Consider the following 114650-nt stretch of genomic DNA (forward strand, 5'->3'; position numbering starts at 1 on the left):
ATCTGTTCAGTCTGGGCGCGGAGTCGATCGGCCGGGAAACGTTTCGGCGACAACTGGCCGACCATTGCAACGAAGCTGTAGCCGATCATTGGCGCACGGACGATGCTGAAATTTGAACGAACACGAACAAAATCTATACTTGCCTGAAAAAGGCATCGGGAAGCGCGCTCCATGACCGATCTGGCTCATCTAAAGTTTTATGCGACCCAACCGCATACGTGCAGCTACCTGCCGGAAGAGCAGGCGACGACGCTGTTTCTTGATCCTCAGAAGCCTATCGATCTGACGACTTACAGCCAGCTTTCGGAACTGGGCTTTCGGCGCAGCGGCGACCATTTGTATCGGCCGCACTGCCGTACCTGTACCGCCTGCGTACCTGCACGCATACCAGCCGACGCATTCGAGCCGACCCCCTCACAAAAGCGCATCCTCAAGCGCAACCGGGATGTTCAGGTCACTGCGACGTTGCCGCGCATCGATGAAGAGATCTACGACCTGTATGCGCGTTACATCAATGCCCGGCACTCCGACGGCGACATGTATCCACCTAGCCGCGAGCAATTCAGCTCGTTCCTGGTCCGCAAATGGCCGTTCAGTCTGTTCTACGAATTCCGACTGGATGGGCGCTTGATGGCGGTCGCCGTGACCGACCAGATGCTCAATGGCCTATCCGCCGTATATACCTTCTACGAACCGGCAGAACAGCGCCGCAGCATGGGCCGTTACGCCATTCTGTGGCAGATTGAAGAAGCTCGGCGCTCAGGTCTGGGGGCGGTATATCTAGGATACTGGATCAAGAACTGTCGGAAGATGAACTACAAGACCGAGTACCGCCCGATCGAGATGCTGGTCAACCAGCGCTGGGTCCAGGTCAACTGAACTCGAGGGCATTCCGACGATCCAATCGCAACGCAAGATACCCTTCGTGTGTCGCTTGGAGACACCTTGCTTGGCTGTTGGCGACTTTTAGGGCACAATTGCTCACCTTTTTTGCGGGTGGCAGTCCAATCACCCGCGTGGAACCGAAATCGAGAGGCCCTTGCTTAATGGCGAAAGAAGACAGTATTGAAATGGAAGGCACCATCATCGACACCTTGCCTAATACCATGTTCCGAGTGGAACTGGAGAATGGCCATGTCGTGACTGCCCACATTTCAGGCAAGATGCGTAAAAACTACATCCGCATCCTGACCGGTGACAAGGTCCGCGTCGAATTGACGCCCTACGATCTGACCAAGGGTCGTATCACCTACCGCGCTCGCTGATGATTCGGGCCATCTGCCAGGCGCAGATGGCTTTTCGTCTTTTACCCACCCCCCCTCCCCTGTTTGCTTGTCGAAGCCCCAGTCGGGTTGCTCGCACTGAACGTCATAGCGAAGCCGTAGTCCATTTGCTTGAACCGGCAGGTCGATAACAATCGGCCAACCAGTCCTTGCATGGAGACGACATGGCTGAATCAGAGCGTGCACATCCGATGAAAGCTCTCGCCCACCGAACACTCGTTCGAAGCAGCGTGATAGCCGTCATGGTGGTGCTATTGGCGCTCGCCTGGCTGGCATTCGACTTCTTTTTGCTGATATTCGCATCGATTCTGTTCGGCGTGCTCTTTCATGGGGCCAGCCGCGGCATCAGTAACCTTACGCATATGCCGTACCCCGCCGCACTTGCTACCTTCTTCGTGCTGTTGGCGATAGTGCTCAGCGGGGGGGTCTTGCTTCTGGCGCCAAGCGTGATCGAGCAATTTCAGTCGTTGTCTGAGAGCCTGCCCCGGGCGCTGGATCAACTCTCGAGTCGAGCGCAAGACTCGCGCTGGGTGCAGACGATCATGGATCAGCGCGACACCATCCGAGACGCAATGGAGACGACTGGCGTCGTCAGTACGGCAACCACCATCATGTCGTCACTGTTCGGCGCGATCGCCAGCTTCTTTATCGCGCTTGTAATCGGCATTTGCTTCAGCTTGAATCCTTCGATTTATATCGATGGATTCGTCAGGCTGCTGCCAGTCGATTACCGCCCGCGCGCTCGCGAAGTGTTGCTCACCACCGGCTCGACTTTGCAGGACTGGCTGCTGGCGAAATTGCTGGAGATGCTGGTAATCGGGGTTTTCACTACGCTGGGCTTGTGGCTGATCGGACTCGATCTGGCTCTGGTGCTGGGTCTGATTGCCGGGATATTGTCGTTCATCCCCAACTTCGGGCCGATCATCTCCTTGATTCCGGCCGTCCTGTTGGCCTCGCTGGATGGGATGAGCACCGTTTTCTGGGTGGTGGGCCTCTACGCGAGCGTTCAGGCTGTGGAAAGCTGGCTGCTGACCCCATGGTTGCAACATCGCATCGTCGAGATGCCGCCCGCGGTGACCATAAGTGTGCAGTTATTATTCGGCGTGCTCGCCGGCACCCTGGGTCTGATTCTGGCGACGCCGCTTGCCGCAGCAGTCATGGTGTTGACCAACCAGCTGTACGTACGGGACGTACTAGGTGACGAATCAGTGGATGGCGGATCGGCGGAGCAATAAAAAAAGGCCCGCAGGAAGCGGGCCTTTTTTCTCGTGCAGGGATCTTAGCGAGACATGTACTGACCCAGCTCGATCTTGCCGATAGAGGCGCGGTGCACCTCATCCGGACCATCAGCCAGACGCAAGGTACGCTGCATCGCGTACATGTGCGCCAACGGGGTGTCTTCGGAAACACCAGCGCCGCCGTGCATCTGGATTGCACGATCGATTACTCGCAGCGCGACGTTCGGAGCCACGACCTTGATCTGGGCGATTTCGCTCTTGGCGACCTTGTTGCCCACGGTATCCATCATGTAGGCGGCCTGCAGCGTAAGCAGACGTGCCTGGTTGATCTCGATGCGCGATTCAGCAATCAGGTCGATGTTGCCGCCGAGCTGGGCGAGACGCTTGCCGAAGGCTTCACGCTCGACGGAGCGGCGGCACATCAACTCCAGCGCTCGCTCAGCCGCGCCGATCGAACGCATGCAGTGGTGAATGCGGCCTGGCCCGAGACGACCCTGTGCGATTTCAAAGCCACGTCCTTCACCAAGCAACACGTTGCTGTACGGGACACGGACATTTTCCAGCAGCACTTCGGCGTGGCCATGCGGAGCGTCGTCGTAACCGAACACCGGCAGCGGACGAATGACTTTCACGCCGGGGGTATCCATCGGCACCAGAATCATCGAGTGCTGCTGGTGACGCGGTGCGTCGGGGTTGGTAAGACCCATGAAGATCATGATCTTGCAGCGCGGATCACAGGCACCGGAGGTCCACCACTTGCGACCGTTGATGACCCACTCGTCGCCTTCGCGACGCGCATTGGCTTGCATGTTGGTCGCATCGGATGAAGCAACGCCGGGCTCGGTCATACCGAAGCAGGAGCGGATTTCACCGGCCAGCAGCGGCTTGAGCCACTTTTCCTTATGCTCGTCATTGCCGTAGCGAACGATCGTTTCCATGTTCCCGGTGTCTGGAGCACTGCAGTTGAATGCTTCCGAAGCCAGGCCGGAACGCCCCATCAATTCTGCCAGCGGCGCGTATTCGAGGTTGGTAAGGCCAGCGCCCAGGTCGGATTCCGGCAGGAACAGGTTCCACAGGCCGGCGTCACGCGCCTTGACCTTGAGTTCCTCGACGATGGCGGTCGGCTGCCAGCGGTCGCCTTCTGCTACTTGCTTGTGAAAGATCGGTTCAGCGGGGAAAACGTGTTCCTGCATGAACGCATCAACACGCTCGCGCAATTCTTTAACCTTGGGGGAGTATCCGAAATCCATAGTCGTTGGCCTTTATTTGGTGGCTTATTGGGTGCGACGGAAAAATGCTAGATGAGGCAGCAGGATTTATCGAACCTATTTTTCGCGTGTATAAAGATTCATAAGCGATATATACTGACCGTCCCACCCAACGTGCCATGTCTCGTAAGTGAGCCACTTTATTCGAAGGAAGTTGCGATGAACCTCAGTAAAGTCGACCTGAACCTGTTCATTGTATTTGACGCCATCTACACCGAGGCCAACCTCACCCGGGCCGGGCAGATCGTCGGTATTACCCAGCCGGCTGTGAGCAACGCCCTGGCCCGCCTGCGTGAAACCTTCAACGATCCGCTGTTCGTCCGTACTGCCCAGGGCATGGTGCCTACGCCAATGGCGCAGAACATCATCACGCCGGTACGCAACGCTTTGCAGTTGTTGCGCGTTTCGGTGCAGGAAAGCCGTAGCTTCAATCCGGAGCAGGCCACCAAAACCTACCGCATCAGCATGACGGACCTTTCCGAGGCCGTGATTTTGCCGCATCTGGCTGCGCGTATCCGTCGACTGGCGCCCAATGTGAACATCGACAGCTTTCTGACCCGACGTCGGGAGACCACCAAGGAGCTCGCCGCAGGCCGGCTGGACTTCGCTATCGACGCGCCGCTCAATACCGACACCCAAGTCCGCCACGTCAAGCTCTTCGAAGATCGCTATGTGTGCGTCATGCGCAAAGGTCATCCATTGGCCGGGAAAGAACGGATTTCGCTGGACGACTACCTGGCGCAATCGCATATCCACATCTCCAGCCGGCGAAACGGCCTGGGACACGTGGATCTGGCGCTGGGAAAAATCGGCCTTCAGCGACGCGTGGTATTGCGTTCACAGCATTACCAGATGGCCCCCTTGGTCCTGGACTCGACCGACATGGTCATGACCGTGCACGAGCGCTTCGCCAAGCGACACGGACTGCAGTGGGTCGAATTGCCGATCGAAGACGTACCGCCAATCGAAACGCACCTCTTCTGGCACGAAAGTACCGATCAGGATCCGGCGAACCGCTGGATGCGAGAGCAGCTGATCGAGCTGTCCCAGCAGCTTGAGAGACGCGGTTTGCGCGAAAAGCCGGTTCCTTCGCTGGCGTCGTGAAGTAAGACTGTCTGGCGCGGCCGGCGCCAGACACTAGGCCAGACGTGTGCAGACTACCCCGCTCAGGCTACCGCTTCGGCACCCATCGCCCCACCCCGTAGCTGCTCTTCCAATTGTTGTGTAGCCAACAAGCCTAGCGTCACGATCGCCCGCTCTGCATTACGATCCCACGGAATACCACAATTCAACCTGAGGCAATGGTTAAATTGATCTGTATTGCTGAACACCACGCCTGGCGCGATGCTGATGCCGCGCTCCAGCGCCCGGTTGAACATCAACTGGGTATCGATGGCGCCCGGCAGACTCAGCCACAGAATGAAGCCACCACGAGGTCTCGTAATCTGCGTCCCTTCGGGAAAGTGCTGTTGCACCGCGAGCTGAAAATGGCTGAGGTTCTTGCGGTACTCGTGGCGGATATAACGCAGATGCCTGTCATAGCCGCCGTTCTCCAGATACGCGGCGACAGCCATCTGGCTGACGCTACATGCCGAAAGCGTGGTGAACGTCTGCAATTTCTCGATCGCGTCCTGATGCTTGCCTGCGATAACCCAACCGGTTCGCACGCCCGGCGAGATGGTCTTGGAGAAGCTGGAGCAATACAGGACGGTATCCGAGCAATCGAATGCCTTCAGCGCCTTTGACCGGCCGTGGTCGAACATCAGCTCGCCGTAGATATCATCTTCGATGATCTGGATTCCGCGCTGCGCCATCATCCCGACCAGCTTTCGCTGCCGAGGCTCTGACATCGTTGCCCCCATCGGATTGCCGGCACGGCTGGTCACCACCAGCGCCTTGATTGGCCATTGGTCCGCAGCCCCTTGCAAAGCTTCGAGGCTGAGACCGGTTTCCGGATCGGTGGGAATCTCGATCACCCTAAGCCCCAGCAGCTCGCACAGCTGCAGCAGCCCGTAGTAGCTCGGTGATTCGGTCGCTATCAAATCGCCTGGAGATGTCACGGTGCGCAGGCACAGTTGCAACGCTTCCACGCATCCATTGGTGATGACGATTTCTTTCGGATCGACCACCGCGCCTGCGTCGCGCATGCGAATAGCCACTTGGCGACGGAGCGGTTCATAGCCCGGACTGAAGGTATAGCTGAACGCGCGCTGCGCGTGAAAACGCGTGACCTTGCTCATCTGCTGGTGCAGCGCGCGCAGCGGGAGAAATTCGCTGGATGGAACGGCGGCACCCAGAGGCATCACACCACTGCGGCGCGCCTGGCTGAGAATCTGGCTGATGATGCCGCTGCGCGTCACTGCATAGGGCGGCTCGGCCCTGGAAATGGACGGAGTAGGAGCAGTCAGTGCGGGGGTGCGATGCACGTAGTATCCGGATTGCGGTCGTGCACGGATCAGACCCTGATCTTCGAGGGTGGCGTACGCCTGCAGCACAGTGGCGTGGCTCACGCCCTTCTGGGTGCTCAGCTTGCGTACCGAGGGGACGCGCTCGCCGGGCTGGTAAAAACCTTTATGGATATCCTCGGCCAACTGCTGGGCTATCTGCTGGTATAAAAGACTGGCCATGCTCGCTCTCCTGATCAGCCTCCTAACCTAACGCAGGCAGGCAGTTGGCGGCCCCGTACAGCTGGGCACGAAAAAACCTGAACAGAATAGCAGTCGCGCAACTGTTAAGGTCCAGATGCGCTGATGAACAGACTGTTCCTTCAGTCGGCCACTTCGGCCCCGGCCTCTGGACGCGCAACGTCGAATCGCCCTGCCCATTGATCACGGTACTTCTCGAAGAGTCGCCGCGGCTCGCCCTCCTGGCTCAGGCGATGCATCCCCTGCGCAAGCGCGCCACGGAGCTCGGGCGAATTGCAGGCGGAGTTATGCGAGATGGTGAAATACAGCTGCTCGTTGATCACCGAGCCGTCAAGCATGTCGAGCTGTTCAGAGAATCCCAATTGTTCTGCCAATGCCTGCCCCTGGTGGCGCTGAAACACGACATAGTCGACACGACCATTGAGCAACTGACGGAAAGCCTGCTCGATCGATTCCGCTTGCTGAATATTCAGATGCTCGCGCGCGTAGGTATCGAAGGCCGTGCCAAAACTTGTATTGGCCAGCGTGCTTCCCCGCTTGTCGCGAAGATCATCCCAGCCGCTGTAAGCGAAGGATTCCCCGCGTTTGACAAACAGCACACTGGGTACCTCCATGTAGGCCGGGTGCACGTAATCCATATACCCGAGCCGTTCGGGAGTCAGAAAAGCGCCGGCCAGCATGTCGATGCGGCCACTGCGCACTTCTTCCTGCGCCGCCGCGTACGACTCTACATTCAGCGTTTCTACCTTCACGCCGCTGCCTTCGAGGGCGCGCTCGAGCAACTCGACCGCGGCCCCCGTGAGCCGGGAAGGCTCCTCGGGATCCGCCCAGAGCACCGGTGGATACCGCGGATCACCGGTCACCACGATGCGTTCGCAGGGTCCCGAGGCCGCAGCCGTCGCAGACAACGTCCAGATCAAACCACCGACCGCCCATCCTGCCCAGCGCATCGCGCCCTCCTCTTTTCTGTTTATTGGCATCGTTCGCTGCGGCATGACTGCCAACCGCTGCACGGCAGTATAACCACTCAGCCGGATCAGACCACTTCCACGGCCGCGCCACTATGGAAGCGAAACTCGCTATCCGGCTGGATGATTGCCAGAGCTTCGGCTCTGCCGAAAAACTCGATGCGATCATCGATGGGGCCATCGGCATACTGACGCGCCAGCTTGAGATAGTCCTGATAGTGCCGCGCTTCGGACTTGAGCAGCGAGCGGTAGAAGTCCCCGAGCTGCTCGTCGAGATGCGGGGCGAGCTTGGCGAATCGCTCACAGGAACGCGCTTCGATGAAAGCGCCGACGATCAAGGTATCGACCAGCCTGCCCGGCTCGGTCGTGCGTACGTGCTCCCTGAGACGCTGCGCGTACTGACTGGCAGACAAGTTGCGGTACGCAATCCCGCGCTTCTGCATGATTGCCGTGACCTGTTCAAAGTGGCGCAGCTCTTCGCGCGCCAGGCGCGACATCTTCTGCAGCAGCTCAGGCTTGTCGGTATAGCGAAACATCAGGTTCAGTGCCGTGGATGCGGCCTTCTTCTCGCAGTTGGCATGGTCGATCAGGAGCTCGTGCGGATGCTCCATGGCCTGGCTTATCCAGGCATCGGGCGTTTCGCCGTGCAGAAAGGCAAGAAGTTCGCTAGGTAGGGTCATTGGACACTCGGAGATGGACCGGCGGAATGTCGTGATTATATCGGCACCACAGGCAACGGGGCACCCCGGTTTGATCCACATCAACGGTCTGCGCTGGAAAACCGACTACATTCTGGTGAGGCATAGAAGAAAGCAACGCATCAGAGGGAGATCGCCATGCAAGCCGTCAAACGAATTCTGGTCGTCATCGACCCCACCCAAACCGAACAGATGGCGCTGACGCGGGCGCGACTGATCGCAGGCGTGATCGAATCGGACCTGCATTTATTGATATGTGAGAACCGTGACGATTACAAACCCATGCTTCAGAAGCTCGCCAGCGAGCTCGAGGCCGATGGCCGGCGTGTCACTTATTCGCAGCAGTGGCACGGCAATCTTACCGATACCATCATTCATGCGCAGCGCTGCGAGGGGTGCGGACTTGTAATCAAGCAACATCTACCGGACAACCCGCTCCGCAAGGCCCTGCTCACTCCGGACGACTGGAAGCTGTTGCGCTACTGTCCGGCGCCGGTACTACTGGTTCGCAGCACCGAATCCTGGATGCACGGGGCGGTGCTGGCCGCCGTCGATCTTGGCAACCATGACGATCAAAATCACGTACTGCACGACACAATCGTCAGTCATGCTGCGGATATCACCGAAATGATCAACGGTACGCTGCATCTGGTCAGCGCTCATCCGGCGCCCATGCTGTCGGCCGCCGACCCGGTATATCAGCTGCGCGAACGTATCGCTGCGCGTTACGTCGACGAGGCACATAAGTACATCGATCTGTACAACATGTCCGAGTCGCAGGTGCATATTGACGAAGGGCCGGCTGACACGTTGATTCCGCGCGTTGCTCGGCAGACCGGTGCCAGCGTAACCGTGATCGGCACCGTCGCCCGCACCGGCCTTTCCGGAGCACTCATCGGTAACACCGCGGAAGTTGTGCTCGATCAGCTCGGCAGCGACGTGCTCGTACTCAAGCCTGACGACATGCTTGCGCGTCTGGAAGAGATTCTGGAGAAATAGGCCGTTCTGGCAGCGGCCATATAGATCGCTGCCGGTCCTCCCTGTTCCGAGTCGAACCGTGTCAATCAGTTTGCTACCAAGGTCATAGAGCCCTGCAACTTAACTTTGCCAGGCGCTTACTGTAGAATCGGCGCGCCGTTAGGGCTGTGTGACAGGCGTTTGCCCGCAACCCCATTCGTATCTGCGTACCCAGTTACCCAGGTTGCCCCCCACCAGATTCGGGCTTGCGCTTGCACCCAACCTCATATCCGGCGCCATGGTCCGTGAGGATGACCGTTCCGTCACAAACGGAACAGACTGATGAGGGTATTACTGTGCTTGAAGCCTATCGCAAACACGTTGAAGAGCGCGCCGCCCAGGGCATCGTGCCTCAGCCGCTGAACGCCGAACAAACTGCCGGTCTGGTTGATCTGCTGAAGAACCCGCCCGCTGGCGAAGAAGATTTCCTGCTCGACCTGCTGACCAACCGCGTTCCTCCGGGAGTGGACGAAGCAGCCTACGTAAAGGCCGGCTTCCTGTCTGCCGTTGCCAAAGGCGAAGCCACCTCACCGCTGCTGACCCGGCAGCGCGCCGTCGAACTGCTCGGCACCATGCAGGGCGGCTACAACATCGCCACTCTGGTCGAACTGCTTGACGACGAAACGCTGGCCCCCTTCGCTGCGGTCGAGCTCAAGCACACGCTGCTGATGTTCGATGCCTTCCATGACGTCGCAGACCGCGGCAAGAACGGCAACCCGCACGCCAAGGCTGTCGTGCAGTCCTGGGCCGATGGTGAATGGTTCGTCAACCGCCCGGCTGTTCCGGAAAAGCTGAGTCTGACCGTATTCAAGGTGCCTGGCGAAACCAATACCGACGACCTGTCGCCCGCGCCTGATGCCTGGTCACGTCCCGACATTCCATTGCACGCCCTGGCCATGTTGAAGATGGCGCGTGACGGTATCGTGCCGGACGAGCAAGGCGCCATCGGTCCGCTGAAGCAGATCGAAGAAGTTCGGGCCAAAGGTTTCCCGGTTGCCTACGTCGGTGACGTGGTCGGCACTGGTTCCTCGCGCAAATCCGCTACCAACTCCGTGCTGTGGTTCTTCGGCGATGACATTCCGTACGTGCCGAACAAGCGCGCCGGCGGTTTCTGCTTCGGATCCAAGATCGCTCCGATCTTCTACAACACCATGGAAGATGCTGGCGCGCTGCCGATCGAATTTGACGTTTCCGAGCTGGAAACTGGCGACGTCATCGACGTCTATGTCTATGAAGGCAAGGTGTGCAAGCACGGCACCAACGACGTCATCACTACGTTCGAACTGAAAACTCAGGTGCTGCTGGACGAAGTCCGCGCCGGCGGCCGTATTCCGCTGATCATTGGTCGCGGCCTGACCGACAAGGCACGCGCCGAACTGGGCCTGCCGCATTCGGACCTGTTCCGCAAGCCCGAGCAGCCGGTCGATACCAAGAAGGGTTACACCCTGGCGCAGAAGATGGTGGGCAAGGCTTGTGGCGTGGAGGGCGTACGGCCCGGTACGTATTGCGAGCCGAAGATGACCACCGTAGGCTCCCAGGACACCACTGGCCCGATGACCCGCGACGAGCTGAAGGACCTGGCTTGCCTGGGCTTCTCTGCAGATCTGGTCATGCAGTCGTTCTGCCACACCGCGGCCTACCCGAAGCCGATCGACGTCACCACGCACCACACGCTGCCCGACTTCATTCACAACCGCGGCGGTGTTGCCCTGCGTCCGGGCGACGGCATCATCCACAGCTGGTTGAACCGCATGCTGCTGCCCGACACCGTCGGCACCGGTGGCGACTCGCACACCCGTTTCCCGATGGGCATTTCGTTCCCGGCCGGTTCTGGCCTGGTCGCCTTCGCCGCTGCCACCGGCGTCATGCCGCTGGACATGCCGGAATCGGTTCTGGTGCGCTTCAAGGGTGAAATGCAGCCCGGTATCACCCTGCGCGATCTGGTCCATGCGATTCCCTACTACGCAATCCAGGAAGGTCACCTGACTGTCGAGAAGAAAGGCAAGAAGAACATCTTCTCCGGCCGCATTCTCGAGATCGAAGGTCTGGATCACCTGACTGCCGAGCAGGCATTCGAGCTGTCCGACGCCTCCGCTGAGCGTTCTGCTGCTGGTTGTACCATCAACCTGAGCGAAGAGTCCGTTGCCGAGTACCTGAAGTCCAACATCGTCCTGCTGCGCTGGATGATTGCCAACGGTTATCAGGATCCGCGTACCCTGGAGCGTCGCGCCCAGGCCATGGAAGCATGGCTGGCCGATCCCAAGCTGATGAAGGCCGATGCGGACGCCGAGTACGCTGCCATCATCGAGATCGATCTGAGCGAAGTAAAAGAGCCTGTTCTCTGCGCCCCGAACGATCCGGACGATGCGCGTCTGCTGTCCCAGGTAGCTGGTGAGAAGATCGACGAAGTGTTCATCGGCTCGTGCATGACCAACATCGGTCACTTCCGCGCGGCCGGCAAGCTGCTCGAGAAGAACAAGGGCGCCCTGCCGACCCGTCTGTGGCTGGCTCCGCCGACCAAGATGGACCAGTTCCAGCTGACCGAAGAAGGCTACTACGGCATCTACGGCAAGGCTGGTGCGCGCATGGAAATGCCAGGCTGCTCGCTGTGCATGGGTAACCAGGCACGTGTGGCTGCCAAGTCCACCGTCGTATCCACCTCCACGCGGAACTTCCCGAACCGTCTGGGCGATGGCGCCGATGTGTACCTGGCCTCTGCCGAGCTGGCTTCGGTTGCGTCGATACTGGGTCGTCTGCCGACCGTTGAGGAATACATGGGCTACGCTGCCGAGCTCAACAGCATGTCCAGTGATATCTATCGCTACATGAACTTCAACGAAATCGAGTCGTACCAGAAGGCCGCAGCGTCCATCCCGGTCGCTCAGGTCTAAGCTCTACGCAGTATCAAAAAACCCCGCCTTGTGCGGGGCTTTTTGTTTGTGGTCGTTGTTGACTCAGTAGAACTCCGCTCGTCGGCATAACAGTGCCGTTACAGAGGCATTGGACCAACGGCAGCCGCCGAGTCTGGCAAGGTGCCACTGTGGCGGATAGAATACGCCGTCTTCGCCACCGCCGCGTCTGTCTCAGAGGTTTTCATGTCCAAACTCCCGTCGACCAATCCTAAAGTCGGCTTCGTCAGTCTCGGCTGTCCCAAGGCATTGGTCGACTCCGAGCGTATTCTCACGCAGCTGCGTACTGAAGGGTATCAGGTCGTTGCGACCTACCAGGACGCTGATGTGGTGGTGGTCAACACTTGTGGTTTTATCGATTCCGCCAAGGCCGAGTCGCTCGACGCCATTGGCGAAGCAATAGCCGAGAACGGCCGGGTTATCGTGACCGGCTGTATGGGTGTCGAAGAAAGCGTGATCCGGGATGTGCATCCCAACGTACTGGCTGTTACCGGGCCGCAGCAGTACGAACAGGTCGTGAATGCGGTGCATGAAGTGGTCCCGCCGCGCGCCGACCACAATCCGCTGGTCGATCTGGTTCCCCCGCAGGGGATCAAGCTGACGCCCCGTCATTATGCTTATTTGAAAATTTCCGAAGGCTGCAATCACAGCTGCAGCTTCTGCATCATCCCGTCGATGCGCGGCAAACTGGTCAGCCGTCCGATCGGCGACGTGCTCGGCGAAGCCGAACGGCTGGTGAAGTCAGGCGTGAAAGAGTTGTTGGTGATCTCTCAGGACACCAGCGCCTATGGCGTCGATATCAAGTACCGCACCGGCTTCTGGAATGGTCGACCGGTCAAATCGCGCATGACGGAAATGTGCGAAGCCCTCAGTGAACTTGGCGTATGGGTACGCCTGCATTATGTGTACCCCTACCCGCACGTCGACGAGCTGATCCCGCTGATGGCCGAGGGCAAAATCCTGCCGTACCTGGACATCCCCTTCCAACATGCGAGCCCCAAGGTTCTCAAGGCGATGAAGCGCCCTGCGTTTGAAGACAAAACGCTCGCGCGGATCAAGTCCTGGCGCGAAATCTGTCCGGAGCTGACCATTCGCTCGACCTTCATTGTCGGCTTCCCCGGCGAGACGGAAGATGATTTCCAGTACCTGCTCGACTGGCTGACCGAAGCACAGCTCGACCGCGTGGGCTGTTTCAAGTATTCCGCGGTGGACGGCGCCCCGGCCAACGAGATGGCGGCCCCGGTACCGGAAGAAGTCAAAGAAGACCGCTGGGAACGTTTCATGGCTCATCAGCAGGCGATCAGTGCGGCGCGCCTGCAGCGCAAGGTGGGCCAGACGCTCGAGGTGTTGATCGACGAAGTGGACGAGGACGGCCCAATCGCCCGTTCCATGGCCGATGCACCGGAAATCGACGGCGCGGTTTATATCGACACTGACGAGCCGCTTAAGCCAGGCGAGATCGTCACGGTGGTGATCACCGACGCCGACGAATACGACCTCTGGGCTCGACTGGTCTAAATCGCCTGGTCCCAAGTGCTCTTCCGCGCCAGCTCAGGAGCGATCCGAGCTGGCGTTTTTCTTTCCGCCAGCATGTCGTCCCTCTAAAAAATCGCAGCCCTGCAAGACTGAAGAATACCTGTACATCGCCGATATCAAGAATGAACAATCCATTACAAAGGTTGTACGAACCTTGAATGATGGCTATTGTCTATCGCCGCGATATCAATCAGGAACGCTTCGTAATGTTCAATCACAGGATCAAGACCGAGTTACAAGCCACCAAGCTTGAGCTGGACGGAGACAGAGCTCTGCTGGCGGCGGTCAGACGTCATGTCGCAGTCATCGAGTTCTCGCCGGACGGGGTCATTCTCGACGCCAACGACCTCTTCCTCCAGGTCACCGGCTACTCTCTCGCCCAACTCTGCGGTAAACATCACCGCAAACTTTGTGCGCCAGAACTGACTGCTTTGCCAGCGTATCGTCAGTTGTGGAGCGAACTCGCAAACGGCAAAGCCCGCTCAGGGACCTTTCCGCGCCGTGACGCACGAGGCCGCCAGATATGGCTGGAAGCCACGTACTTCCCTGTCCTTGATGAAGCGCAGCGAGTGGTGAAGGTACTGAAAATCGCTTCCGACGTGACGGAACAGCACAACACAGCCTTGGAGCAGCGAGCTGTCGTGGAGGCGTTGCATCGCTCGTTAGCGGTGATCGAATTCACACCAACCGGTGAAGTGGTGCGGGCCAACCAGAACTTTCTCGAGACGTTGGGCTATTCCGGCGACCAGATCATTGGCAAACACCACCGGATGTTCTGTCCGGACGGGTTCAACCAGACCAATCCACACTTCTGGAAAGAGCTGGCCAATGGTGAATTCAAGTCCGGGCGCTTTGAACGACGCAACAGCCGTGGCGAAACCATCTGGCTGGAGGCAACCTACAACCCGATCATTGACGAACATGGCGTAACCACCAAGGTCATCAAGTTCGCGACCGACATAACCGAGCGCGTGCAGCAAGCTCTCGCCATCCGCCAGGCCGCCGAGGTCGCCAGCAGCACGTCGGAAGAAACCGCGCAGATCGCTCTGCAAGGCATGACCTCGCTACAGGCGACCGTGGAAACCTCGGCGCGGATATCCGAACAGGTCAGCGAGACAACCCTGCTCATCGAGCAGCTCAATGTTCAATCCAAGAGCATCGAGGACATCGTTTCGACGATCAGCGCTATTGCCGAGCAGACCAACCTCCTGGCGCTCAACGCAGCTATCGAGGCGGCGCGTGCCGGAGAACAAGGTCGCGGCTTCGCCGTTGTGGCGGACGAAGTGCGTCAGCTAGCGGCAAGGACAAGCAAATCGACATCCGAAATTGCAAGCGTCGTGCAGCGCAACCGGGATCTCACCCAGAACGTGACCAGCCGTGTCGATGCGGTGAGCCGTTCGGCCGAAGATGGGCGCCAGCGCACCAACGAGGTGGCAGCGATCATGGACGAGATCCACCAAGGTGCAGAAAACGTGTGCAAGACCGCTTCCCGATTACTCGAATCCCACCAGTAAAGGACCAAACTGGAGGCAGATCGGCCGCCCTGGCGCTGGCCGGCCAGGTTAGCCGACCCAGACCTCAACCCCTGCATGCAACGACCCTGCCTCGGACATGCGCCCGTATACGCCGAGATTTTGATCGGCATGCCTCACAACCGTGCGCAGAACCAGTGTATCCGCCCCGAAATCGCGCTGGGCTCGGGTGATCGCACCGCAGCGCGGCGTGGTTGCGATGCACGTCAGCTTCACCTCGCCCATATGAAGTGTCTGGCCAATCCAATCCTGTTCGGCCAGGCCTTCTTCGCCAGGCAAGGTTTCGATCACAAGGTTAGGTCTGAACCGTCTAGCGTCCCAATCAGCGTTCTGCTGCACGTTTTCCAGATGGGATAGCGTGGCCGTGGTCACGATGTGCACCGGGGCAACCAGGAAGAAGGTTCCAGGGACCGAAACGAAATCGGCTACCGATTGGGGCAGGTTCGAGAAGTCTGGTAGCGGCTCGCCCTGCTCCCGATCAAACGTGGCCTTCAGTTCGTCGAGCCAGCCGATTGCGCCCAACTTGTAGCGGCGAAACCGATCCAGCCCTTCGTTGCTCTGCAGCGCCTCGATCCGGGAAGCATGACCAAGCAACTCGGAGAGTCGCTCCTCAACGCTAGCGTCAGTGCAGCACACCGTCTCTCCATCAGGAAACTCGATACGCGGCGTATCAGAATCAGCCATCGTGCGAGCCGTGCAGCGCAGCAGCTGAGGGCGGAATTTGCAACTTTGTATCTCATCCCGGTTCAGGTCCCGTACCGCCCACCGCCTGTCGCCATACAAGCCCATAGCGTCGAGGCCGCAGGTCTCGACGCGCTCACCACCCATCCCTTTCACCGGATAACGCCAGATTTCCTTGATAATGCCGACCTTGCGCATCGCTGTGTGCCGCCCCTTCGTTGCTGTCCGTCAGTGCTATGCATCATCGATGCCAGCGTTGCGTTGACGTGCTGCGTCGTGCGCAGGATCATGAGCAGCACATACGCGCAGCAGGAATTCAGATGTTTGACAATTTCGTTTGGCCGCCCTCGGTCCAGATACCCGACAGCCTGATGGGGCTTTTGCTCAACTCCCTCATTCTGGTGGTCACCATCGGCATCCTCCGAGCAGTGACGGCCCGATTCATCCGGCGGACAGTTCAGTCTGCCGAGCTTCGAGGGAGGTGGTTGGTCAACTCGCGCAATGGTTTCCTGCTCCTGCTGCTGCTGGGGCTGGTGATCATCTGGGGTGACGAGCTGCGCACGCTTGCACTGTCCATCGTCGCGATCGCGGTGGCCTTCGTCGTTGCTACCAAAGAGCTGATCCTTTGTCTGACCGGATCACTGCTCAAGAGCGGCTCACGCTCGTTCAATCTGGGTGACCGCATTCAGGTGAAGGATTTTCGCGGAGACGTCATCGACCAGAGTTTGCTGGCGACAACGATCCTGGAGGTTGGCCCAGGCAAAACCATGCATCAACGGACCGGACGAGTCATCGTGCTGCCCAATGCGCTCTTCGTCTCCGAGCCGATCGTCAATGAAAGCTTTACCGATGATTATGAGTTCCACGTATTCACCGTGCCGTTCAAGCGGGATGATGATTGGCAGGCTGCACGTCAGGCACTGCTGGACGCCGCGACGCGGCAATGCGAACCCTACCTTGAGCAAGTACGTCGGTACATGAATCGGGTGAGTTCTCAGCGCGGGTTGGCCGTGCCTTCGGTGGATCCACGGGTAACCATCCAGGTCCCTGCGGCGACTGAAATACATTTGGTCGTGCGGCTACCAGCCAGACCGGGGCAACGCAGCGCTCTGGAGCAGACAATACTATCGGAGGTGTTCTCAGCGAGAAGCTACTCCGCAGGCTGCTCCGAGGAAGACGAAGCAATCGATGAGAGCGAAAATGCCACTGAATAGTCGGCATCTCGCCAGACGCTGAGGAAGACCGAGCCGGCGCAACAAGCGCGCCGGCTTTGGTCGGTTCGACTAGAAGCGATAGACCGCGGCGGCGCCGGTCTCGACCGGCATCTGGTCAGCCGGCACGACGATTACTTCCCCGCCGTTCTGCAGCACCCGAGGAATCAGCTGGTCGAGCACGTCATGCGAGCCCTGGTCGGTTGCTGAGCTCATGCGTACCTCGCCGCTTTCCTGATCCAGCTCACCTGGAATCACCCGTTCGGCCTCAACCAGCAGGGTTGAAATGCGACCGGCGACCGCCGCCTGACCAATGTCCTTGACACTGTCCGATGCCAGCCCCTGGCCCTGCGACACGCCGAAGCGGTCGACGATACCATCCAGCCGCTCGCGATACTTCTTCGACATCACCTCCCAGCTCCGCTTGCGCAGTTCTTCAAGATCCAGCGCTGCCGGGTCCAGGTCTATGCCCTCTTCAGTCAGATGCTGGTTGTGCGTGACGGTGCGAAACACCGACTGGTTTTCAGGCAGCGCCACGAGCAGCAGCGGCAGGTTGCTCGGGTTCGAGTAGTATTCGGTGATCGCAGCATCGACCTTACGGAAGAAACGGTCGCGGTCGAGATCGATCTCGTCCTGCTTGCCGCTGCCACCTGCCTCGTGCTGCATCGGGTCCCCGCGCTCGGAAGCCATGCTGTAGCCTCCCGGATTACCGCTCTGCGTCGCCTCGGTCAGATCCGAGCCAAGCGCTTCGTTCTGGTTTCGCGGCACTTCGTCCACCATGTGTACCTCGTCAAGCACATCGCGGTTGCCCTCGAACAAGTGCACATCATCACGGGCCAGACACAGCACCTGGTAGCGGTCGGCCGACTGCGCGACGCGTAGCATCGGCTTCAGGTACGGACGGACGTCCACCGAGGCAATCTCGGGAACGCGGCGTTGCAGGGGGAATACCCGGAAAAAATGCTCGCCTCCCAATACGGCGAGCCCATCGCGCAGATAGACCCAGAAATCCCGGTCGTCCAACAACGTCTCGAATGGCTCCAGCAGGGCGTCGTGATCGGCATCGGGGTGCTGCGCGGCCAGCTTTTCTCGCAGTTCGCGGAGAAGGTTCTTGTAACGGATCGGGTCCTGATCCCGCTCCGGCACGGTTCGGTGGGTCGGCATATACACCGACAGACATATCTGCTCCTCGAGCTTGACCAGATCAGTCAAGGTTTCTCGGGTTATGGGGTCGCTCATGGCAGTCTCCTCGTCAGTCAGTGAAAGACACGCTTCAGCTCCTGCCGTATCCGCGTGGGTTACGCGGCTCCCTTTTTGTTCGTACGTCGGTTCGCGCACTACCGATACATACAGTCAACTCATACAGTTACGACGTGTCTGCCCGCCCCGAGTTCAAGCGAGCCGGGGGAGTGAAGCGCAGCCAAACGGGCACCAGCGGCTCGCAAGCAAGTCGTGTGAATCGCTACACGAAACACGCGGTTATTCGTCGCCAAGTGTGAACAGGGGGCGCGTCCTTCGGTCATCCGCAATGCACAATCAGCCTGCAGGAGTCACCATGAAGAACACCATCGTCGTGTTAATTGGAAGCGCCGTACTCGCCGGCTGCGCGGCACAGAGTCCGTCCGTTCCGCCCTCTGCGCGCAGCGAGCAATGCCAGCCCATCGACGAGAACGGCGTTATGCAACTTTTCGACCGATGGAACCGATCCTTGCTTACCGGTGACCCTGAAAAGGTCGTGGCGAACTATGCAAGGAACTCGATTCTGCTCCCTACTCTGTCAGACAAGCCACGCTTCACTCCGGAAGAAAAGCTCGAATACTTCCAGCACTTCCTGGGCAACCAGCCAAGCGGGGAAATCACGCTGCGAGCGGTCGAGCTCGGCTGTAACACCGTCGTCGACTCTGGGCTGTACACATTCACCTTCGCCCGTACCGGGAGCACTGCCGAGGCGCGCTACACCTACACCTACCGCTGGGATGGCCAGCAGTGGCTGATCACTTCGCATCACTCGTCGCTGATGCCGGAAACATCCGCGCAACAGACAAGTCGCTGATCGGCGGAGCGAATCGGCCAGTACGCAGTCCCACATAGCAACCTTCATCAACACTGCTACCCGTGACGGGTAGCAGCGGGACTGACGAACCGATGACCAGCCGTTTACTGTTGTGCCTGTATCTTCTGCTGTTTTCGGTGACGGCACTTGCCGATACCGGGAGAGCAACCGTCCGACTCGACGCGCGATCACTGTTTCAGGTGGACGCGGAAACACAAGAGGCCGCGCGCGAACGCGCCGACACTATCGAAAGACGCCTCAACCGGTTGCTGGAAAGCCCGGCGAATATCAGTCCGGTGACTATCGCGACCGAGGGTGAGCGCCGCGTGCTCAACGTGGCCGGCCGGCCGGTGGTAGAAATTACCCCAGAGGATGCCGCCGAACATCTGACCGATATCGATCAACTTGCGAGCACCTGGAAACAAACCATAGACGAGGCCCTGCAACGTGGCAGCGAGCGACGCACGTCTGCCTGGCGACGCTTCAGCACCGAAACCCAGGCCAGCGTCCAGACGGCCTTCGCGCGGATGCTGGAGACTGCGGTCACGGTGATCCCCAGGCTTCTGGCAGGCGTCCTAGTCGTATTGCTTTTCTGGGGTATAGCTTCGGCGGTGCGCTGGCTGACACGGCTGGTGTTGCGGCGCCTTACCTCGGACCTGACGGTGGAAAACCTGATCAAACAGATCAGCTACTATTCCATCTGGGCAATCGGCATCATCGTTGCGACCAGCGCGCTGGGATTCGATCCGCAGGCCCTTGCCACCGGCCTCGGCCTGACCGGCGTCGCACTCGGTTTCGCCTTGAAGGACATCCTTTCCAATTTTGTCTCGGGGATTCTCATCCTGCTCATGCGGCCGTTCGAGATAAACGATCAGATCGTAATCGGTCCGACCGAAGGCAGCGTCGAGCGCATCTTGCTTCGCGCAACGCAGATCCGTACCTATGACGGTCGCGCGGTGCTGGTCCCTAACGGGGAGGTCTTCACCTCTCGGGTCACCAACAACACCGAAAGCCCGGTGAGGCGAGGCAGCGTCGCCGTTCCAGTCGGATATGACGCTGACCTCAAGACTGTCGTCGAGACTATACTGGAGGCGGCATTGAAGGCCGAAGGCGTGCTCGCAGACCCGGCACCAGCGGTGAGGATTACCGAACTGAGCAATGCCATGCAGCTGGAGGCACGTTTCTGGACCGATTCGAGGCGCAACGATTTCGTACTGACAGCATCGAACGTTCGCTCGCGCATCGTTGAATCGTTCAAGATCAAGGGCCTCAGCTTGCCCGATCCAGGGGTGCGAGTGCTTGTGCCGCGCCCACCGGATGCGTTCAAACCCGAAACTGGTTACAGGGAACAGGATTGATGTACAACGGACAGTGTCTTTGCGCCAGCGTGCGCTTTCGTATCGAAGGGGAACTCCAGCCTATTCAGGTGTGCCATTGCTCGCAGTGTCGTCGGGCACAGGGCGGGCCCTTCGCAACCAATATCCCCGTTGACGAGGCCAGCTTCGCCCTTCTGGCTGGCTCGGACGTGCTTAGTGAATACGAGTCGTCGCCCGGCAAGTACAGGGTATTCTGCCGTACGTGCGGTTCACCGGTGTTCAGCAAAAAAAATGCCCTTCCAGGCGTTCTACGTGTTCGCGCGGGTCTGATCAGCGAACCGCTCGAAACACGGGCGATCGGTCACTTCTTTTTTGGGTCCAAAGCGAACTGGTGGCCCATCGAAGACGGTCTTCCGAGATTCGACGGGCCCTACAAGCCCAAGTCGGCCAGCCCGAGCGAGCGCTAGGGCCAGCCAGGCGGTCATTCGCCGCCAGTTTTTCCTTCCTCGTTCTGGTCGGCCGGGAAATCACGATCGACCGTTGGAGCAGGCTCCAGCGGCTCGGTCTCATCCCCGTCCCAGCGTTTGCCATCGAGTGGATCCACTCGACCGAGCTCCGCCTCGTCCAGGCCACCCCGGGCTCCGATTTCGTCAATGCTCGCCTCGGAGAGCTGACGATCGGTAGGTTCGCCAGCGCCAGGCTCGTTGGGCGAGCGGGCTCCATCATCGGGAAGGATAGTTTCGGGAGTCACGTCATCCATCGTCGGCCCGCCACCCGGGAACGAGGCCTCGGTCAGGCCCGCCTCGTTGACACGCTCCGGCGGCAAACCCTGTTCGGACGGCTGCTCACCGACTGGTCCCATCACCCCTTCGTCAGGAAATTCCAGTTCGTCGACCTCGGCGGCCACTTCGCTCGGGTCGATCTTGCGTTCAGAGGCCGGGCGGTCATCGCGTTGTCGGTTCATATAGCGTCTCCTGTCAGTGTCTGTTCAGTTGACGGCCAGCCCGGTTGAAAATTCCCCGGCATTTTTTGCTGGGCTGGTAGTCAACAGGCCTAGCGAAACGCGCAGGTGACCGATGGAAGCGAACAGGCAACGATGGAAGGCATTCGGGTGGTTCACGTTGAGGCTGTCAGCCTTCGCATTATTTTGCGCGGCTGTTTATTTCTCCGAGCCCTGGCGGGCCGTGCCAGCCCACTGGAACCCATGGCATCCGCTGTCGTTGGACGATCCGATGAGCCCGGTGACCAACTGGAAGCTGGCGCAGCTCAAGAACGATCCCGCAGCGTGTCTCGATGTCCTTCAATCAGCCGACGCTGAAATGCTGGATTACCTTCCGCTAGACGATTACACACCTGTAACCGGTTGCCCATTGAGCAACGTGGTGCGGATTCGCCGCAGCAATGTTGCGTTCAATGCACCATTCACGGTCACTTGCCCGCTCGCAGTGCGCTGGGTCATGTTCGAGAGCCAGCAATTGCAACCATTGGCGCTCGGGCACTTCGGCACTCGCGTCGCACGCATCGAGCATTTTGGCAGTTTCGCCTGCCGCAATATCTATCACCGGGCCAGTGGAAGGCGCAGCCAGCACGCGACCGCCTCGGCCTTCGACATCGCCGCCTTTCGACTCGATGATGGGACCGAGGCCAACGTGCTGCGTCACTGGGATGACGAAGACGCACCGGCACGTGCTGCATTTCTTCGCGACGTGCATGACGCCGCATGCGGCTACTTCGGGACCGTACTGGGGCCGGATTACAACCAGCCGCATGCAAATCATTTCCACGTGGATACCAGCGGGATGGGGTTTTGCCGATAGAGCGTGCATGGACGTACCGGCGTACGATCTGGCACCATTCCCGGCCTTCAGTCGCCCATGACGGGCGACGTACAGCGACCAAGGATTCTAATGAGCACCCTGCCACCCTGCCCCGCCTGCCATTCCGAATTCACTTATGAGGATGGCGCCAACCTGGTGTGCCCGGAATGCGCCCATGAATGGTCTGCAGCAGACGCCAGCGCCGAAAAAACCGAAGAAGATGCCGTTATCAAGGATGCGAACGGCACGCCGCTCACGGACGGTGATTCGGTTACCGTGATCAAGGATCTGAAGGTCAAGGGTTCATCGTTGGTGGTGAAGGTCGGCACCAAGGTGAAGAACATCCGCCTGGTCGGCGGCGACCATGACATTGATTGCCGGATCGATGGCATCGGCGCGATGAAATTGAAATCGGAATTCGTACGAAAGGCGTAGCGCCCGTGAGCACGCCCGCACCAGGCGGGCGTGTGTCGGTCAGACTTCGGCGTTGTGATACACGTTCTGCACGTCGTCGACGTCGTTGAGCATGTCCAACAGCTTGTCCAGCATGTCGACATCTTCCCCGCTTATGGCGGTCATGGTCTGCGGCAGGAACTGCACTTCATCGACCGCAAAATCAACGTCGCCGAAGGTATCGGTCAGAGCCTGCTTGGCTTTGGCATATTCGGTATGCGGCGTGAAGACCGTGATCGTACCGTTCTCGTTTTCGATGTCGGTGACGTCAACGTCCGCCATCATCAACGCCTCGAGCACTGCCTCTTCATCATCGCCGGTAAAGGCCAGGATCGCGCAATGGTCGAACATGTGGCTGACACTGCCGGCTACGCCGAGCTTGCATTTGGTTTTGGTGAAACAGTGGCGCACATCGGCGATGGTGCGGTTCGGGTTGTCCGTCAGACAATCGACGATGACCATGCAGTTGCCCGGTCCGAAGCCCTCATAGCGCGCCAGTGCAAAATCTTCCCCGCCGCCGCCCTTGGCTTTGTCGATGGCCTTATCGATGACGTGAGCAGGCACCTGGTCCTTCTTCGCCCGTTCTATGAGACCGCGTAACGTCAGGTTGCCGGTAGGATCCACGCCCCCGGACTTGGCGCTCACATAGATCTCCCGAGCGTACTTGCTGTACAGCTTGGTCTTGGCGTCAGCCGTCTTGGCCATGGATTCTTTGCGGTTCTGGTAGGCGCGTCCCATGAGTACATCCCAGTGAATTCGGAAAGCCGCCGATTCTACCCGCACTCGGGCGGCATATCCACGTCTCATCGGGCTCGCTTCGCCTACAACCCGCGCGTCATGCGGGCTTTACAAAAGCGCAGCAGATTCCGGAGCGAACTTTGCCAGCGCTTCGCTGCCATAATCTAGGAACCCTGACCGCTGCCAACTATCCGCAGCGGCCTGCTACGGGGCAGGAATGTCTGTCGTATGACCGTTCGAAGTGAGATGCGGCGAAGCCCTGGCGCTGTTCGACCCCAGCGAATCCAACGATCGGATGGACACACCATGAGACGCGCACTGCTCACCACCACCCTCACCTTGTTACCATGCATCGCTCTGGCCGCCACCGACTGGCAGAAGTCCCTGCAGGATGAAATAACCCGGATCGACAACTATTTCCCGGGAGAAGTGGGCCTGTACGTCCAGCGGCTTGGCGATGGCGCCTCGCTCTCCTGGCATGCGAATGAGAGCTGGCATCTCGGCTCCCTCATGAGCGTGCCGATTGCCGTCGAAGTCTTCGACCGTATCGATAAGCGCGAGTTGAGCCTGAGCGATACGGTGGAACTTGAAGAAGCGCGCATCGTCGATGGCCCGGGGGAAACCAGCCAGCACCAGCCGGGCACCTCGCTGAGCATCGGCTATCTCCTGGAACAGATGCTCGGAACCGGCGACCAGACCGCTGCAGACGTGCTTATCGGTGTCGTCGGCCTCGACGCGGTGAATCAACGCGCCCAGCAGCTCCTTCCGCCTGGCAGCGATTATGAACAGCTGGGTCCGATCACGCGGCCGCTGGAAATGCACCGCAACGTATTCGGCATCATGCATCGAGGTGCCTTCGATCTTACTGCTACGGATTTTCTGGAGATACGCAAGGCCGGAGACGCGGATGCGCAGGTCGAAGCTTTCCAGCAGCGGCTGGGTATCGGCGAGCAGGATCTGAAGGTGCCGGATCTTACCAGCGCCTACGCCCTGTACTACGCCACGCCCATCAATTCTGGTCAGCTCGACAGCTTCGCCGGCGTGTTGGCCACGGTGCAATCGGGCCAAGCCTTATCTCCGGAGAGTACCGAGGCCCTGCTGACGATGATGCGTCTCGGACATGGTCGACTGGGCAGCAGCCTCCCTGACTCGGCGAGCTATGCACATTTGCGTAGCGACCTCCCTCGACGGGTATGCGATGCTGGCGTCATTTCGACCGGCATGCTCGGAGGCGACACCGAGCAGGACGGCGTGATCGTCGCCGCCTGCACGCGCGGCGCGGCTTCGGCCGAGGAAGCGGGTCAGGCATTGAGCGAAATAGGCAAGGCGGTAGCCCAGTCGGGTATCCTGAGGACCGCCGAGTAGCGGCGCGGCGGCGCTCGGTTCAGAAGCCCTGGACCGTGCTAAGCCAGGCGATGCCCAGACAGGTCACCACCACGATGCTGAGCGGTTTGCGTAGCGAGGGATACCACACTGGCGCGAGCCCGTGACGAACTGCCCATATGTCGGCGAAGTATAGTGCCGCGAACGCCACGAAAATGACCGGAAGCCCGAAATCGACCGGCAGGCTGAGCGCGACCCAGCCAAGCAGCGGCGGAATGATCGACAGGCCGAGCTGCACTGGGGCCTTCTCGCTACGCTCATCGGCGCGCATCGCCAGGCCCCAGTGAATTGCACCCATGAAGGCCAGGACGATGGCAGCGTAAGCCATCAGCTCCTCCAGCACGCGTTCACGCCAAGCCTCGGGCGTGACCCACATGCCAAGCGCCCCCGTGACAAAGGGAACCAGGCCGGCCAGGCCGAGACCTACGGCCAGCCGAGGCGGCCGTGTCGCGCTGAAGGGATGCATGCTTGCTCCGCTAGACGTGAGGAGGATCGTGTATCGGTTGCGGATCATTATAGGTCTGGCGGCTTCGCCGGCAAGCATTGATCCGCTATCGGCTGTTGGCGACCGCCTGTGTGCGTCTTGGAATCGCACGTAGCAGTCGCTTGAGACGGCGTTCAAAGTCTCGCCATTGCCTACGCCCGCCCGCTCCCGCTGCACCCGCATAGGTGAGCCGAACGTACTCGTCGAAGAAAGCAGCCAATTCATCGCGTTGCCGAGGTAGCGCCTCCGACAGTCGCGCCTCCCAGGCTCGGGGCCCTTCAGCCTTGTCGGCCTGCAGTCCGATCCGCGCCAGGCGCCGGTTAAGCCGGAGCCACGCCTCGCGACGAGGGTCGCGGCGGTGCCGTTGCGGGCGCAGCGTCCACAGCGCGAGCGGTATCATCACCAGCAGCATCGCAACCAGCGCATAGATGCCGATGCGCTGCCAGTCCGTGGTACCCAGCCAGCGCTTGAAAAATTCCAGCTGTCGCTCGCTTTCGTAACCGAGCACTTTCAGCTGCCATTGATAGTTCACATCATCCCAGGTCAGCCGGATGTCGTTGACCCAGCCGATGTTACGGTAACGGGCGCTGGCAAGCGGTGCGTTCTCGAGAAAGGTCCCCTCGTCCATGATCGCGTCCTGGATCCCCTGCTCGATGCGCTCGGGAGCAACCTGAAAGGTTGGGTCGACCGATATCCAGCCTTCGCCAGGTATCCAGGCTTCTACCCAGGCATGCGCGTCAAACTGGTGCACCAGTACATAGTTGCCGCGCGGGTTGACCTCGCCACCCTGATAACCGGCCACGATGCGCGCGGGGATGCCTGCAGCACGCAGCACGAACGCCATGGCTCCGGCGAAGTGCGCGCAGAAACCGCGTCTTTTATCGAACAGAAACTCGTCGTTGGTATGTCGGCCCAACCGATCGGGGCGAAGCGTGTAGTGATAGGGTTCACGGTTGAAATGCGCCAGCACCGCCTGAACCAGTTCCAGATCATCCGGGTACTGTTCGCGCAGTGACGCAGCCCAGGCCCTCGTCCTCGGGTCCGACCCCTCGGGCAGGCCGGTGTACACCCGGCGCTGCAGCGGATCCAGCCGTTGCGGATCCAGCCGACTTTGGCGCCACGACGTGGCGGCATAGAACAGCGTCTGGCTGATCGGTCGGCGCGCCTGGAGCATGAAGTCGCGGGTCAACACCAGGCGATCGTCGAGGCTGGTAGCGCCGCGGAGGCTGAATGCCCAGGCCTGTCCGGTCGGAGGAATCATCACCTGGTAGGTAATCGGCTCGCCCGCGGCTTCCCAGGGTGGGACCGGCCCACTGGAGGCGAAGCCCGAGTGGCTCCAGCTACGCCCGTCGAAATGGCCGAGCGTCAGTGCCCTCCAGTAAAGCTGTGGGTGCGGTGGGATCTCGCCGATGAAGCTGGCGCGAAACGCCAGATTGCCGGAGCGCGCCACTTCCGCTACGTCCCCCGGCGCCATGCTTTCGGCTAATCCGATTCGGTCCTGCCCGGGCGTATTCACCGCCCACAACGGCCCGACTCGCGGAAAAACCAGGAACAACACGAGCATCAGCGGGATCGCCTGCAGCAACATCACCGCGCCGGTGCGAAACGCGCGTGCCGGGTCGTTGCGCGCGGGTGTCTGTTGCAGGCCGACCAATGCGGCGACCAGCACCAGAAGCGAGAAGCACTGATATAGCGCAAGTACGATCCCTTGGTCGAACAGGAACGCGGTCGCGACAATGAAGAATCCCAGATAGATCACCACCAGGGCGTCGCGCGGCGTGCGCATCTCCAGTAGCTTGAGCATGAACAGCAACAGCAGCAGCATCACCGCCGCGTCCAACCCGATCAGTGTCCCCTGTGCAGAGAACACACCCGCACACGTGGTGACCAGCGCCAGTACCTTTATCAACTTGCCTGGATAGTTCCAGCGCATGCGTTGAATCTGTACCCGCCACAGAGCACAGACCAGCCAGAGAACAGCGACCCATATCGGCAGACGCGGCAGATGCGGCGCCAGCACCACCACTTGCGCTGTGAGGAGCCACACCAGACTGTTACGGGGAATCAGCGCGGCGCTCATGTACCCTCCTGGTATAACGCCACCGCTCTGAGGCAGGCGTCGCGGTGGGCCTCGCCCCGACCCGGTTCAACGCGCGTGCCGCCGAGTATCAGCCCGAAAGGCTGCCCCGCCTGATCGAGCTGCAAGATCCAACCGGTCAGGCAGCCCAGCCGGCCTTCCAGGTCCATGGCCGGCGCATCGTCGAGACTGAGCCACAGACTGCTATGGGATGGCTCGGCAAAAACCTTGCTGTGCAACCCCTGGCCACGGGACCAGGCGCGCCAGTCGAGACGGCGCTTGGAGTCGCCCGGCTGGTAGTCGCGGAGACCCTGGAAATCCTCGACGCCCTCACCACGCGGCTGCTCACCTTCACCTTCGCGGTTACGACTCTGTTTCGGCAGTTCGGCCTCGACCGGTCTGGGATAGACGAGCACCTGCCAGTTCAGGTCCACCAGGCTCCACGCCACGAACCAGCCAAGCGGGTACCGGGTCTCTACGCGCAGGCGGCCGGGGCTGAACCAGCCCCGACGATGGGTGGGGTGAAACAAGGTGGCATCGATCTCGCCATTGCCCGGCACATCGATGCGCTGCGCTGGCGTACCGCGCCAGCGGAGACTGATCGACTGGTGTTCGCGCCGTCCGCCGCGCAACTTCAATTCAAAGGGCGCGGCCTCGCCAGCGAAAACGGAGCGGCTGCCGCTGCTCTGCAACTGCAGACTGGCGAGGTTGCGGTACGTATGGTGTAGGGCTACCCAGAACAGGCTGCCCAGGGTGAACGTGACCGCATAGACCAGGCTGTTCTGATAGTTGATCGCACCCAGCAGCATGATCAGCAGCAACAGCAACATGCCGAGTCCGGCTCGACTGGGTAAAATGAAGATACGTCGATGATCGAGCCGCACCTGGCTCGCCGCCGGGATCCGCCGGTTCAACCAGCGGGCGAATGCGCCACGCGGGCGCGCAGACGAACGCGCCGTCACACTGCCGATACCTCGTTGAGCAGCCATTGCGCCAACCCTTCGCCGCCGTGGCCGGCTGGATCCTCACTGGCGCGCAACCTATGACTGACCACGGCCGGTAGCACCGCCTGTACATCCTCGGGAATGACATAGCTACGGTGCTGCAGCATGGCCCAGGCGCGAGAGGCTGCCAGCAGACCGAGGCTTGCACGGGGCGAGAGCCCCCAGGCACAGACCTGCCCCTCCCGCGTACGGTTAACCAGCCTGAGGATGTAATCGATGATTGCATCGGTCGCCGTAATGTCCGGGACCATCGCCTGAAGCGCGTGCAGTTGATCGCGGGTCAACGCCGGTTCGATTCTGTCCAGGCGAACGCGTCGCGCGTCCCCCTGCAGCAGGCTCTTCTCCGCTACCTCGGAAGGATAGCCGAGCGATAGGCGCATCAGAAAACGGTCGAGTTGCGACTCTGGAAGTACGTAGGTGCCGCTCTGCGAGACCGGGTTCTGGGTCGCGATGACGAAGAATGGATCCGGCAAGGCGCGGGTCGCGCCGTCGACGGTAACCTGCCCTTCCTCCATCGCCTCGAGCAATGCGCTCTGGCTTTTGGGCGTGGCGCGGTTGATTTCGTCGGCAAGAATCAGTTCGGCAAAGACCGGGCCGGGGTGGAACTCGAATTGGGCAGTATCCCGGTTGAATACCGATGTACCCAATATGTCGCCTGGCAGCAGATCGCTAGTGAACTGAATGCGCTGATGACTCAGGCCCAGAACTCGCGCCAGCGCCTGAGACAGCGTTGTCTTGCCCATGCCGGGCAAGTCCTCTAGAAGCAAATGGCCCTTGGCGAGTAGGCAGGCCACCGCGAGTCGTACCGTGTGCCGCTTTCCGAAAAGAACCTGATCGACCGCTTCCACCGCACGATCCAGTGCATCCCTCATGTACACCTCTTTTTATGCCGTCCTGGAACTATGACCATACCCGTTCCGCTTGGTGCAGCGAAAAACAAAAAGCGAAAGCGAGGGACATGACAGAGTACATCTGAGTGCGGAAGATCGGACCGATCGGCAGATTGGGCGCCGAACAAGAGGAAGGCATCTTCGCCGTCAGACCATCACAGTCTAAACGGCGAAGAGCGAGGCGGCGAGCGCGTAGCATTCAGCCTAGCGCGAGCCCTACCCCAGCCAGAGCGATGCCGGCGCCGATAAGCCGGGCCAGCCCAGCCGTACGCCGGCTCCCCAGTCCCGCGCCTGCGAGGTGAAGCACTGCGGTACTGAGAGCGAAGCCCAGCATGTACCCCAACATGCCCGCATCAACAGGCATTTCGGTGCCATGTGCTACGCCATGCACCACGGCAAAGGTAGAGACCAGCACTGCACCGGGCAGCAGCGCCACGCGGCGCGCCCAGAGCAGCAACATACCCAATGCCATTACCGAGGCCACGATGCCCTGCTCGACGCCCGGAATAGCCACACCGGCGAGCCCTGCCCCGGCGCCAATCAGCATGAATACCACGAACAATAACGGCAGCGCCCACCGCGCACGCCCGCCAAGCTGAGCGCCCCACAGGCCTACCGCCAACATCGCAAGAAGATGATCCAGCCCGGCGAACGGATGCGCCAGCCCCGAAGCCAGGCCACCCAGGTCGCCATGGCCTGAATGAGCCTGCGCCAGCGCTGGAGCACCCAGCAGGACAGCAAGAACAATGGAACGAGATAGCACATTATTCATGCTCAGACTCCTGTGTCGCAGTGGTCGGCGCGGGCAAGGCGTGCAACATGCCCTGACTGACAAGGAAGGCGATGATGTCGTCGACACCCGCCCCGCTTTTCAGATTGGAAAACACGAATGGCCGTTCGCCGCGCATCTTCTTCGCGTCGCGGTCCATGACGCCAAGGTCGGCCCCCACCAGCGGGGCCAGGTCGGTCTTGTTGATGATCAGCAGGTCGGAACGGGTGATGCCCGGCCCGCCCTTGCGCGGAATCTTGTCACCGGCGGAAACATCGATCACATAGAGGGTGAGATCGGAAAGCTCGGGGCTGAACGTCGCGGCCAGATTGTCCCCGCCGCTCTCAACGAAGATCAGCTCCATGCCCGGGAAACGCTCCTGCAATTCGGCTACGGCGGCAAGGTTCATCGAAGCATCTTCGCGTATTGCCGTATGCGGGCAGCCACCGGTTTCCACCCCAAGAATCCGGTCGGCCGGCAGCGCCTCGTGGCGCAACAGAAAGTCGGCATCCTCCCGCGTGTAGATATCGTTGGTGATGACCGCGAGGTCGTAATGCGGGTACAGGCGCTCGCACAGTATGCGAACCAGGGCCGTCTTGCCCGAGCCGACCGGCCCGCCGATCCCTACGCGCAGAGCGGGTTTGCTACTCATGGTATTGCTCCTCATGACCGAAACAGTCTTGTGTATTGGTTTTCATGCCGGGCGCTGGCAAATGCCAGACCGGGGAGACCGGCACCCAGATCGTCGTCTTCGAGTAATGCCGCGGCGTCCACCACCGCAGGCAGGCAGGGCAACAGCCGGTCGAGCAAACGTTGCGCGTCGGTCTGCCCCAGCGGAATCAGCTTGGTCGCGGCACCGGTCTGGTTTTCCAACCAGCTCCACAACACACCAAGCGCCAGCTGCCGGCTTCCGGTCTGCCAATACCAGCCAGCCATGGCAAACGCCGTTGCCAGCGCTATTGGCTCGCCCTTGGGCCAGTCCAGGGCGACCGGCAATTCCAGGGAGCACAACAGACGCAGCAATGCACCGCCCTGCTGGCTGTCTTCCAGATACAGCTCGGCCGTTTCGCGACTGGCCAGCAGCCAGTCGTTCCATCGCGCCAGCGCATCGGTGTCGCCCTGTTCCAATGCGGTGTACTGGCGCAGCAACAGCGGTACGTCGAGCCGGGCCAACCCCTGGGACGCCAGACCCTCGAGCCAGTCGGCGGCCGAGTCGAGATCGCTCACCCAACCTTGCTCAATGACGTATTCCAACCCTTGCGAATAGGCGTAGCCGCCGATCGGCAAGGCCGGGCTGGCCAGCTGCAGGACGCGCAGCAACGCGTTATCGGACGTTTCAATGGCTGGCATGCGTATGCCCGTTGAGACGCAGCAAGGGTGCTGCCGGGGTAGCTACGCTGTGTGTATGCCCGTGATAAGCGCCAGGCTCTGGGTTGAACGGTGCGACGATGTCTTCCACATCCAGCCCCAGGCCCTTGAGCATGCCTTCCAGTACGTGGTCGCGCTGATAGCGCAGCTGACCGGGCTGGACTTCCAGCGCAACATGCCGGTTGCCCAGGTGATAGGCGGCCCGCGCCAACAGCAGCGTGTCGTCGCACAGCACGCGAGACAGCGGCTCGGGTTCGGCGTGGATGACCACGACCGTATCGTCGTTGGCGAGCAGCCGGTCGCCGTGCTGCAAGACGCGCCCGCGCGGCAAAAAAAGACCTACCTCGACGCCCTCGCGTGTGCGCGTACGCAACCGGCTACGGGTGCGTAGTTCATAAGTCAGCTCCAGCTCATGGTGCGCCGGTCCCGGCCCGTCCAGCCATTGATGACATTCGAGCATGAGCTCTCCTCAACCAGTCAGAATAAAAAGTAACGCTGCGCCAAGGGCAGCACGTCTGCCGGATCGCACAGCAGCGCGACACCATCCGCCTCGACCACGTAAGTCTGTGGATCGACGCTGATCTGCGGCATGTAGTCGTTGAGTTTCATGTCCGTCTTGCCGATGTTGCGGGTGTTGCGCACGGCTTCGAGCCGACGTGACAGCCCTAACCGCTCGCCAATGCCCGCCTCCAGCGCAGCCTGGGAAACGAAGGTGATGCAGGTGTGGTTCATCGCTTTGCCAAGGGCGCCGAACATCGGGCGGTAATGCACCGGTTGCGGTGTCGGGATTGATGCATTGGGATCGCCCATCGGCGCTGCGGCGATAGCGCCGCCTTTGAGGATCAGGCTCGGCTTGGCGCCGAAGAACGCCGGTTTCCACAGGACCAGATCGGCCAGCTTCCCGGCTTCGATCGAGCCGACGACGTGCGCCACGCCCATGGTGATCGCCGGATTGATGGTGTACTTGGCCACGTAGCGACGCGCGCGGTAGTTGTCCGACCAGTCGTTGTCCTCGGGTAGCTCGCCGCGCTGCACTTTCATCTTGTGCGCGGTCTGCCAGGTGCGGGTGATGACCTCGCCGACCCGGCCCATGGCCTGCGAGTCCGAGGAGATCATGCAGAAGGCACCCAAGTCATGCAGGATATCCTCTGCGGCGATGGTCTCGCGGCGGATGCGGGAATCGGCGAAGGCGACGTCTTCGGCTATCGACGGATCCAGGTGGTGGCAGACCATGAGCATGTCCAGATGCTCATCGACGGTGTTGATGGTGTAGGGCCGCGTCGGGTTGGTCGAAGACGGCAGGACGTTCGGCTCGCCGCAGGCCTTGATGATGTCCGGCGCATGGCCACCGCCGGCGCCTTCGGTGTGATAGGTGTGGATCACGCGGCCCTTGATAGCAGCCAGGGTATCCTCGACGAAGCCGGACTCGTTCAGCGTATCGGTATGGATCGCCACCTGCACATCATAGGCATCAGCGACGCTTAGGCAGCAGTCGATGGCCGCCGGCGTGGTGCCCCAGTCCTCATGCAGTTTGAGCCCCATCGCACCGGCTTCGATCTGTTCTTCCAGCGCATCAGGCAGGCTGGCGTTTCCCTTGCCGAGAAAGCCCAGGTTCATGGGCAAGGCTTCGGCCGCCTCGAGCATGCGTGCGATATGCCAGGCGCCCGGCGTGCAGGTCGTGGCGTTGGTTCCGGTCGCCGGGCCGGTTCCACCGCCGAGCATGGTGGTGACGCCGGACATCAGCGCTTCCTCGACCTGCTGCGGGCAGATGAAGTGGATGTGCGCGTCAATGCCGCCAGCGGTGAGAATCATCCCCTCCCCGGCGATGACTTCGGTACCCGGCCCGATGATAATATCCACCCCCGGCTGAATGTCCGGGTTGCCGGCCTTGCCCAGATGCTGGATAAGACCATCCTTGATCGCTACATCGGCCTTGACGATGCCCCACCAGTCGAGGATCAGCGCATTGGTAATAACGGTGTCCGGCGTATCGGCTCTGCCACGCTGGCTCTGGCCCATGCCGTCGCGAATCACCTTGCCACCACCGAACTTCACCTCCTCGCCGTAGCGGGTGTAGTCCTTCTCGACGCTGATCCACAGTTCGGTATCGCCGAGTCGAACCCGGTCGCCCGTCGTGGGGCCGTACATCTCAGCGTAAGCCTGCCTGCTTATTTCCATGTTCTCTCCCCCTTGCGACAGGCGTTCAAAGGCTGCCCATGACCTGGCCGCGAAAGCCGTAGACCTTGCGCTCACCGGCCAACGCAACCAACTCGATCTCGCGGCTCTGGCCCGGCTCGAAGCGCACCGCGGTGCCGGCGGCGATATTCAGGCGAAAGCCGCTCGCCGCTTCACGGTCAAAGCGCAGCGCCGCGTTGGTTTCGGCAAAGTGATAATGCGAGCCGACCTGAATCGGTCGGTCGCCGGTGTTCGCTACGCTCAGGCGCAGCGTCTCGCGTCCCTCATTGAGGGTCAGCGAGCCTTCCAGCGTCTGGATTTCTCCGGGAATCATTGGCCGGGCCTCATACGATGGGATTGTGCACGGTCACCAGCTTGGTGCCGTCGGGAAAGGTCGCTTCGATCTGCACTTCGGCCAGCAGCTCCGGCACACCGGGCATGACCTGTTCGCGGGTCAGCAGCGTGCGCCCGAAACTCATCATCTCCGCCACGCTACGGCCGTCGCGTGCGCCTTCCATGATTGCCGCGCTGATATAGGCCATGGCTTCCGGGTAGTTCAATGTCACGCCGCGAGCCAGGCGGCGCTCGGCCACCAGCGCTGCGGTAAACAGCATGAGCTTGTCTTTCTCACGGGGCGTAAGCTCCATGGGTGCACTCCGTTCAGGTGTTCCAGATTCGCGGCGCGCAGGCGGGCCGTCCATTGATGCGCGGGCGTAGCTGTTGCCACAACCGCATGAAGGTCAGTCGTGCATGCTCGGCCGAGTCGCCCAGGTAGCGTCCGATAAGCAGACCGTGTCGTTGCGTCAGGGCCAGTTGTGGGATGGCCGCGCAGTCCTCACGCAGCGCATCCAGCTCGGTGCGATCCAGCGTGAGCGTGCCGAGCCAGGTGCCGCTTACGCTGCAGCCACCCAGCCCCCAACGCGCCGACAGCAGCGGATCACCGCCATCGAATCGGTTGTGCTCGATATACAGCGGCCGGCCGGCGCGCCAGATATCCAGTTGTTGATCGACGCGGCCTGCTGTGAAGCCCTCGCCTGCAGCCGGCCGACCCAGACACAGCAGATCCCACAGACAGACGCGCGCATCACCCAGCAGGTCCACCCGCGTGGTCAGCCGGGCGTTGCAACCCTCATAAGCGATGGTGTCTTGCGGCAGATATTCAAGCGAGCCGCCCGCAGCGACCGTGAAGCGGTTGAGCTGCTGCTGTAGCGTGCCGTTTTCGCGCGCCCGGTAGCATTTGCCGGAAGACGGCGTGGTGAGCAACACCGACGCGCCCTCGCCGACATCGGTATTCAGACGCAGAGTGTCCCCGCTTACCAGGCCGCCAGGCGGATGAAGAATATAGACATGGGGGCACTGCGGGCCTTCCGGATGAAGCGGACGCTGAACACGGAGCGGACCCCGATGGGCGAGTCGATCGATTACGGAGCGTCCCGCGCGATTGACGATGCCCATATCCAGGCCAGCCTGCCAGCTCACTGCACTATCGAGTTGCTCGAGATACCACGCTGCGGTCATGTCGCCCTGCCCTGTCTACGGATAACCGGACAGAGCAATAGGCGTGCCAGCAGGGGCTTGGCTCAGGCTTGGTAGGGTTGCGGGATCAAAAGCTCAGGGATGGGTCGAATCGTTTTGGTGCGGCGCAAAACACACGCACCAAAACAAGGCGGCAAGAATAGAGCGGGATTATGGCAGGCGTGCCACAAGAAAATCGTGCAGCGAACCGACGATCGAACGCCTCGCCTTCGAGATAGTCGGGAATCGGCACACCGAACTGCTTGCCCTCGGGATCGATTCCGGGAGCGCGCCGAGCAGCTCGGTTTCAGCGCCCAGCGCGACACTGTCATCAATAAGCAGACTGCGTTGCAGACGCGCTCACCGCTCGTCGTTGACGGATTCCGGCGTTTGCTCCGGCACGGCATGTCCGAGCTCCAGACCGCCACGATCGGTCCACTGCTCGCCAAGTTCTGCTTTAACAGAGACGCCCAACTCTTTGAAATCGTTGACTTGCTTGACCAAGTTACCGCGTCCGTTCACCAGCTGATCGCACGCCTTTTGATAGGCATCGGTCGCCGATTCCAGGTTCTTGCCGATCTTGTCCATGCTGCCGAGGAAGGTCCGCAACTTGTCATGAACCTTGGCTGCGCGGTCGGCCAGTTCAGCGGTATGTCGGTTCTGATCTTCGAAGCGCCACAACTGGCGGACGATATTCAAGCTGGTCAGCAGCGTGGTCGGTGTAGCGACCAGCACGTTCTGCTCGATAGCTTTCTGGAAGAGTTTCTCGTCCGCTTTCAGCGCCTCGACGAAGGCCGATTCGATCGGGATGAACATGAACACCATTTCCGGCGCGTTCAGGCCTGGCAGGTCGAAGTAGTTACGGTCGGACAGTTCACGAATGCGTTGCCCGATGGCCTGGACGTGCTCGGCCAGCGCGATATTGCGCTCGGCATCATCTTCGGAATTGATGTAGCGCGTATAGGCATTGAGCGACACCTTGGCGTCGATGATCAGATGCTTGCCTTGCGGCAGGTACACCAGCACATCCGGACGTTGGCGCTGACCCTCTGCGTTGGTGAAGCTGACCTCTCGCTTGAAGTCCTCCCCTGCACGCAGGCCGGAACGCTCGAGCACATTTTCCAGAATCAACTCGCCCCAGTTGCCCTGGGTCTTTTTCTGCCCGCGCAGCGCGGTGCTCAGATCATGCGCTTCCTGGGTGATCTGCCGGTTCAGCTCCTTGAGGTGCATCAGCTCCTGCGCCAGCGCAGCCTGTTGCTGGGTATCCTTGTGATGAATATCTTCAACCTTGGTGCGGAACTGGTCGATTTGTTCACGAAACGGCTTGAGCAACGCGTCGAGTGACTGCTGACTGTGCTGGGAAAACGCCTGCCCTTTCGCCTCGAAGATACGCCCCGCCAACTGTTCAAATTCCATTTTCAACTGCTCGCGGCTTTCCTTGAGCAATTGTTGTTGTTCGGTGAAGTGTTGCTGGCGATGTTCCAGGCTGTTGCGCAATGTCGAGTGCTCGACATTCAGTTGCTCATGCACCGTCTGCAGCTCCACCAGCCGAGCGGTAAGCGCTTCGCGCTCGCCGCGTAGCTCCTCCATTTGCCGCAGCTGTTCGCGGCTCATGGTTTGCGCCCGCTCGGCCTGCACCTGCCAGTCATGGCTCAGGCGCTCGGCCTCAGTCAAACGCACGGAGATCTCCTTGTGTTGGGCGCGCAAGGCGTCGAGCGTTTCCTGCACATGTTCCAGCCTAGCTTCCAGCGTGCCGTGGCGCGCCTGGTGCTGATGACCCTCGACTTCGAGACGGTGACCACGCTCGCGCTGTTCTTCCAGCTGGACGATGGCTGCCTCGAGCTCGGCCTGGCGCTGGCTCTGACGGCGCAGGAGCAATGCGGCGGTTGCGCCCCAGCCTATCAGCGAGGCGAGAGCAATGGCGCCCATGAGCAGTTGAATGTCTGAAAACGGCATGGCGGGTCTCCCTTGGCAAGGACCGCATTATCCGCCTGGCGCGGTCAGTTGCAACCTCCACCGGCGAGCGTCCCCCCCATAAGGGGGGTTCAGGGTTCAACCGGAGCGGCATAGTGTCGAGTGGGGTGCGAAAGGCCGTGACAGACGGCGCGCAGACATCGCCCCGGTGACAACAAGAAAAAGCCCGACGCGAGGGAATCATGAGCAGAATAACTACAAAAAATCTGGTCTGGGGCCTCAAGCCTCTGACCGTCGCGGTCGCTCTGGCCGCAGCAATGCCGGCTCACGCGGTACGCTTCGATATTGGTGAGGTGCAAGGTCAGTTCGATTCGCAGCTTTCCATTGGCTCGGCCTGGAGCACTGCCGAGCGCGATGAGGATCTCATCTGGATCAACAACGGGGGCCGGGCCAATGCGGCCAACTCCGACGACGGCCGCCTGAACTACGAAAAAGGCGATGTCATCTCGACCATTTTCAAGGGCACACACGACCTCTCGCTGCAGTACGGTGACACCGGCGTCTTCGTGCGTGGCAAGTACTGGTACGACTTCGAGATGAAGGACGGTAGCCAGGATCTGTACGACATCGACGACAGCGGCCGCCGGGATCTGGCCAAGGCCTCCGGGGCCGAACTGCTCGACGCCTTCATCTATCACAATTACGCCATCGGCAGCATGCCCGGCTCGGTGCGTGTCGGCCGCCAGGTCGTAAGCTGGGGCGAAAGCACCTTCATCCAGAACAGCATCAACAGCATCAACCCGGTCGATGTTGCGGCGTTTCGCCGTCCCGGCGCGGAAATCAAGGAAGGATTGATTCCGGTAAACATGCTTTACCTGTCCCAGAGCCTGACCGAAAACCTCGGGATGGAGCTGTTCTATCAGCTCGAGTGGGATCCGCTGGTACTCGATAACTGCGGCACCTTCTTTTCGTTCACCGACTCGGTAGCCAAGGGTTGCAACTACACGGTAGTCGACGGCACCCAGCTCAGCGGTGGGCCGATGGTCTACGTCCCGCGTCTGGAGAATCGCGAGCCGACCGACAGCGGCCAGTTTGGCGCCGCCTTTCGCTGGTTCGTGCCGGCGCTGAACGACACCGAGTTCGGCCTGTATGCGATGAACTTCCATAGCCGGACCCCGTTTTACAGCAACGTCGCGGGAACCGGGGCACCAACCGGAGCGGCCTACAATTCGCATCTCGATGTCGTCGAGGTACCGCTCGATGCGGGTTATTACATCGACTACCCCGAGGACATCCGTCTGTATGGCCTGAGCTTCCAGACCAACCTGGGCGGCATGTCGGTATCCGGCGAAGTCAGCTACCGACCCAACCAGCCGCTGCAGATCAGCACCAACGATACCGTGGCCGCTGCACTGGGTGGCGGCGCCAACCCATTCACGCCAGTCAACCTCAGCGGCTACTACCCCGGCCTGGTTCCAGGCGTTCCGGCCCCGGCTGGCTACGATATCCGTGGTTACAAGCGGATGCCGGTCACCCAGGCCCAGGTAACGGCCATCCATTTCATGGATAACGTGCTCGGTGCCGACCGGCTCTCGCTCGTAGGAGAAGTGGGCTACAACCATATTGGCGGGCTGAAGAGCGGCCCCGACGAGCTACGTTTTGGCCGTGATTCGATCTTCGGTTCGGGAGAACTGGCTGTGCCTGGCCTGTGTGAAACAGCGGTCAATACGGCGCAACCGCAATACTGTTCGGACGAGGGCTTCTATACCCAGCATTCGTGGGGCTATCGACTGGTCGCCGCGCTGGATTACAGCGGCTTCGCCGGTGTTGCGCTGACGCCGAGCCTGGCGTTTTCCCATGACGTGGAAGGCTACGGCCAGAACTTCAACGAAGGCGCCAAGGCCGCCAGCGTCGGCCTCAACGCCTTGTACAACAATAAATACAACGCCAGCCTGAGCTACACGAACTACTTCGGTGGCGACTTCAATACTCTGACCGATCGCGACTTCGTTGCCGTCAGCGTCGGCGTGAATTTCTGAAGCACGGAGAACAACAATGAAATCAATCGCACAAGCTAGTCGCCGCACCTTGGCCCTGCTCGCCCTGAGCACACTCGCCGTCAGCGTCCACGCAGCGGTGTCGCAGGAAGAAGCGTCCAGGCTCGGCAACGAACTGACCCCGCTGGGCGCCGAGCGCGCCGGCAATGCCGACGGCACGATTCCCGAATGGACCGGTGGCATGCCGACCGATGCAGCCGCAGTCGACAAAGACGGGTTCTACTCGGAGCCCTTCCCTGACGACAAGATCCTGTTCACCATCACGGCGCAAAACGCCGAGCAGTACAAGGACAAGTTGAGCCCGGGCCATATGGCGATGTTCACCCGCTACCCGGAAACCTACCGGATGCACGTCTACGAGACCCGCCGGACCAACACTGTTCCGACCGAGATCGAAGAGGCGGTCGCGCGCAACGCCGTGAATACCAGGCTGGTCGAAGGCGGAAACGGGCTGGAGAACTTCGATAGCGCCTACCCTTTCCCTATTCCGCAGAGCGGCGTCGAGGTGGTCTGGAACCATATCACCCGTTACCGTGGTGGTAGCCTCAAGCGAACCATCGCCCAGGCAACCCCGCAAGCGAACGGCTCAAACACCATGGTCATCTTCCAGGACGAATTCACCTTCGCCACCGCCCTCACCGACTATGGCCCGAAGATTTCCGACAACCTGATGTTCTATTTCACCCAGCGGGTGCTCTCGCCTTCGCGTCTGGCCGGCGATGTGCTGCTGGTGCATGAAAACATCAACCAGGTGAAGGAGCCGCGCCTGGCGTGGATTTACAACGCTGGCCAGCGCCGTGTGCGTCGCGCGCCGCAGGTCGCCTATGACGGTCCGGCTTTCGGCGCCGATGGCACCCGCACCGCTGACAACTACGATCTATACAACGGCGCACCGGATCGCTATGACTGGAAACTGGTTGGCAAGCGCGAGATGTACATCCCGTACAACAACTACAAGATCGCCTCGCGTGACGTCGAATACGAAGACATCATCCAGGCCGGACACATCAACCAGGATCTTGTGCGCTACGAGTTGCACCGCGTATGGGAGGTCGAAGCTAACCTGCGGGACGGCCAGCGTCACGTCTACGCCAAGCGTCACTTCTTCATCGACGAAGACAACTGGCAGGCCGCGGCGATCGACCATTACGACGGCCGCGGCGGTCTCTGGCGGGTCGCTGAAGCAATCGCCCAGCAGCGCTTCCAGGTGCAAGTGCCCGGTTATGCCATCGAGACACTGTATGACCTGCAAAACGGCCGGTACGTGGCGCTGGGCATGACCAACGAAGAACGTAACAACTACGATCTGGATTTCAAGGCATCGTCTGCCGATTACACCCCCAACGCGTTGCGCGCCTCGGGTATTCGCTAGCCCTCCGCTCCCCGGTATCAACCGGGGAGTACCAACTCCTTCGTTGCTGAGCCTTGCGCTTCCTCGTGACTGCCGGGGAAGCGCCTTTTTCACCCTCCCTGGCGCAACATCACCGCCGCCTGTGCGCGGTTATCCACCTTGAGTTTGGCGAAGATACTTTTCATGTGGGATTTGATGGTTTCCGGCGCCACGTTCAGATCGCGGGCAATCTGCTTGTTCGACTTGCCTTCGGCAACCAACTGCATCACCTGTCTCTCTTTGACGGTCAAATCCAGCAGTGCAGCGGCCTGCCGTTCATCCTGCTGAATACCTACGCCGGCATCGGCGCGGATCTGCCGGATTCGTTGCCAGACAGAAGGCACAATCGACTCCTGACAGCGGGCATCCTGATCTCCGAGTGGACAGTCGAATACGATCGCCAACGCGCCGCTCTGCTCGACGCTCATCAGTACCTGTTCAAGCAAAGCCGGATCGTTGCCAGGGTGCTGATGCAAATCTTGCACGAGGCCCAGCGCCAGTCCCAGCTCGGCGTGCCAGAGTCGCAGCTCGCGATCGTGCAACCTGAGCGTCAAAGCCTGCGCCTTGTCTATCAGAGCTTCGTCGAGATCATCCCGATGCATGGCCAGCCAAAGCGCGGACAAGGTCGCGTATACGTCGAATTCCCAGGTCGGCGCGTCGGTGTGTCGCGTCGATAATTCAGCGAGTCCACTGACGCAAGCCGCCGCCTCGCGAAATTTGCCGTCCAGCAAATTGATCCGGGATCTCTCCATCAGCACCCTGGCGCGCAATCTGTCCCAATCGTGGATGTTGGCGAGTCCTTCCAACTGTTCCAGCAGGCGCCGGGCACGTTGATGCTGGCCCTGATGCCAGGCGAGCCTGGCACTGGTGCAATAGGCCGCCGCGGTGCAGTCGAGGAATCCGGCCATGTCGACCAGGTCAATGCCCTGGGCGAGACAGGCCTGCGCCGCGGTCCGATCGCCGAGCAGATATTGCAGCTGGGCTATCACTGCCTGAGGCAATGCCACCAATGCCGGGTTGGGCCGCTCCGGCATGTCGGCGAAACGAGCCGACACGCGTTGCAGGAATTCGGTCAGATCGTTAATGCCGTCCTGCAGCCGTCCCTGTATCGATTGCGCCAGAGCGTGCAGCGATTGGCGGTAGCAATCGTGAAACAGCATGCCCGCCGGCATGCCCGGTCCGCATAGCGTCGGTGGAACGGTGTAGAACGCATCCCAGCGACCGGCGTGGAAATGACTGCAGCTGATCAGGTTGAGCAACACATTCCGGACCCAGGGACGTAACGTTGCCGATCTGTAGCAGGTTTCCGCTAGCGGGCCGGAAATGTGATTCTGGTCTGCCAGGCCGGCCAGCATGGCCTCCAGCGAGCGCATCTCCCACTCGATCCAGACACCTTCCTCGCCCATCGAGGTGATGTCCGAGGTTATCTCGGCCATCATCGCCCGCGCGCTGTCAGGCTCCAGCGCCACGCCTAACGCCCAGGCCCTGGCTATCTTGAGCGCCAACGGTGCACCCGAGGAATGCGTTTGCCAGCGTTTTTCCAGCGAAACCAGTGCGGCGAAATCGCCCTGCTCCAGTAGCTGCATTGCACAACCTTCGATCCAGCCGCGGACCGCATCGAGATGCCCGCCCTCCATTCCCAGCCGGATAGCATCGAGCCAGCGCTCGTGTCGGGCGCACCAGTCTGCCGCGGTCAACAGAAACCGGTTCGCGTCTTCGCCATTGCGCCGCAGATATCGGACCTTGAGATATTCGCGGAACATCGGATGCAGACAGTACCAGGCGCGGCTGTCATCCAAGGATTGGATGAACACCGATTGATCCAGCAGCGCATCGATCAGGCCAAAGGCGGCGTGCTCACCGAGCACATTACGTAGCATCGCATCGCTGAACTTGTCGAGCATGCCCAACGGCAAAACCGCACGGCGTTGGCCCGCGGGAAGGTATTGCAGCGCCTCGTCGAACACGTGGCGGATACAACGCATGCTCGCCCCGTGACTCGATCCGGTCGATGCCGGGGCTTGCAGACAGGCACGCAGCCCGGTGACCCAACCCTCGGTGTACCGCTGCAACTCAGCCAGTTCGAGGCTCGACTCGGCGCCTGCCTTACGCAGCAGATCGCGGGTTTCATCAAGCTCGAAACGCAGCTCGATGGCGCCCAGTTGCAGCAGGTCATCGAGATAGAGATTCTGCTTGATTGCGGTCGGGATAGCGCTTCTGGAACACAGCACCAGATGAGTCGAACCGGGAGCACGTTGCAAGAGCCTGCTCAGCGCGCCGACGAGGACTTCATCATCTACCCGATGACAGTCGTCGATGAACAGAACCAGAGGGCGTGCAGCCTGGCTGAGGGTGTTGATCAGCTCTATGATCGACCTGGGCTGTGCATGCTGCCCTTCCACACCCAGAGGATCGAAGGCCTGCGCCACCGCGGCAAACAGGTACCGATGGATGTCCTCGACATGCTGGTCCTCGTCATCCAGCGAGAGCCAGCCAACCGCGTGCCCGCGAGCCGCAAGATCGTCGCACCAGATGGTTGCCAGCGTGGTCTTGCCGTATCCTGCCGGGCCTTCCAGCACCGTCAGACGGTGCTCGGCGACGCGTGCATGCAGGTCTTCGAGTCTTGGCCGGGGAAGGATATTGCGGCCGCGCCGCGGTGGGATAAGCTTGGTTTTCAGCAGTGGCGGACAATCGTCACGAGGCTCGGCTCGGAGAGGACGATCGGGAATCAGTGCGCCTGTTCTCATGCTCATCGAGTCTTTCCATGCTGGTCGGGCTGATGGATTACCAGCCTCTTTTTGTTGTATGTGCCTGATCGGCACTTGCCCCAGCATAGCAGTGAACAGCGACGAGGGGAGCGTCTGGCGAGCCAGCGTCCCCCATCATAAAACGCGTTGATTTAGAGCAAATACTCAGCGCTATGGACCTTTCGGTCCGAGTCGGACGCTATTGTTGGCTTCCAGCTGCCTTCATCGCCTCGGTCCAGGTCTGATATTCCCGATGCCGGACGTAGGTCAGGATCTGCCTGGCCTGCTGTTCGCTAAGGCTGTCACCAAAGGCGGCCATGCCTTTCGACTGAAATGCCCCGTGCAGAACAATAGCCTCCCACGCCTGACGCACCGCATCCGGTGAATGGCGCAGATCCGGCAACACGCCTCCACCGACGACCCCTGTGCCGTGACATACGGCGCAATAAGCAGCATACAGATCCGAACCTGCCTTGATATCCTCTTCCGATGCCACCACCGGCTCAGGCGTGCGTTGGCTCTGCGGCACATCTCCAAGCGTCGGCAGGCTTGCCTTGCCATCGAGCTTGAAGACCAGCATACGACTAACATTGCGCACACCAGTGGCCACTACCGCATCACCACCGAACAGTGCAGCGGAACCGCCCCAACCAGCCATCAGCGCTACGTACTGTTCGCCTTCGTGGCGATAGGTCATAGGCCCGGCGATAACGCCGGTTTGCGCGTCGAACGACCACAACTCCTTTCCCGCATCGGCGCTGTAGGCCTTGAATTTGCCCGCAGCGGTGCCCTGAAAAACGAGATTGCCGGCCGTTGCCAAGGTTCCGCCATTCCAGTGATGCGGATATTCGACGCGCCAGGCAGCTTCTTGCTTGGCCGGATCCCAGGCGATCAGCGCACCGGATGTGTAGTCGCGCGGCAACTCGGTGATTTCAGATGAGCCCGAACCGGTATTGAAACCATGCTTGGGTACGTAACTCTTGCCCTCGTTACTGTAGATCCCAGGCACTTCCTGATACGGGATATAGACCAGCTTCGTCAGCGGGCTGTATGACATCGGGTGCCAGTTGTGCGCCCCGAATGGGCTTGGCCACATTGTCACCGCTTCTTTCTCGTAGCGGGCGCCGGGGACTTCCACAGGTCGGCCGGTGGCCATGTCGATGCGCTCGGCCCAGGTTACCTTGCCGAACTTCTCCGCCGAGATGAGTGCGCCGCTTTCGCGGTCCAGCACATAGAAAAAGCCGTTCTTTGGCGCCTGCATCAACACCTTTCGCGGCTTGCCGTCGACCTCCAGCTCCGCCAAGGTGATTTGCTGGGTGGCGGTAAAATCCCAGGTGTCGCCCGGATTGACCTGGTAGTACCAGGCCAGCCGACCGGTATCAGGCTTGATTGCCAGGATCGAGGACAGGAACAGGTTGTCGCCGCCGCCTGGGCTGCGGATTTCCCGGTTCCAGGGCGAACCGTTGCCGGTTCCCACATAGAGCAGGTCCAGCTCCGGATCGTAAGCCATCGCGTCCCAGGCGGTACCGCCGCCACCAAGCGACCAGTCGGTATCCTCGCTCCAGGTTTTCGCCGCTTCGGTCAGCTCTGGATGCTCCACAGGCTGCGATGGGTCCGCCGGCACGGTGTAGAACCGCCAGCGCATCTCGCCTGTTTCCGCATCGTAGGCTGAAAAGTAGCCGCGCACACCGAGCTCAGCGCCGCCGTTACCGATCATCACCATGCCTTTGACGATACGTGGCGCCGCGGTGATGGTGTATGGCTTGCTGTTGTCGGTTGTCTGCTTGGTCCATACCGGCTCACCGGTTTTGGCATCGAGCGCAATGAGGCGGCCATCCAGCGTGCCTACGTAAACCTTACCCTTCCATAGCGCCACGCCGCGGTTGACCGCGTCGCAACAGGCGTGGCGTCCCTTGGCCTTGTTCACCTCGGGATCGAAGCTCCATAAGATTTTTCCCGAATCGGCGTCGACCGCCATGACGCGGCTCCAAGACAACGAGGTGTACAGAACGCCGTCGTGATAAAGCGGCGTCGCTTCCAGCCCGCGGTTGTTGTCCAGGTCGATAGACCAGGCGAGTCCGAGCTTCGCCACGCTGTCCTGGTTGATTTCTTTCAGCGGACTGAAGCGTTGTTCAGCGCGGGTTCGACCATAGCTCAGCCATTCACCGTCGCTCTGCTCGCGCAGCGCCTGTTCATTGACTGGTGCGGCCAGGGCAGTCAGGGAAAGACCACCAAACGCCCACAGCAGAGCCAGGGTAGAACGCGGGTTGGGTATTATTATTGTCATCATGGTTTCCCTTGAGCTTGTACGTCTATGGCGGCCGCTTCCCGTTCAGAGGTGCGAGCCGGCTCACCGGCATGCTTCGAATGTATGCGGGTGGACGCTGAGGTTTCACCCCCCTGATGGGGGAGCAGTACCGCTTCAAGAGGCAACCACAGAAACAAAAAAGGCCCTGAGAGGGCCTTTTTTTAGGGAAGCGATACTTGATCGCTCAGCCGCATTTGCTATCGCCGCAGCTCAAGCAGGTCATGCAGCCGTCCATCAACACCGCCGCCTGGGTGTGGCACTTTCCGCACATCTGCGCTCCGGGCGGATAGGTCTCGGTGCTGTCGTCACAATCGGCCGCGGCCTGGCTCTGCGGGTTCATGTTGACGAACTCGGCACGCTTCTGCTCGAGATAGGCGCGCTGGTGCTCGTCCATTTCGCTGCTCATCATGCCGATGCGCTTGAGATGCTGCTCGAGTACGTCGCCAATTTCGGCTACCAGCGATGGCATCCAGCGGCCACCGCGCTTCATGTAGCCACCCTTGGGGTCGAACACGCTGCGCAGCTCTTCGACCAGGAAGGTGCAATCACCGCCCTTGCGGAACACGGCAGAGATGATCAGCGTCAGGGCCGAGATCCACTGGTAGTGCTCCATGTTCTTCGAGTTGATGAAAATCTCGAAAGGGCGGCGCATCTCATGGTCACTGCCGTGGTTGAGCACCACGTCATTGATGGTCACATAGATCGCATGCTCCGAGTTCGGCGTTTTGATCTTGTATGTCGAGCCTTCAAGAAACTCGGGACGCTTGAGTTTCTCATGCATTTCCTCGAGCTTGGGTGCAGCCGGTGCGGCAGGCGCCTCGACCTTGGGCTCTTCCGGCTTGACCACAGAGTAGTCGACGATCTTGCTGCTGATTTTCAGAACCATGTTTCTTTTCCTCACCCCGCTCCGCGGGGCTTCACTCAATCGTTGGATGTGGCAGACAGGGTCCGCCAGCCGCTCAGAACTTGCCGTAGTAGCCTTCTTTCAAGGCGTCGTACAGGTTCGCCGCGCTGTGCAGTTCGCCGTCGTACTCGATCTCGTCTCCGCCCTTGGCCTCGATGAAGGTGCCGTCTTCAAGCTTGAAGCGGTAGGTAGTGTTGGCCAGATCCTGCTCCTTGACCAGCACGCCCTGGAACGCCTCGGGGTTGAAGCGGAAGGTGGTGCAACCCTTCAGACCCTTGTGGTAGGCGTACATGTAAATGTCTTTGAAGTCTTCGTACGGATAATCGGTCGGCACGTTGGCAGTCTTGGAGATCGACGAGTCGATCCACTTCTGCGCGGCGGCCTGGACATCGACGTGCTCGGTCGGCTTCACATCGTCCGCAGCGATGAAATATTCCGGCAGGTTGCGGGTGCCGGCTTCCATGCTCGGCAACGCTTCGGCATTGACGAAGTGGCGATAGGCGAGCAGCTCGAAGCTGAACACGTCGACCTTTTCCTTCGACTTCTTGCCTTCACGGATCACGTTACGGAAATAGTGATGCGCGAAGCTCGGCTCGATGCCATTCGAGGCGTTATTGGCCAACGACAGCGAGATGGTGCCGGTCGGTGCGATCGAGCTGTGGTGCGTGAAGCGCGAGCCCTTTTCGGCCAGCGCTTCGACCAGAGCCTTGTCTTCGCCCGCCACTTGCTGCATATAGCGGCTGTACTTGGCCCAGAGTACTTTGCCCTTCACCTTCTGGCCGACCTTGAAGCCGTCCTTGCGCATGTCGGGACGCTTGGCCAGCATCGCCTCGGTCACGTCGAACTCTTCGTCCATGATAGGCGCGGCGCCCTTCTCTTCGCTCAGCGCCAGCGAGGTGCGCCAGCCCTGGATCGCCATCTCCTTGGAAACCTGCTCGGTGAATTCCAGCGAACGCGCGTCGCCGTACTTCATGCACAGCATGGTCATCGTCGAGCCCAGGCCGAGGAAGCCCATGCCATGGCGACGCTTGCGGAAGATTTCGTTGCGCTGCTGTTCCAGCGGCAGGCCGTTGATCTCGACTACGTTGTCCAGCATGCGGGTGAAGATGTCGACGACCTTGCGGTACTCGTCCCAATCGAACCGCGCCTTGTCGGTGAACGGATCGCGAACAAACAGAGTCAGGTTGATCGAACCCAGCAGGCAGGCGCCATACGGCGGCAGCGGCTGCTCGCCACAGGGGTTGGTTGCGCGAATCTCTTCACAGAACCAATTGTTGTTCATCTGGTTGACGCGGTCGATCAGGATGAAGCCTGGCTCGGCGAAGTCGTAAGTGCTGGTCATGATCATGTCCCAGATCCGACGAGCCTTCAGCGTTTTGAATACACGGCAGGCCACCTGGCCATCGGCACGGCTGACATAACGCTCGGTATTCGGCCATTCGCGCCAGATCACCTGCTCCGGATCATCGAGATTGACCTTGTCGGCTTCGGCTTCGGCCGGAGTCAGGGGGAACGACAGCTTCCAGTCACCGTCGGTTTCGACGGCCTTCATGAAGTCTTCGGTAATCAGCAGCGACAGGTTGAACTGACGCAGACGACCGCCCTCGCGCTTGGCACGGATGAAATCGGCTACGTCCGGATGACCGACGTCGAAGGTCGCCATCTGCGCACCGCGGCGGCCGCCGGCTGACGAGACGGTGAAGCACATCTTGTCGTAGATATCCATGAACGACAGCGGGCCGGAGGTATACGCGCCAGCGCCGGACACGTAGGCACCTTTCGGGCGCAGCGTGGAGAACTCGTAACCGATACCGCAACCAGCCTTCAGCGTCAGACCGGCCTCATGCAACTTGGACAGGATATCGTCCATCGAGTCGCCGATCGTGGCCGACACGGTGCAGTTGATAGTCGAGGTCGCAGGCTTGTGCTCGAGCGCGCCGGCATTGGACGTGATACGGCCAGCCGGAATCGCACCGTGGCGCAACGCCCATAGAAATTTCTCGTGCCACTCTTCACGGAGCTCGGGTAATTCCACATCAGCCAAGGCACGGGCAACACGCTGGTAGCTCTCATCGACGCTCTTGTCGATCGCGACCCCGTCCTTGGTCTTGAGGCGATATTTGGTATCCCAGATGTCTTCCGAAGCAGGCTGCATCGGGATGCTGGTGACCACGTTATGCAGGCGCTGCACCTTGGCTGTTTGGCTCATGTTTTTCTCCTGAGACGCTCGACTACACCGTAAAAGCCCGCCGGCTCAGGGGTTTACCGAGCGGCGGGCCTTTAGGCAAGAAACACTACTTGTTGTGCATTTCGACGAATCCTAGACCTACATATGGTAAAGATCAACTCGAAAAATACACTATTTTGCGACCAGGGAATCTTGACTTGGCGCGAAGCCGCACGGGGACTGGGGTGGCCGCCAGGGGGGGAGCGAGCGACGCGCCTGAAGGCGAAAACCGGTTCAGCCGGGCGTGGCAGAACCGTCGATGGGAAAGAACTCGCCGTGGCTCCATACACCTAGCGCGGGGCGGCCGTTGTGCTCGTGCTCGACCGCCCGGTCGGCAAGTTCATAAAACACGCTGCGACCGATCAGTGCCTCGAGGTTGTCACGCACCCGCACGTAAGGAGATGGCTCACCGGTTTCCGACTCGATACTGACGCGGATCGGATTGTCCGGACCGGCTTCGACATCGTCTTCGAGGTTGGTGGTGAACGTGAGCACCTGGTCCCTGCCCTCGCCACGAACGGACAGACGCACCGCGACGAACGGCGCATCATCGACCTGGATTGCCCAGCGCTCGACAGGGGTAACCAGATAATAGCGACCATCATCATCGTGGCGCAGAATACCGGAAAACAGCTGTGCCAGGGCCAGGCGCTTGATCGGGCCGCCTTCGTGATACCAGGTACCGTCGCGGGCGATGCGCATGTCCATCTCGCCGCTTAGCGGAGGGTTCCACAAATGCACCGGGGCTGGCGCCCGGCGCTTGACCAGATCCTGGTGATCGGGAATATCGTCCAGCAATGATTCGGGATTGCGCTTGTCATCAGTCATGCGAGCCTCCGTCAGCGACCAAGCAGGCGCCGGGTATAGTCTTCGAGCGGCGGTCGCAACAGGTCTTCGGCGTTGGCCTTGTAGAACTGCAGGAAGCCGCCGCGCGTTTCGATGGTTACAAAGTCGACAACATGCTCGGTGGAAGTTTCAATGAGGATCAGCTGCAGCACGGCTCGGTCGATCCCGACGTCGCTCCAGCTGTCCCTCCTTTCCCACTGCTCCGTAGTGCTGACGCCTTCGCGAGCGCTGGCGAATCGGGTGTACATGAGATAGTGAGCGCGCTGCATCCGAGCTGCCAAAAGCGCTTCCTCCAACCCAAGCGGTTGCTCCGCACGGCGCACCAACGGGAACACTTGCACGGCGGCGGCGAAGGCTTCCTCCGCAACAACGTTCGGCCGTGCATAGGGATGGCCGACCGGAACGAAGTGTCCCTGTGCTATGTAAAGCTGCGAGTCGCTCTGCAACGTGCGACTGGCGCTGCGATGGATCTGGTAGTGATCCATGAGCCCGGTATCGCCGAGGTAGTACCTGGCCTCCTTCTGCATGTCCGAAGGTTTCATGCATCCAGCAAGCATCAGGACAGATACAACCAGGACGATCCAGCGCATCGGGTTACTCCGGTAGTGTCAAAGGGCGCGCATCCATTCCGGACGCAGACGGGCGGTAGCCGGGCTTTCAATTGCAGTGCGCACTTGTGCCAGCATGCGCGCCTTGTCCGCTCCGAGAATGCCTTTCAGAACCAAATAGTTGGAGGCATGGTCGCTGCGAAAGACCGTGTCTTTCAACTCGAGCGAGGACACCAGGCGTTCGATCTCAAGGAATAACCCTTGTTGTTCCAGCGGCCGAAAGTCGGGGAACTGCTCCTGGTAGCGCTCCATGCCTTGAGGAAAACTCACGACCAGCGTGGAGAGGAATTCGGGTTGTGTGGCGTTCATCAGCCTGGCGGAATTGTCCGCGTGCTGCTCGCTGAGGCTCTGGCCCCCAAGCCCGTTGAGAATCATCACCGAACGTTGCAGCCCCGCCTCGCCCGCCTTGAGCAAAGCCTCCTCGGTTGAGGCATAGGTTTCGCCCTTGTTGACCCGGCGCAGCACTTCGTCATCGCCGGACTCGGCGCCCACATAGATCATCGCCAGGCCTGCCTCGCGAAGCTCGCCAAGTTCATCGACCGACTTGCGCTTCAGATTGCGCGGCAGACAGTACGACGTGACGCGCTCCACGGTCGGCATGTGTTCGCGTATGGCCTCAAGTATCCGCAACAACCGGTGGGTTGGCAGAATCATCGCGTCGCCGTCTGCGAGAAAAACCCGCTGTACGATCAGGTGCTCGCCGCAACGGCGAATCTCTTCCATGACGTCCTGCTCGTCACGAGCGCGGAATTTCTTCTGCGGCGCGGTGTACATCTCGCAGAACGTACATCTGTTCCAGGAACAGCCGTTGGTCACCGGAAGGATCAGCGAATGCGCCTCGCTCGGCGGACGGAAGACGGGTTCGATATAGCTGATCGGGAACGAATTCTGGGGCATGGATTCTCAATAGAGTTGACTTCGCAACCCGTCAAAATAGACCAGATACACGCGGAGTTAAACCCCCCGATCGGGTTTTGGCGCCAAGGCAGGCGATTGCTCTAAGGTACAGGGCCCAATCGGGATAAAAGTCGGATATGACCCAACGTCATACAACTTCGGGAACAGAACAATGAACAACAACAAAAGCGAAATGACCAAGCCGCGATTTTTTCTTACAGCCATTTCTACAGCCGTACTTGCAGTCTCGTTGACCGGCTGCCTGGGTGGCGACAGCGACAACGATACCCCTCCGCCTGCAGCCGCCGACCCGCTGGCCGTCGAGACCCAGCAGGGTACCGTTGCGGGCATCGAACTCAACAACATGCGCGTCTTCCGGGGCATTCCCTACGGGGCGGAGCCAGAGCGATTCGCGGCCCCGGAGCTCCCGGCAGAGCGGACGGAGCGCCTCGTTCTCAGCGAGGAATTCGCCACATCGTGCCCGCAGCCTGACGCCACATTCGGTGACTACAGCGACAACGAAGACTGCCTTTACCTGAATGTCTACGCCCCACCGGAGCCGGGTGATTACCCGGTGATGGTATGGATTCATGGCGGCTCCCTGACGACCGGGTCCGGCGGCAGCAGCTACGAACCGGCACGTCTGGTCGAACAGGGCATCGTCGTAGTCACTATCAACTATCGTCTGGGCGCCCTGGGCTTCCTGCCGCACTCCTCTCTCGCCGATGAAAACGGTTCCTACGGCAACTACGGCCTGATGGATCAGCAGCTCGCTCTGAAATGGGTTGAAGAAAACATCTCCGGGTTCGGCGGCAATCCCGACAACGTGACCATTTTCGGCGAGTCAGCTGGCGGACACAGCGTTATGAGCCACCTGGCATCGCCCGGCTCGGCAGGCCTTTTCGATAAAGCCATCGTCCAGAGTGGTTCCTACAGCCCGACACAGCTCAGCCAGCCCGCGGGCGAAGCGGTATTCGGCCAACCTTTGGTAGCCGCAACCGGTTGCGACCAGAGCCCGGACGTCGCGACCTGTCTGCGCGAATTGCCGGTCGATGCCATCCTCGACGCGCAGGCTGGCAGCTACCTGCCAGTAACCGGCGGCCAAGTACTGCCTGAATCGATTGATGAGCGTCTATCCAGCGGAACCTTCAATCAGGTGCCAGTGATGATCGGCAGCAACCTGCACGAAGGACGGCTGTTCGTAGGTATCGAAATTCTGCAAACCCAGACCGGGGTGACAGCCGCCAACTATCAGGACAAGGTAGACGCCCTGCTGGCAAGCGATCCGCGCGAGTACGATCGTCAGACCGTAGCGGACGAGTACTACCAGCGCATCGTTGCGCTTGAGAACATTCAACCGGACGATCCCGGCCGCTATGCCCGTGCGCTCTCGGCAATCAACACCGACTGGCGCTTCGCCTGTTCCAACGTCAATCAGCTGCAACAGATCAATGCAGCAGGACAGGATGCGTACGGTTACTGGTTCACCGATGAGAATGCTCCGAGCATCCTTCCATACACGGTTCCGGGTTTACCCTGGGGCGCGGCACATGCGTTCGAGATCCAGTACGTGCTGGCTGACGAATCCACTTTCGTCGAGCGTGGCGCTACCGAATCCCAGGTAGCCCTGTCTGACGCCATGGTTGGCTACTGGGCAAACTTCGCCAAGTTCGGCGACCCGAACAGCACCGATGGTGCTTCCGGCAACGTGGAATGGAGTGCGGTGGGTGAGTCGGGAACAATCCTCGATCTCGACCCCGCTCAGCTAGGTCCCGTGCCCGCAACCAGTTACGCTGAATATCACAACTGCGATCTCTGGGCCGATCCGGAAACGCAGGCACCGCTAACGCCGTAAAGCAATTGGCGCGGCCCGCAACGGGCCGCGTCTTTTTCGCGTGCTCTCGCCCTACCTGACTGAGCCAGTCTGCCAATAAGCTTGCCAGCTCGCCAGCCAACACAGGCTCGTTCGCATCCGCCGAGTTTTTTCTCGAGGCCTTGCAATTCCTGCCGTACCCAACCATCACCCATTTGGGTTTAGCCAATGCATGGCTGGTTCATTTATGGTTGCTGAATCAATCCGGATCAGATTGATCTTCCGCCCACGCCATGGACATAAAAACAATGAATTTCGATCGTGTTACAAAGCCAACTACCCCGCTGCGCGCCCTAACCGTTGCGCTGCTCGGACTCAGCCTTAGCGCCTGTCTTTCCGGCGGCGGCAGCTCCAACTCTGCTGCCCCGGCTGCGCCGGCCAACCCGCTGCAAGTCACCACTACCGAGGGTGAAATCCGCGGGATCGAATCTGGCGACATTCGGATCTTCCGCGGGATTCCCTATGCTGCCCCGCCGGTTGGCGAGCTGCGCTTTGCTCCGACCGAACCAGCGCCAGAACGCGAAGGCGTGCTCGAACTCAGCGAAGAGTTTGGCGCCATGTGCCCCCAGGTCGATCTGCTCACGCAGCAGGTCCAAGGCTCAGAGGATTGCCTGTTCCTGAACGTTTACGCGCCTGCCGGTGCTGATGACCTCCCAGTAATGATCTGGATTCACGGTGGGGCCTTCGTCTTCGGCAACGGTGGCGGCGAATATGACCCGACGCGGCTGGTTGCAAAGGACGTCGTCGTTGTGACGCTGAACTATCGTTTGGGCAATCTCGGCTTTCTCGCGCATCCTTCGCTGGAGTCGGATGGCGGCAATTATGGCCTGATGGATCAGCAGGAAGCGATGCGCTGGGTCAAGCGCAACATCGCCGCCTTCGGTGGAGATCCAGGTAACGTGACCATCTTTGGCGAATCGGCCGGTGGCCACAGCGTGATGAGCCATATCGTATCGCCCAGGGCTGAAGACGAAGACCTGTTCCAGCGCGCGATCGTGCAAAGCGGCTCCTACGCTGCCTTCCAGTCGCCCAAAGCGGTTTCTCAGGCCGGTGGTCTTTCGGTGGCAGACGCGTTAGGTTGCCCGGAGACCGGACCGGTAGCCGAGTGCCTGCGCAGCGCCTCGATCCCTGCGCTGCTCTCGGCTCAGGGATCTCAGAGCATCCCGACCGTGGATCCGGCAACCGACCTTTTGCCGAAATCGATTCAGCAAGCGCTTGGCGAGAACGACTTCAACACCAATCTGGACATCATGATCGGAAGCAACCAGAACGAAGGCACGCTGTTCGTCGCGCTCGACGAGCTGGGCGGCACTTCGCTGGAAGCGCAAGGCGAAGGCGAATATCGAGACCGGGTTGCCGAGTTCTTCGCGCCCTATCAGGCTGCGGCGCCCTTCGACGACCAACAGATCGCCAGCGACTATCTGGGGTTTTATAGCGAAGCCTCCAGCCCTTTTTCCCAGGCGCTGTCAGCGATCTGGACCGACTTCATGTTTGCCTGTAACAGCGCAGGCCAAGCCGCGACATTCGCGGGCAAAAACATGAACACGTTCAAGTACTGGTTCCGTGATGAAAATGCTCCGTGGACGCTGGTCCGCCCATCCTTTGCCAGCTTTCCGCTAGGCGCGACGCATGCCGGAGAAATCCCTTACGTACTTTATCCTGAAAGCATCATGCGCGACCGTTACGCGGGCAGCCAAGCCGATGTCGATGCATTGGCCGAAACGATGGTGGATTACTGGACCAGCTTCGCTCGGAACGGCGATCCCAATACCGCAGATGGCGTAGCGGCGAGCTGGCCGCAGGCGTCGTCGGGTCAGTATATGGTGTTGGACGTACCAGCCTCCGCCAGCACCAGTGCCATGAACTTCCTCACCTATCACCGTTGCGGATACTGGCAGAACCCGCCGCTTCGCACACAGTGACGCACTGCCGGGCCCGGCGACGGGCTCGGCTTTTCGCGCTACTTCTCCTCGGCTACAACCGGCCGCTTTGGCAGCACTGCGAGAAAATTGCTCTGCGCAACTTTCACGGCTACGTCCGCTTCGAGCGCATCGAGAAACGCATCGAAGCGCGACAGATGCTTGCCTAGATTGTCGAACCGCCCTACCACGTCCGACCCGATCATGAAGCGGTCAGGGTAGCGTTCGACCAACCGCACCCATTCCGCGTCCGCTTCACCCGCTTCGTCCAGCAAATACGTATCGAGCATGCTCCAGGATAGATCGATGTAGAGGTTGGAGTAGGTCGCGAGCATTCTATCCAGGGTGTCATGGAGAAACTCCAGGCGTTCCTGGCGACGGTGAATTTCAGCGGATGTACCAGCATGCGCCCAAATGAATCGAACCTTAGGGTGGGCGCGTAGCGGCTCCTCGATCTCGTGCAGATACAGGGGTTCACGTTCTCGCTTGGAGGTGATGTTGCTATGCACCATGACCGGCATGTCGAATTCTGCGGCCAGATAATAGACGCGCGTCATGGCTTCGCTGTTGGCGCGCGGCACGTCGCCATGCGTCAGAGCGGTGAGATCGTCATGACGGGTGAACACCTCGCCGATCCCCTTCCACAGGCCGGGGAACATCTCGATCGTTCGACGGATGTGCTCATCGGAGTTCTTGTCGTTCGGGTTGAAGCCGGTGAGGAAAGGATGAAACCGTTCACGTTGCTGCTCCGGTAGATCAAGCAACGCATGGGCAAGAATCGCATCGGTCCCGGTAAACCAGTAGGCGCCTGCATCGTCGCCGGCGTAATAGCGCGGGCGACGCGGCTCGTTCTCATGCCATTTCTTCGCAACGGCCACGCCTGAAATCATCACGGCATCGATGCGATGCTCATCCATCTGGCTGAGCAGAGGCAGCATGCCTTCGCTGTTCTGAAAGAAATCGACGTAATGCAGGTGTGCGTCGGTGTAGCGATACTCGCGGGCCTGGAGCGCGCCGGAAGCGAGCGATAGAACCATTAGCGATACAACGGTGACAGTGCGCAAGGTTCGTCTCCGAAACTCTGTAGCCTGTCAGACCGCGGCCTGGCGCCGCGGTTTCAAAAGAGCCCGATCAAGCACCTTTGCCTGCGTTGTCGGCGTCTTTCTTGCGCTTGGAACGATTACCCATCCGTACCCCAATATCCATCAGAAACTGCATGTAGCCTTCCTTGTCTTCGATGACCTCTCGCCAGAACGGCGAGTGATACATCGCCATGGCGCCGTGAACCAATGCCCAGGCCGCGCAGTAGTGAAAATAGGCGGGTACGTCCTCCAGCTTGCCTTCGTCGATCCGCTCCTGGATCACTCCGGTGAGGTGATTGAAGTTCGAGGCACGAATCTGATGCAGTTCTTCGACCATTTCCGGCAACTGGTTGGTCTTGACCACCTTCTCTTCCAGGCGATCGAACAGGCGATAACGATCCGGATCGCTCATGCGAAAAGCGAAATATTCACGAGACAAGGCTTCTTCGTCCCGCTCGATAGTTTCCGAATGCAACAACTCCGCGAGGTCGCGCTCGTAATCAAGCATCAGCCGCAGATAGATCTCCGCCTTGGACTTGAAGTGCTTGTAGATCGTGCCTTTACCGATGCCGACCTCGTCCGCGATCATCTCGACCGTTACGCTATCTTCGCCTTGCTCGAGAAAAAGACGCAGGGCCGTGTCCAGGATCTCTTGCTCGCGGCGCCTGAACTCGCGCACTTTACGTGATTCTTTCTGCATTGATGTACCTGAAAATCCGAGCCGCAAAGTGGATCATTATGCCAACTTAATGACTGAATGCACACGCCTGGTTGCAAGCTGACTGTCAGGTTCAATCCGGTATCGCCTGCAGCTTTGCCGTCCCGGGAGCGATCGCCTAGGCTACACACTGAATTCCAGGAGTCAGCCATGCACGAAGATCCAAGATGGAAAGACGAATTCCCGATCGATAGCGAGATCTGCTATCTCAATCACGCGGCCGTAGCCCCCTGGCCGCGCCGTGCCAGTGACGCGGTATGCGCCTTTGCTCTGGAAAATCGGACCCAGGGGGCACGTGCCTATCCTCGCTGGAGTCGCCTGGAGCTGGCTTTGCGCGGCCAATTGCAGCGCTTGCTCAACGCGCCGTCGAAGACCGACATAGCTCTGGTGAAAAATACCTCCGAGGCACTGTCTTTCGTTGCGGCGGGTCTGGACTGGCAGCCGGGGGACGAGGTGTTGACCAGTGACGAAGAGTTTCCGTCCAACCGGATCCCGTGGGAGGCTTTGGCGCCCCAGGGGGTGTCCCTGATCACCGTCGGTCTCAAGGGTTACGACCCGGAAGCCTCGATCATAGCCGCCATGACGCCGCGAACTCGCTTGTTGACGATCAGCTCGGTGCAATATGCCAGTGGCTTGCGCATGGATCTGCAGCGCCTCGGACGAGCCTGTCGGGAGCGCGGCATCCTGTTTTGCGTAGATGCCATTCAGTCGCTGGGGGCCCTGCCCCTCGACGTACAGGCGATCGACTGCGACTTCGCAATGGCAGATGGACACAAATGGCTAATCGGACCAGAAGGCCTGGGCGTGTTCTATTGTCGCCGCGAAGCGCGCGACCGATTGCAGCTGACCCAGTTCGGCTGGCACATGGTCGAGGATATGGGCAATTACGACAGGCTGGACTGGCAGCCGGCGAGCAGTGCCAGACGCTTCGAGGCCGGCAGCCCGAATACGCTCGCCCAGCACGCACTGTCGGCGAGTCTCGATCTGTTGTTGGAAACCGGCATGGAACAGGTAGCCAACGCCCTGCAGGAGCGGGTTGGTTTTCTCATCGAAGCGTTGCGCTCGCGTCCGGGTATCAGAATCCTGAGTCCAACCGATGAAAGTCGGCGAGCCGGAATCGTGACCTTCGCGGTCGACGGTATCGATCAACGGCAGCTGTTCGAGTCGCTGAAGCTTGAGGGTGTAGTCTGTGCCCAACGCGGGGGTGGAATACGCTGGTCGCCCCACTTCTATACTCCTCAGGTCGTTCTGGAGCGGGCGCTGGGGATTCTGGACCAAGCGATTGCCGAGACGGGCGATTAACGCGCTTCACGATAAGCGGCACCGGAAAGTATTCCAAATCAGTTTATAAATGGCGAGAAATCGACTGGAAAGCTCCGCATCGTCGACGATACTGAAAGTCATCAGGATGCGGTGTCTCCCCCAAGTTCCGCGTCCTGTCCAGACGGGCCTGCAACCCCGTCTGTGCAACACTCCTAATGGTCTTGACCCGAATTCATTCCCCCAGAATTCGGGTTTTTTTTTGCGTCAGTCTGCCGCGAGTGGAAACAGGCGATGGAAGTTTTCGGTAGTGGATTCCGCCAGCCGCTCCAGCGTCACGCCACGAAGCTCGGCCAGAAACTCGGCAACTTCACGTACGAACCGGGGCTCGTTGGGCTTGCCCCGATGCGGCACAGGGGCAAGATACGGCGAGTCGGTTTCGACCAGCAACCGCTCGGTCGGCACCTTGCGGGCTACGTCACGCAGCGCATCGGCGTTCCGGAAGGTGACGATGCCCGACAACGAGATGTAATAGCCCATGTCCAGCGCGGCCCGGGCCATTTCCCAGTCTTCGGTAAAGCAGTGCAGGACGCCAGCGTGCGGCAGGTCGGCCTCGCGCAGCAAGTCCAGCGTATCGGTACGCGCAGTGCGAGTGTGGATGATCACAGGCTTACCGGTTTGCCTGGCTGCCTGAAGATGGCAGCGAAACGAGTCACGCTGCTGCGAGGCCATTTCCGGTTCGTAGTGATAATCCAGACCGGTTTCACCGATCGCCACTACCCGAGGATGATTGATCGTCTTGAGCAGCCACTCGAGACTGGTTGAGGCGTCTGCGGTCAGATCCAGCGGGTGGATACCAACGCTGCAATACACGTCCTGGTAGCGCTCGGCCAATTCCTTAACCACCGGCGCGTTGGCCGCGTCTACACCGATACAGAGAAACTTGCTGATGCCGCGCTCACGGGCTGCGTCTAGGGCGACGTCCAGCGAGCCGGAATGCGGCGTCAAATCGAGGCGGTCGAGGTGACAGTGGGAATCTACAAGCATGGTTACATCGTATGCGTTGGACGGTCCGACTTGAGCGCCCCGGCCAGGTAGGTTTCGATCTTGCTACGAGCCGTGTTGTCCTGGTCGCTGAACTGCACGCCGATGCCCGCCGCTCTGTTACCCTGCGCGCCCTTGGGCGTGACCCATATGACCTTGCCGGCCACCGGTATCTTCTCCGGCTCGTCCATGAGGTTGAGCAGCATGAACACTTCATCGCCGGGCCGGTAACTCTTGTTGGTCGGGATGAACAGACCGCCATGCTTGACGAAAGGCATGTAGGCGGCGTACAGCACGGACTTGTCCTTGATGGTCAACGACAGGATGCCATTGCGTGGCCCCGGCGCAGTCGGGTTGCTCATGTATCGTCAGATCCTTGTGGGGTCGGGCTGATGTCGAGGTTAACGCCTTTCCACCAATTGTTTCCACTGTATCAGCAGTGTTTCGAGTAACAGCACTCGATTCAGGTTGGCCTTGCCAAGAATCATCCCTCGGTGATCCAGAAGCCAGGCTTGCCATGGCATGAACGCTCGATGATCAAGCCGCTGAGCCATGTAACCGAGCACTTTGTCCATATCGGCATTCAGCGCGGTTTCTACAGCCCCGGTCGACAGCCGGAGCAGATCGAGCGTCCAGCTGTGGAACCAGTCGATGATGAGTTCGAGCGGTATCTTCGACCAGCGCTCAGCCAGCTGCGAAGCCCCTGCCTGCGCTTTCAGCAATGCCTTCACGCCGTCGACCACCTGAGCGCGCATGTTCAGCGCATCCATCGCCGCCAGATCGGCCGCTCGCAGCGGAGCACCGTTGGCCATCAGCAGCAGCGCCTCACTTTGCTTCAAATCGAGATCGGGCATCAACTGCGCCAGCCACTGCACTGCATCGGCAGAAGACGGCATCCCCAATGTCTGGACCAGACAACGGCTGCGAATAGTCGCAAGCAGACGGCTGGGCTGATCGCTCACCAGCAACAGGAAGGTGTCACGTGTAGGCTCTTCCAGTGATTTGAGTAACGCATTCGCTGCGTTCAGGTTCATCGCTTCGGCGGGGTGCAGCAGGACGATCTTACGGCCGCCCTGCTGGGCAGTCTGGGCTATGAAATCGCCTAGCTGGCGGACCGAGTCGACGCGGATCGCCTTGCCCTCTTCTTCGGGCACTACGGTCAGTACATCCGGGTGACTGCCCGCCTGCCGCAGCAGGCAGCTTCGACAGTCGCCACATGCGACGCCCTGACGCGGACTCAGACACAGCAGGAAGGCTGCGAACGCCTCGGCAAAACGCCGCTTGCCGATACCGGGCGGGCCGCCAAACAGGTAGGCATGGGCGTGGCGCGGCTGCGCCACCAGCGAGCCCCATATCGGTTCGTGCCAGGGACAAGGGGCCCTGGCCTGCTCAAGCACGCCAACGCTCCAGCACTTCGTCTATGACCGGCTGCATCCGGGCCCGAACGTCTTCCAGAGCGCCGCTGGCATCGACGATGCGATAGCGCGCCGGATCGGCTGCGGCGCGCGCCAGGTAGGTGCTTCTTACAGCATCGAAAAACGCGTTCGGCTCGCGTTCGAACCGGTCCAGCGCGTTACGCGCCCGAGCCCTTTCCAGTCCGATTTCTACCGGCACGTCGAAGACCACCACCAGATCCGGGCGCAACGCCCCTTGTACCCAGTCTTCCAGCAAGGCAATGCGTTGCGGATCTATCCCGCGACCACCGCCCTGGTAAGCGTACGTGGCGTCTGTGAACCGATCACTGATAACGACTCGCCCATGCTCGAGCGCTGGGCGGATCAGGGCTTGCAAATGCTGTGCACGTGCGGCGAAAACCAGCAAGAGTTCTGCGTCGGCGGCGACAGGCTCATCGTGGTCCGCCAGCAACACGCCTCTGATTTGCTCGGCAACGGGCGTTCCGCCTGGCTCTCTGGTCAGCAAGGGTTGGCAACCCGCTTCGCTGAGCGCCTCGGCGAAAATCTTCAGATTGGTCGACTTCCCTGCGCCTTCCGGACCTTCGAAGGTAATGAACAAACCGGTCACGGCCGATCTCCCGCATTTCGCTCGGCAGGTGCAGGACTCGATCGATAGTCCTTGGCACGTTGCTCTATCTGATAATGCCGGACGGCAGCGTTGTGCTCGTCAAGCGTGTCGGAAAACACGTGCGAACCATCGCCGCGGGCGACAAAATACAGGCTCGATCCCGAGGCAGGATTGAGCGCCGCGCGAATGGCTTCGCGCCCGGGCATGGCGATGGGGGTCGGTGGCAAGCCATCGATCATATAGGTGTTGTATGGCGTCGTTTCGCGCAGGTTGGCTCGGCCGATGCGGCCCTCGTATTGGTCGCCCATGCCGTAGATCACTGTCGGGTCGGTCTGCAGGCGCATCCCCTGCCGCAACCGGCGGACGAAGACCCCGGCGATTTCGTCCCGCTCGTGCGGAACGCCAGTTTCACGCTCGATGATCGAAGCAAGAATGAGCGCTTCGTACGGTGTGTCGATAGGCAAGCCGTCGTCACGCTTCTCCCACTCTTCGGCCAATACCTCCTGCATGCGCCGGTGCGCTCGTATCAGCACATCCCGATCGCTCATGCCGAGGGTGTACAGATAGGTGTCGGGGAAGAACTGCCCTTCCGGATGCTCTTCGCCGAGCCCCAGCTCGCCCATGACCTGCTCCGCCGGGATATCTTCCGCAAGGGTCTGTTCCAGGCGCTCAGCCCGAGCGAGCTCCGAGCGGAACTGCTTGAAGGTCCAGCCTTCTACCAGGGTCACGCTTCGCTGCAACACAGCGCCGCGTTGCAAGAGGGCAAGCAAATCCTGAACGTTCATGCCGGGCTCGACGGGGTACTCGCCGACCTGCAATACCGCATCCGGCATCTTCCACTGCCAATAACGACGAATCCATTGCGAGCGAGACAGCACGTCCCGTTGCTCGAGCGATGCCAGAACCCGTCCCGGCGTACTACCCGGCGTAACGTCGAGGGTCTGCGGAGCGTCGATACGCAGCGGCTGATTCAGCGCAGAGGCTAAAACCAGATAGCCGCCGACCGCCAAAACGAAAAGCAGAACAATAATAAAAACAATAGCTAACGCAATCTTCTTCACTGACGACTTCACTCCAGAGCCTGCATTGACAATGCCTGGGCCTGCCGTGTCGCGGCACCGATGGGCCACTCACACGTTGCAGCGCCTACCACCGGCCAGACCCCGAACACGCTGTTGCAGCAAAACACTTCAGTGCTGTGCCCCAGCTCTTCCATTCTGACGTGACGCACTGTTACCGTTTCTCCGGATCCGCGCAATGCGTTGATCAGATGATCCCTCATTACTCCCTGCACGCCGCACAATGAGAGATCCGGGGTAACCCAGGTATCCGCAAAGCGCAGGAACAGATTGCTCATGGTGCCTTCAACCAGGTTCCCATCGGTGTCCTGCATCAGACCCTCCGGGATCGCCGGATCCTGCCACTCAGAACGCGCTAAAACCTGTTCCAGCCGATTCAGGTGCTTGATCCCGGCCAGAAGAGGTTGTTGAGCGAGACGGGTCTGGCAGCAGAACAGTCTGACTCCGGCCTCGCCTGCGCTGATGCCGACCGGAGGCAAGGGCGCGGTCTGGATGATGCGAAGCGGCGTTTGCGGGTCGGGAAATCGATAACCGCGCGGCCCGGATCCGCGCGTTACGGTGAGCTTCAACACACCTTCATGCATCTGCCTGGCAATTTCGGCCACTTCGCTTTCGATAAGCCTCTGGTCGAGTTCGAGCTTTAACCGCCCGGCGCCGCGCCAAAGCCGCTCGAAGTGCAGCTCGCGCAGCGTCACGCGACCATTGCTGACGCGAAATGTCTCGTAGAGCCCATCACCGTATGCCAGGCCACGGTCATCTGCCGGCACATGCTCGACCGGTAAGCCGTTGACCAGCCTAAGCTGCAAAGCCTCAGCAATCACAGACGGTTCGACCTAGCCAAGGCGCTTGAAGACCAGACTGCCGTTGGTGCCGCCAAAGCCGAATGAATTCGACACGACGACATCAAGCTGACGATCCTGGGCATCGTGCGCCACGTAATTCAGGTCGCATCCCTCGTCGGGATTATCCAGATTGATTGTTGGCGGAGCTACTTGGTCGCGTAGTGCGAGGATGCTGAATATTGCCTCCACTGCACCGGCCGCGCCCAGCAGGTGCCCGGTCATCGACTTGGTCGAGCTTATCACCAACTGCTGGGCATGCTCACCGAACACCGACTTGACTGCCCGCGTCTCGGCCAGATCACCCGCCATAGTGGAGGTACCGTGCGCGTTGATGTAACCCACTGAAGCAGGATCGACCCGCGCATCGTTCAATGCATTGCGCATACACTGCGCACCACCCCGACCGTCTTCTGGCGGCGCGGTCATGTGATAGGCATCGCCGCTCATGCCGAAGCCAATCAGTTCGGCGTAAATAGTAGCGCCTCGCGCCTTGGCCATCTCGTACTCTTCGAGAACCAGCGCCCCGGCACCATCGGACAGGACGAAGCCGTCACGATCCTTGTCCCAGGGCCGGCTCGCCTGTTGCGGAGCGTCATTGCGGGTAGACAGCGCTCGCGCCGCGCTGAAACCGCCCAGGCCAAGCGAGCTTGTGGCCATTTCGGAGCCGCCAGCGATCATCACATCGGCTTCGCCGTAGGCGATGTTCCGCGCGGCCATGCCGATGCTGTGCGTCCCGGTCGTGCAGGCAGTGGTCAGTGCGTAGTTGGGACCTTGCAGGCCATACTGGATCGACAGGTAGCCGGCCACCATGTTGATGATCGAGCCTGGCACGAAGAAAGGAGAAATCTTGCGCGGTCCGCTAGCCAGCAACAGCTCATGATTCTTCTCGATGTTGGTCAACCCGCCAATGCCTGACCCCATCGAGACCCCGATGCGGTCGCGGTTCTCGTCCGTCACTTCCAGCCCGGAATCCCGGATGGCCTGGATACACGCTGCTATGCCGTACTGAATGAACAGATCGAGCTTGCGCGCTTCCTTTGCGGACATATAGGGCTCGATGTCGAAGTCCCGGATCGACCCGCCGAAACGTGTACCAAAGGCACTGACGTCCATGTGCTCGATCGGACCGATTCCGCTTTGTCCCGCCAGGGCGGCCTGCCAGCTGCTGTCCACGTTGTTACCAAGAGGTGACAGCATTCCAAGCCCAGTTACCACGACGCGTCTGCGCGACACAGGAGACTCCTTCATTTACCTATGGTGGGATCGTCAACGGGCCCGGCCCGCAGCGAATCGCGCTATTGTCCGCATAATTGAGGGTGGCGGCAACTTACCGAGAAAATGCGTTGCGCAGATGCAAAAAAGCCGCAGTGATCACTGCGGCTTTTTCGGTCTGCCAGTTACGCGATTACTTCTGGTGAGCGTTCACGTAATCGATAGCTTCCTGGACAGTGGTGATCTTCTCGGCTTCTTCATCCGGAATCTCGGTCTCGAACTCTTCTTCGAGAGCCATCACCAGCTCGACGGTGTCGAGGGAGTCAGCGCCAAGATCTTCAACAAAAGAAGCGCTGTTGGTCACTTCTTCTTCTTTGACGCCGAGCTGTTCGGCAACGATTTTCTTGACGCGTTCTTCGATGGTACTCATACCTGTGTTCTCACTCCTGTTTGCAGTTCCGAGAAGCCGGACTGCGAGTAGTTTATAGAAACGATTTGCGCTTAAGCAAGCGCGAAAAAGAATCTATGTATCATGGCCAGGCTGTAGGGCCCAACCAACCTGAAATGTCTGCGCAAGCCAGAGCATAGTCGCGTAGGACGGGTGTGACCACCCATTCAGTTCATGAACATGCCGCCATTCACCGGCACAGTTGCTCCGGTGATGTAGCCCGCCGAGTCGCTGGCGAGAAATGCAACCACCGCCGCGATCTCTTCAGCCTGCCCGAGACGCCCAAGGGGAATCTGGTCAAGCATGACCTGCCGCTGGCCGTCGTTCAGCGCCCGAGTCATATCGGTGTCGATGAAACCCGGAGCGATCGCGTTGACCGTAATGGCTCTGGAACCGACCTCGCGAGCAAGCGCTCGGGTGAAGCCTTCCATTCCGGCTTTCGCCGCTGCGTAGTTGGACTGACCTGCGTTGCCCATTCCCGCGACCACCGAACTGATGTTGATGATACGCCCCCAACGCGCCTTGGTCATGCCTCGCAAAACAGCCTTGGACAAACGGTAGACCGAACCGAGATTGGTTGCCACGACGTCCTCCCATTCCTCGTCTTTCATCCGCATGAGCAGATTGTCAGCGGTGATGCCGGCATTGTTGACCAGAATGGCCGGCGCGCCGTATTCGCTGACGATCGACTCCAGCACCTCACTGACCGATGCCGGGTCACGTACGTCGAGTTTGAGCCCCGCTCCCTTGAAACCGGCTTCGCGCAGCTTGTTGCCGATCGCTTCGGCGCCCGAGTCGCTGGTGGCGGTGCCGATCACGACAGCGCCCTGAGCAGCGAGAGCGTGCGCAATCGCTTGGCCAATGCCGCGGCTGGCACCGGTTACCAGCGCTACCTTTCCTTCCAGACTCATTTCAGACTCCTTCTGCGAATCGATCACGTGTCGCGGCGAACCCGTCAACACTATCCAGATTGTACGTTCCGAGCGTCTTCACGCAACGCTTGTTTAAGCCCGACAGAACTTTCCCAGGACCGCATTCGACGATATCGGTGACACCCTGATTGGCCATGAACGCAACACTCTGCACCCAGCGCACGGGGCTATATAGTTGCTGTACCAGCAGGGTACGCAGACCCGCGAGATCGTCCGCCGGCGCTGCGTTGACGTTTTGCACCAAGGTGCTGGATGGCTCATTCCAGACCAGATCGCCGAGATCGCGCGCGAGTTGCTCCGCAGCGGGCTTCATCAGTGCGCAGTGCGACGGCACGCTGACTGGCAAGCCGATCGCCCGCTTTGCTCCCGCCGCCTTGCACCCTTCGATGGCGCGCTCGACAGCCGATGCCTTGCCGGCAATCACTACTTGGCCAGGTGCATTGTAATTGACCGCATTGACCACTTCGCCTTGCGCCGCCTGGGCGCACACATCGACGATCTGCTGGTCGTCCAAGCCGAGGATAGCGGCCATGGCGCCCTCTCCTTCCGGGACCGCCTGCTGCATCAGCTGACCACGACGTTCAACCAGACGGACCGCATCGGGAAAGTCGATGACCCCGGAGGCAACCAGCGCAGAATACTCGCCGAGACTGTGTCCCGCCACGAAGGCTGGCCGCACCCGGGACTGCTCGCACCAGAGTCGCCACAGCGCGATAGAGGCTGTCAGGATGGCTGGCTGGGTACGGTCCGTGCGGTTAAGGTCGGCTTCCGGCCCGGCCTGGCACAGCGCCCAAAGATCGTAGCCAAGCGCATCGGAGGCTTCCTTGAAGGTATCGCCAATGATGCGGTTGTTCGACGCCAGATCCGCCAGCATGCCAAGGGATTGAGAGCCTTGGCCGGGAAATACGAAAGCGAGGGATTGGTTCATGCGCTTCCTCTTTTTGAACATTATCGTTTATAGAAGGCTAGGACAGCTCGCCGGTCCGGAGGTTTGATGCCCACGGGCAGACAAGGGTCACAACTGCAGCCGGCACTCGGCGAGCTTATGGGCGATTCGCTTGGGCAGTCCCGCCCGACAAGCGATCATTGCCCGCTCGATCGCGGTCTCGAAGGCCAACTGGTTCGCTGCACCATGGCTTTTGACCACCACGCCGTTGAGACCGAGCAGACTGGCACCGTTGTAGCGAGCCGGATCGTGCCGTTCGCCAAACGGCTTCAGCGCGCTGCGCAACAATGGAGACATGAGACGGAGCCAGCGATTCGCCGCGAGCGCCTGTTTGAGTTCGGACTGAAGATAAAGCGCCAGGCCTTCGCTGGCCTTGAGCACGACATTGCCGACAAACCCGTCGCAGACGACGACATCCGCTTCGTCACGAAACAGACCGTCACCTTCGATATGACCGACATAATTCAGCGCCGGGCAGCGTCTGAGCATGTCGGAGACGTCACGGACGACCTTCCCGCCTTTGTGGACTTCGCGCCCAATGTTGAGCAGACCAACACGCGGCCGGGCCAGCCCAGTGGTCTCGCGCACGGTCTCGGATGCCATGACCGCAAACTCGAACAGCTGTGTTGCCGAACAATCGACGTTCGCGCCCATGTCCAGAACATGACACGCCTTGCCTGACACGGGGAGCGCCGCCATGATCGCCGGTCGCTCGATACCCTCAAGGGTGCCTAGAATAGAGCGAGCTAGAACCATCAAAGCACCGGTGTTGCCAGCACTGAGACAGCCGTCAGCCACACCATCACGGACCTGTTCAATCGCCACGCGCATGGACGCATCGCGCTTGTGACGAAGCACGCTAGCAGGGGAGTCATCGGCAAGAATGATTTCGGTCGCCGGTACCCAGCGTATCCGATCCTGAGGAAGCGGATAGTGAGTCACCTGTTCATGCATCGACTCGGATGAGCCAACCAGAATGACCTTGAGCCCAGGATGTGTCGAGAGACAGCGGGCAATAGCAGGAATAATGCAGCGAGGACCGAAATCCCCGCCCATCACATCAATCGCAAGACGGACTGACGCGGACAAGACTTATTCGTCGTTGTCCTTGTTGATCACCTGGCGACCGCGGTAGAAACCGTCCGGCGACACGTGGTGACGAAGGTGAGTTTCACCGGTGGACTTGTCAACGGACAACGCCGGTGCGGACAGGGCGTCGTGCGAACGACGCATGTCGCGTGCGGAACGGGACTTTTTGTTCTGCTGTACAGCCATGACTTTAAGCTCCTAAGCTCAGGTATCGCGTTTTAACTTGGCCAGCACGCTGAAGGGGTTGGGCTTGCTCGCCTCCTCCTCCGGCTGCCCGGCATCATCGGACTGGAAACCAGGCGGATGCTGGCATGTTCCTGTTGGATGCATCGGAACTGCAGGTAATGCCAGCAGCAACTCGTCTTCGATCAATGAGATCAGATCGAGCGACTCATCATCCAGAATAACCGGTTCATACTGACGCGGCAGCGTGCGAGCCGCCTCGTCGTTTTCCACGAACCCCACCTCGCATCGACTATTCAGCGGAATCTCCACCGGCTCAAGGCACCGCTGACAAATCAGCGTCGCATCGACCTGGTAGTGACCGCCCATCATCGGAATGCGCTGTTCGTCGCGACCGAACTCCAGCTCGACCTGGATATCGCCGGCCGGAGCGGCAAGCAGAGCATTCAGACGCGACATTTTCGCCGCGCTCACCGGCCCTTTCAGGACGATTCCGCGATCGACGAGTCGGCGTGGTTCTATGTGTGCAGGTATGGGTCCAGACATAAGCGCGCAATTCTATGGATGCAGGTGGCTACTGTCAAAACTATTTGCATCGAATTTGTACCGGCTGCGCCGGGCCTTAAACACTATAGAATGCGTCGATACATTCAGCCCACCCCTAAATAGAGGAACGCGATGACTCGCCTCATCCTGGCTTCCGGCTCACCCTATCGCCGGGACCTGTTGCAGCGCCTGGGTATCGAGTTCGAATGCTGCAGCCCTGACATCGACGAAACGCCGCTCAGCAGCGAATCCGCAGAGGATCTCACTATGCGTCTGGCCAAAACCAAGGCCCATGCACTCGCGGAACGCTACCCGGCACATCTCATCATTGGCTCTGATCAGGTTGCACTATTGGACGGCGAGCCTGTAAGCAAACCCGGAAACCATGCCGAGGCGACGATTCAGCTGCGCCGCTCTAGCGGCCGCTGCATCACGTTCTCGACCGCGCTCTGTCTGCTCAATACGGCGAACGGACGCTTGCAGCTCGCCGTCGAGCGCTTTCACGTAACATTTCGGAAGTTGAGCGATGACAGCATTGAGCGTTACTTGCACGCCGAAAGACCGTATGACTGCGCTGGGAGCTTCAAGATGGAGGGACTGGGGATCAGTTTATTCGCCTCCTTGCGCGGAGACGACCCCAACAGCCTGATCGGTCTTCCGCTGATCAGGCTGTGCGACATGCTTGCCAATGAAGGGATCAACCTCCCCTGATCGGACTCAGCGCAGCGCTGGCGACGACTCCAGACCCAACCGGGTGGCAATGGCATTGCCCATGCTGGTACCCAATTGGCGAGTGAACCGCTGCAGTGGTGATTCGCGGTGGGTGAAATCGACAGTTTCCTCCGCACCGATGATGTCCCGGGCTACCGTCGAGGTGCTCGCCAAACCATCGACCAGACCCAACTCCAGAGCCTGTTCGCCGGACCATACCAGCCCGCTGAATAACTCGGGATGGTCTTTCAACCGGTCGCCCCGCCCCGCCTTGACCTGCTCGATGAACTGGCGATGCGTGGTGTCCAGCACTGTCTGCCAGAACTCGCGCTCTTCGGGCTTTTCTGGCTGAAAAGGGTCAAGGAAGGTCTTGTGTTCTCCAGACGCATAGGTCCGACGCTCCACACCGAGCTTGTCCAGCGTCTCGACGAAACCAAAGCCAGCAGCGGTGACGCCGATCGACCCCACCAGACTGGCCTTGTCTGCGTAGATCTCGTCAGCCGCTGCAGCTATATAATAGGCCCCCGAGGCACCGATATCGGCGATCACCGCATATACCTTCGTCTCGGGGTATTCGCCGCGTAGTCGCTTGATTTCGTCGTAGACGTAGCCGGACTGCACAGGGCTTCCGCCCGGACTGTTGATGCGCAGCACCACGCCCCGCGTATTTTCATCTTCGAAAGCGCGCCGCAAGCTGGTAACGAGGTTATCTGCCGAAGCCTCTTCCAGATCGGCAATTGTGCCGCGCACTTCGACCACCGCCGTGTGCGGCTCGCCGACACCCTTGCTCTCATCCATGCCACGGAAAGGAGAAAAAAGCATTACCGCTGCGAACAGATAGGCAAACGTGAGGATCTTGAAAAAGATACCCCAGCGACGCGAGCGGCGCTGCTCCTGAACCGACGCCATCAGGGTTTTCTCTAACAGGGTCCAGGCCTTACGATCCTCGCCACCCTTTACCTCGTCTTCGCGTGACACCATTTCGCCTTCCGTCCACCGATCCGATTGCATCGTTATACCTCTGTAACCGGCCGGCCGCTTAGCTGCGGCATTACCCAGCCGTGAAATTCGTTGAAATCATCAATACATCGCTCCGGAGCGAAGCGCAAGAGATGCTCACGCGGCTGCGCGCCATAACTGACCGCCACCGGACGCACCCCGGCAGCCGAGGCCATACGCAGGTCGAATTCACTGTCTCCGAGCATCATTGCCTGCGCCGGCTGCACATCGAGCTCCGCTAGAATCAGCCGCAACATCAGAGGGTCCGGTTTGCTCGCGGTTTCATCCGCACACCGAGTCGAATCGAAAAAGCCTTCCAGGTCATGGGCTGCCATGACCCGCTGCAGCCCCCTCCGGCTTTTGCCCGTCGCCACAGCGAGCTTGACGCCTTGCCGGCGGAACGCATCGAGGGCGTCAAGCACGCCAGGGAACAAGGGTGACGGGGTCTGCTCCAGCTGCAGATAGCAGCCGCTGTATGCACTGCGCAGCACCTCCGCTTGATCGGCATCGATGGTCGGATACAGCGTAGAGATAGCCTCGGGCAAACCCAGGCCAATAATATCTTTCACGGCACGATCGGAGCAGCGCGGCAGCTCTGTCAGATCGGCAGCGGCTTGCATTGCCCGGACGATACGCAGGACCGAATCGGCCAAGGTGCCATCCCAATCGAATATGAGCGCACGCAGATCAGCCATTCGAACCAAGCTTGTTCAGAGTGCGATCCCATATTGGCCCCGGCTCTGCCCGGACGTCCAGCCGCGAGCCGTCCGGCAGTTCCGCAGAGAGGGAAAAGGCGTGCAGGAACATCCGCTTACCGCCAACTTCTCGAACCAAAGTAGAAAATTCATCGTCACCGTATTTGGGGTCTCCGGCAATCGGGTGACCGGCGTGCCGGGCGTGGACACGGATCTGGTGCGTCCGCCCGGTGATCGGTCGAGCCTCGACCAGGGTTGCCACATCGCCAAAGCGCTGCAGAACCTTGAACTCCGTCAATGACTCCTTTCCTTCGGCGTTCACTTCCACCATCCGCTCGCCGGATCGCAGATTGTTCTTCTGCAACGGGGCGTGAACACGGCGCGTGGTCGCGGGCCAGCGACCACGAACGAGAGCCATGTAGCATTTGGTCACCCCGTCACCACGCAGCGCCGCATGAAGATGGCGAAGCATGCTGCGCTTCTTTGCGATCATCAGGCAGCCGGACGTGTCTCGATCCAGCCTGTGGACCAATTCCAGCTGATCACACTCCGGACGAAGCTGACGCATCGCTTCGATCACACCGAAATTGACACCGCTGCCGCCATGTACCGCCAGGCCCGCAGGCTTGTTGATAACGATCAGTCCCTTGTCTTCATACAGGATGTTGTCCTGCAACGCCTGCAGGATGCCTTGACCGACCAGCACCGGCTCCTCCGGAGTGGGCAACCGCACTGGAGGGATGCGCACCAGATCGCCGGCCTTCAGCCGATAGTCAGGCTTGATCCGGCCTTTGTTGACGCGCACCTCGCCCTTTCGCAGGATGCGGTAGACCAGCGTCTTGGGAGCGCCCTTGAGACGGGTGATCAGATAGTTGTCGATGCGCTGACCGGCATGACCCTCATCGATGAGGTCGGTCTGAACGGATGCGGAGGTGCTGGAGGAAGGCTCTGTCATGCGCGCATAATACATTTTTTGAGCTAATTGAAGCACTTAAAAAATGCTGATATAGTCCAGCGAGCTGCTTGTCTTGCAGCCGGGGAACCCGGGTTCGAAGGAACCTGGCCCAACTCCCCAGAAATACCGAGACAGAGGCTTGGCCAGGCTAAAAGAAGATGCCGGTGAGCCGTGCTCGACATGCTGTCTGCCATGTGGCAGGCAGAATATTCAACCCGCTCGCTGGATGACGATGAGCGGCACCCGATTCAGATGGGTAAGTGTTTAGGTGGAGATGCACAGCTTCAGGATCATGTGACGAGCGCTGACACTTGCCAATTAATGTGTCCCCGTCCAAGTCCGGCTGATTCCTCCCTAAGAACCTTTCACCTCCGCGGGCCAGAGCCAGAGAAGGCGAATGAGGCGTTTCGGTTATATCCACAGTGTGGATGCCTACGCCCTTCAACGCAGTATGGCGGTGCACAGCTGGTAGTGAAGAAGGTTCGAAGATGCGTTTCTCTGTACTCGCCGTATACAGACCGAACTGTCGCTGCCCCGGGCAACGATATGAACTCTGAACAAGGGCAAGGTTGGCCCATGCAGAAACACACCTGACACCTGGCAGATGAGTCTCGGGTGCCGTTATGTGTCGTTCCGGTTGGCACTGGACACAACGGTACTTCATGAAAAGAATGCTGATCAACGCAACTCAACCTGAAGAGTTGCGCGTCGCACTGGTAGACGGCCAGCGCCTGTACGACCTGGACATCGAATCCGGGGCACGGGAACAAAAGAAGGCCAATATCTACATGGGCCGCATCACTCGCGTCGAGCCCAGCCTCGAAGCCGCGTTCGTTGACTTCGGGTCCGAACGTCACGGCTTCCTCCCCCTTAAGGAAATCTCGCGGGAATACTTCTCCAAACAGCCTGAAGGCCGTGTCAACATCAAGGAAGTGCTCAAGGAAGGCCAGGAAGTCATCGTCCAGGTCGACAAGGAAGAGCGCGGCAACAAGGGTGCAGCCCTCACTACTTTCATCAGTCTGGCCGGACGCTACCTGGTTCTGATGCCGAACAATCCCCGTGCTGGCGGTATTTCTCGTCGCATCGAGGGTGAAGAGCGCAACGAGCTGCGCGAAGCACTAAACAGCCTCAACATTCCTGCCGACATGGGCATGATCGTGCGCACCGCCGGCCTGGGCCGCAGCGCCGAGGAACTGCAGTGGGATCTCGACTACCTGCTGCAACTGTGGGAAGCCATCAAATCAGCGTCTTCCGAGCGCACCGCCCCTTTCCTGATCTACCAGGAAAGCAACGTCATCATCCGCGCCATCCGCGACTACCTGCGCCAGGACATCGGCGAAGTGCTGATTGACAGCGAAACGGTCAAGGAAGAAGCACTGAATTTTATCAGTCAGGTGATGCCGCAGTACGCCAGCAAGGTCAAGTTGTACGACGACAGCGTTCCGCTGTTCAACCGCTTCCAGATCGAAAGCCAGATCGAGACCGCATTCGAGCGCGAAGTGAAGCTGCCGTCAGGTGGATCCATTGTGATCGACCACACCGAAGCACTGGTTTCGATCGACATCAACTCTGCTCGCGCGACCAAGGGCGGTGATATCGAAGAAACTGCCTTGCAGACCAACCTCGAAGCCGCCGAAGAAATCGCCAGGCAGCTGCGCTTGCGCGATATCGGCGGCCTCATCGTCATCGATTTCATCGACATGACGCCGGCCAAGAACCAGCGCGCAGTCGAAGAGCGAGTCCGCGAAAGCCTCGAAGCCGATCGCGCCCGCGTGCAGGTCGGGCGCATCTCCCGCTTCGGCCTTCTGGAAATGTCCCGTCAGCGCCTGCGTCCCTCGCTTGGCGAAACCAGCGGCATCGTATGTCCGCGATGCAACGGTCGCGGCACCATTCGCGACGTGGAATCCTTGTCCCTTTCGGTCCTGCGGCTCATCGAAGAGGAAGCGCTGAAAGAGCGCACCGCGGAAGTACGTGCCCACGTGCCGATCGCCGTCGCGACCTTCCTGCTCAATGAAAAGCGCGAAGCACTGGCCAAGACCGAAAAGCGCACCAAGGTGCGTCTGGTCATCCTGCCAAGCGAGCATATGGAAACGCCGCATTTCGACGTACAGCGTCTGCGTGATGATCACGAGTCAGTGGTCAACAACGAGACCAGCTACGCCATGAAGGTTGAGGTGGTTGCCGAGGAACCCGTTCAGGTCAGCCAGACCCGTGCGATCGTTCGTCAGGAAGCGGCAGTAAAGAGCATCGCCCCTTCCCGTCCGGCACCGACCCCCGCTCCGGCCCCCGTAGCCGTCACCCAGGTCATCCAGCAGAGCCAGCCGGGATTGTTCAAAGGCATCATCAAGTCCCTGGTAAGCCTGTTCGCCGGCAACTCGGAACCGGAGGTCACTGAAGAAAAGGCTCCAACCGAGCAGCAGCGCCCGGAGCGTAAGCCGAGCCGTGACAGCAACCGTGGCGACGATCGTCGTAACGGACGTCGCCGCTCACGTAGCGAGCGGCCTGAGCGCAGCGAAGGCGATCGCAAGCAGGCTGGCGGTCGTCAGGAGCGAAACGAGCGTCCTGAGCGCGCGGAGCGAGCTGAGCGTACCGAACGACCAGAACGCAAGACTGAGCAGGCGGAACGCAAGACCGAGCAGGCTGTTGAAAGCAAGCCGGTGGAAACTACCCGCCGCCGCCGTCGCAATCCGGAAGCAGCCGAGCGCGCACCACGCGAGGAAGAATCAGCGCGCACCGATGCGCCTGTAGAACCACGCAACCAGTCCGAACGTCGTCCGCGTCAGGAAGAAAAGCCGGATGTCGAAGACACCGTAGCCATTGATGCCGAGCAGCAGGACGAGCAGAACGAGGGCGATCGTCCCAAGCGCCGCTCGCGCAACAGTCAGCGCCGCCGCAACAACCGCCGTAGCCGACCCGCTCAGGATGAAACCGCTGCGAGTGGTGACGAAGCGGCTAATGACCAGTCCGAGGCCGGACAGGAAGCCGCAGAGAAGACGCCTCAGGTCTCGACCGAAGCTGCCGCCGCCGCTACCGCTGCGATTGCTTCCGGCCTTGGCGAGGTTTCGGCGAACATGAGCCCGAGCGAGTCGGAAACGACTAGCGACGATGCTCCGGGCGACGTCCAGACGCCAGTCGAAGAAGGCCTCAATCAGAATGCAGCCGACGCCGAGCAATCGATCTCGAATGCAGTCGAAGCCTTCAGCCAGTCGCGGCGGGATCAGGCTGGCGAACACAGCGCCGAAGCGATCGATGCTGACGCAGGTCTGACGGCGGAACTGTCCGACGAGCCCGAACAGGTTCAAGCGCCAACCGTCAACCAGGTCGAAGCACAGGCAGAACCTGAAGCCAAGCCAGAGCAGGCAGAAGAGCCCGCCCCGGCCGCTGCAGACAAGCCCTCCGTTGACGAGCCCGCAGTCGCTGAGGAGCCCGCGGCTGCACCGGCTCTGACCGAAAGCGGTCGTGCGTATAATGATCCGCGTGAAGTGCGTCGCCGTCAGCAGGAAGCCAAGCGCATGGCCGAGCAGCAAGCTGCCGAGGCAGCCGAAGCTCAGCAATCCACCCTGCCCCTGGAGACTGCCGAAGCACCGAGCTCGGCCAACGCGACCGGTGACGACGCACATCCCGATACCAACGTGCTCGCGCAGCAGTTCGAGGGCGAAGGTGAAAGCGGAGCCACCGAGCCAGCAGAGAAGCCTGTGCACAACGCAACCGGCGATGTGGGGCATCCGGACCTGAACGTACTGGAACAGCAGCTTGACATGCCGTCGGAAGCGGAAGTGAATACTCAGACCCAGCCCGAACCCAGCGACGTTGCCGGCCATCCGGACACCAACGTGATGGGCCAGCAGCTGGACGATGAGTCTCAGGCCAACGACGTTCCGACTGAAGATGGCACAGGGAAGACTGGTCACCCCGACACCCATGCTCTCGCACAGCAGTTCGAAAGCAAGGAAGACGAGGATGACCAGAAGCCCAAGGAATAAATTCCGGGCGACATGAAAAAGGGATGCCTCGGCATCCCTTTTTTTGCTTCTGAACAACCAGTATTGATCTACCCGCCGAGCAACTGCGGCTCCATCTCGAGAGCAACCCCGAAGCGGCTGCCCACGTCAGAGCGAATCTCATCTGCCAGAGCCATCACGTCCTTCCCCTTCGCACCGCCATGATTGACCAACACCAGCGCCTGATCGCGATGCACCCCGACCGTACCTCGCCGCAGCCCACGCCAGCCTGCCTGATCGATCAGCCAGCCCGCGGCGAGCTTTACCGAGTCCACACCCTGTGGATAGCAGGGCATGGCGGGATGGTCCCTACGCAAACGCTCTGCCTGCTCGCTCGAGACCACAGGATTCTTGAAAAAGCTGCCGGCATTGCCAATCAGCGCCGGATCAGGAAGTTTGGAGCGACGAATGCGGCAGACCAGTTCGGCGACCACACGGGAATCGGGCCGGGTCAGACCGGTCTCATCCCAGGCGGCCCGAAGCGGTGCATAATCGACGCGCAATCGAGGCGTGCGTGACAGACGTAGCCGAACCTGGAGGATGACGAAGCGCCCCGGATGACGCTTGAAAACGCTATCCCGGTAGCCGAAGTCACAGGCCTGCCGATCGAAGCGCAGGACTTGAGCCGTCTTTCGATCAAGTGCGTCCAGACTGTCGAACACATCGGCCAACTCGATACCGTAGGCGCCGATATTCTGGACCGGCGCCGCACCCGTAGTACCCGGAATCAATGAAAGATTTTCCAGCCCGGAGAGCCCCTGGTCGAGAGACCAGGCGACTAGCCGATGCCAGTTTTCGCCCGCTGCAGCTTCGATTAGCACCGCGTCATCGTGCCGAGCCAACACTCGTCTGCCAAGGCTGCGCATGCAGATCAGCAGGCCCGGAACCGGTCCGCCCAAAACGACATTGCTGCCGCCGCCCAGAATCGTAACGGCCCAGCCATGTCGGTCCGCCAGCGCCAGTGCGTCGAGCAGCTGTGAGAGCGTCTCGACTTCAACGAGATGATCTGCCGGTTCGCAGATACCGAAGGTGTTGTAATGTCGGAGATCAACGGACTGGCGCACCGAGGTCATCACGGCTCGCTCACCGATCCAAGCGCGGCAGTCATGCGCCGCCCAGAAGCGAACGGACGCGCGCCAGATCCTCGAATGTATCGACACCCGCTGGTGGCGTTACGCACGCATCAGCTACATGGATGCGCTGGCCGTACCAGAGCGCGCGTAGCTGCTCCAACGATTCCACGGTTTCCAGCGGGCTGACCGGCCAGGAGACGTAATCGTGAAGGAAGCGTACTCGATAGGCATAAAGACCGATATGCCGACGAAAGGCGACATCAGCGGGCAGCGAGGCCGGCCGCCCCCCGGCAAATTGGTCGCGACACCAAGGCATAGGCGCGCGGCTGAAATACAGCGCGTAGCCCGCCTGATCGGTCACAACCTTCACTACGTTCGGGTTGAACAGCGCGTCGATATCGGTCAGCGGTTCCGCCAGCGTGGCAATGCTCGCCTGAGGGGCGGCCTGCAGGTCGGCTGCCACTTGCTCAATGAGTGCCGGGGGAAGCATGGGCTCATCACCCTGCACGTTCACCACGCAGGCATTCGCAGGCAGTTCCAGGTGAGACACGACTTCCTGCAAGCGATCGGTACCCGAGGGGTGATCCTCACGCGTCAGCACCACGTCGGCACCGAAGCCTCTGCAAGCGTCGACGATCCGTTGATCATCGGTCGCAACCGTCACGCTAAGCGCACTGCTTTGGCGTGCCTGTTCCCAGACTCGCTGAATCATCGGCTTGCCTGCGATATCCTGCAGCGGTTTGCCAGGCAAACGGGTGGAGGCAAAGCGGGCGGGAATAATGACGTGATACATATCAGCGATCCAGACGCTCATCGGCGTCAAGGGCGCGGGCTTCGCTTTCCAGCATAACCGGAATGCCGTCGCGCACCGGATAAGCCAGTCCATCGGCACGGCACCACAGCTCGCTCTTGTCCCGGTTTTGGACCAAAGGTCCTTTGCATAACGGACAGGCGAGTATATCGAGCAGTTTCGGATCCATCAGGGCTCTCCAGGGAAAAGTGATCGGGGCAACCGGGCGTCCAGAGCTTTGGCGAATGCGTCGCTTAGAACCGCCTCCACGCTCAGGTACCACCAGTTGTCCTGCGCCAGCTCGTTGCATTTGACCGCGTCCTTTTCGGTCATGATGACCGGGCGCGAGGCGTCGAATCCGGCAAAACTGTCTGCATTGTAATCGGCGTGATCGCCGAAGGCATGTTTTCTTGGCGCAAAGCCAAGCTGCTGCAACGTATCGAAGAAGCGTTGAGGGTTACCGATGCCTGCCAGCGCCTCGACCTCTCGTGTCCCGCGCCAGCTATCGATAGCCATGCGCTGCCCGCTGCGCACGTTAACCAATGCTACTGGCTCTAAACGCATCGCGTAGCAGCCCTCAGCGTCGGCAGGCGCGCCATTGCGCACCAGCAGATCCACGCTTTTCAGTCGGTCCGCCGGCTCGCGCAGAGGGCCCTCTGGCAGACAGCGTCCGTTACCCAGGCCGCGAGCGTGATCGATCATCACCAATTCGACGCTACGCCCGAGCCGATAATGCTGCAGACCATCATCACTGATGATCACGTCGACCCTATGGTGCTCTAGCAAGGCGCGGCAACCACGAGGCCGGTCGGGATCAATTACCACAGGTATATCGAAGCGCCGAGCGATCAACAGCGGCTCGTCGCCACTCTGAGTCGGCGCATCGCCAGCCTGGACAAATCGCGGAAAGTCGCCCGGCTCGGCGCCATATCCTCTGCTGATCAGCCCGACGCGCAAGTCTCTGGCGCGCAGGTGCTCGATCAGCCAAAGACACATTGGCGTTTTGCCGGTGCCTCCAAGGGTGATGTTCCCGACTACGATCACAGGCACCGGTGGCGCCCATTGCTCCGCCCGACCGGACAGATATCGTGCTCGGCGGCGGACAACAAGACTGGCGTATAGCGCGGAGAGCGGTCTGAGCAGCATCAGCCAGCGATGCCGCTCATACCACGCGCGCAGGAAAAATCGCTCAACAGCTGGACTGCTCACTGCGAGCCGCCCGCCTCCATTTGACTGGTAGTCAGACGCAGCCGACCGAAACCGAGCTGACCAGCCGCATCCATCGCCGTAATCACTGCCTGGTGTGGGGTCTGGGCGTCGGCAGTGATGATAACCGGCAGGTTGTTATTCCCTGCCGACTCCCGCTGCAGGGCAGCCATGAGCTTCTCCAGACTCGGGTCGATGAGAACCTTGTCATTGATCGCGGTTTCGCCCGCAGCGGAAATCGTAACCTCGATCTGCTGCGGAGCAGCCGAGTCCACCGTCTCTCCGGAGCCGGCTTGCGGCAGATCGATTTTCAACTGCGTTTCGCGAGTGAATGTGGTGGAAACCATGAAAAAGATGAGCAGCAGGAATACTACGTCGATCAACGGCGTCAGATTGACCCCGACCTCGTCGAGTTTCTGTCGGCGGAAATTCACGGTCAGGCCCCTTTACGACCGCTGCCGGTACGTAGCGGAACAGGTTCGCCACCAGCACCGCTGTCGATCTCACGATTACCTTGCATGACCTCTACCAGTTTGGTCGCTTCCTGCTCCATGCTCACCACCAGCTCGTCAACACGACGTACAAAGAAGCGGTGGAAGAACAACGCAGGAATGGCCACCGTGAGGCCGGCCGCTGTGGTCACGAGCGCCTTGGAAATACCGCCGGCCAGCACACCGGTGTTGCCGGTTCCCTGGGTCATGATCGCACTGAACACGTCGATCATGCCGATGACGGTTCCCAGCAGACCCAGCAAAGGGGTGATCGCAGCGATGGTACCAAGCGTGTTGAGATAGCGTTCCATCTCGTGGATCACCTTGCTCGCCCCCTCCTGAATGCACTCCTTCATGATTTCCCTGCCATGACGGGCATTGGCCAGACCGGCCGCAAGGATCTCGCCGAGCGGCGAATCAGCGCGCAAGGTCTTCAATTTGACGGCGTCAAGTTGACCATCCTTGACCCAGCGCCAGACCTGGCCGAGGAGATTGGGAGGGGCTATGCGACTGGTGCGCAGTGTCCATAAGCGTTCGATGATGATTGCCACGGCGATGACCGACGACAACAGAATCGGCAACATCAGCCAGCCACCGGCACTGATCAATTCCCACACAAGCGATCCCTCCCCCAAACTGATATGACTCTAGCACAGGCCCGTACACGGCTCGTCCGTCAGCCGCCTGTGAAAATCGATGTTGTTATTCGTGCCAGAAGCGTCTGTTCTCATCCCGCCAGTGCCAGCTCAACCTGCCTGGACCTGACTCGTCAAATTCGAACCTGATCGCCCCGGAGCGCGCAGTATAAACCGGTTCCGCATGCAATTCTCGGTAACGTTCCACAACCTTCTGATGCGGATGCCCGAATGGACTGTAGAAAGCCGAGCTGAACACCACCCAACGCGGCGAAACCGCGCGGATGAAGGCGTAGGAGGACGACGTTCGGCTGCCATGATGCGGCGCGATCAGCAGATCCGCCCTCAACGGTTCGGCGAGCATTTGATACTCGCCGCGAATACCCAGATCACCAGGTAACAAAACCGAACCCCATTGGCTGGTAATACGCAATACGCAGGAACGCTCATTTGCAGGGGCAGGCGGCGGTGCGCTGTACACGACACGGAACTCGACCCCATCCCTGCTCCAACTCTCCCCCGGCTGGCAGGGTTGCGCGCCTAGGCTGGCGAGCTCATCGGGCTGGCCAGACAGCACGCGCCCTACGGGAATGCGCTCCATAAGCGCCGCCGCTCCGCCAGCATGGTCGTTGTCGGCGTGGCTGAGCAGGAGCGTATCGAGTTTACTGACGCCGAGATCGAGCAGTGCCGGGTAGACGACCGCTTCGCCCAGGTCAAAGCCGCTACGCAGGCGCGCGCCAGTGTCATACAGCAGGACGTGGGAGTGTGTCTGGACCAACACCGACAGGCCCTGCCCGACGTCCAGCGCTGTCACCCAGAACCCGCCCGGCTCGGGGATACGCGAAGTTGGGAGAAACAGCGCCACCAGGCAGGCCAGCGCCGGGATTCGAAGAATACTGGATAGAGGGCTTATCAGCGCCAATGCGCCAGCCGCTCCGATGCTCCAGTTGACCCACCCCGGAAACCCAAGCGTTACCGGCGCACGCCACGACGCAGCATGCTCCAGCAGATAAAACAAAGCGTTCAAAGCCTTTGCGGACAACCACAGCAGGGTCGAAGAGTCGAAATAAAGCTCAGTCAGAGTGCCAAGCAGGGCGGCCGGTACGACCGCTAGACTGACCCAGGGAATGGCAATCAGGTTGACCACCGGAGCAGTCAGGCTTCCGGGCATACCCCAGAGGACCAGCCACGGCCAGAGGCCGATGAAGATGACCCATTGCGCCCGCCCCCAGCGCCACCAGATTCCGCGTATGGCCAGGCGCCCGGCCATGCCGAGCAGTAACAGCCCTACCGCCACGAAAGAGAGCCAGAAACCCGCCCTCAGCGGCGCGGCCGGAGCCAGGATCGTCACCGCGCACAGCGCGCCCAACCAGAAAACCCAGGCGTTGATCTGCCGGTAGCGCAAACGCGCCAACAGCACCAGCGCCACCATGAGCAGCGCTCTCTGGGTGGGCACTGCAAACCCGGCAAGGCCGGCGTACAGGGCGGCAGCCGATAGCGCCAAAGGCGCCGCAAGCCATTGTTGCGGGTACGATACGCGCAGCAATCCCAGCCAACCGATTGCCGAGACCATCGCGAAAACCGCGGCTGCGACCATACCTACGTGCAGTCCGGATATCACCATCAGGTGCCCGGTGCCAGTGGCCTGCAGCGTTTGCCAATCAGTGTCGTCGAGCGCGCTGCGGTCCCCGACCACCAGAGCGATCAAGCGCTCCCCACCGGGGTATGCCGAGAGCGTCTCGCTAAGCCGCTGACGCACCAGCCTCCGCCAGCGTGAAAGGCTCTGGGCCTCGGCCTCGATACGTTCGCCTGAGCGGATACTCGCTACCGCTCCAATCTGTTGAGCGAATAGCCAGGACTCGTAATCGAAGCCCCCCGGATTGGACATGCCGCGCGGTCGACGCAGGTTGCCAACAAAGCGCCACCGCTCTCCGGGCTCTACCGCCTCGCCCGCATACCAGTGCGCCCGCATGATCGGAAGCGCGCCGCCAGTTTCGGCGTGATGCGCATTCTCGATGAGAAAACGCCAACCAAGCGCGGTCCGCTCGGGCAAGCCGGCTACTTGCCCGGTGAACGTAATTCGCTGGTTGTCGAGATGCTCGGGGAGTCGCTCGTCCATCGCCGTCTGATGATGGTTGCATGCCCATGCCAGACCCAGCAGAAACAGCGCGACAGGACGCCAGCGTGGGTGCATCGCTGCCGTACAGGAAGCGACTGCGAAGACTGCGATAAGCCATGGCGGAGCAAGCGCCGGAAACGAAAGCGGCGTGATCAGCCCGACGAACACCGCCGTCAGGCCTAGCGGTAGATTCATTGTGGAAACATCCTGTTCGCCACTGCTCTGTCAGGCGGTAGTTACTGCCTGACATTCCATGCATAATTGGTTTTACTCTTCCAGCAGCCAATGGTTTGCGATGCCGCGCCGCCTACTCAAACGCTACATGCCCACCCCCGAGCGCATCAAAGCCAACAAGTCGCTGCGCTTCCTCGGCACGATGCTGCATGATCCAAACCTGTGGCACCTTAACCGCCACAGTGTGGCTCGAGCAGTTGCCATTGGTTTGTTCGTCGCCCTGCTGCCAATTCCGATGCAGATGCTGCTTTCAGCGTCCGTAGCAGTACCTTCGCGGGCAAATCTGCCCATCTCGGTCGGCCTGGTGTGGCTGACCAATCCGGTAACCATGCCGCCGATCTTTTTCATTGAATACAAGATCGGCACCCTGCTGCTCGGCACGCCTGAGCGCACCATGCCGATGGAACTATCGTTGACGTGGTTGAGCGCAGAGATTCAGCATCTCTGGCAACCGCTCCTGGTGGGTTCACTACTGATCGGCATCATCGCGGCGCTCATTGGCTACAGCGCGACGATGTTGTATTGGCGTTTGTGGGTTTACCGCAACTGGCAACGACGCAAAATGAGACGTCGTCACCAGAGCTGAACGAAAAGTTAGCGGATCTGCTTTTCCTGCAACCGGCCCTCGTTCAGGGTCAGTGCACGATCCATCTGCCCGGCAAGGGCAAGATCATGCGTCACCACCAGAAACGCTGTCTTCAGACTCTGACTCAGCTCAAGCATCAGTTGCTGGATGCCTCGCGCCGTGTGCTGATCGAGGTTCCCGGTCGGTTCGTCGAGTAGCACGCAGGCTGGCTGGTTGATCAATGCCCGGGCGATCGCCACCCGCTGCCTCTCTCCGCCGGACAACTCGGCCGGTTTGTGTCCGGTCCGCGCAGACAACCCCACCCGTGCAAGCATCTCCTCAGCTCGCGCCCGCACGTCGGCGATCGGACGACTACCAATCAACAAAGGCATCGATACGTTTTCCAGCGCGCTGAACTCGGCGAGCAAATGGTGGAACTGGTAGACGAAGCCAAGACCGGTATTGCGCAGCTTGCCCCGCTCCGATTCACGTAGCGCCGACATCTGTTGTCCTGCCAGCCAAACCTCGCCTTCGCTGGGTGTATCCAGTCCACCGAGCATGTTGAGCAGCGTCGTCTTGCCAGACCCTGAACTGCCCACGATGGCGATACGCTCACCGCGACGAAGGGTGAGATTGACGCCATCAAGAACCTTGAGTCGCTGCGGACCAATCGCATATTCCTTGCTCAGCTCACGACATTCCAACACGACATCAGTCATAGCGCAGGGCCTCCGCTGGCTCGGTACGCGACGCACGCCAGGCCGGGTATAGCGTCGCCAGGAAGCTCATGCCCAGCCCGGCCGCGCAAATAAGTACCACATCGCTCCAGATCAGCTGGGACGGCAGGTAGTTGATGAAGTACACGTCGGAACTCAGGAATTGCGTGCCGAGCATGCCTTCCAACCCGGCGACCAGCGCCGAGACGTTGAGCGCCGCCAACACCCCGAGAATGCAACCGGCGACTGTCCCGACCACACCGATGACCGACCCTTGAACCATGAATATGCCCATGATGGTGCCTGGGGAAGCACCCAGCGTTCTCAGGATGGCGATGTCCGCTTTCTTGTCGGTCACCACCATCACCAGGGTGGAAATGATGTTGAATGCAGCGACCGCGACGATCAGCAGCAGCAGCAAGCCAATCATGGTTTTTTCCATGCGAATAGCGGCGAAGAGATTACCGTGGCTACGCGTCCAGTCCTGGGCGTAATACTCTCCGGGAAGCCGTGTCACCAGGTCCCAGGCGACACGGGGAGCTTCGAACAGATCCTGCAGCTTGATGCGCACCCCCTGCACCTGACCCGGCTTCCAGCGTGTGAGCCGCGCTGCGTCGCCGGCGTGAATCAGCGCCAGCGAGCTGTCCAACTCGGCTCCTACCTTGAATATGCCCGCCACTCGGAATCGCTTGAGCCGAGGAAACACGCCGGCCGGCGTAACCGATGCCTCAGGTAGAACGAAAGTGAGCATATCCCCTTCCCCCACGCCGAACCGGCGCGCGGTCAGCTCGCCTATGATGATCCCGAATTCACCATCGGCAAGATTATCGAGCGACCCAGCCTGCATATGGTCCTCGATGATCGAAACCCGGGCTTCCGCTTCGGGTATCACACCATTGACCAACACCGGCGCTACGTTTCCGTCGTGGGTCAACATGCCCTGGAGCTGCACGAACGGCGCGGCGGCTTCCACTCTCGGATCTGCGAGCAACGCATCAGCCAGCGACCGCCAGTCGTCGATCGGCTGATATCCGTTGATGGTGGCGTGTGGCACCATTCCCAGGATTCGCGTGCGCAGCTCACGATCGAAGCCATTCATGACCGAGAGCACAAGAATCATCACCAGCACGCCCAGCGTCAGGCCAAGCATGGAAATCAGTGATATAAAGGAAATGAAGTGATTGCGTCGCTTGGCACGCGTGTAGCGCAGGCCAATGAAGAAAGGCAGCGGTCTGAACATGAAATTCCAGTCACCAGAGAATCGGGTGGGCCCGGGCGCAGGCCGTTCGGGCTGACATGTTACACTGAAATCGGTTTCGGTAAACGGCCCCAGCATGCAACCAGCAGACGACAACCCCGACGACAAGCGCGACTTCTTCAGAATCCAGGAGACCCTGTTTCTGGATTATCGTATCGTTCCCAGCCCAGAGGCCGATGCTGGCTTTGGTGAGCGCTCTCCTCTGTTCGGGCTGCTCAGCGACCTGCACCGGCTCGACTACGAGTCGCAACATCTGCTTCGTCAGATTGCCGAGCGAGACCGCGGCCTCGCGCACTATTTGAAGATCATCAATAAGCGAATCGACCTCATTGGTAAGGCCGTGTCGCTTCAGGTGGCTGACGAACCTGGTCATCCTACCGACGTCACGCTTAGCGAGGGCGGGATGTCCTTCAGCTGTGACGAAGCGTTGAATCAGGGAGACTGGCTATCTCTGCGCCTTGTACTGCAGCCGACTCCACTGGGCCTGGTCTTACCGGCACAGGTGATTCGCTGCGACCGGCTCCCCGACTCCCCTCGCTGGATAATAGCAGTCAGTTTCGATGCGCTGGATGATCAGCAGCGCCAGTTGCTGGCCCGCCATATTCTGCAAAAGCAGGCACAGGATATCCGTGCCGCCAGATCCACCCCGCAACGGACAGCCGAATGAAATCAGTTCCATTTGCACTCTTGTTTTGCATGCTTTCTCTGGGCCTGGCTCACGCCGATACCTTGACGATACCTCTCGGCCAGCAGCAGGCCGCCCGGCAGCCTGACTCGTTGCCGCAGCGAGGCATGAGCGCCCAGACCCTGCTCAAGCGCCATGGGCAACCATCGCGACGCCACGAAGCGGTCGGCCAACCGCCGATTCGTCGGTGGGATTACGCCAGCTTCAGCGTATACCTGGAACACGATCATGTGGTTCACAGTGTTCGTCAGCACCAGCCACGGACGTCCACCAACCCATGACTATTCTGTACGGCCATCGGGGTGCCCGGGGCGAGGCACCGGAAAATACCCTGCCGAGTTTCAATCGAGCTCTGGAAGCCGGAGTAACTCGCGTTGAGCTTGACCTGCATTTGTCATCCGACCGGCAACTCATGGTGATCCATGATCCAACACTCAAGCGCACCACGAGGATCAGGGGCAAGGTAAGTCAGCACACCGCTGAAGAGCTCAATCAAATCGACGCGCGATACGCCTTGCCCAACTGGCCGTCAGCCTGCGCTATTCCTACTTTGCAGATGCTGTTCGAAGCCTGTCCGGAGATCGAACATTATCAACTTGAGGTGAAGAGCGGCTCCGCAGGGCAGTCTCGAATCGTGCTGCAGGCTATCGCGGACCTGGTCTCACATTTCGGACTCGAGAAGCGTGTGGTGATTACTTCCAGCAGTCGCACACTGCTGCGCTATGCCCGAGACTCCAGATACGGACTCTCTACGGGCCTGGTCGAGGAGTACGGGATCCTCGATCCGATACGAAGCGCCCAGCGCTATGGCTGCGATTTTCTCGTCCTGAACTGGAAGCTTTGTACGGCGCAACGCGTGCGTCAGGCGCAGCAGGCCGGATTGCACGTTTCAGTTTGGACAGTGAACGAGCCGGACCTGATGCGGCGGCTCGTTGAGATGGATGTGGACAGTATCATTACTGACGTGCCGGCTCTGGCCGTACGAACCCTGACATCGTCCTGAACACCAGGGCCCGGTTGCTACGTACCGGGCCGAACTGGATCAGAAGAGGCGGTTCAACCCATCCAGAGCGGCCACGCGGTAAGCCTCGGCCATGGTTGGGTAGTTGAACGTGGTGTTCACGAAGTACTTCATGGTGTTGGCCTCGCCCTTCTGATTCATGATCGCCTGGCCAATGTGCACGATCTCCGAGGCCTGGTCGCCAAAGCAGTGAATTCCCAGCACTTCGAGCGTATCGCGGTGAAACAGTAGCTTGAGCATACCGACCGGCTCATTGCTGATCTGGGCCCGCGCCATGTTCTTGAAGAACGCCTGGCCCACCTCGTACGGCACCTTCTCTTCCGTGAGTTCGCGCTCCGTCTTGCCCAGAGAACTGATCTCGGGAATCGTGTAGATGCCTGTCGGGACATCATCGACGAATCGCCAGGCGTCGTTACTGACGATATTGCCGGCCGCAGAACGACCCTGATCGAACGCGGCACTGGCCAGACTAGGCCAGCCAATGACGTCACCGACTGCATAGACGTTAGGCACCTGAGTACGGTAATTTTCATCCACCGACAGCTGGCCCCGACCGTTCGCCTTCAACCCGATGTTTTCCAGCCCAAGGCCGTCGGTATTACCTGTCCGACCATTGCACCAGAGAAATGCATCGGCCTTTACCTTCTTACCGGACTTCAGATGCAACAGCACGCTGTTACCGGAACCTTCGACCTTCTCGTACTCTTCGTTATGACGAATCAGCACCGCGTTGTTGCGAAGGTGATAGCTCAAGGCGTCTGAAATCTCGTCATCAAGGAAGCTGAGCAAGCGGTCCCGATTATTGATCAGATCGACCTTAACACCCAGGCCACAGAATATCGACGCATACTCCGAACCGATCACACCTGCACCGTAGATGATCATGGTGCGCGGCGTGTGGCTTAACCGCAGAATGGTATCGCTGTCGTAGATGCGCGGGTGGTTGAAGTCCACATCCGCCGGCCGATAGGGACGAGACCCGGTTGCAATGATGATTTCCTTGCCGATCAATTTCTCGACGGCGCCCGAATGGCTGACCACCTCGATAGTGTTCTCATCGGCAAAGCTACCACGACCGAAGAAGACATCGACCCGGTTACGCGCGTAGTAGCTGGTACGCGAAGCGACCTGTTTGTGCAGGACCTTCTCCGCGCTTTTCAGTACCTCAGGGAATGGAAACCAGCGCGGATCGCCAATCGTCCGGAACATCGGATTGGTGTTGTAGTTGATGATCTGCTTGACCGCGTAACGCAACGCCTTTGACGGGATGGTACCCAGGTGAGTGGCATGACCTCCAACCGCCGGACTGGCCTCGACAACGGCCACCTTGCGTCCGTGCTTGGCCGCGTTCATCGCGGCTCCTTCCCCTGCCGGGCCTGAGCCCAGCACCACTACGTCATAGTTGTATACGGCCATTACTGGTTCCTTGTCTCGCGTGCGGGAATGCTTGCATGTGCCGCTGGAGCCGCCTAGTCGACCTTGGTAGCGTCGTAGGCCAGATCCTTGCGGCCACCTTCGCCCTGCTCGGAGTCGCCGTTGGTCTCCTCGCACTTGTTCGGGTTGCCGCCACATATTGAGCAGCTCTTGTCGATACCGAGCATGCCGATACCGCCGCACGAGCCTGCGATAGGCTTGCGTCCCATCATCACGCCGACGGCCATCCCGGCAACAACCAGAGCCATCAACAGAAAAGCCAGAAGCCAAACCATAATCTACTCCTTGCCCTTGCGCAGGGCATTGAATTCGGGAGTCGCACGGGAAACGAAACCCGTACCCTGGCGAACCACAAACAGCGCTGCCACATCGTGAGCCAGCGCGAATTCCCAACCCTCTTCCGGTCCCAGGACATGTAAAACCGTCGATAGACCGTCAGCCTGCATCGTTGACGGATGCAGTACGGTGACCGCTGCCAGCTGATGCATCACAGGTGTACCGCTGCGTGGGTTGAAGGTGTGTGAATACCGCTTGCCTTCATACTCGAAGAAGTTACGGTAATCCCCCGAGGTTGATACACCGTAACCATCAAGAGGCAGAATCAGTTGAGCTACCCGGTCGTCGTCACGAGGCTCCTCAATGGCGATGCGCCAAGGGCTGCCGCCAGGCTTGAGGCCGGCCGCCTTGAGTTCGCCGGTGATTTCCACCATATAGCTTGTGATGCCATGCACGCCAAGGTGTTCCACCACTTCGTCGACCATGTACCCGGCTGCCAGACCACTGATATCAAGCAACACATCGGCGTCTTTGCACAATTGGTCCCCGTCCAGCCGTAAGTGGTGCTGCCCTACCCGCTCGAGCGCGTGCCGGAGCTCATCATCACCAGGAAGCACATGCTTACCAACCGGACCATGAAAGCCCCACAGATCCAGAAGCGGCCCGACGGTAATATCGAAAGCGCCACCGCTACGCTGATTCAGCGACTCGGCTGCCTTGACCAGGTCCACAAGCGACTCGGGAATCTGTCGGCAAGCACCGACCGGAGAAGCATTGAAACTCGCCAGATCGGAGTCCTCGCGCCAACCCGAGACCTCTCGATCGAATTGTTCGAACATGGCTTCCAGCGACGCTTGCAGCGCGGCCGGTTCAGGCGAATCTCCAACACCCACCCACTTGATGGAATAGCTGCTACCCATGGTGGAGCCGGTCACTTCGAGTACCGGCTCGGCAGAATTGAAACAGCCCGTTAGAGCCGCTGCCAAGGCAACAGCAATAACGGGCTGAGTGACGCGTCGCAACATTCCTAGCCGCCGAAGTCGTCGAGAAGGATGTTCTCCGGTTCCACGCCAAGATCCTGCAACATCTTGATCACCGACGCGTTCATCATCGGCGGACCGCACATGTAGAACTCGCAGTCTTCGGGCGCCGGGTGATTCTTCAGGTAGTTCTCGTGGAGAACGTTGTGAATGAATCCAGTGGGACCCGTCCAGTTGTCCTCGGGAAGCGGATCAGACAGCGCAAGATGCCACTCGAAGTTGTCGTTTTCCGCCGCCAACTTGTCATATTCTTCGACGTAGAAGGCTTCACGCAGCGAACGAGCACCGTACCAGAACGAAATTTTGCGCGTTGATTGCAGACGCTTGAGCTGGTCGAAAATGTGCGAGCGCATCGGCGCCATACCTGCGCCACCACCGATAAAGACCATCTCGGCGTCGGTGTCCTTGGCAAAAAACTCGCCGAAAGGCCCATATACGGTGACCTTGTCGCCGGGCTTGAGCCCGAAAACCCAAGACGACATTTTGCCCGGTGGCAGCTCATCCCGACCAGGCGGCGGCGAAGCGACACGGATGTTGAACTTCACCAGACCGCGTTCTTCAGGATAGTTCGCCATCGAATAGGCGCGGATGACGGTTTCGTCGACTTTGGATACGTACTTCCAGAGATCGAATTTGTCCCAGTCGCCACGGAATTCCGGCTGGATGTCAAAATCCTTGTAGTGGACTGTGTGCGGCGGACATTCGAGCTGAACGTAACCACCCGCGCGGAAGTCGACGTTTTCGCCCTCTGGAAGCTTGAGAGTCAGTTCCTTGATGAAGGTGGCCACGTTCGGGTTCGACTGAACCGTACATTCCCATTTTTTCACGCCGAATACTTCTTCCGGCACTTCGATCTGCATGTCCTGCTTGACCGGCGTCTGGCAGGACAGACGCCAGCCTTCTTTTGCCTCCCGCTTGGTAAAGTGGGATTCCTCTGTCGGCAGCAACTCGCCACCGCCGCTCTCTACTACGCATTTGCACTGTGCACAGGTGCCGCCGCCCCCGCAGGCGGACGACAGGAAGATGCCGTTGGCCGCGAGCGTATTGAGCAGTTTGCCACCAGCCGGAACGGTGATGGTGCGTTCGTGATTGATTTCGATATTCACGTCGCCGCTGCTGACCAGCTTGGCGCGCGCCATGAGAATGACCGCAACCAGGGCCAGCACGATCGCCGTAAACATCCCGACGCCTAGATAGATTTCCATGTTCATCAGTCAGACTCCTTTTAGAGTTGCACGCCGGAGAACGACATGAAGCCGAGGGACATGAGTCCTACGGTGATGAAAGTGATACCCAGACCACGCAGACCGTCTGGCACATCGCTGTACTTGAGCTTTTCGCGGATGCCCGCCAAAGCGACGATCGCCAGCGCCCAGCCGAGACCTGCGCCAAAACCGAACACCGTACTTTCACCCAGCGAATAATCACGCTCCACCATGAACAGCGAGGCCCCGAGAATCGCGCAATTGACCGTGATCAGCGGCAGGAAGACCCCCAGCGCGGCGTACAAAGCCGGGACGTACTTATCTAGCAGCATCTCGAGAATCTGCACGATGGCAGCGATCACGCCGATGTAGCTCAACAGACCGAGGAAGCTAAGATCCACTTCCGGCAAACCAGCCCAGGCGAGAGCGCCATCCTGGAGCAGATACTGATAGATCAGGTTGTTCGCGGGTGTGGTGATGGTGAGCACCACGATTACCGCAATACCAAGACCAATCGCAGTCTGGACCTTCTTCGAGATAGCAATGAAGGTACACATCCCGAGGAAGAACGCCAGCGCCATGTTTTCTACGAAAACGGCCCTGATCAACAGGCTTATATAGTGTTCAACCATGGCTTTACATCGCCTCCTTAACTGCACGCGACTGCGGCGCCATCATGTAGTCCTTGGCTTCAACCTGTTCGGTCTTCCATGAACGCAGAGCCCAGATGATCAGGCCGATGATAAAGAACGCTGACGGCGGCAGCAGCAGCAGACCGTTTGGCTGATACCAACCACCTTCGCTGGCTACCGGCAGAATGCTGTAGCCGAACAGCTTGCCCGCGCCGAGCAGCTCGCGGATAGTGGCCACGACGATCAAAATGAAGCTGTAACCGAGACCGTTGCCGACACCATCGAGGAAGCTCAGGTGAGGAGGGTTTTGCATGGCAAACGCTTCCGCGCGACCCATCACGATACAGTTGGTGATGATCAGACCGACGAACACCGACAACTGCTTGCTGATATCGAAGGCGTAGGCCTTGAGCAGCTGATCCACCACGATAACCAGCGACGCGATGATCACCATCTGCACGATCATGCGGATCGAGTTGGGGATCTGATGCCGGATAACCGAGATGAACAGGTTCGACAGCGCGACCACGGATGTCAGAGCCAGACACATGACCATGGTCACGTTCAGGCTCGTAGTGACGGCCAGAGCCGAACAGATACCGAGGATCTGCAAAGCAATCGGGTTGTTCTTGAATAGAGGATCGAAGAGAACCCCTTTGGCGCTTACGTTAGCCATGTCATGCCTCCCCTGATTTCAGATTTTCGAGGAAGGAACGGAAGCCGGTGTCGCCCATCCAGAAGCGCACCAGGTGTTCCACTCCACGGCTGGTCAATGTAGCGCCGGCCAGCCCGTCTACCTTGTACTGACGACGCGGATCGCTACCGTCGACTGTACCCTTGACGATTTGCACACCTACTTCACCGTCCTCGGTGTAGACCAGATTCCCTTTCCACAACTCCCGCCAGCGAGGATTGTCCACCTCGCCACCAAGACCCGGAGTTTCGCCATGCTGATAGAAGCCCAGGCCGCGAATGGTGTTCATGTCACCTTCCAGAGCGATGAAGCCATATAGCGTCGACCACAGACCGTAGCCGTGGATCGGCAGAATGATGGTTTCGATTCCCTCTGCGTTCTCGACCATGTACACCGTCGCGTAATGTTCGCGTCGACGGATACTGGCCACATCTTCATGCGCCTCGAGCGCGCGAGAGAGATTCTCGTCACGAGCTGCGTCCTGCTGGTTATAGGACAGCGGATCCATTGCATCACTGAACTTTCCGGTGCGAAGGTCGACCAGTCGCGGAGTGATCTTCTCGAACTGCTCCGGGATGCTGCTGCCCTCTTCCAGAAGCCCTGCGATCAACAGAATGTTGCGTTGCTTGTCGAGCAGCTGGTTAGTCACCTGCACCGGCTTGAGTGAAACTGCCGCTACCGACACCACGATGGAGCAAACCAGACAAACCAGCAGCGCGACAATGATGGTGCGGCTGACGGACTCTCTATTACTGGACATTGCGAGCGAGCCTCCGGTTGATATTGGCCTGAACGACGAAGTGGTCAATCAGAGGAGCAAACAGGTTGGCGAACAGAATCGCGAGCATCATTCCCTCCGGGAACGCCGGGTTGACCACCCGGATGAGGACGACCATCACGCCGATGAGCGCGCCGAAGATCCACTTGCCCTGATTGGTAAGTGATGCAGATACCGGATCAGTGGCCATGTAGATCATGCCGAAGGCGAAACCGCCCATAACCAGATGCCAGTACCACGGCACGCCGAACATCGGATTGGAATCTGAACCGATCAGGTTGAACAGCAAGCTCAACGCGATCATGCCGATCATCACGCCAAACACGATGCGATAGCTGGCGATTTTGGTGATCAACAACACCGCGCCACCGATGAAGATCGCCAGCGCTGACGTTTCACCAATCGAGCCATGAATGTTGCCGACGAAGGCGTCGAACCAAGTGATGCCCTGTGCTACGACCGCTTCGATGCCGCCCATAGCCGCTGCGCTCAGGGCCGTGGCGCTGGCGTAGCCGTCAACTGCCGTCCATACCGCGTCACCGGACAGTTCCGCCGGGTAGGCGAAGAACAGGAAAGCACGACCGGTCAAAGCGGGGTTGAGGAAGTTCTTGCCGGTACCGCCAAACACTTCCTTGCCGATGACCACACCAAAGCTGATGCCCAGCGCAACCTGCCAAAGCGGAATATCCGGCGGCAGAATCAGAGCGAAAAGCACCGATGTAACGAAGAAGCCTTCGTTGACTTCGTGTTTACGGATCGAGGCAAAAACTACCTCCCAGAACCCGCCAACGATAAAGGTCACCAGGTAGACCGGCAGGAAATACGCCGCGCCATGGACAAAGTTGTCCCACAGGCTCGCCGGATCGAAGCCGGCCAGCATGCTGATCAGGGCGATCTGCCAGTCTTCCTGCATGCCAAGCAGCTCGGGCGTTTCCGCATAGATGGAATTAGCCTGGAAGCCAACGTTGTACATCCCGTAGAACATAGCCGGGAAGGTACACATCCAGACGGTGATCATCATCCGCTTGAGATCTAGACCGTCGCGCACGTGCGCGGTGGTGCGGGTGACATCGGCTGGACGGTAGAAGAACGTATCCACTGCTTCATACAGGGCGTACCACTTCTCGTGCTTGCCGCCCTTTTCGAAGTTGTGTTCGATCTTGTCCAGAAATGAACGCAGACCCATGTTTAACCCTCCTTCTCGATACGGTCCAGGTTGTCCCGCAGGATCGGACCGTATTCGTACTTGCCGGCGCAGACGTAGCTGCACAGGGCCAGGTCTTCTTCATCCAGTTCCAGCGCGCCGAGCTTCTGAGCCATCTCGGTGTCACCGACGATCAGGTAGCGGAGCAGCTGGGTAGGCAGGATATCCAGAGGCATGACTGCCTCATAGTTGCCTACCGGAACCATCGCACGCGGACTACCGTTAGTGGTGGTGGTCATGTTGAAGCGTTTGCCGGGCGTGAACTTGGAAACGAAGATGTTCATGACCGAGTGCTTGTCTGCACCGGGACGCAGATAGTGCACCATCTCGCGATCTGCACCTTCCAGGAGCACCGACACCTGCTGATGGTAACGGCCCAGATAGGCTACCGGGCCGCGAGCATGGCGACCACCGAAGACCGAACCGGAAATGACGCGACTTTCACCGGGCAGCAGTTCGCCAGCAGTCAGCTCGTCGAGATTGGCGCCCAGGCGGGTGCGCAGCAGACGCGGCGATTCGACCTGGGGACCCGCCAGCGCGACCACACGTTCGGTCCACAGGCGGCCTTCAGTGAACAGCTTGCCGACCGCAATGACGTCCTGATAGTTGATGTGCCAGACCTGCTTGGCCTCGCCGACCGGATCAAGCATATGTATGTGCGTGCCGGGAAGCCCGGCCGGATGCGGCCCGGCAAAGGTCTCGCTACGCACGCCGGCGACGTTGTCCCCGGGAATGTTGGTATCTTCAGCCTTGCACAGCCAGACCTTGGCGATCCTGGCGAGAACGCGCAGGCCGTTTTCGAATTCGGTGCGGTACTGCGCAAGAACCACGACGGGGTCGGCCGCCAACGGATTGGTGTCGATAGCGGTGACGAAGATCGAACTGGGCTTGGCATCGACGGCCGGAACCTTGCTAAAGGGCCGGGTGCGTAGCGCAGTCCAGAGACCGGACTGGATTAGCTGCTGGCGAACCGTTTCATCGCTCAGCTGCTCCAGGCGAGAGGCGTCGTGGCTCTCGAACGCCACCGCGTCGTCGCCCTCGACATCGATTACAACCGACTGCAGTATCCGCTTGTCGCCGCGATTGATGGCGCTGACCACCCCTGCGGCAGGCGCGGTATAGACAACTCCTGGCGTTTTCTTGTCACTGAACAGGATCTGCCCCAACTTGACCCGGTCCCCTTCTTGAACTTCCATGGTCGGTTTCATACCGTGGTAGTCAAAGCCGATTACGGCTACGCTGCGTACCTGACGTGCGTCATCGATACGCTGCTCGGGTGACCCGGTGATTGGCAAATCCAAGCCCCGTTTGATTTTTATCATACGAATAGCCTAATCACTGGTTGGAATCTTAAAGGGCGGGCTGCCGGGCGCTGACACGAAGTGCCCCGACGAGAACTGGCGCTGCAGCAAGGTACGGAATCAGGGCGAGGCGACCACAAACCCCCATCAAAAATCCCGCTAAGTATAAAGACCATGCCTTACCAATGCTACTCAAGCGCTTGGTTTTTTCAGGGTTTTTGCGCACCGCCACTCCGCCGGCGCAGGTTGACCAGCGCCGCTTCGCAGTCCATAACTAGGCTATCCCAACGGCATCAAGGGCTGTAATGAAACTTTCTATCCTGCTCATCGCGGCCGGCCTTGCGGCCTTTCCTGCGCACGCGAGCGAACGACGCCTGAATCAGGCCGGCTTCCCACCCCTGATCCAGAGCGGTGAAACAACCCTGATCAAGCGCCAGGCCGATGTCCTGACGTACTTTTTCGTGGACGTTTTCAGTGCGGCGCTATTTACGCCTGAAGAGGTGCCTCTTACCGAACTGAACCTGACAGCGGACCCGTTTCGCCTGGATATTTACTACCATCGCGACATTGACCGCGAAGACGCGCTGGATCTCGCCTGGAAAGCGCTACGTCGGCAGCATTCAGCCGAGAAGCTGGAACAGCTCGCACCTTCCATCGAGGAGCTGCATGCGCAGATTTCCGATATCCGCGAGGGGGATCGCTATAGCCTGACGCTGAGAACGAGCCCGCAGCTCACGCTGCAGCGCAATGGACAGGTGATATTCACCTCGGACGATCCGGAACTGGCGACAGCTTATGCCCGCCTCTGGCTCGGCGAAGGAGGGATTTCTCGCAAACTTCGTCAAAAAATCCTTTCGGCGCGATAAGTGCTCAATAAAAAAGGGGCGCCGAGGCGCCCCTTTTTTTTGCATCACTAACGATCAGGCCGGAAATGCCGGCGGGTTGACGTTAGCCATGTCTTCAACAATACGAACTACCTGACAGCTGTAGCCGAACTCGTTGTCATACCACACGTAGAGAATGACGCGATTGTCATTGCAGATAGTGGCTTCGGCATCGACCACGCCCGCGTGACGGGAACCAACGAAATCACTCGAGACCACTTCCTGCGAGTTGGTGAAGTCGATCTGCTTGTGCAACTCCGAGTGGAGCGCCATGTGGCGCAGATAGTCGTTGACCTCATCACGATCGGCGGACGACTTCAGATTCAGGTTCAGGATGGCCATCGACACGTTCGGCGTGGGAACGCGAATCGCATTGCCCGACAGCTTGCCGGCCAGTTCAGGCAGAGCCTTGGCTACGGCCTTGGCGGCACCGGTTTCGGTGATGACCATGTTCAGCGCAGCACTCCGGCCGCGACGATTGCCCTTGTGGAAGTTGTCGATCAGGTTCTGGTCATTGGTATACGAGTGGACGGTTTCAACGTGGCCGTTCTCGATGCCGTACTTGTCATTGATCGCCTTCAACACCGGCACGATGGCATTGGTGGTGCAGGACGCCGCGGAGATGATCTTGTCTTCCGGCGTGATCGTCGCATGGTTGATGCCATGCACGATGTTCTTCAGGTCGCCCTTGCCAGGCGCAGTCAGTACGACCTGAGCGACGCCTGGGCACTTGAGATGCTGGGAGAGACCAGCCTCGTCACGCCATACGCCGGTGTTGTCGACCAGGATGGCATCTTCTATACCGTACTGGGTGTAGTCGACGCTGGTCGGGTCACTGGCATAGATGATTTGGATGCAGTTGCCGTTGGCCGTCAGGGTATTGGTTTCTTCATCGATGGTGATGGTGCCCTGGAACGAACCATGAACCGAGTCGCGACGCAGCAGACTGGCGCGCTTGGCCAGGTCATTGGCTGCGCCCTTGCGCACGACGATGGCACGCAGACGCAGGCCATCGCCCGCACCGGTCTTTTCGACGAGAATACGGGCCAGCAGACGACCGATCCGACCAAAGCCGTAAAGAACGACATCGCGGCCCTGGCGCTTCTCGCCTTTCTTGCCGACTACGCTGGCCAGTTCGCGACGCAGGAAGCCGTCGAGATCATCGTCGCCTTCGCCACGAAACTTGTTGATCAGCCGGCCGAGGTCGATGGACGCAGGGCCCAGGTCCAGGTGAAGGAGCTGCTTGATGACCTTGAAGGTGTCGTGCACGGACAGTTCGTTGTCATCAATCTGGCGAGCAAAACGATGCGACTTGAGCAGACTGATCACCGAGCGGTTGACCAGACCACGACCATAGATCGAGGTAACTACATTGTGTTCACGGTACAGGCGTCCGATCAGGGGGATCATGGCCTCTGCAGTTGCTTCACGATCAGTCCAGGCTTCCAGGCACTGTTCGAAATTGGCTTGAGTCACGGCGTTTCCTTCCAGGTCTTTGTCGAATCAAGGGGCAATAGTATGCTGTCAGCATGCCATCTGAGGCAATCATCCCGGAAAAAGCTGTCAGGTTGAAGCAGATACCGCCAGAGGAGGCTACACTAGTCGCTTTTCCCGATGGACCCCAGAGCATGCCTGCCAATCAGACGACCCTACCCGTGCCTAAGTTCAATACCAGCGGCAAATCCGCTTGGGGCAAGCTGGAGGGGGCTGCCCGGGCATTGGCTATCGCCGATGGGGCGGGACAGCATGCGGGGCTTAGCCTGGTCGTCACGCCCGATTCGGCCGCGGCCGATCAACTGGAGCAGGAGCTGCGGTTTTTCGCTCCTGCACTGCCCGTGCTCAACTTTCCCGACTGGGAAACGCTCCCCTATGACCGCTTCTCGCCACATCAGGACATCATCAGCCAGCGATTGAAAACGCTCTACCAGTTGCCTCAGGTCGATCAGGCGATCCTGGTTGTATCGATGACTACCCTGCTTCACCGCACACCGCCGCGGCCGTTCCTTGGTGGGGCAGTATTGATGCTGGAGGTGGGACAGCGGCTGGATATCGATCGCATGCGCACCAACCTCGACGCTGCCGGGTATCGCTGTGTCGACACCGTTTATGAGCACGGTGACTATGCGGTGCGTGGTGCCTTGCTTGATTTGTTTCCCATGGGTAGCCGCCTGCCCTACCGCATCGATCTGTTCGATGACGAGATCGAAACGCTACGCACCTTCGACCCCGAGACCCAGCGCTCGGTCGACAAGGTCGATCGGATCCATCTGCTCCCGGCTCGCGAGTTCCCGCTAGACAAATCAGCGCTGACTGGTTTCCGGGCACGCTTCCGCGAACGCTTCGAGATCGATCATAGAAAGGTGCCGCTGTATCAGGACATTACCCAGGGCCTGATCCCGCCCGGCATCGAGTACTACTTGCCGCTGTTCTTCGACGAGCAGGGCAGTCTTTTCGACTATCTGCCTGACAACACCATGCTGTTCAGTCTGCCCGGCATCGAGGGCAGCGCCGAACACTTCTGGCAGGATGTGCGCAACCGATACGAAGAACACCGGGTCGACGTCACCCGCCCACTGCTGCCGCCTGCTGAACTCTTCCTGCCGGTTGAGGAGTGCTTCGCACGGATCAAGCCGTACCCGCGGATCGTCTGCCATGACGGCGAGCTCGAACCCGGCGCCGGACGTTTCAACTTCGACTGCGCTCCTCCGCCTGAATTGCCCATCGATAACAAGCTGGAGCAGCCCCTCGAACAGCTTGAGCGGTTTCTCGATACCTTCGACGGTCGCGTATTGTTTGCCGCCGAATCTGCAGGCAGGCGGGAGGCCATGCTCGACCTGCTTGGCCGCATCGGACTGAAACCCGACACCTTCGAAAACTGGCATGCCTTCGTTGTGTCCCAGGCGGCTAACGGCATAGTCATCGCGCCGATCGATCGCGGACTGGTTTCGAATACGCCTCGCCTGGCGCTGATCGCCGAGAGCCAGCTATTCGGCCGACGCGTCATGCAGCGCCGTAGGCGCGGAAAGGCGACGGATCTCGGTGATGCGGTCATTCGCAATCTGACCGAGCTGCGCGAAGGCGCGCCTGTGGTGCATATCGATCACGGTGTGGGGCGTTATCGCGGGCTGGTCAACCTGACGGTCGAAGACCAACAGGCCGAATTTCTCAAGCTTGAGTATGCCGAAGAAGCCACGTTGTACGTTCCCGTGTCCAATCTGCATCTGATCGCCCGCTATACAGGCGCTGACGACGACAGCGCCCCGCTGCATCGCCTCGGCTCTGAGCAGTGGCAGAAAGCCAAACGCAAGGCCGCCGAGCAGGTACGCGATGTGGCTGCCGAACTGCTCGACGTCTATGCCCGCCGCGCAGCGCGGACCGGCTTCAGCTTCGCCCACCCGGAACGGGACTACCAGGCCTTCGCCGACACCTTCCCCTTCGAGGAAACCGCCGATCAGCAGGCGGCGATCGAAGCTGTGGTCAAGGACATGACTGGCAACCAGCCGATGGATCGCCTGGTCTGCGGCGACGTCGGCTTCGGCAAGACAGAGGTGGCGATGCGCGCGGCTTTTCTCGCCGTGCACAGCGGCAAACAGGTGGCCGTGCTGGTTCCCACCACTCTCCTCGCCCAGCAGCATTTCAACAGCTTCCGCGACCGCTTCGCCGACTGGCCGGTAAAGGTGGAAGTGATGTCTCGCTTCAAGTCTGCAAAAGAGATCAAGGCCGCCGCGGCGGAGCTGGCCGAGGGCAAGGTCGACATCATGATCGGCACCCACAAGCTGCTGCAGGATGATATCCAGTTCCAGGACCTGGGCCTGGTCATCATTGATGAAGAACATCGCTTCGGCGTGCGCCAGAAAGAGCGCCTCAAGGCGCTGCGCAGCGAGGTCGACGTGCTGACCCTTACCGCCACGCCGATCCCGCGCACGCTGAACATGTCCATGTCAGGGATGCGCGACCTGTCGATCATCGCGACCCCGCCGGCGCGGCGATTGTCGGTCAAAACCTTTGTCATGCAGCAGCAGGCGCCTGTGGTCAAGGAAGCACTGCTCCGTGAATTGCTACGCGGCGGACAGGTTTATTACCTGCACAACGAAGTGGAGACGATCGAGAAATGCGCGGCTGACCTGGCCGAGCTGGTGCCTGAGGCACGCATCGGCATCAGCCACGGCCAGATGCCCGAACGAGCGCTCGAACAGGTAATGCGCGACTTCTACCATCGGCGCTTCAACGTGCTGGTGACCACGACGATTATCGAGACCGGCATCGACGTACCCAGCGCCAACACCATCATCATCGAGCGCGCAGACAAGTTCGGTCTGGCACAGCTGCACCAGTTGCGCGGGCGCGTCGGCCGTAGCCATCACCAGGCCTATGCCTACATGCTCACGCCGCAGGGCAAGAAGATTACCGGGGATGCCGAAAAGCGTCTGGAAGCCATCGCCATGGCGCAGGATCTGGGCGCAGGCTTCACCCTGGCGACCCACGACCTGGAGATCCGCGGCGCCGGCGAGCTGCTCGGCGAAGGCCAGAGCGGGCAGATTCAGGCAGTCGGCTTCACGCTTTACATGGACATGCTCGAGCGAGCCGTGAAAGCCATCCGCAAGGGCAAACAGCCCGAGCTCGATCAGCCGCTGGGTGGCGGTCCGGACATCAACCTGCGCCTACCAGCGCTGATTCCGGATGATTATCTCCCTGACGTCCATGCCCGCCTGATCCTGTACAAGCGCATCGCCAACGCCGCGGACGAAGAAGCGCTGAAGGATTTGCAGGTCGAGATGATCGATCGTTTCGGCCTGTTGCCACAGCCGGTCAAGACACTGTTCCGGGTCACCTCGCTCAAGCTGCGCTGCGAGCCGCTCGGCATCGCCAAGATCGACGTCGGCCCCGAGCACGGTCGCCTGGAATTTGCCGCAGACACCCGGGTGGACCCGCTCACCCTGGTGCGCCTGATTCAGGAGCAGCCGCAACGCTATCGTCTCGAAGGCGCCACGCTGTTTCGCTTCAACGCGCCCATGGGCAACGCAGACCTGCGACTCAATACCGTAGAAGCCCTGATCGATCGGCTCGAAAAAGGCGCAGCAACCCATAGTCAAGCTCAAGGAAAACACTGATGAAATCGGCTCGATCTTTACTTTCCAATGGTGCTGCACTGCTCTGCCTGACCCTGATCGCCGCCTCCGTGCGGGCGCAAAACCCTGAGACGGTGATCGTCGAGGTCGCCTTTTTCAGCCAGCCCTCCTCCCGCTTGTTGCCGGCGGAGCCGGCCGACCTGGACTGGGCAGACCAAGCGCTCGTGCTGCGCGAGACAGCCAATAGCCAGGTCCGCGAGATCGACACGACCCGTCAGGAACTGAACGATGAGATGGCCCGGATGAGCCGGCAGGGTTACCGATTGCAGCTTCACAAGGCCTGGACCCAGCCTGTGGGACTGGGGATGCCGATAGCAGTCACGGATACCGACTCTCCGGCATCGAACATGGGAACCGATCCACAGCGCGTTCAAGGGCTGGTCGGTATTGATCAGGGTTCCGGACTGGAGGCCAACGTTTCGTTCTGGCTGAATCACGTCGCTGCCGATGGCAGCCCTATCACCGAACGCATTGAGCAGACCCGCAAGCTGCGGCTGGACGAGACCCATTACCTGGACCACCCCAGCCTCGGAGTATTGATTCGCCTGCGGGCTAACTAGACATCGTTGATGAAGGCGCTGAGTACTGCCTGGACCTGATCCATGCCACTGCTCAGCACCGCCTCGATATCGGCCATGGTGATGGGCCCTTCGGCCTTCCCCGCCGCAGGGTTGACCACCAGAGCGAGACAGGCATAAGGCAACCCCAGTTCACGCGCCAGGGCTGCCTCGGGCATACCCGTCATACCCACGATATCGCAGCCGTCGGCCTCCATGCGCCTGATTTCCGCCGCGGTTTCCAGGCGTGGCCCTTGCGTGACCCCGTACGTGCCGTGGGCGCTATGAGCTATGCCGTGGCGCTTCATCACGTCGATCAGCGTCTGCCGCAATCTTTCATCGTATGGCTGGGCGAAATCGATATGCGTGACAAAATCGAGGTCGGTTTCAAAGTAGGTGGCGTCACGGCCCCATGTGTAATCGATGAGCTGATCCGGAACGCAAAAATGGCCTGTTCCCATTGCTGGGTCTATTCCGCCCACGGCATTGACCGCAACCAATGCCTCCGCGCCTGCCTCCTTTAGCGCCCAGAGATTTGCCCGGTAATTGACCCTGTGCGGAGGTATGCAATGCGGATCACCATGGCGCGCGAGAAACAGTACCTCGCGCCCGGCAAGCCGTCCCTTGCGCACGGTGGACGACGGCTTCCCGTAGGGATTGTTTATGTAACGCTCCTCGGTTAGCTCCAGTCCCTGCAGCCGGCTGAGCCCTGTGCCTCCGATTATGCCGATGCTGCCACTCATGCCAGTTCCCCTCGTCCGGCTTTCGGTTCTCGGCTACGCGCCTCATCGATCCGTACCGCCTCGGGAATGTGCAGCGTCGATGTCGGGAAAGCAATCTCTGCCCCGTGCTCCTGCACAATGGCGAGGACCTTCAACAACACGTCTTCCTTGATGCGATGATATTCCGCCCATACGGTGGTGACCGTGAAGCAGTAGACGAAGAAGTCGACTGACGATGGCGCACATCGGTCGAAGAAAACCATCTGCGTCTGGTCCTGGGCGATCTCCGGATGGCTGGCGACCATCTCCCTCACCGCCTCGAGCACCGGCTGCATGCGCTGGATATCGTCGTAGCGGATGCCGATATGCTCGTAGATTCGCCGGTGGGTCATGCGCGATGGATTTTGCACGACGATGTTGTTGAAGATCGAATTGGGTACATACAGCGGACGCTTGTCGAACGTGCGGATGCGCGTCAGTCGCCAGCCAATATGCTCCACCGTGCCTTCGATTTCCTTGTCGGGCGAGCGCACCCAGTCGCCAACTGCGAAGGGTCTGTCGAGATAGATCATCAACCCGCCAAAGAAATTCGCCAGGAGATCCTTGGCAGCGAAACCCACCGCAATCCCGCCAATCCCGCCGAATGCGAGCACACCAGAGATGCTGTAGCCGAGAGCCTGCAGCACGACCAGTGCCGCAGTGATGATCACTGATATACGCAGCAACTTGCCGATGGCGCTGACGGTGGTCTGGTCGATGGGTTTGGTGCGATAGTTCGGGTCGACCAGCCGAACCTCGACCTGCATCATCAGACGCAGCAGGAACCAGGCCAGCAGAACGATCAGCAGAATCTGCTGCACCGCATCGAGCACGCCGGCCAATTCTTCCTCCATTTGCGCTGCGGTGATCTGCCCTGCCCAGAGCAGCCCCATGGTCCAGATCAGTACCCACAGTGGCCGACGCGCGGCGAGCACCAGCGTGTCGTCCCAAATGGAGTTGCTTTTCAGCGCGCGCCGCTCGACGCGGTCAAGGATCAGCTTGCCCACATACGCTAGCGCCAGCGAAACGAAGATCACGGCGAAAACCTGATAAATCCAGGCTCCGCCGACGGAGGGTAGTAGGTCCGTTGGCAAAGCGGTAATCAACTCGTTCATGAGATGGTTTCGATCAGTCCCTTGTCCTTGAGCAGCGACACCGCGTGTGACCACTGCGGATCGCTCTTGTAATCACTCACTGGCGTGTGGCGTGCCAGCATCCGAGCGGCACGGGTGCCCGGCTGCATGCCAATCCGCTGCGAGTGGCCGAGCGCTTGTTCGGCGGCACCGCGATCGTTACACACCAGCAGCATGTCGCAGCCGGAGCGCAATGCGGCATCGACCCGCTCAGGCATTCCACCTACCGCGTGGGCACCGGCCATGGTCAGATCATCACTGAAGATGACGCCGTCGAAGCCCAACTCCTGTCGCAGAATCTGTTGCAGCCAGCGGGTCGAGAACCCTGCGGGCAGGCTGTCTATGGCCGGGTAGATCACATGTGCGGGCATGATGCCGTCCAGCTCTTTCGCCAGCGCAGCGAACGGCTTCAGATCACTGCGGCGGATCTCAGCTTCTGAACGCTCATCGACCGGTAAAGCGACGTGCGAGTCGGCTTCCGCCCAGCCGTGACCGGGAAAGTGCTTGCCAGTGGCGGCCATACCGGCCCTGTGCAGGCCGGCAATATATGCCTTGCCCAGACGCGCGACTTCATCCGGGTCGCCGCTAAGCGAGCGGTTTCCAATCACCTCGCTGCGGCCGTAATCAAGGTCGAGTACCGGGGCAAAACTGATGTCGACCCCGCAGGCGATCACCTCCGTCGCCATCAGCCAGGCTGCTGCTTCTGCGACCTGCTCGGCCGCATCGCCTGCCTCCGCGCGGATACGCCCCAGAGCCGGAAGGCGAACCACATCGCGGCGGAGCCTCTGGACCCGGCCACCTTCCTGGTCGATGGCAATCAACATGTCAGGCCGCTCGGAGCGGATAGCGCGCACCAGTTCGCGAACCTGAGCAGGCGATTCGGTATTGCGAGCGAACAGAATCATGCCGCCGACTTCCGGTTGGCGCAGCAGTTGGCGGTCTTCCGGCGTCAGCCAGGTACCAGCCACGTCGAGCATCAGGGATCCCTGAATCAAGATAGTGTCTCCGAAGATTGGGAAAGAAGCCGGCTGACCGGGTCAGCCTCGGTCTCGTCGATGAAAACAGCACAACCGGCCGGAGTCATGTCGAACAGTGCGAGCATGTCGTCGTTGCCCAAGCGGATACAGCCATGGGACAGCGGTTGTCCCGTGGGCTGGTCATCGCCGGTTCCGTGCAGATATATGTAGCGGCGCTGCGAGTCGCGCTGGCCGCCCCGGTTAAAACCCCGCTCTTCTCCGCAGAGCCACAGGATACGAGTCAGTATCCAGTCTCGCCGCGGGTAGCGCTGCGCCAGCTCCAGGCTCCAGACCTCACCGGTGGGGCGTCGGCCGACGAATACCGAGCGAACCGGCAACCCCTCGCCGATCCGCGCGCGGACCCGGTGGTGCCCTCTTGGCGTACAACCGCTGCCCTCCGTCTCCCCTGCCCCGTGGAGGGCCGTGGATACGTCATAGGAGCACACCGGCTCGCCGGCAGAGAAGCCAGTCACCCGCTGGTGCGGAATCGAGATGTGGAGCCAATCGAGTCGCATGCACGTCTCCGGTGGAAAGTGCACACGATAACGGATCAGGGTCGCGCAGTTAAGAGCGTCAGGCGGATTCCGCTACGCTGTCTGCTGAGGAGAGCCGCTGTGTCATGCCGCCTTCGGCGCGCATACCCGCCGCAAGAAACGGCACCATCAGACGCAATACCTCGTCGACACCGTTGTGCACACCGAATTCTGCCTCTGAGATAGCGCGCAATGCCTTCATGCTGGACATGGTGAAAGCCGCACTGCCGAGCATGAAATGCACACGCCAGAATAGCTCGCTTGGCGGCAGCGCCGGAGCCGCCTTGAGAAGCAGATTCATGTAGCGCTGAAAAACCCGGCCGTAGACCTCACCAAGATACTTGCGCAGGTGACCCTGACTCTGGCTGAACGCCAGACCCAATAAGCGCATGAAGGTCGAGAGATCGTTCCCGCTTCGCGGCTTGACCTGCAAAGCCTGCCGCACCAGCATCTCCAGCAGCTCCTCCAGGCTCGGATCGGCTGCACCACTTGCCTCCTGCCGATCTAGCTCTGCTTCGAGGCTATTGACGAACGGATTGAGAAAGCGGACGAAGACCGCCTGGATCAAGGCCTTCTTCGACCCGAAGTGATAATTCACCGCCGCAAGATTCACGCCCGCCTTGCTGGTGATCAACCGTAGAGACGTCTCGGCAAACCCCTTCTCCGCGAACAGTTGTTCTGCGGCGTCGAGGATGCGCTCGACAGTATCGGACTGCGCCATAAAAAGGCTTCCTGAGCAAACAGATGTTTTAAACATACGTTTCAAACGTGATGACGTCAACTCGAACGGCCAGCGGGCCGGCTCCTCGCCGCAGTATCCGGTGAGCCCTCGGCAAACGCAACAAAGTGACGCTTGCCGACGCGCCCGAACTGTATATAATCACAGCTACTGTATAAACAGACAGGTAAGGCTCCATGCAGAAATTGACGGCGCGGCAAGAACAGATCCTGGCCTTCATAAAGGAGTACATGGACAACAACGGCTACCCGCCGACGCGGGTGGATATCGCCAAAGAGCTCGGTTTCAAGTCGCCCAACGCGGCCGAAGATCATCTTCGCGCATTGGCTCGCAAGGGAGCTATCGAAATGATCCCGGGCGCCTCGCGCGGCATTCGCCTGCCTGGAGCCGAGGCAGCCAACGATGATCAGCTGCCGATCATCGGTCAGGTCGCTGCCGGTGCGCCGATTCTGGCTCTGGAGAACATCGAGGATCACTGCCGGCTCAATCCGGAGTTCTTTCGCCCCAAGGCCGACTATTTGCTGCGGGTCAAGGGCATGAGCATGAAGGATATTGGCATTCTGGACGGGGACCTGCTGGCCGTACATCGCACTACCGAGGTACGTAACGGACAGATCGTTGTTGCCCGTATCGGCGATGAGGTGACGGTCAAGCGTTTCCACAAGCAGGGCCGCAAAGTGTCGCTGATTGCGGAGAATCCGGATTTCGCGCCGATTGAGATTGATCTGTCCGAACAGGAATTAATCATCGAAGGTTTGAGCGTCGGCGTTATCCGCCGCTAGGAGCAAAACATGCAGTATGCTCGGAACTCGCAAGCACTGGATCAACTGAGTCTCTTCCAAAACGCCTGGATGGCTTCACGTGCCCGGATGGCGCCACTGGGCAAGCCCGCAGCAACCGAGCGGCGCCGTGGCGCAGCAGTCGAGCGAAACGTGACCTCGCAGCCCGCCGAGACAGGTTTCAGCGAAATCGCACTCAACGGCTCGCCACGCCAATGCCTGCAATGGTTGGCGCCAGTGTTGCGGGAGCTAAGCCATTCCAGTTCGACCGGCTGGCTGACGCTATTGGATCCTCCCGCGGAGCTCAGCCTGCAATGGCTGCGTTCAGCTGGCCTGGATTCCGGCCGCATTCTGGTGATTCGGAGCCGTCCTGGAATGGATACGCTCGAATTATGTTGTGAAGTGCTGCGCGAAGGGAAAAGCCACACGGTGGTGAGCTGGCTGACCAGTGATGCCCGCGAAACCGCGTTGCTTTCGAGAGCGGCATCCATGGGCAACTGCAGTAGTCTGAATGTTCAGCTGCAAGCCACTCGCGCAGCGTGATTGAACAGCACAGGCAGCCGAAATGGCTGCCCCGGGCGCTGTGGCCCGACGCGTCAATGCAGAACGCGGTCTTCCGGCACGAACTCGTCATCATCCACGACCTGCCCCGCCAATTGCATACCGGCACTGATCATGGCTTTGGCGACATCGATGTGATGACCGTTGAGGAAATCCTTGGCATCTGCTGAAAACTCGATGACCACTAGCGGTTCACCGTCGTCATCGGAACGCCGCAGTACGACCTTGCCATTGGCGAGTTCAACGATTTCGAGAAAAGGTGAAGGCATATCGGCTCCTCTGTCTAGCAAGGCGGCAGTTTAACACAATGCCGCTGCCTATCGGAGCGTAGCTACCACTCCACCATCCCCTCCCGGTAACGATTAACGCGCTCGGCCAAGGCAGCGACAGCTTCTTGCGCATCCTCCCGTGACCATTCCGGCGACCCAGCCACCGCACTACTGGCGATGATCAGGTCGTCCGAAGCAGACTTGGCTTCCTGAGGCACCGGTGGTGCCTGGAGCTTTTGCCAGGCACCGAGAAGACGCCCTAGCCAGGTATCGGCCGAACCCGCCAGCTCGCTCAATTCAGCCAGCTCGGGACCGGGGCATCGCGCCGCCACATCCCCTAGCAACACCGCTTCAACGCTGCGTGCGTCCATCAGCGGCCAGCGGTAACGATCCGCCACTTCGTGGATCAGGCCAAGCACCCCCCGGTACAAATGAAACAAGGCGTGCTCGCGATGGTATGCGCTCAGGGTGACGGTATCGAGCGCTCCGGACTGACTGACTTCATGCCAGGAGGCGATCGCCTTCCTGGCAAAGAACAGAGCCTGGTTGGTACGGGTATAGACTTCGTTTGCCATGCCGCCTCGCCTACTTTTTGCTCTTGCTTCGAGCGTCGTCCACGTTCCAGCGTTTGCCATCGTGGAAAGCCCGCCAACCGGTGGGCTTGCCTTCGAGCTCGCTCTGAACATATTGCTCCTTTGTCTTGCGGCTGTATCGCACGACTGTCGGATTCTTGTCCGGGTCCTGCGTAGGCGCGTCGAGCAAAAAGTGGTACTTGGGATCGATCTCTTCACGGTGTGGCAGTAGCTCGCTTACCAGCGGCGCACGGGTTTCCCGGTTTTTCGGGAATTGGCTGGCAGCGAGAAACAGGCCCGAGGCACCGTCTCTAAGGACGTATACGTCGTCGACCTTTTCGCAGCGCAGCTCCGGCATTTTGACCGGGTCCATCTTCGGCGGCGCGGCCTCGCCGCTCTTCAGCAGTTTGCGAGTGTTCTTGCATTCCGCGTTGGTACATCCGAAGTACTTGCCGAAACGCCCCGTCTTGAGCTGCATGTCGCTGCCGCACTTGTCACACTCGATCAACGGCCCGTCGTAACCCTTGATCTTGAACTGCCCCTGCTCGATCTCGAAGCCGGCGCAATCGGGGTTGTTGCCGCAAACGTGCAGCTTGCGATGTTCGTCGACCAGATAACTATCCATCGCCGTGCCGCATAGCTTGCAACGATGCTTGGCGCGCAATACGCGGGACTCGTCTTCCTCGTCGTCCGATGCGACCTCGTTGCCCGGCACCAGGTTGATGGTTTCCTTGCAGCGCTCCTTCGGCGGCAGCGCATAACCAGAACAACCCAGAAACACACCTGTGGAAGCCGTGCGGATCATCATCGGACGCCCACAGACCTGACAGGAAATGTCGGTCAGCGTGGGCACGTTGGCACGCATGCCGCGCTCGCCGTCAGCCGTCTCGGCGTTGGCCAACTTCTTGCTAAAATCGGCATAGAAGTCGTCGAGCACCTTCTTCCAGATCACTTCGCCCTGAGCGACGTCGTCGAGCGACTCTTCCATCCGCGCGGTGAAGCTGTAATCCATCAGATTCGGAAAACTTTCACTGAGCCGATCGGTAACGATGTCGCCCATCTTCTCGGCATAGAAGCGGCGGTTGTTCAGTTCGACATAGCCACGGTCCTGGATGGTCGAGATGATCGACGCGTAGGTCGACGGGCGGCCGATCCCGCGCTTCTCCAGTTCCTTGACCAAACTTGCTTCGGAGTAGCGCGCCGGAGGCTTGGTGAAGTGCTGCTTCGGATCGAGCTTCTTCAACTTCAGCGCATCCGCGACCTTCACATCGGGCAGCACTTCGTCTTCGCCGCCTTTGCCCTGCGGGGGCAGCACTTTGGTATAACCGTCGAATTGGAGAATACGGCCCTTGGCGCGCAGCTCGAACGCTCCGGCTTCGGCAGTGATGCTGCTGGACAAATATTTCGCCGGAGGCATCTGACAGGCGACGAACTGGCGCCAGATTAACTCGTAGAGCCTCTCTGCATCGCGCTCCATGCCCTTGAGATCGGTAGACTTGAGCTTGACGTCGGATGGACGTATAGCTTCGTGAGCTTCCTGCGCGCCTTCCTTGCTGCTGTAGGAATTCGGCTTCTCGGGCAGATACTTGTCGCCGAACGTGTTCTTTATATAGCTACGAGCCATGTCGACTGCGTCCGCCGACAGGTTGGTCGAGTCGGTACGCATGTAGGTGATGTAGCCCGCCTCGTACAACCGCTGAGCCATCATCATGGTCTTCTTCACGGAAAAGCCCAGTCGCGTGCTCGCAGCCTGTTGCAGTGTCGAGGTGATGAACGGCGCGTTTGGGCGCGATGTGGTCGGCTTGTCGTCGCGTTTGGTGACGGTGTAGCTCGAGTTCTCCAGCTTGCTCAGCGCTGCATCGGCTTGCGCCTTGTTCAGCGGCCGGAATGCTTCGCCCGATTCCCTGACGACTTCGAACCGCGCCGCCTCGCCCTTGGGCGTATTGAGCAGCGCATGGATTTCCCAGAACTCTTCCGGAATAAACGCGCGGATTTCACGCTCACGGTCGACGATCAGTTTGACGGCCACCGACTGCACGCGCCCGGCGGACAGCCCGCGTGCAATCTTCGCCCATAGCAGGGGCGACACCATATAGCCAACAACCCGATCAAGGAACCGGCGCGCCTGCTGGGCGTTGACGCGGTTGATATCCAGCTCGCCCGGCTTGGAGAACGCTTCCTGAATCGCTTTCTTGGTAATCTCGTTGAACACAACACGCTTGTAGCGGCTTTCATCGCCGCCGATCGACTCCCGCAGGTGCCAGGCAATGGCTTCCCCCTCGCGGTCCAAATCCGTCGCTAGATAGACGGTATCAGCGTCCTTGGCCAGGCGACGCAGTTCGTCGATGACCTTTTCCTTGCCCGGCAGAATTTCGTAGTGGGCCTTCCATCCGTTCTCAGGATCGACGCCCATGCGCTTGACCAGCTGCATGCGAGCTTTGGCCTGCTTGTCCATTTCTGGAGCCGAGGCGGCTTTGCGCCCACCCTTGGGTTTGGTCTCCGATTTGCCGCTGCCGCTGGTGGGCAGGTCGCGGATGTGCCCGATACTCGACTTTACGACGAAATCGTTACCCAGGTACTTGTTGATCGTCTTGGCCTTGGCCGGCGATTCCACAATGACCAGTGTTTTTCCCATGAGTAGATGTGTTCCTAGCTCGATCGAATCCGGTCGCCCTTGCGGGCTGAATAATGGTCGGTACTGCGTGCAATGTGACAAGCAGCCCGGAGCGCCAGAGCCTACACGTCTTCGTTGATAAAGGTAAAGCGTGGATATGCTTCGCCATCCACGGTGACATGTCCGGTGAACATCTCCAGCGGACGCACCCAGAGGTCGTGGTCTCCGTACAGAGTGCGGTACACCACCAGCTCTTCCTCTGTCTCGGAATGGCGGGCGGTGCCAATTACCTGATAGTCCTTTCCTTTATAGTGACGGTATCGGCCGGGACGGACAGTCATTGAATTCTCCTCAATAAAAAACCGGGGCACTTGGCCCCGGTTCTTTCGACTCGACGCGTTTAAACGCGTTCGAAGACCGTGGTGATACCCTGGCCGAGACCGATACACATGGTCGCGATGCCAATGGTGCCACCCTGCTCTTCCATCACATTCAGCAGGCTCCCGCAGATACGTGCGCCGGAGCAACCGAAAGGGTGGCCCAGGGCGATCGCGCCGCCGTGCAGGTTGACCTTCTCTTCCATCTTATCGAGCACCTTCAGATCCTTCAGCACGGGCAGGGCCTGCGCTGCGAAGGCTTCGTTGAGTTCGACATAATCGATGTCAGCCATGGTCATGCCGGCGCGTTTGAGGGCCTTCTGGGTAGACGGAACAGGACCGTAGCCCATGATCGCCGGATCCACACCAGCAACAGCCATCGAACGGATCACACCCTTGATTTCGAGACCCAGGGCCTGAGCACGCTCGGCAGACATGACGATCATGCACGAGGCACCATCGGTGATCTGCGAAGACGTACCCGCAGTGACGGTGCCGCCCTTGGGATTGAACGCCGGGCGAAGTTGCGCCAGGCTTTCAACCGTAGTTTCCGGACGAATGGTTTCGTCAAAGTCGAAAACCTTCAGGAAGCCGTTTTCGTCATGACCTTCCATCGGGATCAGCTCGTTCTTGAACTTGCCCTCGACGGTGGCCTTGTGAGCCAGGCGGTGCGAACGCGCGCCGAACTCATCCTGCGCTTCGCGGCTGATGCCGTGCATCTTGCCCAGCATTTCAGCGGTCAGACCCATCATGCCCGACGCCTTGGCGGCGTACAGGGACAGTGCCGGGTTCGGGTCGACGCCGTGCATCATGCCGACGTGACCCATGTGCTCCACGCCACCAATGACGAACACGTCGCCGTTGCCGGTCTGGATCGCCTGAGCGGCGGTGTGCAGCGCGCTCATCGACGAACCACACAGACGGCTGACGGTCTGCGCCGAGCTGGTGTGTGGGATGCGGGTCATCAGCGATGCCATACGGGCGATGTTCCAGCCCTGCTCCAGGGTCTGGTTGACGCAGCCCCAGATGACATCTTCGACTTCCGCCGGGTCGATCTTCGGGTTGCGTGCCAGCAGCCCGTCGATCAGGTTGGCTGACATGGTTTCAGCACGGAAATTGCGATACATGCCGCCCTTGGAACGACCCATCGGGGTGCGGCCGTAATCGACAATGACAACGTCTCTTGGATTCAGGCTCATAAATTCACTCTCGCTCTGTGCGCTGGGCGGTTAACCGAAGAATTTCTGACCGTTCTTCGCCATTTCACGCAACTTTTCTGTCGGGTGATACATGGCGCCGAATTCGGCGTACTTGTCGGCGATGGCTACGAATTCGGCCACACCGATGGTGTCGATGTAACGCAGGGCGCCGCCACGGAAAGGAGGGAAACCAATACCGTAGATCAAACCCATGTCTGCGTCCGCAGCCGACTCGACGACACCGTCTTCCAGGCAGCGAACAGTCTCCAGGCACAGCGGAACCATCATGATTTCAACGATCTCTTCGTCGGTGAACTCGCGCTGTTCCTGAACTACCGGCTTGAGCAGTTCATAGGCTTGCGGGTCAACCTGCTTCTTCGGCTTGCCCTTCTTGTCCATCTCGTAGGAGTAGAAGCCCTTGCCGGTCTTCTGGCCCAGACGACCTTCGTCATACATGACGTCGACCGCGGTGCGGGTCTTGTCAGCCATGCGGTCGGGGTAACCTTCGGCCATGACGTCACGGCCATGATGACCAGTATCCATACCGACAACGTCCATCAGGTAGGCGGGGCCCATCGGCCAGCCAAACTTCTCCATCAGCTTGTCAACGCGCTGGAAGTCCGCGCCCATGCCGATCAGGCGAGCGAAGCCGCCGAAGTAAGGGAACAGGACGCGGTTGACCAGGAAGCCCGGGCAGTCGTTGACGACGATTGGCGTCTTGCCCATCTTCTTGGCGTAAGCGACGGTAGTCGCGATAGCACGTTCACTGGACTTCTCACCACGGATGACTTCGACCAGCGGCATCATGTGTACCGGGTTGAAGAAGTGCATACCACAGAAGTTTTCCGGACGCTTGAGCGCCTGGGCCAGATAGGTGATGGAAATGGTTGAAGTGTTCGAGGCGATGATCGCGTCGTCCTTCACATAACCTTCCACCTCGGCCAGTACCGCGTGCTTGACCTTGGGATTCTCGACGACGGCTTCGACCACGATGTCGACTTCCTTGAAGTCGCCATAGGACATGGTCGGGCGAATGGCGTTGAGCGCCTTGGCCATCTGATCCGGCTTCATGCGGCCTTTTTCAACGCGCTTGCCAAGCAGCTTGGAGGCTTCGTCCAGGCCCAGCTGAATGCCTTCCTCGCGGATATCCTTCATCAGGATCGGCGTGCCCTTGACCGCAGACTGGTAAGCGATACCGCCACCCATGATGCCTGCGCCAAGTACAGCGGCCAGCTTCACGTCTGCTGCCTGCTTATCGTATTGCTTGGCCTTGTGCTTGAGCGCCTGATCATTCAGGAACAGGCCTACGAGGCTCGCTGCAACGGAGGTCTTCGCCAGCTTGGCAAAGCCTGCTGCCTCGATTTCCAGTGCCTTGTCGCGGCCATGGTTGGCAGCCTTCTGGATGGTCTTGATCGCTTCGACCGGAGCCGGGTAGTTCGGGCCAGCCTGACCAGCGACGAAACCCTTGGCGGTTTCAAACGCCATCATCTGCTCAATGGTATTGAGCTTGACCTTTTCCAGCTTGGGCTGACGCTTGGCCTTGTAATCCAGCTCGCCGGCTGCGGCGCGCTTGGCCAGGTCCAGGGCACCTTCCTTGAGCTTGGCGTCCGCAACCACAGCGTCAACGGCACGCATGCTCAGTGCCTTGTCTGCGCGCTGTTCGCCACCGGAGCAGATCCACTCGATGGCGTTGTCCACGCCCATGATCCGTGTGGCGCGAACGGTACCGCCGAAACCCGGGTAGATACCCAGCTTCACTTCGGGCAGGCCGACCTTGGCGCTCTGGGCCATGATGCGGTAATCGCAGGCCAGGCACATCTCGAAACCGCCACCCAGCGCCATGCCGTTGATCGCGGCGACGGTGGGAACGTTGAGGTCTTCGAATGCGTTGAAAATCTTGTTCGCTTCGAGGTTGCCGGCGACCAGGTCTTCTTCCGGCAGCTGGAACGTATTGACGAATTCGGTGATATCGGCGCCGACGATGAACACGTCCTTGCCGCTGGTCACGATCACGCCGCGGACGCTGGCGTCGTTCTGGATGGCTTCAACCGCTGACTGCAGTTCGGCCAGAGTGGCCCGGTTGAACTTGTTGACAGACTCGCCCTGCAGGTCGAACTTGAGTTCGACGATGCCGTCTTCCAGGGCTTGAACCGTGATGGCTTTACCTTCGTAAATCATCAACTGATCTCCACGCTATAAAAGCACATGAGAAACACCGATTGGCGGACCGACCCTCACGGGGTCTGCCCTGCCAACCGGTGTCATGAACGTCCCGATGCGATGAACCCGTTAGCGAGCAAAAATTCATACGCTTGTTTGATTCGGGTCGGCACACCTTCGAGGAAAATACGCGTCTTGTCAATTGGCGGCTGGCAAAAGCATCTCGCTCGGACCATCTGTCCGCCGCCTTCTGGCTTTATAATTCAGATAGTTAACATGGATTAATGAGACCGTTTCGACGTGACGATGCATTATCGTCTCTATGAGACAGATGGCTGCCTAAGAGGTTGCAACGCCGTGTCGAGACGTTCAAGGGAGGCCAGATCGTCCGGTTCCTGCCAATGAACCACCAGCGTGAAACCGTGCCTGTCCAGCCCGAGGACGTTGTCCGGCAGCGTCACCAGCACCGCCAGTAGTCGCGCTTGAACCGACTCCCCTCCGGACATCTGCCAGACGCCGTTCAAACGT

109 protein-coding genes (2 of these 109 only partly in view) are annotated in these 114650 nt (G+C 60.0%); 32 read left to right on the forward strand and 77 right to left on the reverse strand.

Features of this window, described 5'->3' with window-relative positions:
* The 4 genes from aat to BLT85_RS06570 form a co-directional block, all read left to right on the forward strand.
* Positions 1-116, forward strand: the end of a protein-coding gene (gene aat, locus BLT85_RS06555) for a leucyl/phenylalanyl-tRNA--protein transferase (protein WP_093392401.1). It extends 586 nt beyond the left edge of the window; only the last 116 of its 702 coding nucleotides appear in the window; the start codon falls outside the window, past its left edge; the stop codon is at positions 114-116.
* A 55-nt stretch (positions 117-171) separates the two neighbouring features.
* Positions 172-879 carry an arginyltransferase gene (locus BLT85_RS06560; RefSeq protein WP_093392402.1) on the forward strand — a complete coding sequence of 236 codons (708 nt, stop codon included), beginning with the start codon at positions 172-174 and terminating at the stop codon, positions 877-879.
* Between the two features lie 167 nt (positions 880-1046).
* Positions 1047-1265, forward strand: a complete 219-nt coding sequence (gene infA, locus BLT85_RS06565) for a translation initiation factor IF-1 (protein WP_080050557.1) — start codon at positions 1047-1049, stop codon at positions 1263-1265.
* A gap of 182 nt (positions 1266-1447) precedes the next feature.
* Entirely contained in the window at positions 1448-2518 is a 1071-nt protein-coding gene (locus BLT85_RS06570) for an AI-2E family transporter (protein ID WP_093392403.1), read from the forward strand.
* Between the two features lie 44 nt (positions 2519-2562).
* Here BLT85_RS06570 and BLT85_RS06575 read toward each other — a convergent pair whose 3' ends face one another.
* A complete protein-coding gene (locus tag BLT85_RS06575; protein ID WP_093392404.1) occupies positions 2563-3771 on the reverse strand; it encodes an acyl-CoA dehydrogenase in 1209 nt (402 codons plus the stop codon).
* 177 nt (positions 3772-3948) lie between these two features.
* On the opposite strand from BLT85_RS06575, the gene BLT85_RS06580 reads away from it, so the two are divergent.
* A complete protein-coding gene (locus BLT85_RS06580; RefSeq protein ID WP_093392405.1) occupies positions 3949-4893 on the forward strand; it encodes a LysR family transcriptional regulator in 945 nt (314 codons plus the stop codon).
* 62 nt (positions 4894-4955) lie between these two features.
* On the opposite strand, the gene BLT85_RS06585 is transcribed toward BLT85_RS06580, so the two are convergent.
* The 3 genes from BLT85_RS06585 to miaE form a co-directional block, all read right to left on the reverse strand.
* Positions 4956-6416: an aminotransferase-like domain-containing protein gene (locus BLT85_RS06585; RefSeq protein WP_093392406.1), complete on the reverse strand. Its 1461-nt coding sequence runs from the start codon at positions 6414-6416 to the stop codon at positions 4956-4958.
* 140 nt (positions 6417-6556) lie between these two features.
* A complete protein-coding gene (locus tag BLT85_RS06590) occupies positions 6557-7384 on the reverse strand; it encodes a substrate-binding periplasmic protein (protein ID WP_157718141.1) in 828 nt (275 codons plus the stop codon).
* A gap of 86 nt (positions 7385-7470) precedes the next feature.
* Positions 7471-8082 carry a tRNA-(ms[2]io[6]A)-hydroxylase gene (miaE, locus tag BLT85_RS06595; RefSeq protein WP_093392408.1) on the reverse strand — a complete coding sequence of 204 codons (612 nt, stop codon included), beginning with the start codon at positions 8080-8082 and terminating at the stop codon, positions 7471-7473.
* 156 nt (positions 8083-8238) lie between these two features.
* Between miaE and BLT85_RS06600 the strand changes: the two genes are divergently transcribed.
* The 4 genes from BLT85_RS06600 (at position 8239) to BLT85_RS16950 (ending at position 15076) form a co-directional block, all read left to right on the forward strand.
* Complete coding sequence (locus BLT85_RS06600) at positions 8239-9099, forward strand: universal stress protein (RefSeq protein WP_093392409.1); 861 nt, start codon at positions 8239-8241, stop codon at positions 9097-9099.
* Between the two features lie 314 nt (positions 9100-9413).
* On the forward strand, positions 9414-12008 hold the full coding sequence (acnB, locus tag BLT85_RS06605; protein WP_093392410.1) for a bifunctional aconitate hydratase 2/2-methylisocitrate dehydratase: 2595 nt from the start codon (positions 9414-9416) through the stop codon (positions 12006-12008).
* Positions 12009-12212: 204 nt separating this feature from the next.
* Complete coding sequence (gene rimO / locus BLT85_RS06610) at positions 12213-13544, forward strand: 30S ribosomal protein S12 methylthiotransferase RimO (RefSeq protein WP_093392411.1); 1332 nt, start codon at positions 12213-12215, stop codon at positions 13542-13544.
* A 176-nt stretch (positions 13545-13720) separates the two neighbouring features.
* Positions 13721-15076, forward strand: a complete 1356-nt coding sequence (locus BLT85_RS16950) for a methyl-accepting chemotaxis protein (RefSeq protein ID WP_197673876.1) — start codon at positions 13721-13723, stop codon at positions 15074-15076.
* 48 nt (positions 15077-15124) lie between these two features.
* Here BLT85_RS16950 and BLT85_RS06620 read toward each other — a convergent pair whose 3' ends face one another.
* A complete protein-coding gene (locus BLT85_RS06620; protein WP_093392412.1) occupies positions 15125-15973 on the reverse strand; it encodes an MOSC domain-containing protein in 849 nt (282 codons plus the stop codon).
* Positions 15974-16095: 122 nt separating this feature from the next.
* Here BLT85_RS06620 and BLT85_RS06625 point away from each other — a divergent pair, with 122 nt between their 5' ends.
* A complete protein-coding gene (locus BLT85_RS06625) occupies positions 16096-16989 on the forward strand; it encodes a mechanosensitive ion channel domain-containing protein (protein WP_093392413.1) in 894 nt (297 codons plus the stop codon).
* A 69-nt stretch (positions 16990-17058) separates the two neighbouring features.
* Here BLT85_RS06625 and BLT85_RS06630 read toward each other — a convergent pair whose 3' ends face one another.
* The gene (locus tag BLT85_RS06630) at positions 17059-18225 is read right to left on the reverse strand and encodes a baeRF3 domain-containing protein (RefSeq protein ID WP_093392414.1); all 1167 of its coding nucleotides are present in this window, start codon (positions 18223-18225) and stop codon (positions 17059-17061) included.
* A gap of 316 nt (positions 18226-18541) precedes the next feature.
* Here BLT85_RS06630 and BLT85_RS06635 point away from each other — a divergent pair, with 316 nt between their 5' ends.
* From BLT85_RS06635 to BLT85_RS06645, 3 genes are all read left to right on the forward strand, one after another.
* Positions 18542-19039: a DUF4440 domain-containing protein gene (locus BLT85_RS06635; protein WP_093392415.1), complete on the forward strand. Its 498-nt coding sequence runs from the start codon at positions 18542-18544 to the stop codon at positions 19037-19039.
* Between the two features lie 92 nt (positions 19040-19131).
* Positions 19132-20397, forward strand: a complete 1266-nt coding sequence (locus BLT85_RS06640; protein ID WP_093392416.1) for a mechanosensitive ion channel family protein — start codon at positions 19132-19134, stop codon at positions 20395-20397.
* Entirely contained in the window at positions 20397-20822 is a 426-nt protein-coding gene (locus BLT85_RS06645) for a GFA family protein (protein WP_093392417.1), read from the forward strand. The genes BLT85_RS06640 and BLT85_RS06645 overlap by 1 nt, the downstream gene beginning before the upstream one ends.
* A gap of 14 nt (positions 20823-20836) precedes the next feature.
* On the opposite strand, the gene BLT85_RS06650 is transcribed toward BLT85_RS06645, so the two are convergent.
* The gene (locus tag BLT85_RS06650; RefSeq protein ID WP_093392418.1) at positions 20837-21319 is read right to left on the reverse strand and encodes a hypothetical protein; all 483 of its coding nucleotides are present in this window, start codon (positions 21317-21319) and stop codon (positions 20837-20839) included.
* 220 nt (positions 21320-21539) lie between these two features.
* On the opposite strand from BLT85_RS06650, the gene BLT85_RS06655 reads away from it, so the two are divergent.
* Positions 21540-22172, forward strand: coding sequence for an extensin-like domain-containing protein (locus BLT85_RS06655; protein ID WP_231701550.1), 633 nt, complete (start codon positions 21540-21542; stop codon positions 22170-22172).
* Between the two features lie 90 nt (positions 22173-22262).
* Positions 22263-22607, forward strand: a complete 345-nt coding sequence (locus BLT85_RS06660; protein WP_093392420.1) for a zinc ribbon domain-containing protein YjdM — start codon at positions 22263-22265, stop codon at positions 22605-22607.
* A gap of 39 nt (positions 22608-22646) precedes the next feature.
* Here BLT85_RS06660 and BLT85_RS06665 read toward each other — a convergent pair whose 3' ends face one another.
* Positions 22647-23363, reverse strand: coding sequence for a YebC/PmpR family DNA-binding transcriptional regulator (locus tag BLT85_RS06665; protein WP_093392421.1), 717 nt, complete (start codon positions 23361-23363; stop codon positions 22647-22649).
* A 306-nt stretch (positions 23364-23669) separates the two neighbouring features.
* Here BLT85_RS06665 and BLT85_RS06670 point away from each other — a divergent pair, with 306 nt between their 5' ends.
* Positions 23670-24728, forward strand: a complete 1059-nt coding sequence (locus tag BLT85_RS06670) for a serine hydrolase (RefSeq protein ID WP_157718142.1) — start codon at positions 23670-23672, stop codon at positions 24726-24728.
* 19 nt (positions 24729-24747) lie between these two features.
* Here the strand turns inward: BLT85_RS06670 and BLT85_RS06675 are convergent, their stop codons facing one another.
* The 13 genes from BLT85_RS06675 to rmuC all read right to left on the reverse strand — a co-directional run bounded on the left by BLT85_RS06675 (position 24748) and on the right by rmuC (position 36984).
* Positions 24748-25212 (reverse strand): DUF3429 domain-containing protein, encoded by a 465-nt coding sequence (locus tag BLT85_RS06675; protein WP_093392423.1) that lies wholly within the window; start codon positions 25210-25212, stop codon positions 24748-24750.
* Positions 25213-25297: 85 nt separating this feature from the next.
* A complete protein-coding gene (locus tag BLT85_RS06680; protein ID WP_093392424.1) occupies positions 25298-27310 on the reverse strand; it encodes a transglutaminase TgpA family protein in 2013 nt (670 codons plus the stop codon).
* A complete protein-coding gene (locus BLT85_RS06685) occupies positions 27307-28296 on the reverse strand; it encodes a DUF58 domain-containing protein (protein WP_093392427.1) in 990 nt (329 codons plus the stop codon). Before BLT85_RS06685 ends, BLT85_RS06680 begins: the two co-directional genes overlap by 4 nt.
* Positions 28266-29183, reverse strand: a complete 918-nt coding sequence (locus tag BLT85_RS06690) for an AAA family ATPase (protein WP_093392430.1) — start codon at positions 29181-29183, stop codon at positions 28266-28268. The genes BLT85_RS06685 and BLT85_RS06690 overlap by 31 nt, the downstream gene beginning before the upstream one ends.
* A gap of 217 nt (positions 29184-29400) precedes the next feature.
* Positions 29401-29973 (reverse strand): HupE/UreJ family protein, encoded by a 573-nt coding sequence (locus tag BLT85_RS06695; RefSeq protein ID WP_093392433.1) that lies wholly within the window; start codon positions 29971-29973, stop codon positions 29401-29403.
* A complete protein-coding gene (gene ureG / locus BLT85_RS06700; RefSeq protein ID WP_093392436.1) occupies positions 29966-30622 on the reverse strand; it encodes an urease accessory protein UreG in 657 nt (218 codons plus the stop codon). Before ureG ends, BLT85_RS06695 begins: the two co-directional genes overlap by 8 nt.
* 11 nt (positions 30623-30633) lie before the next feature.
* Entirely contained in the window at positions 30634-31320 is a 687-nt protein-coding gene (locus tag BLT85_RS06705) for an urease accessory protein UreF (RefSeq protein WP_093392439.1), read from the reverse strand.
* A complete protein-coding gene (gene ureE, locus BLT85_RS06710) occupies positions 31307-31798 on the reverse strand; it encodes an urease accessory protein UreE (RefSeq protein ID WP_093392441.1) in 492 nt (163 codons plus the stop codon). Before ureE ends, BLT85_RS06705 begins: the two co-directional genes overlap by 14 nt.
* A gap of 17 nt (positions 31799-31815) precedes the next feature.
* Positions 31816-33516, reverse strand: coding sequence for an urease subunit alpha (ureC, locus tag BLT85_RS06715; RefSeq protein WP_093392444.1), 1701 nt, complete (start codon positions 33514-33516; stop codon positions 31816-31818).
* A gap of 25 nt (positions 33517-33541) precedes the next feature.
* Positions 33542-33847: an urease subunit beta gene (locus tag BLT85_RS06720; protein ID WP_093392446.1), complete on the reverse strand. Its 306-nt coding sequence runs from the start codon at positions 33845-33847 to the stop codon at positions 33542-33544.
* Positions 33848-33857: 10 nt separating this feature from the next.
* Positions 33858-34160, reverse strand: coding sequence for an urease subunit gamma (gene ureA / locus BLT85_RS06725; protein ID WP_093392449.1), 303 nt, complete (start codon positions 34158-34160; stop codon positions 33858-33860).
* A gap of 13 nt (positions 34161-34173) precedes the next feature.
* A complete protein-coding gene (locus BLT85_RS06730) occupies positions 34174-35031 on the reverse strand; it encodes an urease accessory protein UreD (protein WP_093392451.1) in 858 nt (285 codons plus the stop codon).
* Positions 35032-35388: 357 nt separating this feature from the next.
* Entirely contained in the window at positions 35389-36984 is a 1596-nt protein-coding gene (gene rmuC / locus BLT85_RS06735; protein ID WP_093392453.1) for a DNA recombination protein RmuC, read from the reverse strand.
* 200 nt (positions 36985-37184) lie between these two features.
* Here rmuC and BLT85_RS06740 point away from each other — a divergent pair, with 200 nt between their 5' ends.
* Positions 37185-38981, forward strand: a complete 1797-nt coding sequence (locus tag BLT85_RS06740; RefSeq protein WP_093392455.1) for a DUF1302 domain-containing protein — start codon at positions 37185-37187, stop codon at positions 38979-38981.
* A gap of 16 nt (positions 38982-38997) precedes the next feature.
* Positions 38998-40371, forward strand: coding sequence for a DUF1329 domain-containing protein (locus tag BLT85_RS06745; protein WP_093392457.1), 1374 nt, complete (start codon positions 38998-39000; stop codon positions 40369-40371).
* Between the two features lie 89 nt (positions 40372-40460).
* Here BLT85_RS06745 and BLT85_RS06750 read toward each other — a convergent pair whose 3' ends face one another.
* The 7 genes from BLT85_RS06750 to BLT85_RS06780 all read right to left on the reverse strand — a co-directional run bounded on the left by BLT85_RS06750 (position 40461) and on the right by BLT85_RS06780 (position 50926).
* Positions 40461-43142: a LuxR C-terminal-related transcriptional regulator gene (locus BLT85_RS06750; protein WP_172829816.1), complete on the reverse strand. Its 2682-nt coding sequence runs from the start codon at positions 43140-43142 to the stop codon at positions 40461-40463.
* A gap of 193 nt (positions 43143-43335) precedes the next feature.
* Positions 43336-45423, reverse strand: a complete 2088-nt coding sequence (locus BLT85_RS06755) for a PQQ-dependent dehydrogenase, methanol/ethanol family (protein WP_093392461.1) — start codon at positions 45421-45423, stop codon at positions 43336-43338.
* Positions 45424-45628: 205 nt separating this feature from the next.
* A complete protein-coding gene (locus tag BLT85_RS06760) occupies positions 45629-46330 on the reverse strand; it encodes a TSCPD domain-containing protein (protein WP_093392463.1) in 702 nt (233 codons plus the stop codon).
* A 73-nt stretch (positions 46331-46403) separates the two neighbouring features.
* A complete protein-coding gene (locus tag BLT85_RS06765; RefSeq protein WP_093392465.1) occupies positions 46404-48557 on the reverse strand; it encodes an adenosylcobalamin-dependent ribonucleoside-diphosphate reductase in 2154 nt (717 codons plus the stop codon).
* 252 nt (positions 48558-48809) lie between these two features.
* A complete protein-coding gene (locus tag BLT85_RS06770; protein ID WP_093392468.1) occupies positions 48810-49403 on the reverse strand; it encodes a DUF1285 domain-containing protein in 594 nt (197 codons plus the stop codon).
* Positions 49404-49414: 11 nt separating this feature from the next.
* The gene (locus tag BLT85_RS06775) at positions 49415-50011 is read right to left on the reverse strand and encodes a DUF4823 domain-containing protein (RefSeq protein ID WP_093392470.1); all 597 of its coding nucleotides are present in this window, start codon (positions 50009-50011) and stop codon (positions 49415-49417) included.
* Between the two features lie 18 nt (positions 50012-50029).
* Positions 50030-50926, reverse strand: a complete 897-nt coding sequence (locus BLT85_RS06780; protein WP_093392472.1) for a radical SAM protein — start codon at positions 50924-50926, stop codon at positions 50030-50032.
* A 172-nt stretch (positions 50927-51098) separates the two neighbouring features.
* Here BLT85_RS06780 and BLT85_RS06785 point away from each other — a divergent pair, with 172 nt between their 5' ends.
* The gene (locus BLT85_RS06785; protein WP_093392475.1) at positions 51099-52781 is read left to right on the forward strand and encodes a carboxylesterase/lipase family protein; all 1683 of its coding nucleotides are present in this window, start codon (positions 51099-51101) and stop codon (positions 52779-52781) included.
* Positions 52782-53047: 266 nt separating this feature from the next.
* Positions 53048-54721 carry a carboxylesterase/lipase family protein gene (locus tag BLT85_RS06790; protein WP_157718143.1) on the forward strand — a complete coding sequence of 558 codons (1674 nt, stop codon included), beginning with the start codon at positions 53048-53050 and terminating at the stop codon, positions 54719-54721.
* 38 nt (positions 54722-54759) lie between these two features.
* On the opposite strand, the gene BLT85_RS06795 is transcribed toward BLT85_RS06790, so the two are convergent.
* Positions 54760-55755, reverse strand: a complete 996-nt coding sequence (locus BLT85_RS06795; RefSeq protein ID WP_093392479.1) for an amidohydrolase family protein — start codon at positions 55753-55755, stop codon at positions 54760-54762.
* A 94-nt stretch (positions 55756-55849) separates the two neighbouring features.
* The gene (locus BLT85_RS06800) at positions 55850-56500 is read right to left on the reverse strand and encodes a TetR/AcrR family transcriptional regulator (RefSeq protein WP_093392481.1); all 651 of its coding nucleotides are present in this window, start codon (positions 56498-56500) and stop codon (positions 55850-55852) included.
* A 168-nt stretch (positions 56501-56668) separates the two neighbouring features.
* Between BLT85_RS06800 and BLT85_RS06805 the strand changes: the two genes are divergently transcribed.
* A complete protein-coding gene (locus BLT85_RS06805; protein WP_093392483.1) occupies positions 56669-57820 on the forward strand; it encodes an aminotransferase class V-fold PLP-dependent enzyme in 1152 nt (383 codons plus the stop codon).
* A gap of 225 nt (positions 57821-58045) precedes the next feature.
* On the opposite strand, the gene BLT85_RS06810 is transcribed toward BLT85_RS06805, so the two are convergent.
* The 13 genes from BLT85_RS06810 to BLT85_RS06870 all read right to left on the reverse strand — a co-directional run bounded on the left by BLT85_RS06810 (position 58046) and on the right by BLT85_RS06870 (position 68034).
* Positions 58046-58825 carry a TatD family hydrolase gene (locus BLT85_RS06810; protein WP_093392485.1) on the reverse strand — a complete coding sequence of 260 codons (780 nt, stop codon included), beginning with the start codon at positions 58823-58825 and terminating at the stop codon, positions 58046-58048.
* A 2-nt stretch (positions 58826-58827) separates the two neighbouring features.
* Entirely contained in the window at positions 58828-59184 is a 357-nt protein-coding gene (locus tag BLT85_RS06815) for a PilZ domain-containing protein (RefSeq protein WP_093392487.1), read from the reverse strand.
* A gap of 39 nt (positions 59185-59223) precedes the next feature.
* Positions 59224-60162, reverse strand: a complete 939-nt coding sequence (locus tag BLT85_RS06820; protein WP_231701552.1) for a DNA polymerase III subunit delta' — start codon at positions 60160-60162, stop codon at positions 59224-59226.
* Positions 60163-60211: 49 nt separating this feature from the next.
* Complete coding sequence (gene tmk, locus BLT85_RS06825; protein ID WP_093392491.1) at positions 60212-60844, reverse strand: dTMP kinase; 633 nt, start codon at positions 60842-60844, stop codon at positions 60212-60214.
* Entirely contained in the window at positions 60841-61875 is a 1035-nt protein-coding gene (gene mltG, locus BLT85_RS06830) for an endolytic transglycosylase MltG (protein WP_231701583.1), read from the reverse strand. Before mltG ends, tmk begins: the two co-directional genes overlap by 4 nt.
* A gap of 38 nt (positions 61876-61913) precedes the next feature.
* Positions 61914-62744, reverse strand: a complete 831-nt coding sequence (pabC, locus tag BLT85_RS06835; protein ID WP_231701553.1) for an aminodeoxychorismate lyase — start codon at positions 62742-62744, stop codon at positions 61914-61916.
* Positions 62745-62756: 12 nt separating this feature from the next.
* Complete coding sequence (gene fabF / locus BLT85_RS06840) at positions 62757-63998, reverse strand: beta-ketoacyl-ACP synthase II (protein WP_093392495.1); 1242 nt, start codon at positions 63996-63998, stop codon at positions 62757-62759.
* A gap of 172 nt (positions 63999-64170) precedes the next feature.
* Positions 64171-64407: an acyl carrier protein gene (gene acpP / locus BLT85_RS06845; protein WP_088275384.1), complete on the reverse strand. Its 237-nt coding sequence runs from the start codon at positions 64405-64407 to the stop codon at positions 64171-64173.
* Between the two features lie 185 nt (positions 64408-64592).
* Positions 64593-65336, reverse strand: coding sequence for a 3-oxoacyl-ACP reductase FabG (gene fabG, locus BLT85_RS06850; protein WP_093392497.1), 744 nt, complete (start codon positions 65334-65336; stop codon positions 64593-64595).
* 1 nt (position 65337) lies between these two features.
* Positions 65338-66285, reverse strand: a complete 948-nt coding sequence (fabD, locus tag BLT85_RS06855) for an ACP S-malonyltransferase (protein WP_093392499.1) — start codon at positions 66283-66285, stop codon at positions 65338-65340.
* A gap of 87 nt (positions 66286-66372) precedes the next feature.
* Positions 66373-67392 (reverse strand): phosphate acyltransferase PlsX, encoded by a 1020-nt coding sequence (gene plsX / locus BLT85_RS06860; protein WP_093392501.1) that lies wholly within the window; start codon positions 67390-67392, stop codon positions 66373-66375.
* Positions 67393-67395: 3 nt separating this feature from the next.
* Complete coding sequence (gene rpmF / locus BLT85_RS06865; RefSeq protein WP_093392503.1) at positions 67396-67578, reverse strand: 50S ribosomal protein L32; 183 nt, start codon at positions 67576-67578, stop codon at positions 67396-67398.
* A gap of 18 nt (positions 67579-67596) precedes the next feature.
* The gene (locus BLT85_RS06870; RefSeq protein ID WP_157718144.1) at positions 67597-68034 is read right to left on the reverse strand and encodes a YceD family protein; all 438 of its coding nucleotides are present in this window, start codon (positions 68032-68034) and stop codon (positions 67597-67599) included.
* 219 nt (positions 68035-68253) lie between these two features.
* Between BLT85_RS06870 and BLT85_RS06875 the strand changes: the two genes are divergently transcribed.
* Positions 68254-68832 (forward strand): Maf family protein, encoded by a 579-nt coding sequence (locus BLT85_RS06875; protein WP_093392507.1) that lies wholly within the window; start codon positions 68254-68256, stop codon positions 68830-68832.
* A gap of 6 nt (positions 68833-68838) precedes the next feature.
* On the opposite strand, the gene sppA is transcribed toward BLT85_RS06875, so the two are convergent.
* The 3 genes from sppA to rluC are packed head-to-tail and all read right to left on the reverse strand — an operon-like array spanning position 68839 to position 71481.
* Positions 68839-69843, reverse strand: a complete 1005-nt coding sequence (gene sppA, locus BLT85_RS06880) for a signal peptide peptidase SppA (RefSeq protein ID WP_407920161.1) — start codon at positions 69841-69843, stop codon at positions 68839-68841.
* Between the two features lie 2 nt (positions 69844-69845).
* On the reverse strand, positions 69846-70526 hold the full coding sequence (locus tag BLT85_RS06885) for an HAD-IA family hydrolase (protein ID WP_093392509.1): 681 nt from the start codon (positions 70524-70526) through the stop codon (positions 69846-69848).
* On the reverse strand, positions 70519-71481 hold the full coding sequence (rluC, locus tag BLT85_RS06890) for a 23S rRNA pseudouridine(955/2504/2580) synthase RluC (RefSeq protein WP_093397478.1): 963 nt from the start codon (positions 71479-71481) through the stop codon (positions 70519-70521). Before rluC ends, BLT85_RS06885 begins: the two co-directional genes overlap by 8 nt.
* A gap of 662 nt (positions 71482-72143) precedes the next feature.
* Between rluC and rne the strand changes: the two genes are divergently transcribed.
* Positions 72144-75464, forward strand: coding sequence for a ribonuclease E (gene rne / locus BLT85_RS06895; protein WP_172829817.1), 3321 nt, complete (start codon positions 72144-72146; stop codon positions 75462-75464).
* Between the two features lie 68 nt (positions 75465-75532).
* Here the strand turns inward: rne and murB are convergent, their stop codons facing one another.
* From murB to BLT85_RS06930, 7 genes are all read right to left on the reverse strand, one after another.
* Entirely contained in the window at positions 75533-76558 is a 1026-nt protein-coding gene (gene murB, locus BLT85_RS06900; protein ID WP_093392513.1) for a UDP-N-acetylmuramate dehydrogenase, read from the reverse strand.
* 28 nt (positions 76559-76586) lie between these two features.
* On the reverse strand, positions 76587-77357 hold the full coding sequence (gene kdsB, locus BLT85_RS06905) for a 3-deoxy-manno-octulosonate cytidylyltransferase (protein WP_093397485.1): 771 nt from the start codon (positions 77355-77357) through the stop codon (positions 76587-76589).
* Positions 77350-77535: a Trm112 family protein gene (locus BLT85_RS06910; RefSeq protein WP_093392515.1), complete on the reverse strand. Its 186-nt coding sequence runs from the start codon at positions 77533-77535 to the stop codon at positions 77350-77352. Before BLT85_RS06910 ends, kdsB begins: the two co-directional genes overlap by 8 nt.
* Positions 77535-78491: a tetraacyldisaccharide 4'-kinase gene (gene lpxK, locus BLT85_RS06915; protein ID WP_231701584.1), complete on the reverse strand. Its 957-nt coding sequence runs from the start codon at positions 78489-78491 to the stop codon at positions 77535-77537. Before lpxK ends, BLT85_RS06910 begins: the two co-directional genes overlap by 1 nt.
* Before the next feature lie 59 nt (positions 78492-78550).
* Positions 78551-78985, reverse strand: coding sequence for an ExbD/TolR family protein (locus BLT85_RS06920; RefSeq protein WP_093392517.1), 435 nt, complete (start codon positions 78983-78985; stop codon positions 78551-78553).
* 2 nt (positions 78986-78987) lie between these two features.
* Positions 78988-79659 (reverse strand): MotA/TolQ/ExbB proton channel family protein, encoded by a 672-nt coding sequence (locus tag BLT85_RS06925; RefSeq protein WP_093392519.1) that lies wholly within the window; start codon positions 79657-79659, stop codon positions 78988-78990.
* Positions 79660-79744: 85 nt separating this feature from the next.
* On the reverse strand, positions 79745-81991 hold the full coding sequence (locus tag BLT85_RS06930; protein WP_093392521.1) for a DNA internalization-related competence protein ComEC/Rec2: 2247 nt from the start codon (positions 81989-81991) through the stop codon (positions 79745-79747).
* Positions 81992-82091: 100 nt separating this feature from the next.
* Between BLT85_RS06930 and BLT85_RS06935 the strand changes: the two genes are divergently transcribed.
* A complete protein-coding gene (locus BLT85_RS06935) occupies positions 82092-82616 on the forward strand; it encodes a DUF2062 domain-containing protein (protein ID WP_093397491.1) in 525 nt (174 codons plus the stop codon).
* Positions 82617-82624: 8 nt separating this feature from the next.
* Here BLT85_RS06935 and lolD read toward each other — a convergent pair whose 3' ends face one another.
* Positions 82625-83314, reverse strand: a complete 690-nt coding sequence (gene lolD, locus BLT85_RS06940; RefSeq protein ID WP_093392523.1) for a lipoprotein-releasing ABC transporter ATP-binding protein LolD — start codon at positions 83312-83314, stop codon at positions 82625-82627.
* Positions 83307-84551: a lipoprotein-releasing ABC transporter permease subunit gene (locus tag BLT85_RS06945; protein WP_093392525.1), complete on the reverse strand. Its 1245-nt coding sequence runs from the start codon at positions 84549-84551 to the stop codon at positions 83307-83309. The genes lolD and BLT85_RS06945 overlap by 8 nt, the downstream gene beginning before the upstream one ends.
* Before the next feature lie 94 nt (positions 84552-84645).
* On the opposite strand from BLT85_RS06945, the gene BLT85_RS06950 reads away from it, so the two are divergent.
* The 3 genes from BLT85_RS06950 to BLT85_RS06960 are packed head-to-tail and all read left to right on the forward strand — an operon-like array spanning position 84646 to position 86257.
* Entirely contained in the window at positions 84646-85236 is a 591-nt protein-coding gene (locus tag BLT85_RS06950; protein WP_093392527.1) for a PilZ domain-containing protein, read from the forward strand.
* Entirely contained in the window at positions 85233-85535 is a 303-nt protein-coding gene (locus BLT85_RS06955) for a hypothetical protein (protein ID WP_093392529.1), read from the forward strand. The genes BLT85_RS06950 and BLT85_RS06955 overlap by 4 nt, the downstream gene beginning before the upstream one ends.
* A complete protein-coding gene (locus BLT85_RS06960; RefSeq protein ID WP_093392531.1) occupies positions 85532-86257 on the forward strand; it encodes a glycerophosphodiester phosphodiesterase in 726 nt (241 codons plus the stop codon). Before BLT85_RS06955 ends, BLT85_RS06960 begins: the two co-directional genes overlap by 4 nt.
* Before the next feature lie 39 nt (positions 86258-86296).
* Here the strand turns inward: BLT85_RS06960 and sthA are convergent, their stop codons facing one another.
* From sthA to BLT85_RS07005, 9 genes are read right to left on the reverse strand one after another with little or no spacing between them, the layout of a single operon-like run.
* A complete protein-coding gene (sthA, locus tag BLT85_RS06965; RefSeq protein ID WP_093392533.1) occupies positions 86297-87691 on the reverse strand; it encodes a Si-specific NAD(P)(+) transhydrogenase in 1395 nt (464 codons plus the stop codon).
* A gap of 53 nt (positions 87692-87744) precedes the next feature.
* Complete coding sequence (gene nqrM / locus BLT85_RS06970) at positions 87745-87984, reverse strand: (Na+)-NQR maturation NqrM (protein WP_093392535.1); 240 nt, start codon at positions 87982-87984, stop codon at positions 87745-87747.
* A gap of 3 nt (positions 87985-87987) precedes the next feature.
* The gene (locus BLT85_RS06975; protein ID WP_093392537.1) at positions 87988-89010 is read right to left on the reverse strand and encodes an FAD:protein FMN transferase; all 1023 of its coding nucleotides are present in this window, start codon (positions 89008-89010) and stop codon (positions 87988-87990) included.
* Between the two features lie 2 nt (positions 89011-89012).
* A complete protein-coding gene (gene nqrF, locus BLT85_RS06980; protein ID WP_093392539.1) occupies positions 89013-90236 on the reverse strand; it encodes an NADH:ubiquinone reductase (Na(+)-transporting) subunit F in 1224 nt (407 codons plus the stop codon).
* 14 nt (positions 90237-90250) lie between these two features.
* The gene (nqrE, locus tag BLT85_RS06985) at positions 90251-90862 is read right to left on the reverse strand and encodes an NADH:ubiquinone reductase (Na(+)-transporting) subunit E (RefSeq protein WP_093392542.1); all 612 of its coding nucleotides are present in this window, start codon (positions 90860-90862) and stop codon (positions 90251-90253) included.
* Positions 90863-90866: 4 nt separating this feature from the next.
* Positions 90867-91538, reverse strand: a complete 672-nt coding sequence (locus tag BLT85_RS06990) for an NADH:ubiquinone reductase (Na(+)-transporting) subunit D (RefSeq protein ID WP_093392544.1) — start codon at positions 91536-91538, stop codon at positions 90867-90869.
* A 1-nt stretch (position 91539) separates the two neighbouring features.
* Positions 91540-92316, reverse strand: coding sequence for a Na(+)-translocating NADH-quinone reductase subunit C (locus tag BLT85_RS06995; protein ID WP_093392546.1), 777 nt, complete (start codon positions 92314-92316; stop codon positions 91540-91542).
* On the reverse strand, positions 92306-93520 hold the full coding sequence (locus tag BLT85_RS07000; RefSeq protein WP_093392548.1) for an NADH:ubiquinone reductase (Na(+)-transporting) subunit B: 1215 nt from the start codon (positions 93518-93520) through the stop codon (positions 92306-92308). Before BLT85_RS07000 ends, BLT85_RS06995 begins: the two co-directional genes overlap by 11 nt.
* 2 nt (positions 93521-93522) lie before the next feature.
* Positions 93523-94860, reverse strand: coding sequence for a Na(+)-translocating NADH-quinone reductase subunit A (locus BLT85_RS07005; RefSeq protein WP_093392550.1), 1338 nt, complete (start codon positions 94858-94860; stop codon positions 93523-93525).
* 284 nt (positions 94861-95144) lie between these two features.
* Here BLT85_RS07005 and BLT85_RS07010 point away from each other — a divergent pair, with 284 nt between their 5' ends.
* Complete coding sequence (locus BLT85_RS07010; RefSeq protein ID WP_093392552.1) at positions 95145-95705, forward strand: chalcone isomerase family protein; 561 nt, start codon at positions 95145-95147, stop codon at positions 95703-95705.
* A 54-nt stretch (positions 95706-95759) separates the two neighbouring features.
* Here the strand turns inward: BLT85_RS07010 and BLT85_RS07015 are convergent, their stop codons facing one another.
* Positions 95760-97199: a glyceraldehyde-3-phosphate dehydrogenase gene (locus BLT85_RS07015; protein ID WP_093392554.1), complete on the reverse strand. Its 1440-nt coding sequence runs from the start codon at positions 97197-97199 to the stop codon at positions 95760-95762.
* 152 nt (positions 97200-97351) lie between these two features.
* Here BLT85_RS07015 and mfd point away from each other — a divergent pair, with 152 nt between their 5' ends.
* Both mfd and BLT85_RS07025 read left to right on the forward strand, forming a co-directional pair.
* On the forward strand, positions 97352-100834 hold the full coding sequence (gene mfd, locus BLT85_RS07020) for a transcription-repair coupling factor (protein ID WP_093392556.1): 3483 nt from the start codon (positions 97352-97354) through the stop codon (positions 100832-100834).
* On the forward strand, positions 100834-101412 hold the full coding sequence (locus BLT85_RS07025; RefSeq protein WP_093392558.1) for a CsiV family protein: 579 nt from the start codon (positions 100834-100836) through the stop codon (positions 101410-101412). The genes mfd and BLT85_RS07025 overlap by 1 nt, the downstream gene beginning before the upstream one ends.
* Here BLT85_RS07025 and BLT85_RS07030 read toward each other — a convergent pair.
* Genes BLT85_RS07030 through BLT85_RS07050 form a run of 5 tightly spaced genes read right to left on the reverse strand, consistent with a single transcriptional unit; the run spans position 101409 to position 105573 of the window.
* Complete coding sequence (locus BLT85_RS07030; protein WP_093392560.1) at positions 101409-102152, reverse strand: S-methyl-5'-thioinosine phosphorylase; 744 nt, start codon at positions 102150-102152, stop codon at positions 101409-101411. The genes BLT85_RS07025 and BLT85_RS07030 overlap by 4 nt on opposite strands.
* The gene (locus BLT85_RS07035) at positions 102149-103285 is read right to left on the reverse strand and encodes a mechanosensitive ion channel family protein (RefSeq protein ID WP_093392562.1); all 1137 of its coding nucleotides are present in this window, start codon (positions 103283-103285) and stop codon (positions 102149-102151) included. Before BLT85_RS07035 ends, BLT85_RS07030 begins: the two co-directional genes overlap by 4 nt.
* On the reverse strand, positions 103282-104280 hold the full coding sequence (nagZ, locus tag BLT85_RS07040; protein WP_172829860.1) for a beta-N-acetylhexosaminidase: 999 nt from the start codon (positions 104278-104280) through the stop codon (positions 103282-103284). The genes BLT85_RS07035 and nagZ overlap by 4 nt, the downstream gene beginning before the upstream one ends.
* A 14-nt stretch (positions 104281-104294) precedes the next feature.
* The gene (locus BLT85_RS07045; protein ID WP_093392564.1) at positions 104295-104834 is read right to left on the reverse strand and encodes a L,D-transpeptidase; all 540 of its coding nucleotides are present in this window, start codon (positions 104832-104834) and stop codon (positions 104295-104297) included.
* Positions 104835-104892: 58 nt separating this feature from the next.
* On the reverse strand, positions 104893-105573 hold the full coding sequence (locus BLT85_RS07050; RefSeq protein WP_093392566.1) for a TetR/AcrR family transcriptional regulator: 681 nt from the start codon (positions 105571-105573) through the stop codon (positions 104893-104895).
* A 194-nt stretch (positions 105574-105767) separates the two neighbouring features.
* Between BLT85_RS07050 and lexA the strand changes: the two genes are divergently transcribed.
* Together lexA and BLT85_RS07060 are read left to right on the forward strand one after the other, a co-directional pair.
* A complete protein-coding gene (gene lexA, locus BLT85_RS07055) occupies positions 105768-106373 on the forward strand; it encodes a transcriptional repressor LexA (protein ID WP_093392568.1) in 606 nt (201 codons plus the stop codon).
* Between the two features lie 9 nt (positions 106374-106382).
* Complete coding sequence (locus BLT85_RS07060; RefSeq protein WP_093392570.1) at positions 106383-106913, forward strand: SulA-like leucine-rich domain-containing protein; 531 nt, start codon at positions 106383-106385, stop codon at positions 106911-106913.
* A 53-nt stretch (positions 106914-106966) separates the two neighbouring features.
* Here BLT85_RS07060 and BLT85_RS07065 read toward each other — a convergent pair whose 3' ends face one another.
* From BLT85_RS07065 to BLT85_RS07095, 7 genes are all read right to left on the reverse strand, one after another.
* Entirely contained in the window at positions 106967-107200 is a 234-nt protein-coding gene (locus BLT85_RS07065) for a hypothetical protein (protein ID WP_093392572.1), read from the reverse strand.
* A gap of 62 nt (positions 107201-107262) precedes the next feature.
* The gene (locus BLT85_RS07070; RefSeq protein WP_093392574.1) at positions 107263-107775 is read right to left on the reverse strand and encodes a DUF6586 family protein; all 513 of its coding nucleotides are present in this window, start codon (positions 107773-107775) and stop codon (positions 107263-107265) included.
* Positions 107776-107785: 10 nt separating this feature from the next.
* The gene (topA, locus tag BLT85_RS07075; protein WP_093392576.1) at positions 107786-110407 is read right to left on the reverse strand and encodes a type I DNA topoisomerase; all 2622 of its coding nucleotides are present in this window, start codon (positions 110405-110407) and stop codon (positions 107786-107788) included.
* Between the two features lie 101 nt (positions 110408-110508).
* Positions 110509-110727: a DUF1653 domain-containing protein gene (locus BLT85_RS07080; RefSeq protein WP_172829818.1), complete on the reverse strand. Its 219-nt coding sequence runs from the start codon at positions 110725-110727 to the stop codon at positions 110509-110511.
* 59 nt (positions 110728-110786) lie between these two features.
* Complete coding sequence (gene fadA, locus BLT85_RS07085) at positions 110787-111962, reverse strand: acetyl-CoA C-acyltransferase FadA (protein WP_093392578.1); 1176 nt, start codon at positions 111960-111962, stop codon at positions 110787-110789.
* A gap of 30 nt (positions 111963-111992) precedes the next feature.
* Positions 111993-114140: a fatty acid oxidation complex subunit alpha FadB gene (gene fadB / locus BLT85_RS07090; RefSeq protein ID WP_093392580.1), complete on the reverse strand. Its 2148-nt coding sequence runs from the start codon at positions 114138-114140 to the stop codon at positions 111993-111995.
* 302 nt (positions 114141-114442) lie between these two features.
* Positions 114443-114650, reverse strand: partial view of a hypothetical protein gene (locus BLT85_RS07095; protein WP_093392582.1) — the 3' end only. The gene runs 227 nt beyond the window's last position; 208 of the gene's 435 nt are visible here — the last part of the coding sequence; its start codon lies beyond the right edge, outside the window — the gene reads right to left on this strand; it ends in the stop codon at positions 114443-114445.

The organism is Halopseudomonas xinjiangensis, from assembly GCF_900104945.1.
Lineage (GTDB): Bacteria > Pseudomonadota > Gammaproteobacteria > Pseudomonadales > Pseudomonadaceae > Halopseudomonas > Halopseudomonas xinjiangensis.

Bases quoted from the DNA above. Each gene is read 5' to 3' on its own strand.
- nqrF (WP_093392539.1), bottom strand. From the start codon at position 90,236: ATGAACATGGAAATCTATCTAGGCGTCGGGATGTTTACGGCGATCGTG.
- BLT85_RS06930 (WP_093392521.1), bottom strand. From the start codon at position 81,991: ATGAATCTACCGCTAGGCCTGACGGCGGTGTTCGTCGGGCTGATCACG.
- BLT85_RS06765 (WP_093392465.1), bottom strand. From the start codon at position 48,557: ATGAGCCAAACAGCCAAGGTGCAGCGCCTGCATAACGTGGTCACCAGC.
- BLT85_RS06625 (WP_093392413.1), top strand. From the start codon at position 16,096: ATGTTTGACAATTTCGTTTGGCCGCCCTCGGTCCAGATACCCGACAGC.
- BLT85_RS06770 (WP_093392468.1), bottom strand. From the start codon at position 49,403: ATGACTGATGACAAGCGCAATCCCGAATCATTGCTGGACGATATTCCC.
- fabG (WP_093392497.1), bottom strand. From the start codon at position 65,336: ATGAGTCTGGAAGGAAAGGTAGCGCTGGTAACCGGTGCCAGCCGCGGC.
- BLT85_RS06935 (WP_093397491.1), top strand. From the start codon at position 82,092: ATGCCGCGCCGCCTACTCAAACGCTACATGCCCACCCCCGAGCGCATC.
- BLT85_RS06620 (WP_093392412.1), bottom strand. From the start codon at position 15,973: ATGCGCAAGGTCGGCATTATCAAGGAAATCTGGCGTTATCCGGTGAAA.
- BLT85_RS06975 (WP_093392537.1), bottom strand. From the start codon at position 89,010: ATGTTGCGACGCGTCACTCAGCCCGTTATTGCTGTTGCCTTGGCAGCG.
- BLT85_RS06680 (WP_093392424.1), bottom strand. From the start codon at position 27,310: ATGAGCGCCGCGCTGATTCCCCGTAACAGTCTGGTGTGGCTCCTCACA.
- BLT85_RS06640 (WP_093392416.1), top strand. From the start codon at position 19,132: ATGACCAGCCGTTTACTGTTGTGCCTGTATCTTCTGCTGTTTTCGGTG.
- BLT85_RS06745 (WP_093392457.1), top strand. From the start codon at position 38,998: ATGAAATCAATCGCACAAGCTAGTCGCCGCACCTTGGCCCTGCTCGCC.
- nqrE (WP_093392542.1), bottom strand. From the start codon at position 90,862: ATGGTTGAACACTATATAAGCCTGTTGATCAGGGCCGTTTTCGTAGAA.
- BLT85_RS07060 (WP_093392570.1), top strand. From the start codon at position 106,383: ATGCAGTATGCTCGGAACTCGCAAGCACTGGATCAACTGAGTCTCTTC.
- BLT85_RS06815 (WP_093392487.1), bottom strand. From the start codon at position 59,184: ATGAGCAACCCGACTGCGCCGGGGCCACGCAATGGCATCCTGTCGTTG.
- BLT85_RS06645 (WP_093392417.1), top strand. From the start codon at position 20,397: ATGTACAACGGACAGTGTCTTTGCGCCAGCGTGCGCTTTCGTATCGAA.
- fadB (WP_093392580.1), bottom strand. From the start codon at position 114,140: ATGATTTACGAAGGTAAAGCCATCACGGTTCAAGCCCTGGAAGACGGC.
- BLT85_RS06670 (WP_157718142.1), top strand. From the start codon at position 23,670: ATGAGACGCGCACTGCTCACCACCACCCTCACCTTGTTACCATGCATC.
- nqrM (WP_093392535.1), bottom strand. From the start codon at position 87,984: ATGGTTTGGCTTCTGGCTTTTCTGTTGATGGCTCTGGTTGTTGCCGGG.
- BLT85_RS06760 (WP_093392463.1), bottom strand. From the start codon at position 46,330: ATGGTTCTGAAAATCAGCAGCAAGATCGTCGACTACTCTGTGGTCAAG.
- BLT85_RS06945 (WP_093392525.1), bottom strand. From the start codon at position 84,551: ATGTTCAGACCGCTGCCTTTCTTCATTGGCCTGCGCTACACGCGTGCC.
- infA (WP_080050557.1), top strand. From the start codon at position 1,047: ATGGCGAAAGAAGACAGTATTGAAATGGAAGGCACCATCATCGACACC.
- BLT85_RS06955 (WP_093392529.1), top strand. From the start codon at position 85,233: ATGAAATCAGTTCCATTTGCACTCTTGTTTTGCATGCTTTCTCTGGGC.
- BLT85_RS06630 (WP_093392414.1), bottom strand. From the start codon at position 18,225: ATGAGCGACCCCATAACCCGAGAAACCTTGACTGATCTGGTCAAGCTC.
- sppA (WP_407920161.1), bottom strand. From the start codon at position 69,843: ATGCAATCGGATCGGTGGACGGAAGGCGAAATGGTGTCACGCGAAGAC.
- BLT85_RS06795 (WP_093392479.1), bottom strand. From the start codon at position 55,755: ATGGTTCTATCGCTCGCTTCCGGCGCGCTCCAGGCCCGCGAGTATCGC.
- BLT85_RS06960 (WP_093392531.1), top strand. From the start codon at position 85,532: ATGACTATTCTGTACGGCCATCGGGGTGCCCGGGGCGAGGCACCGGAA.
- BLT85_RS06785 (WP_093392475.1), top strand. From the start codon at position 51,099: ATGAACAACAACAAAAGCGAAATGACCAAGCCGCGATTTTTTCTTACA.
- BLT85_RS06590 (WP_157718141.1), bottom strand. From the start codon at position 7,384: ATGCGCTGGGCAGGATGGGCGGTCGGTGGTTTGATCTGGACGTTGTCT.
- lolD (WP_093392523.1), bottom strand. From the start codon at position 83,314: ATGACTGATGTCGTGTTGGAATGTCGTGAGCTGAGCAAGGAATATGCG.
- BLT85_RS07025 (WP_093392558.1), top strand. From the start codon at position 100,834: ATGAAATCGGCTCGATCTTTACTTTCCAATGGTGCTGCACTGCTCTGC.
- rmuC (WP_093392453.1), bottom strand. From the start codon at position 36,984: ATGCCGTTTTCAGACATTCAACTGCTCATGGGCGCCATTGCTCTCGCC.
- mfd (WP_093392556.1), top strand. From the start codon at position 97,352: ATGCCTGCCAATCAGACGACCCTACCCGTGCCTAAGTTCAATACCAGC.
- BLT85_RS06870 (WP_157718144.1), bottom strand. From the start codon at position 68,034: ATGTCGCGTCTGAATGCTCTGCTTGCCGCTCCGGCCGGCGATATCCAG.
- BLT85_RS06995 (WP_093392546.1), bottom strand. From the start codon at position 92,316: ATGTCCAGTAATAGAGAGTCCGTCAGCCGCACCATCATTGTCGCGCTG.
- ureA (WP_093392449.1), bottom strand. From the start codon at position 34,160: ATGGAGCTTACGCCCCGTGAGAAAGACAAGCTCATGCTGTTTACCGCA.
- BLT85_RS06740 (WP_093392455.1), top strand. From the start codon at position 37,185: ATGAGCAGAATAACTACAAAAAATCTGGTCTGGGGCCTCAAGCCTCTG.
- BLT85_RS06585 (WP_093392406.1), bottom strand. From the start codon at position 6,416: ATGGCCAGTCTTTTATACCAGCAGATAGCCCAGCAGTTGGCCGAGGAT.
- ureC (WP_093392444.1), bottom strand. From the start codon at position 33,516: ATGGAAATAAGCAGGCAGGCTTACGCTGAGATGTACGGCCCCACGACG.
- BLT85_RS06560 (WP_093392402.1), top strand. From the start codon at position 172: ATGACCGATCTGGCTCATCTAAAGTTTTATGCGACCCAACCGCATACG.
- BLT85_RS06810 (WP_093392485.1), bottom strand. From the start codon at position 58,825: ATGCTTGTAGATTCCCACTGTCACCTCGACCGCCTCGATTTGACGCCG.
- BLT85_RS07045 (WP_093392564.1), bottom strand. From the start codon at position 104,834: ATGCGACTCGATTGGCTCCACATCTCGATTCCGCACCAGCGGGTGACT.
- BLT85_RS07010 (WP_093392552.1), top strand. From the start codon at position 95,145: ATGAAACTTTCTATCCTGCTCATCGCGGCCGGCCTTGCGGCCTTTCCT.
- BLT85_RS06685 (WP_093392427.1), bottom strand. From the start codon at position 28,296: ATGGCTGCTCAACGAGGTATCGGCAGTGTGACGGCGCGTTCGTCTGCG.
- BLT85_RS07050 (WP_093392566.1), bottom strand. From the start codon at position 105,573: ATGGCGCAGTCCGATACTGTCGAGCGCATCCTCGACGCCGCAGAACAA.
- BLT85_RS07035 (WP_093392562.1), bottom strand. From the start codon at position 103,285: ATGAACGAGTTGATTACCGCTTTGCCAACGGACCTACTACCCTCCGTC.
- BLT85_RS07070 (WP_093392574.1), bottom strand. From the start codon at position 107,775: ATGGCAAACGAAGTCTATACCCGTACCAACCAGGCTCTGTTCTTTGCC.
- fadA (WP_093392578.1), bottom strand. From the start codon at position 111,962: ATGAGCCTGAATCCAAGAGACGTTGTCATTGTCGATTACGGCCGCACC.
- BLT85_RS06780 (WP_093392472.1), bottom strand. From the start codon at position 50,926: ATGCCCCAGAATTCGTTCCCGATCAGCTATATCGAACCCGTCTTCCGT.
- BLT85_RS06755 (WP_093392461.1), bottom strand. From the start codon at position 45,423: ATGACAATAATAATACCCAACCCGCGTTCTACCCTGGCTCTGCTGTGG.
- BLT85_RS06660 (WP_093392420.1), top strand. From the start codon at position 22,263: ATGAGCACCCTGCCACCCTGCCCCGCCTGCCATTCCGAATTCACTTAT.
- BLT85_RS06875 (WP_093392507.1), top strand. From the start codon at position 68,254: ATGACTCGCCTCATCCTGGCTTCCGGCTCACCCTATCGCCGGGACCTG.
- rimO (WP_093392411.1), top strand. From the start codon at position 12,213: ATGTCCAAACTCCCGTCGACCAATCCTAAAGTCGGCTTCGTCAGTCTC.
- BLT85_RS07080 (WP_172829818.1), bottom strand. From the start codon at position 110,727: ATGACTGTCCGTCCCGGCCGATACCGTCACTATAAAGGAAAGGACTAT.
- BLT85_RS06790 (WP_157718143.1), top strand. From the start codon at position 53,048: ATGAATTTCGATCGTGTTACAAAGCCAACTACCCCGCTGCGCGCCCTA.
- BLT85_RS06580 (WP_093392405.1), top strand. From the start codon at position 3,949: ATGAACCTCAGTAAAGTCGACCTGAACCTGTTCATTGTATTTGACGCC.
- lpxK (WP_231701584.1), bottom strand. From the start codon at position 78,491: ATGCTGCTCAGACCGCTCTCCGCGCTATACGCCAGTCTTGTTGTCCGC.
- topA (WP_093392576.1), bottom strand. From the start codon at position 110,407: ATGGGAAAAACACTGGTCATTGTGGAATCGCCGGCCAAGGCCAAGACG.
- BLT85_RS06600 (WP_093392409.1), top strand. From the start codon at position 8,239: ATGCAAGCCGTCAAACGAATTCTGGTCGTCATCGACCCCACCCAAACC.
- ureE (WP_093392441.1), bottom strand. From the start codon at position 31,798: ATGCTCGAATGTCATCAATGGCTGGACGGGCCGGGACCGGCGCACCAT.
- BLT85_RS06675 (WP_093392423.1), bottom strand. From the start codon at position 25,212: ATGCATCCCTTCAGCGCGACACGGCCGCCTCGGCTGGCCGTAGGTCTC.
- BLT85_RS06575 (WP_093392404.1), bottom strand. From the start codon at position 3,771: ATGGATTTCGGATACTCCCCCAAGGTTAAAGAATTGCGCGAGCGTGTT.
- BLT85_RS07030 (WP_093392560.1), bottom strand. From the start codon at position 102,152: ATGAGTGGCAGCATCGGCATAATCGGAGGCACAGGGCTCAGCCGGCTG.
- BLT85_RS06750 (WP_172829816.1), bottom strand. From the start codon at position 43,142: ATGAGCATGAGAACAGGCGCACTGATTCCCGATCGTCCTCTCCGAGCC.
- BLT85_RS06950 (WP_093392527.1), top strand. From the start codon at position 84,646: ATGCAACCAGCAGACGACAACCCCGACGACAAGCGCGACTTCTTCAGA.
- BLT85_RS06990 (WP_093392544.1), bottom strand. From the start codon at position 91,538: ATGGCTAACGTAAGCGCCAAAGGGGTTCTCTTCGATCCTCTATTCAAG.
- ureG (WP_093392436.1), bottom strand. From the start codon at position 30,622: ATGAGTAGCAAACCCGCTCTGCGCGTAGGGATCGGCGGGCCGGTCGGC.
- BLT85_RS07005 (WP_093392550.1), bottom strand. From the start codon at position 94,860: ATGATAAAAATCAAACGGGGCTTGGATTTGCCAATCACCGGGTCACCC.
- BLT85_RS06805 (WP_093392483.1), top strand. From the start codon at position 56,669: ATGCACGAAGATCCAAGATGGAAAGACGAATTCCCGATCGATAGCGAG.
- BLT85_RS07000 (WP_093392548.1), bottom strand. From the start codon at position 93,520: ATGGGTCTGCGTTCATTTCTGGACAAGATCGAACACAACTTCGAAAAG.
- BLT85_RS06720 (WP_093392446.1), bottom strand. From the start codon at position 33,847: ATGATTCCCGGAGAAATCCAGACGCTGGAAGGCTCGCTGACCCTCAAT.
- BLT85_RS06570 (WP_093392403.1), top strand. From the start codon at position 1,448: ATGGCTGAATCAGAGCGTGCACATCCGATGAAAGCTCTCGCCCACCGA.
- BLT85_RS06695 (WP_093392433.1), bottom strand. From the start codon at position 29,973: ATGAATAATGTGCTATCTCGTTCCATTGTTCTTGCTGTCCTGCTGGGT.
- BLT85_RS06885 (WP_093392509.1), bottom strand. From the start codon at position 70,526: ATGGCTGATCTGCGTGCGCTCATATTCGATTGGGATGGCACCTTGGCC.
- BLT85_RS06665 (WP_093392421.1), bottom strand. From the start codon at position 23,363: ATGGGACGCGCCTACCAGAACCGCAAAGAATCCATGGCCAAGACGGCT.
- BLT85_RS06730 (WP_093392451.1), bottom strand. From the start codon at position 35,031: ATGACCGCAGCGTGGTATCTCGAGCAACTCGATAGTGCAGTGAGCTGG.
- nagZ (WP_172829860.1), bottom strand. From the start codon at position 104,280: ATGCTCGACGTGGCTGGTACCTGGCTGACGCCGGAAGACCGCCAACTG.
- rluC (WP_093397478.1), bottom strand. From the start codon at position 71,481: ATGACAGAGCCTTCCTCCAGCACCTCCGCATCCGTTCAGACCGACCTC.
- BLT85_RS06775 (WP_093392470.1), bottom strand. From the start codon at position 50,011: ATGCGCTGGATCGTCCTGGTTGTATCTGTCCTGATGCTTGCTGGATGC.
- BLT85_RS06635 (WP_093392415.1), top strand. From the start codon at position 18,542: ATGAAGAACACCATCGTCGTGTTAATTGGAAGCGCCGTACTCGCCGGC.
- BLT85_RS07065 (WP_093392572.1), bottom strand. From the start codon at position 107,200: ATGCCTTCACCTTTTCTCGAAATCGTTGAACTCGCCAATGGCAAGGTC.
- lexA (WP_093392568.1), top strand. From the start codon at position 105,768: ATGCAGAAATTGACGGCGCGGCAAGAACAGATCCTGGCCTTCATAAAG.
- fabD (WP_093392499.1), bottom strand. From the start codon at position 66,285: ATGAACCAATCCCTCGCTTTCGTATTTCCCGGCCAAGGCTCTCAATCC.
- BLT85_RS16950 (WP_197673876.1), top strand. From the start codon at position 13,721: ATGATGGCTATTGTCTATCGCCGCGATATCAATCAGGAACGCTTCGTA.
- miaE (WP_093392408.1), bottom strand. From the start codon at position 8,082: ATGACCCTACCTAGCGAACTTCTTGCCTTTCTGCACGGCGAAACGCCC.
- BLT85_RS06690 (WP_093392430.1), bottom strand. From the start codon at position 29,183: ATGAGGGATGCACTGGATCGTGCGGTGGAAGCGGTCGATCAGGTTCTT.
- BLT85_RS06650 (WP_093392418.1), bottom strand. From the start codon at position 21,319: ATGAACCGACAACGCGATGACCGCCCGGCCTCTGAACGCAAGATCGAC.
- BLT85_RS06800 (WP_093392481.1), bottom strand. From the start codon at position 56,500: ATGCAGAAAGAATCACGTAAAGTGCGCGAGTTCAGGCGCCGCGAGCAA.
- BLT85_RS06705 (WP_093392439.1), bottom strand. From the start codon at position 31,320: ATGCCAGCCATTGAAACGTCCGATAACGCGTTGCTGCGCGTCCTGCAG.
- rne (WP_172829817.1), top strand. From the start codon at position 72,144: ATGAAAAGAATGCTGATCAACGCAACTCAACCTGAAGAGTTGCGCGTC.
- rpmF (WP_093392503.1), bottom strand. From the start codon at position 67,578: ATGGCTGTACAGCAGAACAAAAAGTCCCGTTCCGCACGCGACATGCGT.
- BLT85_RS06910 (WP_093392515.1), bottom strand. From the start codon at position 77,535: ATGGATCCGAAACTGCTCGATATACTCGCCTGTCCGTTATGCAAAGGA.
- acpP (WP_088275384.1), bottom strand. From the start codon at position 64,407: ATGAGTACCATCGAAGAACGCGTCAAGAAAATCGTTGCCGAACAGCTC.
- sthA (WP_093392533.1), bottom strand. From the start codon at position 87,691: ATGGCCGTATACAACTATGACGTAGTGGTGCTGGGCTCAGGCCCGGCA.